The following is a 111,249-nucleotide window of genomic DNA, read 5'->3' on the forward strand; positions in this document are numbered from 1 at the left end:
GTCGCAGCAGCAGATCTACCGGGGCACCTTTCAGTGGATCGCGTTCTGCCATCAGCGCAGCCAACGAAGCGGCACTCGCCCCGGCAGTCACCAGCATATGCCCCAGCCGAGGATGCAGGGGCAGCGCAGCCAAGGCCCGTCCGTGGTCGGTGATCCGCCCTTTGGCATCCAAGGCACCCAGCATGTTCAACAATGTGCGGGCCTCGGCCATCGTTCCTTCGGGTGGCGGCGTCAGGAAGGCGAGGTCATCTGGTTCGGCCCCCCAAAGCGCCAGTTCCAGCGCAAGGCCCGTTAGGTCGGCGGCTTCGATTTCGGCAGGGGGGTAGGCGGCCAGCGCACCTTCTTCACCTTTGGACCAAAGCCGGTAACACACGCCCTCGGCCACGCGCCCAGCACGACCTGCGCGTTGGGTTGCTTCGGCCCGCGTCACCCGTTCCGTGATCAGCCGCGACATGCCAGAGCCCGGGTCGAACTGCCCCCGGCGCGCTTGACCCATATCCACAACCACGCGGATGTCGGGAATGGTCAGCGAGGTCTCGGCGATTGACGTCGAGAGCACGACCTTGCGCCCTGTCTCGGCTGGCGAGATCGCTGCGCGCTGGGCGGCAAAGGGCATTGCGCCGAACAGAGGTTTAATTGCGCAATCGCCAGGTAACCGTTTGGATAGCGCGGCCTCGGCCCTGCGGATTTCGCCCTCGCCGGGCAGGAACACGAGCATGCCGCCCTCGGTTTCACGCTCGGCCTTGGCGACCAGATCTATTAGTGCATCCAGGCGTCGTGCCTGCGCACCCAATGGCCGGTCCAGCCAACGTGTTTCAACCGGGTAACTGCGCCCTTCGGATGTCACCACCGGCGCGTCCATCAGTTGGCCGACGGGTTCGGCGTCCAGGGTTGCGGACATCGCCAGCAGGATCAGGTCGTCGCGTAGTGCGCCCGTAACCTCAAGGCACAGGGCAAGCCCGAGGTCAGCGTTCAAAGATCGTTCGTGGAACTCGTCAAAAATCACCGCGCCGACGCCGGGCAGATCCGGTTCAGATTGCAGCATTCGGGTCAGAATGCCTTCGGTCACCACTTCGATGCGGGTTGTTTTTGAGGTTTTCGCATCGCCCCGCACGCGGTAACCGACGGTTTCGCCTGCACGTTGTCCCAGTGTTTCAGCCATCCGCTCTGCGGCGGCACGCGCGGCAAGCCTACGGGGTTCGAGCATTATGATCTTGCCGTCGCGCAACCCGGCCTCGAGCATCGCAAGAGGCGCCCGCGTTGTCTTGCCTGCGCCCGGAGGGGCTTGCAAAACGGCCCGGCCATTGGCCTTCAGGGCGTCAAGCAATTCGGGGATGGCGTCATCGATGGGCAGGCGTGTTGTCATTGGCGCTTTATCCGCCAACCACGGCGCAACGTCCAGTTCCGCTGTTTCTCAATGACGATAGTGGTGCCACTGCGGCATAGAGCCAACGGCGGTCCGGTCAAAGAGGATCAACAGCAACACATACGTGCGAAATGCAGGTATCTGGCAGGTTTCCTTTGCGGTCCGGTCTGGACAAATCACCCGTCGGGGCGGCAAGTAGTCGTGCCGCAAAAGATCGGGGTCGGAATGGATATGGACAGCCTAGGTGATAAGATTTTGAACGGAGACCGGCGTGCGCTGGCCCGGGCAATCACTCTGGTCGAAAGTGGCCGTGCCGATCATCGGGCGCAGGCGTCTGAGTTGCTGGCGCATTTGGCCAAAGCCGGGCGGCAATCCCTGCGCGTTGGGTTGTCCGGTACTCCGGGGGTGGGCAAATCCACCTTTATCGAAAGCTTTGGCATGATGCTGATCGAGCAGGGCCTCCGCGTTGCGGTCCTGGCCGTCGACCCCAGCTCGACCCGTTCAGGTGGATCTATTCTGGGTGACAAAACCCGGATGGAGCGGTTGAGTCGCGAGAAGAACGCCTTTATCCGCCCATCCCCCAGCCAATCCCATTTGGGCGGCGTGGCTCGCCGTACACGTGAGGCGATTGCCCTGTGCGAGGCGGCGGGATTCGACGTGGTGCTGATTGAAACTGTAGGGGTCGGGCAGTCCGAGACCGTCGTCTCTGAAATGTCCGATCTGTTTCTGCTGCTGCTCGCTCCTGCGGGTGGGGATGAGTTGCAGGGGGTCAAACGCGGCATCATGGAAATGGCCGATATGATCCTTGTGAACAAGGCGGATGGAGATTTGAAAGCCACGGCCACCCGCACCTGTGCCGATTACGCGGGGGCTTTGCGCCTGCTGCGAAAGCGCCCGCAGGACCCAGAAGGTTTTCCCAAAGCGATGACCGTTTCCGCGGTCGAGGAACATGGACTTGACCAAGCCTGGGACGAAATGACCACCCTGTCAGGCTGGCGGCGTGAAAGCGGCCATTGGGATGGCAACCGCGCGGCGCAAGCGCGGTTCTGGTTCGATCAGGAGGTGCGTTACGCGCTGCTATCGCGGTTGGATACGCCGACCGCCCGCGCAGAAATGGATCGCCTTGGGGCCGCCGTTGGCGCAGGCAATCTCAGCCCGACGGCAGCTGCGGATCGAATGCTCAGTATCTTGGCAACACACTAGACGCCTGTTGGTGTCAGTGGTGGAGGGTGCGCCAAAATCATGTATTATGGGCAAGGATGCAATTTCTGATTGTGCAATTTCGAGGGCAAGGCGACAGTCTCGATGGTGCGCAAGTCAACAAATGAACGTGTCGGAGAAAGCCGTACATGCCCAATATCCGTGGGACAAATGGTGACGACGATATCGAAGTCACCGGCGACGAAGGTACGCTGAACGGTACGCCTCAGGGCACACCCATTGATGATATTCGCGCCCGTGGCGGGGACGATGAGATCACGATTATAAGCAGTACTATTTCCGGAGGCGTACGCGGCAACGCCGGAAACGATGAAATCACAGTGTTCAACGCCCAGGTCGATGGGCAGATCAATGCGGGCCGCGATGCGGATACCGTCTCGGTTTTCGACGTTGGCGTCGGCAATATCCGTTTGGGGCAGGGTAATGACACCCTGAACTTTATCCGAACCCAAGTCGCCGGGGATGTACGGGGCGGCGGCGGGCAGGACGCGCTGAACCTTCCGGTTGGCACCACTGTAACAGACGACAATTTCGGTACGTTCACCGTTGTTGTCGGACAATCCTATTCGCTGTCCAGCGGCAGTTTCGAATTGCCCTCGGGGATCGTGGTCAACTATAGCGAGTTTGAATCCGGCACAGGTTTTTTGTGCTTTACTCGCGATACAGTAATTCAGGCACAACGTGGTCCGGTCCTTATTCAGGATCTTCGGCAGGGGGATATGATCCCAACGCAGGGCAACGGGATGCAACCGATCCGCTGGATCGGGCGTCGTAAATTTGACTTTGTGGCATTGGCGGGCGATCCGAAACGTCGCCCCGTCCGCATATTTGCAGGCGCGCTGGGCAATGGGTTGCCCAAACGAGACCTGCTGGTGTCACGGCAGCACAGAATGCTGGTGCAGTCAAAAATCGCTGAACGGATGTTTGGCGAACCCGAAGTTCTGATTCCAGCGATAAAACTGACCACACTATCAGGCATATTCGTCGATGATACAGTGGAAAGTGTCGAATATTACCACCTGCTTTTTGACCGGCACGAGGTTATCTTTGCCGAAAATGCCCCAAGCGAAAGCCTGTTTACCGGGCCTGAGGCTCTCAAGGCCCTTAGCCTTGAAGCTCGGCGTGAGATATTCGATATCTTTCCGGAATTGGCAGATATGAACCACAACCCCAACCCGGCCCGGTACATCCCCAAAGGCCCCCAACAGGCGCGCCTCGTGGCGCGGCATCTGAAGAATGAAAAACCACTGCTGTAGGATGCGACGCCTAGAGGACGCCCCTCGGATGTTAAAATCCCCAAAAAGCAGCCATGTTGAACCCGCCCTGAATACGTGACTGAATGAGATTACCCGATCAGGCAGGCAACTCCGGTCCAAAAAAGGCAGTTGAATAATGCAGCAATATCGGATTTTGATGGAAATCGACTGCGTGCCACGCTTTTCAATCCAGGTCAGCCTCGCTTGTATGTCACCTTTCGCCACCGGGTTTCTGAACCGGGGCGGTTTTCGGAACCCCGGCCGGCTGCTACTTTCATACAGGCGGGATATGCGCATTGCATCGTGCAGCACGACTGAAAAGCCCCCATTTCTGGGCGCGTCTGGCGGCCGCAGCGGCAAAAACAGGTCGTCCTGAATTGGAAAATCACGCCCTGAAACGGCTGAGAGAACTAAATGAAAACTTGGTGCTGTGAATCCTTGGCATATGGCTTGACCCCGTCTGTGATTCCCACTAAATGCATCCAACCAGTTTTCGGGCGCGACTTCGGGTTGTGCCCCTTGTGATTTGGCCGAGGGTGTAGTGCCTGGCCTCCAGAAACAAAGGAAGAAACCATGTCGCGCCGTTGCGAACTGACCGGAAAAGGCCCGATGACTGGCAACAATGTCAGTCATGCCAAAAACAGAACTCGTCGTCGTTTTCTGCCAAACCTGAACGATGTTACGTTGCAGTCGGAAACGCTGGGACGTGGCGTCAAGCTGCGCATCTCGGCGGCTGCCCTGCGTTCGGTGGACCACCGCGGTGGTCTGGACGCGTTCCTGGCGAAAGCCAAGGACGATGAGCTGTCCAACAACGCATTGAAAGTGAAAAAGGAAATCGCCAAGGCGCAAGCTTCGGCCTAAGACCTTTTTCCTACAAGAATTCTGGCCCTGTACCTTTTGGTGCAGGGCTTTTTTGTTTTGCGCAGAGCGCTGTTCTCAAAATGGAGATAAATTTCCGCACTGGGTGAATTTGTTCACATACCGTTTGCTCTACCCGTATTATGTTTAGGCATATTCATCTGGCGGAGTTCAACCTCATGTCGTTCAAATCATTACCTTCTTTCTCCCTCCTGGCCGGCTTTTTCGGCAAAACGTTTGGGGCATGTCTGCGGATGCAGCGTCGGGTGAATCGGCTGCATACAAGCCTGACAAAAGGGTCCGTCAAGCGTCCAGAACTGGACCGCTGACATTGTCCTCTCGGCCCTGGGCTTCAGGCGAGTCTGATTGCGCTTGAAGCCCGTTTTGTCTCTGGCCTATATCGGGGACAGGATGAAACCCGTTCTGAACAAAGTTCTGCCGTTTGTGCTGTCGCTGCTGGTCGTTTTGACCGGGCAGGGCATTGCTGCATCGCGAGGTGTGGACCGGGCGGTCGGACATATGGTGTTGTGCACCGGCTCGGGACCAGTTGTGGTCTATATGGATGCCGAAGGGCAGCCAACAAAGGCCCCGCATTTCTGTCCGGATTATGCGTTGAACCTGTTGGGCGCGGTGAGCATTGCGGAACCGTCCCTACCAGTGGCCCCGGAAGTCGATCGACGCATGCCATCGCGAGTGGCGGAGAATCTTATCGCTCTGCCTATACCGTCTCAGCCTGCTCGGGCGCCTCCTGCGAGTGTTTGATTCATAGAAATTCTTATCAAACACCAAACTACAGGAGAGGCGCTATGTCACTCACATCCAGACTGCTGACCACCCTTGCCGCCGCAACCCTTGCTACGGCTGCTTTTGCGCAGGACACGATCACCGTCGATGACGCATATGCCCGTTCATCTGGCAAAACAGCCAAAGCTGGCGCAGCCTTCATGATGATCCAGAACACCGGCGCGACCGATGATCGTTTGATCGGTGTGGAATCGGACGCTGCGGCCCGGGTCGAGCTGCATACACATATTGTCGACGAAAATGGCGTTGCCAAAATGACCCATGTCGAAGAAGGCATTTCCATCCCGGCTGGTGAAACGCACTTGCTGAAGCGCAGCGGCGACCACGTGATGTTCATGGGCCTGACAGCCCCGTTTGAGCAGGATGCAATGGTTCCCGTTACGCTGATCTTTGAGGCAGCAGGCGAAGTCGAGATCGAAATTCCGGTGGATTTGGAGCGTAAGGACACCGGCGGTCACGGTTCGCATTCGAACTAGCGCTGCGCCTGAATTCGGGCCGCGCTGCGACCGTCATCTATGCGTCAGGCCGGGATTTTCCCGGCCTGTTGTCGTTGTTGAAAAGGTTCAGCGGTTGACCACCCGCATCGCCACGCGGTCATGGGCACGTTTGAAGCGCATGGCCAGCCAGAGCATCACTGCAGCAACAGCCAGCGCCGAGAAGGCAATCGCCCAGCCAAGTGCCACCATGCCGCTGCCCGGCCAGAACAACAGAACGAGGCCGATCAACAGCGCGACAATGCCGGAGTTGCGCATGGTGGATGCATCAGGATGAGCATCGGGCAATTGCCGCCAGGCCATCAGCGAGCCTATCCCGACAATCAAAGCCCAGGCTCCCAGCAGGAAGAACGCGAGGCGCGCGACGCCTTCCGGCCAGATCAGCAGGATCAGTCCGATCAAAAGCGCCCCAATACCGAATCCGCCGATCAGGCCACGCCGGCCAAACCCCAGCAGCGTCAGGCCTCCATCGAGGACCAACAGCAAGCCCACCAGACGGATCAGCAACGAGATACTGCCAGTCGGCCAGAATAGCGCTGCGATCCCGAGCGCACCGGCCAGGATTCCGCGCAGCAAGAATGTCCACCACAGGTCTGTTAGCTGATCACCAAGGGCGCCACGCGTATCGAGTCTGTCATCGTCAAGGATTTCACCTTGTTGGTTTTGTGGGTCTGTCATGGGGACCTCTCGGGTTGTTAGGGCACTAGTATAGCAAGGAAATTCGCCGCTTGTCTGCGGATTTCGCCCTATTGCGATTTCAGGATCTGATCGACCCAGCGCGGAATGGTTTCTGTTGCGGGGCCTAGTATGACTTCGTCGAAACTGGATGCGCCGGTCGACGGCTCGAGGTTCAGTTCGACAGTTCTTGCCCCGGACATCATAGCCTCGTGCACGAAAGCCGCGGCGGGATAGACCTGACCCGAAGTGCCAATGGCGGCGAATATGCTTGCGCCTGCCAGATGATCGTAGATGGCGTCCATGTGATAAGGCATCTCACCAAACCACACCACATCCGGGCGTGCGGTGGGGGCTGCGCAGGCAGGGCAGGGCTCGCCCACGGCCATCTCGGGCGGTGCCGTCCAGCGGTGGCCGCAGGCCGCGCAAAGCGCCCCGGCCAGCGTTCCGTGCATGTGGATCACGCCTTGCGCGCCACCGGCCTCGTGCAGGCTGTCGACGTTTTGTGTGACGATCACAACCTCGCCGGGCCAGTCCCGCTGTAGTCGGGCAAGTGCATCGTGGGCCGCGTTAGGTTGCGCCTCGGCGGCCTGTACGCGGCGGGCATTATAAAACCCGTGCACCAGCGCGGGATCACGCGCGAACCCCTCGGGCGTGGCAACGTCTTCGATCCGGTGTTGAACCCACAAACCGCCCTCGTCACGGAACGTGCCCAACCCGCTTTCGGCGGAAATCCCGGCCCCTGTCAGAATGACGATCTTTTCCATCTTGGCCCTTCGCGTTACACCGTGGTTCATGACCCACCGTATCCTGTTCGTCTGTTTGGGCAATATCTGCCGTTCACCCGCCGCCGAAGGTGTCTTTCGCACCCGCGCGCCGCATCATACTACCGATAGTGCCGGGACGTCGCGCTGGCACATCGGTGAACCACCTTATGGGCCGATGCAAAAGGCAGCTCAGTCGCGCGGCATTAAACTGGATGATTTACGGGCGCGGCAATTCACGGCTGCGGATTTCGATGGGTTCGATCTGATCATCGGGATGGATGCCGACAACATCGCGAATATCGAGGCACTGCGACCAGTCGGGAACGAAACCCCAGTGCGTCTGCTGACGGATTTTGCTTCACATATCGGCACAGACCACGTCCCGGACCCATACTATACCCGTGACTTCGATGGAGCATTGGATCTAATCGAGGCAGCGGTCGAAGGTCTCGACGCGCACCTGCGCAGCTAGCTCATCAGCTTTAGGCGAGTGTTCAGCCATGGCAATTGCGCAAGGGCCGGGTCAACAATCTGGCTGCCCATTAGGCGGCGCATCATGCCTGCGACCTCTTGCGGAACCTGACCTGACCAGTCGGCGCGGGTGAACAGGGAAATCGTCCGCGAAACGTCCCCGATCGGGGCAGGGTGCGCCTCAAGGCCGTCATGGAATCTCGCCGCCCGCATATAGCCCAGCGGCGTCGTAATCGCCCAGCCGAGGCCGCGCGCGACCATCGCCATCAGCGCCAGATGTGAACCGATTTCGAATCGTTCTTCAAATTCCAACTGCTGGCGCGCCAGATGGGCCTCAATCTGGCGGCTGATTAACTGCTCGCGGGCATAGCGTAGGAAGGGCAGATCCTGCATGGCGTTTTCGGCCCCTTTGGGCGTCACCAGAATGAAGGGATCGCGAACCAATGGGTATTCGACCACGCCTTCCAGCACCTCACCGCTATGGGCTGACACCACAAGCTGCAGGCGCTGCGCCTCAAGTTCTTCGAACAGGTCAAGACTGGGCAGTGTGATCAGTTTGAACTTTGACCGCGTCAGACTTTCGGCCAAAAGAGTGGCCAGTCGCGGGGTCAGGTCATTGTCGAAATCGTCAATCAGGCCGATGGACAGGGTTGCAAGGTGACCCAAGTCCATCACGGTCAGCTCGCTTTGGGCCATCTGCAGTTCGGCCAGAACCGCCTGCGCGCGTGCCAGAAAGCTGCGCCCTGCCTGGGTCAGGCGCATCGGGCGCCGTGCGTGATCCACCAAATCGGTGCCCACTGCCTTTTCCAGATTGCGCAACTGCTGGGACACTGACGGCTGGCTGAGCCCCGTGATCTCGGCGGCCTGTGCCACCGATCCGGTCCGCGCCAATGCCTCGAACACTTCGAGACCGCGCAGGGTCAGCCCTTTCATAACCATCAGATATCCCTTTCGCTGCGCCTTTCTGGGGCGCAGTTCGGGTCAGGTCAAGGATTGATCAGCCTAGTTGCAGATCGCCTGCGCCATCTGACCAAAGTTCCGATACCGATCCCACAGCGCATCGTCGCGCTGGGTCTTCGACATCTTGAGCTCTTGCGCCTGATGCGGGTCGCGGAACCACTTGGCAACGGTCTTCTGATCGCTGCGGGTCAACGCCTGATTGGCCACCCGCTGAATGCAACTGCACCGATCCCGCGTCGCCGCCGACCGGTCAGACGCCAGACACGCCCGTTTGATCTGCGCCGCGTCTGCGACCGGAGCTACCGCCACCATCGACGTGGCACAGAATGCGATTAAGAGGAACTTTTTCATGCTCATGCCTCGTATTTGCCTGCCCGGACGGGTCTGATGCCCCTCTCGGTCTGCGGCGGAGTATGAATCAAACTGGAATTGTGATCAATGGCCAAGATGTTTCGCAGCAACAGCGCCGCCTCGGTTCGGGTCAAAGCCGGTCGGGCAGTTTCCATTGGACCTGCCGCGCACCCTGCGAGGTCACGAAAGAACAATCTGTCGGGGTCATCACATTGGGTCGTTGGCGTTGACAAAAGGCTCTCGGATGCGGCGCCATTGGCGCGTATAATGCTGTGGTTGTCCAGCAGTAGGTGGTGATAGCGGGCGGTTTTCTCGTTGGATAGGGTTGCAACGCCTGCATCTACGAAACTGATCGCTGGCACAAACACCTCGGGTGCTGCGAACAACAGTTCCGCTACTGGATGCGCGATTACCAACCTGTGCTGTTGCGAAACCTTTAGTGGCGAGAAGTTAAGTATTATTCCGGCCGGAACCTCGACCAACCTGAAACGTCCTGAAGCTATGACATCCTGCGATCCGACCCATTTCACCGATTGATAGCCATTGTCCTGCGTCCAAACCTTGTCGCCCGGACGCAATGTTTCGACACGGGCATAGCCATTTTGGGTTTCTATCAATGTGCCACTGCCATAACAGATCGGCGTGACGTAGTCCGCAACCGCAAAGCTTGGACCTTCCTGGGTGTCAACAACCGTCAGTGTAACGCCTGCTGGGGGAAACTCCCCCGGGCCACCGATGAAGGCGATCCCCTCCACCGTCGCATAGGATGGGGACGAGTTGTTTACGTTGAACGCAATGGCCTGCCACGTGTTTGTACCATCCGTCAGCGTAATGCCGTATTCAGCCTCAACCCGAGTACCGTCGTTGAAGTTGACGCCGTCGATAGTTTGATCACCGTCAAGGAGCTGATTGGTGTCATTGTCGGCAAAATTCGTGTCACTACCACCATAGCTAATGAAGACCTCGGTAGCGGTTCGCGTGTCAATCGTGATGGTCTGTCCGATAAGGTGGATACCTGTACCCTGGTCCAAACCATCCAACCCCTGCGAAACAGAGATGGAAAGCTGGCTTTCACCCAGCACGAATATCGAATAATTGGCCAAAGACTACTCTGCTTTCTTGTTGGTGCGCCGGCCATTCAGCGCCACGATCCTACCCACTGGCTGATTTTGGGTAAATGCGTCAGAGCAGAAAGACACCATAGCAGCCTTTTCTGCAACGCTTCACGGCTTGACGAGGCCCCAATCTCCGGACATATCCCAACCCATGACAGACCTCGCTCATATCCGCAATTTCTCCATCGTCGCGCATATCGACCATGGCAAATCCACCCTTGCTGACCGGCTCATCCAAGAGACCGGGACAGTCAAGGATCGTGACATGAAGGAACAGCTGCTCGACAGCATGGATATCGAGCGCGAGCGCGGCATCACCATCAAGGCCAACACGGTCCGCATCGACTATACCGCTGACAACGGCGAGCAGTACGTGCTGAACCTGATCGACACCCCGGGCCACGTGGACTTTGCCTATGAGGTCTCGCGGTCGATGCGCGCGGTCGAAGGATCGCTGCTGGTTGTGGACTCGACGCAGGGTGTCGAGGCGCAGACGCTGGCGAATGTGTATCAGGCCATTGACGCAGATCATGAGATCGTGCCGGTGCTCAACAAGATCGACCTGCCGGCGTCTGACTGTGACCGGGTCGCCGAACAGATCGAGGATGTGATCGGCATCGACGCGTCCGAGGCGATTCAGGTTTCGGCCAAAACCGGGCAGGGCATCCACGAGACACTGGAGTCCATCGTCACCCATCTGCCTGCGCCTAAAGGCACGCTCGACGCGCCGCTCAAGGCGATGCTGGTCGACAGTTGGTACGACGCCTATCTCGGCGTCATCGTGCTGGTCCGCATCATGGACGGCACGCTGAAAAAGGGAATGCGGGTCAAGTTCATGTCGAACAACACCCTGCACCATGTCGACCGCGTCGGCGTTTTCCGGCCTGAGATGGAGATGGTCGACAGCCTCGGCCCCGGTGAGATTGGCTTTCTCACCGCATCGATCAAACAGGTCCGCGATACCCGCGTCGGTGACACCATCACCAATGACCGCAACGGCACCGAAGAGGCTCTGACAGGCTTCAAACCCGCGCAGCCGGTGGTGTTTTGTGGCCTGTTCCCCGTCGACAGTTCCGAATTCGAAGACCTGCGCGATGCGATCGACAAGCTGGCACTGAACGACGCCAGCTTCAGCTTTGAAATGGAAACCTCGGCCGCACTTGGCTTTGGCTTCCGCTGCGGCTTCCTTGGCCTTTTGCACCTTGAGGTCATCCGCGACCGCATCGAACGCGAATATGATATCGAACTGATCACCACCGCGCCCTCTGTGATCTATCACGTCTACATGAAAGACGGCGAGATGATCGAGCTGCACAACCCCGCCGACATGCCCGATCCGTCCAAGGTCGATCATATCGAGGAACCGCGCATCAAGGCGACCATCTTGGTGCCGGACGAATTCCTCGGCGACGTTCTGAAACTCTGCCAGGACCGCCGCGGCATCCAGATGGACCTGACCTATGCGGGCACCCGCGCCATGGTCGTCTATGACCTGCCGCTGAACGAGGTCGTCTTTGACTTCTACGACCGCCTGAAATCGGTGACCAAGGGCTATGCCTCGTTCGACTACCAGATGACCGGCTATACCGAGGATAATCTGGTCAAGATGTCGGTGCTGGTGAATGACGAACCGGTCGATGCGCTGTCGACCATGGTTCACCGTGACCGGGCCGAGATGCGGGGCCGGGCGATGTGCGAAAAGCTCAAGGACCTGATCCCGCGCCACATGTTTAAAATCCCGATCCAGGCGGCCATCGGCGGCAAGGTCATCGCGCGCGAGACCCTGTCCGCCTTACGCAAGGACGTGACCGCCAAATGCTACGGAGGCGACGCCACGCGGAAACGCAAACTGCTGGACAAACAGAAGGCGGGTAAAAAGAAGATGCGTCAGTTCGGGAAGGTGGATATCCCGCAGGAGGCGTTTATTTCAGCGTTGAAGATGGATAGTTGAGGTGGTCCAACTCGAAAGTGAATAACCTGCCCAAGATTGGATCTTGGTTATCTAAGCTAGTTAGTTCGCTTTGATAACGTTTAGCCTTCTGACTTCGGTGCTGCCAGTTTTTGTCAATTGCCAGAAATTTGCAGTTTTCCCCCCAACGGTTTTTGAGCGGAAGACTTTTATTAGGCCAAGCGCTTCGTATTGAATGCGAAGCAAGTTGAGAGTTTCTCGAGTCAGCGAGAATTTATACTCTACCGAATTCCATTTCCTTTGTCCCTTGGAAACAAAAAGAGCTACCATGTTGGAAAAAGCGTCTTGATTGAGAGATTCAATCATGTTTGGGCCTACGTCTCGAAAAACATCTTCCAACCTGACGTGGAATTCTTTCACCCCATCTCGCACCGTGCTGCTGTTGTTATCTCTTTTCCAAGCTTCTACGAAGCATGTAACTTCGGCATCCAGACCTGCGATATCTTTTAACTGCCCGTCCATGGCCTTAAAGAGTTTCAGTTCTTCGCGCGCGCTTGTTAATTCCTCTTGAAGCTCGACCAACTTCTCCAAAGTTTTTTCGGTGTCCACCGAAGGAGATCTGATCCAGCCTTGCCTTGGTGAGGTAGAGAATGCTCGATTCAACGCCAACACGACAGATGCGGGCAAAGTTTGATCGCTATCCCACATTTTGACCATCCTTGCGGCCGTTACGTCATTTCTAAACCTGTAGAATTCTTCGGCTTTCTTCGGGTCTCTGATATCGGAGACCTCTTTTGGAAGTGTATCGGGGCTAGAGTGGACGAAGGCGAGCACAGGGACACCTATCTCCATTGCATAACGGTATTCCTTCTCTGTGTAGCTCATACCGTCTGGAGCTATTGATCCATATCGAGCGCCAATTACTAGAACGTAATAGTCTGTTTGATCTATGAGCTTTTTGATGAATTCAAACTGCTCTTCGTCAGCAGCGGGAAAAGCCTCCATTCCCACCGGTATGCAATCCAACTCATACAATGCGCGTGTAATCGAGTCCCGTACTGTTTGCAGGTCCGAATAGGTGGAAGACAAAAATACTTGGTATTTCTTCTTTGACAAAGTGTTCTCCTCAAAGTTGCTAAAGAACTACCTTTACTTTTCGCTGCTTAGCAACCTCAAGCTTAGCTTCATGTTAGATTTTTGGTTGATTAACCTATGCGCCCGGCGCCACCGCCGGGCCGCGCCGACCCGCCCCGTCAAACCAAAGGTTTGCCTCTGGCAAAACGGGCGGCGCGTTTGCGCCACCCCTCGGGTCGGTCGCGGCCCTTAGGACTTAGAAATCTGTGACTAGCCGCTGACAGATCACGTCATTAAGTTGTTGCTATGGCAATGAACTATAGAACTATCTTGGAGCGCTGGCCCGTCGCGACGATTGGCCTGACGTTTCTTTCCTACTTTGTTTTGCAAAGCATTGCGGACCACACTTTCCGCGCCTTTGATCAGCAGGAATTTAACCCCGGTTGGGTACTGTTTCTCATTGTTGGTGCCTGGGGATTCTACAGCATGTTTCACATAGCATTTTATCTAATTCGAACGTTTAGATAGTATCGTATCAGTGGTTTATCGGTCGTCCACCTAACACCTGTGACCCACCTCACAGCCCAAACCCCACCCACTTGCTACACTTGACCCTACGGAACCCTCGGCAGGAGGCGCAGATGTCCACATCCATGATCCCCATCATCGCCCTCGGGTCGGCGGGTCTCTATTCCGTGGCCATGATTGCGATGAAGTTCTGGTGGAAACTCCCCGGCGTGGGTCTTGGCCTGCTGATCGTCGCGACCTTGCTGGCCGGGGCCACGCTGGAGCTTGCGGCGCTGCGCGAGGAACGGCTGGGCATCATCTATACCGGCATTCTGGGGGCCGAGGTTGTTCTGATCGCCATCGCTTCGTTCTTTCTGTTCGGCGAGAACTTCTCGTATCGCGAGGCGGCTGGCATTGGTCTGGTCATCCTCGGCACTGCGCTGGCCTGGGCATAAGGCAAACATTACCGGTTTGTGAAGTTTCCCTTAGGTAAGTTGCAACCCGCGCACTCCCTTCCAATCTGTTCAACAGGCCAGCAACGGCCCTGAACTTTGGAGGAGAGCCCATGACCAGATATATGACTGCCGGAGCAGCCGCTCTGGCGACGAGCCTCAGCCTTGCCACGGCCTCGATGGCCGAGACCACACCTGATCTGCGCGATGCCTGGAGCGGCACCTATACCAAGGTTTCGCCGTCTCGGGTGGCAACCGGCGATGCGCCGCGCTTTCATCAGGGAGAGTGGGTGCTGGACATCCAGCAGCAGCAGGACAATCTGTTCTGGGGGCCCAGCATGTGGCGACCGGATGCTGGCACAGATTGGCGTGTGTTTGACGCCACCGGAACCATCAGTCTGGATGGGTCGGGCACCATCGGCATCGTCGAAAGCTCGGCCGATCCGCAGGTGGGTGTGAATGCGCTGGTGGATGCGCGCTATCAGAACGGCAAGATTTACGCGGATTTCCGTAGCCTGCGTCGCGGGACAACGTACAGCGTTGTACTCGAACGTCAGGTGAACTGAAGCGTCTCCGGCCCGATCGGCTTTAGGGGGTACAGGGAGCACCGTGGTGCCGCGCGTAATTGGTAAACTCGGTCGGGTCGGCGGCATCTCGGCTGCAAGCGACAGGGCCCTGAACACACGGTGCCGGATTGCGGCGTTCCCTGGCACCTGTGGTTTAGGCTCTCGCGAACCTTCAGCGCGGCTTTGCTTGTGGTCTGAGGGCCGTCCGGCCCCGGATTCTCTGGTTATCTCTGGCTGGGCAATCACAAGATACGCCTGATTCGATGCTCTGAGGCTGTGAATATCCACAATTGGCAGCAAAATGGCTTTTGCAGGTGCAGAAAACGGGAAAATCGGGTCATTTCGTCGAATTCAGCGTTTTCCATTGCCAAGACCGCACGGCGTTTCAATTTCCGGAGTTATCCACAATTTTCTCCCAGCGGATATCAACACTTTATCCCCGGCTAATTTTCATGCTGCAGTGCTATTTCCTTGTCGGAACATGGCCCGGATGTAACAGTTCGAATACCGCAACGGTTCTTAGGAACCAGGGTGGGACGCAAAGGCCAAAGGGGGGTCGAGGCAATAAAGGCAAGTCTTAGGATTGGCTTTTATATGCAAAGGCTTACCGGTGGATGGTCAGCTGAATTGGGTGTCAGACCCGGGTCGGATGATCAGACTCTCAGAAGGTCGATGCGTGCTGTAAAGCATCTTACGGTGCCGAGCAGCGGCCGTGGCCTGTAACAGGGTCGGGGCAACTGGATCGGGGCGTCCCTCGGGCGCATCGACCCGGCAAGGCGTCAGGAGTATCCGTGAGGGTACATGCATGGACCGCGTCTGCGCACCTGACGCCTTTTCCTTTTCTCAGGTCTATCTAGGCTACCACTATGTCCCCCCCCCCCCGAAGACGGGAACGGGGTTCTTGTGGATGCACAAGAACCCCGAAGTGTCAGATATGCAATGCCGCGTCTATGCACCTGTGCCAAGGATTGTACCTTGGTTGGCTGCAATCTTCAACCATATCTTGTATGCGGAAGTTGCGTCTTCACAACATCCTGAATTACGTCAGATATTTTGCTGAACGTCAGTCGCGGCTTCTTGTATGGCATCGCCTGCTTTTTCGATATCTTTGCCTGCACCCTTGGTCGTCTCGCACGCTGCAAGGGTAAACACTGCCAGCCCTACTAGAATTGCTCGGATCATCAGTACCTCCATTTGATTTTCTATACATGGCGTAGCAGCTTTTATTTGCTGGAACTAGTATTTTACCGTGCTTGCAACGGGCGTAGAAACACGAAGCTGCCGAGCCAATTGACCGCATGGATTGTGAAGGTGGGGTGTGGCCGCACCGACGCCGGATCATTCCGATCGAAAAGATTGGACTTACGCGTCGGGTGCGGTGGAAAGATGAACGAAATCAGTCCTTATCGACCGCGCAGAACAGCTCGTACACCACTTCAAGCATACGGCGCGGTCTGTCATCAGCAAGACGGTAATAAATTGCTTTTCCTTCGCGTCGCGGAATCACAAGACCTTCCAGACGAAGGCGGGACAGCTGCTGCGAAACAGCAGCCTGTCGTGCGGACAGTAGATCCTCAAGCTCGGTCACGGATTTTTCGCCAGAGACCAAATGGCACAAGATCATCAATCGGCCTTCGTGACTGATCGCCTTGAGGAAATTCGATGCGCGGGTCGCATTTCCCGCCATCCGGTCGAAATCGTCAGACGTCATATTCTGTGAAATCTGAGGCAATGCCATTGGTGTTATCCTATTGGGCCCTGGTGTGGGAGCACTTTTGTGATTGGTTCGCTAAAGCGGTTCGCATTGCTACACGTTCTGTGCATGAATTTCCATATGCATGGATCAAAATGACGTGATGTGAAAAGGGGAACTTATGAACAAGTGCGTCAAACCGGGCATTGACCTTTGCCGCCTCGGTGTGTTCGACCTCAGACTATCCACCTATTTTGGACGGCTGGAGTGTGTTCTGTTGAGCCCCCCTTGCAGCCCCCCCGTGGCGACACTAAGACTCGGGTAACGTTTCTTCGGGTAATGTCCCGATCCACAGCAAAACAGGCAGGTTCTCATGTTCGATCCCGTTGACACCTATATGAATACGCTCGTTCCCATGGTCGTCGAGCAGACCAGCCGGGGTGAACGCGCGTATGATATTTTCTCGCGCCTTCTGAAAGAGCGGATCATTTTCATCAACGGTCCGATCCACGACGGGATGAGCCACCTGATCGTCGCGCAATTGCTGCACCTCGAGGCCGAAAATCCGAACAAAGAAATCTCGATCTACATCAATTCACCTGGCGGCGTGGTTACCAGCGGTTTGTCGATTTACGATACAATGCAGTATATCAAGCCCAAATGTTCGACATTGGTGATCGGTCAGGCAGCCTCGATGGGGTCGGTTTTGCTGGCCGGTGGCGAGAACGGAATGCGTTTCTCACTGCCCAACAGCCGGATCATGGTGCACCAGCCCAGCGGCGGCTATCAGGGCCAGGCCAGCGACATCATGATTCACGCGGCCGAGACGCAAAAGCTGAAGGATCGCCTTTATGACATATACGTGCGTCATACAGGTCAGACCAAAAAGGCGGTTGAAAAAGCGCTGGACCGTGACAATTTCATGAGCCCGGAAGAGGCGAAAGACTGGGGTCACATCGACGAAATCGTCGAAAATCGCGCCAAAATGGACGGTGACGAGGCCTAATAATATCTCCCCACGTCCGAGGCGTGGGGACCATTTTTGAGATTGTAGCCGCCCCGGTGGTGGCCTAAGCTGCACCAATATGTGGCATGCGCGGTCCGACACGGACCGCAGGGACGAAGCCCGAAAGGTAGAACATGGCGACGAATTCAGGCGGTGACGGCAAAAACACGCTCTACTGCAGCTTCTGCGGCAAGAGCCAGCATGAGGTGCGCAAGCTGATTGCCGGCCCGACCGTTTTCATCTGCGATGAATGCGTCGAGCTGTGTATGGACATCATCCGAGAAGAGACGAAGGCTAGTGGCCTGAAGTCCAGCGATGGCGTTCCGACACCCAAAGACATTTGTGAAGTGCTGGACGATTACGTTATCGGTCAGGCCACCGCTAAGCGGGTTCTGTCGGTTGCTGTTCACAACCACTACAAGCGTCTGAACCATGCCCAAAAGGCCGGCAGCGATATTGAGCTGGCCAAGTCTAACATTCTGCTGATCGGTCCGACCGGCTGCGGTAAGACGCTGCTGGCGCAGACGCTAGCGCGCATTCTGGATGTGCCGTTCACAATGGCGGACGCAACCACACTGACCGAAGCCGGGTATGTGGGTGAGGATGTTGAAAACATCATTCTCAAGCTGCTGCAGTCCAGCGAATACAATGTTGAACGCGCGCAGCGCGGCATCGTCTATATCGACGAAGTCGATAAAATCACGCGCAAATCTGAAAACCCGTCCATCACGCGCGATGTATCGGGTGAGGGTGTTCAGCAGGCGCTGCTTAAGCTGATGGAAGGCACCGTGGCCAGTGTGCCGCCGCAGGGCGGACGCAAGCATCCGCAGCAGGAATTCCTGCAAGTGGACACCACGAACATTCTGTTCATCTGCGGTGGTGCTTTTGCAGGTCTGGATAAGATCATCGCGCAACGCGGCAAAGGCTCGGCCATGGGCTTTGGCGCGGACGTGCGAGACAATGATGAACGCGGCGTAGGTGAGATTTTCAAGGATCTCGAGCCCGAGGATCTGCTGCGGTTCGGCCTGATTCCGGAATTCGTTGGACGTCTGCCGGTTCTGGCTACGCTGGAAGATCTGGACGAAGATGCACTGGTGACCATCCTGACCAAGCCCAAGAACGCTCTGGTCAAGCAGTACCAGCGCCTGTTCGAACTGGAAGATGCCGAGCTGGCCTTTACCGATGATGCGCTCAAGTCGATCGCCAAGAAGGCCATTGAACGCAAGACCGGCGCACGCGGGTTGCGCTCGATCCTCGAAGATATCCTTCTGGACACCATGTTCGAACTTCCGGGCATGAAAAACGTGACCGAGGTTGTGGTGAACGAAGAGGCGGTGTCATCTGAAAAGCAGCCCCTGATCATCTACGCGGATGCCGCGGAATCAGCTTCGGCAGGGTAAGGCACAAAAAGAATTACGAAGACGGCGCGGCATTCACCGCGCCGTTTTCTATTGGAGGGAAGCATGAAAATCAGACGCATTTCATCTGGCGGAGAATTCGAGGCCAAAGTTGGCTATTGTCGCGCTGTGGTTGCAAATGGCTTCGTCTTCGTGGCCGGAACCTGTGCCCAAGGTGATGACGTGCCCGATGATATCGTGGCACAGTGCAAATCGTCCCTGGAGGCTATTGGAAAAGCGCTGGCCGAGGCAGGAGCCGGTTTTGCAGACGTGGTTCGGGTAAACTATTATTTGCCGGATATGAATGAGTTCGAACTTTGCTGGCCGTTGTTGGTTGACGCATTTGGTGACAACCCACCTGCAGCGACAGTTGTCGAATGCAATCTCATAACGCCAAAAGACCGTATCGAGATTGAAGTGACCGCGGTTCTGCCGAAATAGGGTCTGCGATCTTTGTGACACTGGACCTTAGTGAGGCTTTGGTCCATATCTGCGGGTACAGAAATGCCGGAGGCAGCTGATGGGAATCCTAAACAGTCTTTTGCGGGCCGTAACCTGGTGGAACGGATCCACATTGAACACGCAGATTTACACATCGCGTAAGGGTATCAAGGTCGGTGAAGACGACGAAGGCAACGTGTTTTACCAAAATGCTGACGACAGTAGACGTTGGGTGATTTTCAATGGTGAGGCTGAGGCGAGCCGGGTTGATCCGGATTGGCATGGCTGGCTGCACCGCACCTGGGATGAGCCGCCGACGGACAAACCGCTGAAACACAAATCCTGGGAAAAACCGCATCAGGAAAACCTGACAGGCTCTGCTTTGGCTTATGCACCAGCAGGTTCTTTGCGCCGCCCGGACCCGGTCGAGCGTAAGGACTACGAAGCCTGGAGCCCGGAATAACACGAGGCGAGCAATGTCGAGTTATAATGCAACCGAAGTTCTGGTCGGTGGGGCCGTTTTGGCCTGTGCCATCGCCTTTGGCGTATATGCCAGTCAGTCCACCGGTCTGTCGCAAAGCAGTGGCGGCTATGAACTGGGCGCCTCTTTCCGTTCCTTGGAAGGGGTAGGCGTCGGCACCGACGTACGCCTTGCTGGTGTCAAGATCGGCACTGTAACCGGTGTAGACCTGAATCCCGAAACCTATCGCGCCGATACTACCTTCTCGATCTCTGACGGAATTCTGGTGCCGGACGACAGCGCGATTGTCATCTCATCAGAAGGGCTGCTGGGCGGCAACTTTGTGGAGGTTATGCCGGGTGGTTCGCCGTTCTATTTTGAAGCGGGCGATCAGGTCGAAGATACGCAAGGTGCCGTCAGTCTGATTTCCCTGCTGGTCAAGTTTGTCGCCGGGGACGGAAGCAAATGAAGCGGTTTGCCCTGATTGCAGCGTTGCTGGCCGCAACGGGGGCCACGGCCCAGCAAAAAGCCCAATCCGGTCCTGGCGCAATGCTGCGTGGTCTGGACAAGGTCAGCGGTCAGACCGTCGATGTTGAAATGCGGAATGGTCAGACACTGCCGGTTTTTGGGTTGGATGTGGCCTTGGGCGATTGTCGCTATCCAGCGGACAACCCAACCGGTGATGCGTTTGCCTATCTGACGATCTGGGAAAAAGGCAGGACAGATCAACTGTTTGACGGTTGGATGATTGCCACGTCGCCGGCATTGAACGCGCTGGACCATGCGCGTTATGACGTCTGGGTGATGCGCTGTATCACTGCATCGGGCGACTGAGGCACTGCTGCTACGAAATCCGCACTGGCATTGATCGCCTCTTCAAGCGTGTTCCGATATTGCGTGCGCGGAATCTCGATCGCTCCCAGAGACGCCAGATGAGCGGTCAGAAACTGGGTGTCAAACAAGCGAAATCCGGTCTGGCGCAAGCGATCCACGAGATAGGCCAGAGCTATTTTCGAGGCATCCTTTCGACGGGAAAACATGCTTTCGCCGAAAAACGCTGCACCCAGCGTAACGCCATAAACGCCGCCGACCAGTGCGTCCTCATCCCAGACCTCCAGCGAATGGGCCCGGCCCGCGAGGTGGAGTTGCTGATAAAGGTGGCGCAATTCTGCATTGATCCAGGTGTCTGCCCGATCAGCGCAGCCATCGACCACTCCGGCAAAATCGCGGTTGATGCTGATGGAAAAGCCGGACTTTCGAATGCGGCGTGCGAGGCTGCGCGAGATATGAAAGCCATCTAACGGAAAAACGCCACGAAACTTGGGATCGACCCAAAACAGTTCCGGGTCATCGCGGTGTTCGGCCATCGGGAAAATTCCAATGGAATAGCCGTGTAGCAAAAGTTCAGGGGTCAGGCTCATGCGCGATACCCGGGGACCAGAGCGCAAGTGCCCTCTGGTCCCTTGGTTTTATTGGGCCATATTCGCCGCAAGCCAGTGTTCCAGCCAGTGAATGTTGTAATCACCGTTGTGGATTTCCGGCTCTTGCAGCAACGCATGGAACAGCGGCACGGTTGTATCGATACCGTCCACGATCAGTTCGCCCAATGCGCGATCTAGCCGTGCCAGCGCCTCGGCCCGGTCGCGGCCATGTACGATCAACTTGGCAATCAGCGAGTCGTAATATGGTGGAATCGAATACCCATCATACAGCGCCGAATCCATCCGCACACCCAGACCGCCGGGGGCATGAAAGGCAGAGATTCTGCCCGGGCAGGGTGAGAAGTTCGGCAGCTTTTCTGCATTGATCCGGACCTCAATGGCGTGGCCGTTGATCACAAGATCGTCCTGACCAAACGACATCGGTTCGCCAGCTGCGACGAGAATTTGTTCGCGCACCAGATCGACGCCAAAGATGCCCTCGGTCACCGGGTGTTCTACCTGCAGGCGGGTGTTCATCTCGATGAAGTAGAACTCGCCGTTCTCATACAAGAACTCGATGGTTCCGGCGCCAATATAATTGATCTTGGCCACGGCGTCCGCGCAGACTTTACCGATCTTGGCGCGCTCTTCCGGGGTGATGCTGGGGCCGGGTGCCTCTTCAAACACCTTCTGGTGGCGGCGCTGCAGCGAGCAGTCGCGTTCGCCCAGATGCACAGCCTTGCCCTTGCCGTCACCAAAGACCTGGATCTCGATATGGCGGGGCGTGGTCAGGTATTTCTCGATATAGACCTCGTCATTGCCAAAGGCGGCTTTGCCCTCGGCACGTGCGGTCATAAATGCGCTTTCCATCTCATCCGCGCTCATCGCGACTTTCATACCGCGACCGCCGCCGCCAGCGGTGGCTTTGATGATGACGGGGTAACCAAATTCCTCACCGATTTTCTTGGCCGTCTCCAGATCGGGCACGCCGCCGTCCGAACCCGGAACACAAGGCACACCCAGCGCCTTCATCGTGTCCTTGGCGGTGATCTTGTCGCCCATGACGCGGATGTGCTCGGCAGTGGGGCCGATAAAGGTGATGCCGTGGTCTTCGACGATCTGCACGAACTCGGCATTCTCGGACAGGAAGCCATAGCCGGGGTGGATCGCCTGTGCGCCAGTGATTTCACACGCCGAGATAATCGCAGGCACCGACAAGTAGCTTTGCGGGCTGGGCGGAGGGCCGATGCAGACCGATTCGTCCGCCATGCGCACATGCATCGCGTCGCTATCGGCGGTGGAGTGGACGGCGACCGTCTTAATCCCCATCTCGCGGGCAGCGCGGATGACCCGCAGGGCGATCTCGCCTCGGTTGGCAATCAGGATCTTGTCGAACATGGGACCGCCTTACTCAACGATGACCAGAGGGGTGCCGAATTCCACCGCATCACCGTCACCGACCAGAATGCGTTTGATGGTTCCGGATTTGGGCGCGTGAATGTGGTTCATGGTTTTCATCGCTTCGACAATCAGCAGTGTGTCGCCTTCGGACACCGATGCGCCGACGCTGATGAAGGAAGATGCGCCCGGTTCGGGCTGCATATAAACGGTTCCTACCATGGGCGAGGTGACAGCGCCCGGGTGGCTGGCCGGATCTTCCTGTGCCGCCGGAGCTTCGACAGGTGCAGCGGCTGCTGCTACGGGTGCTGGTGCCGCTGTCGGTACGGCCATCTGAACAGGGGCGGGCACGACCTGCGACATACGGCTGACGCGGACATTCAAACTGTCGTCATCACCATATTCGCGCATGACTTCCAGTTCGGTCAGGTCATTTTCGCGCAGCAGTTCGGCCAGTGCCTTGATGAATGCCACGTCCGCTTCGTGTTTGGTATCTGTCATGAGTGTCCTCGACGGTTCCCCTTTGGCCCGTCTGTTCTCGCGGGCTTTGGTCTGATTACGCAGCGTTATAAGCTATGCGCAAGGCCATGAAAAGCGCAGTCTCGGCATGTCAGATGGGGGTTTTGCCCAATATTTCGAGGGGGAAAGGGATTAAAGGGGCATGCCTGAGAGTTTTGCCACAAGTTCCGGTAGTTTGCGTGCGCCAAACTTCTCCAGCAAACGGGCGCGGTAAGCCTCGATCGTGCGATAACTCAGCCCCAGCTCGACGCCGATTTCCTTGGCGGACAGACCGCGGCAGGACATGATCGCAACTTCGCGTTCGCGGGTTGTCAGTTCGACCAGCGGTCGGTCTTCTGAGATGTCGGAAAAGCTCCAGATGCCATGGCGAAACGGGTCGTCCGGTGTCAGGGATCGTCCGCGTGCACGGCACCAGAACAAGTCCCCGTCGCGTCGGCGCATGACCCGTTCGTCTGTGTAATATCCTGTGTCCTGCATCGCTTTCAGGCCGCGCTGTCCGATCCTCTCCCAATCCGCGACCGACGGGTAGAGGTGCAGCAGAGGCATATTGCGATACTCTGCCTCCTCGCCGCCAAAGGTGCGGGCGAATTGCAGATTGCAGCGTCGGATGATGCGGTTTTCCAACTCGACCAATCCGATGGGGGCATATTCGAAAGCTGGGTCGCTCATCCGGCTATCGTGCAAGGAATTCGGGAAAATTAGAAGAGGGTGGATGCAGATTTGGCAGATTGGGCACCGATTGCTGGGGGTGGAAGGTAAGGGCCATCCGTAACCACAGTTGTGAATGCTGTAAATGGGCTATGAAAATTGGCCGTTAAGCATTAGAAATTTAATAGGAGTTTTGAAAAGAATGGATCGAGTTGGGTGATGGAACATGCGCGACACGCTGACGGGTAGCCGCATTCGCGAGCGACGCCAAATCTCAGGTCTGCGGCAGGCCGAGCTTGCGCGTCAAGTTGGGATCTCGGCGTCTTACTTGAATCTGATCGAACACAATCGCCGTCGGATCGGGGGCAAGCTGCTGGTGGATATAGCCAATTCGCTGTCTGTTGAGCCTTCGCTGCTCACTCAAGGGATTGAGGCTACGCTGATTTCGGCGCTGCGCGAGGCTGCTGCAGATGCGGTTGGACAGCAGGCCGAAGTGGATGCGCTGGAAGAGTTCGCAGGCCGGTTTCCCGGATGGGCCGGAGTTCTGGCGCAGATGCATCGTCGGGTCGTCTCGCTTGAGCGCACGGTCGAAACCTTGTCCGACCGATTGACGCATGATCCACATCTTGCCGCGTCGATGCACGAGGTGCTGTCAACGGCCGCTGCCATTCGTTCAACAGCAGCGATTCTGGCTGACACACAGGAAATCGAGCCCGAGTGGCGCGATCGGTTTCACCGCAACCTGCACCAGGATGCTGAAAGGCTAGCTGACAGTTCCAAGTCTCTGGTGGCATACTTGGATGATTCTGAGGCGGCCGATGACCGTCGCGGTGTTCCCTCGGAGGATGCTGAGGCTTTTTTTCAGGCCAACAGCCACCATTTCCCGCAAATCGAAGCAGGCGGAAGTGGTGCGGACATTGACCTGAGCGCGATTGAATCGGCGGCAGCGCGGACTGTGACCAAGGGATATCTGGATACCTACGCCGCAGATGTCAGAGCCATGCCTCTGGACGACGTGCAGAAGGCTCTGACCGAGGCCGAGCCTGATCCGCTGGCTCTGGCGGCACGGTTTTCAGTAGATATCCCGACAGTCCTGCGGCGGCTGGCGACATTGCCCGAAGGATATCTAGGGCGGCCGACCGGGTTGGTGGTCTGTGACGCGTCCGGCAGTATCCTGTTCAGTAAATCCGTGCCGGGTTTCGCCATGCCACGCTTTGGCGAAGCCTGCCCGTTTTGGCCCATCTTTCAGGCGCTGAACAGACCATTGGTTCCGATCCGCAAACGTGTTGTGCAATTGGGCCGAACAGCGGCCGAGTTCGACTGCTATGCCTACGCGTGGCCGCAGGCGGTTTCAGGATATGACGATGCGCCAGCCTATCATTCAGTCATGCTTGTCCGAGCGGTGGAAGAGGGGGCACCTAGCGCGCAATCCGCGACCCGGGTCGGTCCAAGCTGCCGGGTTTGCCCGAATGACGCCTGTGCATCTCGCCGCGAGCCGTCGATTTTGAGCGAAGGTTTTTGACAGTTTCCTGACAGAAGGCTTAAGCTGACGCCGACAGGTTCACGGACAGAACCTGTCATGGGGAGGAATGGAACATATGAGCCGTAAGGTTCTGTTAATTGAGGATGAGCCCAACATCGCTGAGGCCATTCGATTTTTGCTGATCCGCGAGGGATGGCAGGTTGAAACGCACGCAGAAGGGTCGGATGCGATAGAAGTCATTCAGGGCGCAAACCCTGATCTGGTCATTCTGGACGTTATGCTGCCCGGCAAAAGCGGGATGGAAATTTTGCGCAACCTGCGCGAGCTTGAGGGCATGCAGCATTTGCCCGTTTTGATGCTGACCGCGCGCGGGCAATCGCGCGACCGGGAAATGGCTGAAAATGCCGGGGTCAGCCGCTTTATGACCAAACCGTTTTCCAACGCCGAAGTGCTGACAGCGGTGCGAGACCTGCACGCGCAGGCAACGCGGTCATGAACTCGGGCGAAGATCGCAAACCCCAAGGGGTCCGGCCTTCGCTATTTCTCGAGCGTCAGAGTTATCGCCGCCGCAGGTTGATGGATGCCGCGCGTCTTTTGCCCATTCTGGGGGCTGCTCTGGTTGCCATTCCGCTGCTCTGGCCAAGCCAAGGCTCATCTGATGATGGTGTGCCGCTGTCTTCAGCAATTCTGTATATCTTCACGTGCTGGGCTTTGCTGATCATAATCAGTCTGATCTTTGGATTTGCAGCCAAACGAATGGTTGTAAGTGACGATGCCGAGGCAGAGTCGGATTGATGGCCACACTAAACGTTCTGATCCTGGTTTGCCTCGGCTATGTCGTTCTGTTGTTCGGCGTGGCTTTTGCCGCTGACCGGATGGCGGCCGCTGGCCGGGGGGCGTGGTTGCGGTCTCCGCTGATCTATACCTTGTCGCTGTCGATCTATTGCACGGCCTGGACCTTTTACGGCGCGGTCGGAAACGCTGCGCGGTCCGGTTTGGAATTTGTTACGATCTACCTTGGGCCGACGCTGGTGATGCTCAGCTGGTGGTGGGGTCTGCGCAAGCTCGTGCGGGTCGGACGCACCCAGCGGGTAACATCTATCGCGGACCTGATTTCGTCGCGATACGGTAAATCCAACACGCTGGCCATTTGCGTGACCATTCTGGCCGTATTGGGTGGAACGCCATACATCGCATTGCAATTGCAATCCATTACCCTGTCCTTTTCCATCTTTGCCGAGGCTGATCCCTCGGGTCTCTACCGAGAAGGTTCCAGCGTGTTCTGGGTGGCTGCGGGTCTAGCGGTATTTGCAATCCTGTTCGGTACTCGAAATCTGGACGCGAATGAGCGTCACCACGGCGTGGTCACCGCCATTGCGTTGGAATCGGTCGTCAAACTGTTCGCCCTGCTTGCGGTTGGCGTCTTCGTTGTCTGGGGCGTTGCGGGTGGGATTGGCCCGATGATGGATCGCGTCGATGCCTCAGAAATCGGGCAATGGAATGTGGATGCCGGACGTTGGACGACCTTCATCTTCCTCTCGGCCGCCGCTTTCATCTGTTTACCGCGGATGTTTCAGGTGATGGTCGTTGAAAATGCGGATGAGGGGCATCTGAGAACCGCTGCCTGGGCTTTCCCGCTATATCTGCTGCTGATGAGCCTGTTTGTCGTGCCCATCGCCGTCGTGGGTTTGGATTTGATGCCCGAAGGCTCGAACCCCGACCTGTTCGTGCTGACGGTGCCCTTGTCGCAGGGGAACGACTGGCTGGCGATGCTGTCGTTTATCGGCGGGTTTTCCTCGGCCACGTCTATGGTCATCGTGACGGCAATGGCGCTGTCGACCATGGTGTCGAACCATCTGGTCATGCCGATCTGGCTAAGCACGCAAGGGGGCGCGGGTTCGGTCTCGGGTGATGTGCGCAACGTGGTGCTGATGGCGCGGCGCGTGTCCATCGCGGTCATCATGGCGCTGGGTTACTACTACTACCGCTTGTCGGGCGGTGGGGCGGCTCTGGCGTCGATCGGGCTGGTGGCCTTTGCGGGCATTTCCCAGATCCTGCCAGCGCTGGTTGGAGGGTTGTTCTGGCGCGGGGCCACGAGAACCGGGGCGTTGGTTGGGCTGACGGTTGGTTTTGTGCTGTGGATTTACACCTTGTTACTACCGGGGATGGGCGGCGCAATAATGCCCGACTCGGTATTGCAAAACGGCCCCTTCGGGTGGGGCTGGCTGCGTCCACGGGCCCTGTTCGGGATCGAAGGAATGGACCCCATGGTCCACTCGGTTATGTGGTCATTGGCGTTGAACACGGCTGCATTCTGCGCCGCGTCCCTGCTGAGCTTTCCCAGCCCGCTGGAGCGTCTTCAGGGTGCGCAGTTCGTCAATGTTTTTGACCACTCGGTCTCACCGGCTGGCTGGACCGGGTCGGTGGCGCAAAGCGAAGACCTGATGATCATGACACAGCGCATTCTGGGCTCTGGCCCGGCGCAGGAGTTCTTTCAGCACGAGGCCGAAGCACAGGGTGGACGGACAAGCCTGCCGGAACCCACGCCGGGGTTTTTGGAAAGACTGGAACGTGAACTCAGCGGCTCGGTCGGCGCGGCCACGGCCCATGCGATGATCGGGCAGATTGTCGGTGGATCGTCCGTTTCGGTTGAAGACTTGCTAGCGGTGGCTGACGAGTCGGCGGAACTGTTGGAATATTCCAGCCAGCTTGAGGCCAAATCTGCCGAGCTCAGCCGAACCGCGCGCCAACTGCGAGAAGCGAATACCAAACTGACACAGATCTCGGAACAAAAAGACGGGTTCCTCAGTCAGGTCAGCCATGAATTGCGGACGCCGATGACCTCAATCCGGGCCTTTTCCGAGATCATGCGCGATACGGATGGTCTGAGTGCCGAAGAGCAAACGCGCTATGCCGCGATCATCCATGATGAGGCCCTGCGGCTGACGCGCCTGCTGGACGATTTGCTGGACCTGAGCGTTCTGGAAAGCGGTCGTGTAAGCCTGAATATGGGTGGGGATACCCTTGGTTCGATCCTGGATCGGGCGGTCTCTAGCGCATTGGCGGGGTCGCATCCAAAACTCAGGATTCGGCGCGCGCGGCCGTCCGAGCGTATTCCGCTGAACACTGATCTCGATCGGTTGGGGCAGGTCTTTATCAATCTGATTTCGAACGCGCAGAAATATTGCGACGCGGATGAACCCGTTCTGACCATCTCGGCCCATGATGTCGGGGGGCAGGTCGTCATTGATTTCACCGATAACGGCAGTGGCATCCCGCCCGAAGCGCAGTCGATGGTGTTCGAAAAGTTTGCCCGTGTCGGTGGGGACAAGGCGGGTGGCGCTGGTTTGGGGTTGGCGATCTGTCGCGAGATCATGCAGCGTCTGGGCGGCGAGATCAGTTATCTTCCCGGCCAGGGCGGCGCGGCCTTTCGGGTCCGCCTTCCGCTGGCGCACCGGCAAGCTGCGCAATGATAAGAGCATAAAGACATTGGTAACCCGCCTCGGGTTAGACCGGATACCAGGTTCAGAAACTCAAATCGGTATCGGGCATGACGCAGTCTGTCAGCACAGCTTTGGCGCGCAAACTTTCAGCGGGACAAGAAGAGCAAGGTGAAAAGCCGCGTTCCGTTCTTCGTGCCCTTCGACTGGCCTTTGCGCGAACGGCAGGGGATCAGTTCCAGCTGCCGCTATCGGTGATCGGTGCAAGGCAGTCTCTCAAAGCTCAGGACACGCTGGCTGAGGTGATTGATGCGGACTGGATGCTGCTGCGCCTGGGCAACGCGGACGGGATGTCCGCTGCGATTTGCGTGGATATGGGGGTCGTGTCAGCGATCGTCCAAGTGCAGACAATTGGTGAAGTTATGCCGAACCCGCCAACTGCACGGGAGTACACAGATACGGATGCAGCAATGGTGGCGCCGCTGGTCGAAGACGCTTTGACCAGGGCCGTCGCACTGGTCGATACAGCCGCCGATCAATCCAGTCTTGCCGGTTATGAATTCCGGGCGCGGATGGCGGATCTGCGTTCATTGTCGCTGGCTATGGTCGAAGACGCATATTGCGTGTTTGACCTGACGGTAGAACTTGGCGGCGGGCTACGACAGGGGCAGATCACAGTCCTGTTGCCCGAGACACCGTCAGAGCAGGGGGCCGATGATGAAATTCAAGTTGCTGCCGGCCCGAAGCTTGAGCAAGCGTCGGGGGTTGTCCGGGCCGAATTGAATACGGTGATCGGCAGGATGTCAGTGCCATTGGCAACCCTGTCCGGGCTGTCAGTTGGGGATGTCCTTCCGTTGACCGGATCACGGCTGGATCGTGCGGAAATCCTGACAATTGGTCGAACGCGGGCTGCAATTGGGCGTTTGGGACAATGCGGAGGAATGCGCGCAGTACGGTTGAACGAATGTGCTTCGGCTGTGGCGTTGGAGCAAGCTGAAATGCCCGAGTTTCTGGAAGCGCAAAGCAACGCGCCAGGGCCGGAGGCTCTGAAAGATCCGATGCCAATCGATCCCACACATGAGATCGTGCCGATAGATGCAGTGGCATTGAACGAATTGGAGGGCGATCTGGGCTTTGGCAGCCCGGATCAGATGGCAGCCGAAATTTCGCAACTGGCAGGTCTGACGGGATTGGACGACATTGCTGACCCAACCTAACCTGATTGCCATAGGTCCTTAGCCGTCAGAACCGCGCATATGCTCAAGCGCGGGGCGCAGGTTGTCCAGCATATAACCGGCTTTGGTTGTGGCCTCGAGGATCTCATCCGCGCTCATGTGGTCGCACTGACCCAAAGCCCAAACCACCGAGCAGCGGGTACCCGATGCGCAATAGGCTAAAACGGGGCCAGAGCAGCTTTCAGCCAATTCTCGTTGCAGGGCAACATTGCTGGGCGTCATGGTCTGGTGGGTCAGTTCCAGAACCTCATATTCCATCCCGGCTGCCCGAACGGCCTGTCCGATTGCATCCGACTGCATGGTTGGTGGAACTTCCGTATTGGGACGGTTGCAGATGACCTTAACGAAACCTGCTGCGGCGATGGCTGGGACGTCCTCGACCGTGATTTGGGGCGAGACGGCATAGCGGGGGGTTATTGGTCGAATCTCCATGGCAATTGCTTAGGCCGCGTTTGCGGATCTGTCCAGTTGTGCACCAAGCCCGGGCGCCGCAAACATTCCTGTGATCATCGCAGCCAGAAACACGAGGCCGCCAAGGCCGCCATAGGTTATGGACGCAATGGCAGGTCCAGGACAAAGCCCGGACAAGCTCCAGCCCATGCCAAACATCACGGAACCGATAATCAGGCGACGGTCCAACTCGGGCGGGCTCATCTTAGGAAACTGACCACCGGTCAGCGGCCTGCGGTGGGCCGTCATTCTCCAAGCGATGAGCATCGGCAGGATCGCACCGCCCATCACAAATGCCAGGGTGGGATCCCAGTTCCCGAACACATCCAACCACCCCTGAACCTTGGTGGTATCGGTCATGCCCGAGATCAAAAGGCCGGCACCAAACAGAGATCCAGCCAGCATTGATACGAGAACCCGCATCAAATCAGCCCCCATACATGGCGCATCAGGGCAATTGTTGCCCCACCTGCGCCGATATAGATCAACGTCGCGATGATGCCCCTGACGGAGAATCGAGAAATACCACATACCCCGTGCCCCGAGGTGCATCCATTGGCAATGCGCGTTCCTGCGCCAACCAAAAGGCCGGCGATGACGATCACTGCAAAATTGTCGGTCAGATGTGTCATGGGCGCAGAAGAGAGCAGGGGGCTCAAAATAAGCGGCGTCGCGATGACGCCTGCGATGAAGCTTAGGCGTTCTAACGTGCGGTCACTGCCATCAACCAGCCCGCCCAGAATCCCGCTGGCGCCCATGATGCGCCCATTGCCCAGAAGGTAGACTGCAGCACCCAGCCCAATCAGCAAGCCACCGGCAAGCCCCCAAATCCATTCAATGTACATTTGTTATCCTCAGTTCGCTTGTTGGGTCTGCGTCACAACTTGTTGATCGGCACCTTCAGGAATACGTCGCCCTGTTCGTCCGCAGGCGGCATCTGTCCGGCGCGCATATTGACCTGCAGAGACGGCAGGATCAGGCGCGGCATAGGCAAGGTCGCATCGCGGGCATCACGCATCTCGACAAATTCCTCGATTGATTTGCCTTGTCCGATATGGACGTTCAGGGCTTTTTGCTCTCCGACTGTTGTCTCCCACGCAAATTCATCACGCCCCGGCGCTTTGTAGTCATGGCCAACAAAGATGCGCGTCTCATCCGGCAAGGCCAGGATCTTCTGGATCGACTCGAACAGCATTTCCGAAGACCCACCGGGAAAATCGCATCGCGCAGTGCCGAAATCCGGCATGAACAGCGTGTCACCGACAAAAGCTGCGTCTCCGATCACATATGTCATGCAGGCGGGCGTATGGCCGGGCGTGTGGAAAACATCGCCACGCATCTGCCCAACATGGAAGCTGTCGCCATCGCGGAACAAAGCATCAAACTGGCTGCCGTCGCGCTGAAACTCGGTCCCTTCATTGAAGATTTTCCCGAAGGTTTCCTGGATCGTTACGATCTGTTCACCGATGCCGATCTTTCCGCCCAGTTTCTGTTGCAGATAGGGTGCCGCTGAAAGGTGGTCAGCATGCACATGGCTTTCCAGAATCCACTCGACCCTTAGCTCATTGTCGCGAACATAAGCGACGATCTGATCCGCTGAGTCGGTCTTCGTTCGGCCCGAGGCGTGATCGAAGTCCAGAACGCTGTCGACGATTGCGCAGGCCGTCCCTTCGGGTTCCTGCACAAGGTATGAGACCGTATTGGTTTCAGGGTCGAAAAACGCTTTCACAATTGGTGTCATCTGGCTCTCCGTCAGCGCGCAGTTCATCATATATGTTTTTCAGAATATGATGCAACCGGCAATCTTTGATTTGATGCGTGTCAAGGCAAGTTAATCCAAATCCGATTAGAATTTAATCATTCTGCCTTAGGTTGCCGATACCGGGTGGGCGACAGGCAGTTTTCCGCGCGTTTGTTCGCCAAGATAACCAGGTCTTAAAACCGTTACCTATATCGGTGACAGTGATAGAAATTGGGAGGAATAAAATGTCTGCAAAAAGTTTGTATTCCGAAGCCGAACATCTGGAGCAAAAGCTGCAGAATGCCTGTTTTGAGACCCGGCTTGCTCTTCAGCCCAGTGTAACCAAAGTGATTGATCGGATGCGTCAGGAAGGCATGCACGTGCCATCGCGCCTGCGGCACCTGGATGCGGCTTTGTGCGAAGATGCCATAGAGGCGCAGTTCGACAATATGCCGGTCTGAGGCGAAGTATCAGCCAAACGAGATTCCCAAGATCACCAGCATTAGGCCAATCACCGAAAGAAAAAGCGAAGCCAGGTTCCACGGCAGGACGCTTTGAACAGCGGCGCGCAATTCATCGTCCGACAGGCCGGATTTGCGCGCTTTCATCACACGCAGGATACACCAAACCAGCCCCAGCAGGCCTGCAAGTGACAGGGCGGCACCGCCCCAGGTGATGATTTCGAACATGGTTCCCCACATTTTTCCGCAAATCCTGGTTGCGCTTAGCGGATCGACCGACCGCGCACAAGCCCATCGAGGATTGGATGCTTGCAGCTCACGCGGCGGCAATGTATCCGGCTAACTGCCGTTGCTAATGCATCAGATCGCAGCCTTTTGGAGAGATGAATATGGAAGACGTGACCGAAGATCAGGCCGCCGCCAACTACCGTGTAACAGCGGGCGAGCTGCGTCAGTTCGTAGAACGGATCGAACGCCTGGATGCCGAAAAAAAGGACCTGGCGGAGCAGCAGAAAGAGGTCATGGCCGAAGCCAAAGCCCGCGGTTACGACACAAAAGTGATGCGCAAGGTCATCGCTCTGCGCAAACGCGACAAGGACGATATCGCCGAAGAAGAGGCGGTACTTGAAATGTATAAGGAAGCGTTGGGGATGTGAGCCGGGCCTGGGGTTAGGGTTTCAGGACCTTCACCCCGGCTATCGTTTCCAACTTGGTCAGATCCTGCTCGTACAGTTCGGAAAATGCGTCGATGATCTCATCGCTCCAGCCGGGCAGGTCCAGTTCTTCTTCCATTTTGTCCGGCTGAGCATGGTTTGCCAGAATGTCTGCAAGAACGTCTCGGGTTTCAGCCTGTGAAAGCGTCGAAACCTGGTCCAGAATCGCCTGCGCTTGTGATTGACCTTCTTCGGTCAGCAAAGAGATCAGCAGGTCATATTCATCTTTGATCGCAGCGTCCGCAGCAAGTCCGCCGACGCTGCGCACAACGTCCCCCCACAGCAGCGGGATGTCCTCATTGCACCACAGGGTGATCTGCACTGCGGGGGCAAAGTCGCGAACATCTTCGATCATCTCAACCCAGCTGAGGTGACTTAGATCATTGTTGCGGATCACGTCCTCGCGCGCCTGTTCCGGTAATGACATCAGGTGTTTTGGGATAAAACTACCGGGGTTCCTGAGCGCCAGATACAATTCCAACTGACAATCGCTAAAGGACTCTTCCAGAACAGATAAGCGTTTGCCCGCGGAAGGATAGAATTGCCCACCGGCAAGAACCAGGTCTTTCTCGCCAATGAATTCGGCACTGGTGAAAATGGCGCGCTTTGCCTCTGGGTGGATTGGAAGATTGCCCCGCATACTTTCAATCTCATCCGGCAATGGAGGGCGCGTATTCAAGGCCTGAAATGCGGGTTTGAACACTTGCCGGTAACGACGAGGACCAAAGAAAGTCGCACCATTTCGAGCCAGTACGTCCCCATTGGCTTGCAACGACCTTAGCAGTCGCCCCTCATCGGTAAAAGCCGCGCCTGCGTGGATAGCAACCTGCATGTTTGGTTCTTGTCCTTGCATTCCTGAACCTGCCTGTCGAATTACAGGCTGTGCCAGGGACAGTCAAATCCACAGCCCCCACTTAAAGGTGATCGGTCTCATCACAGGAAAATCCAAAATCCCTGAGTTAGGATGAAAAATGAGGCTTGCAGTCCGTTAAAAGAGTAAGTAATCGACACTCAGCGCCCCTATAGCTCAGCTGGTAGAGCAACTGATTTGTAATCAGTAGGTCCGCGGTTCGAGTCCGTGTGGGGGCACCATTTAAGCAAAAACTATATTTTATTTTCAACACGCTAGACGACGTCACTGGCGATCTTTCCCCCAATTTATCCCCCAAAGGTTTCGCGGCTATTGCAGGGTGCGGCGCATCCCGCCCAAACACCTAAAGACCCCAGCTAGGACCACTTAGATCACCTTTGGTGACTTTCGGGTGGGTAAGGTAGCCCAGATCGTCCAGACAAAAAAAGAGGGGCTAGGGCAGGTATTTTTTCCACGCTCCGTGAGACCTGCACATCACATGGCTATGGCAGGGTGCGGCGCATCAGCATCGCCAGCTTGCGGATCGCCTGCGCTTCCTGCGTCCTGCCGCCGTGACGGTAGTTTCCATGCCTGTCGCCTTCAGGCGCACCGCCACGGGCTCCGTGAAGGCGGCAGACGGTCCACCCGCGCACCGCCGGGCCTTTGCACCTCTCGCCCGTGCGCTTCGATGTAGCCGTACATCTGGGCGCTGCATTCATCAATTCGACAAGGTACATGGGGTTAGTGTCAGGTTTCGGCATTGCCCCCTCCTGGTGCGATCTGTGGGATAGCAAGAAATAGCTGACAACATTATTTTCTTACCCAAAAGCGGCCATTGGCAAGATAGTTGAACAACTTCCGCTTAGCGGACTTTTCCGCCATTCGAAGGTACTGACCCAACTAGTGCTTCGGCACCCAAACCTGCCGTTCAGCCCACAGTGGACGAGTGATTGTTTCAAACTCAAATTGGTCACTGGGTTCGGTTCAGTTTTAAGCCTAGCTACTGCATTGAAATCTGTGCCGTGCAAGCATGACTAACATTAAAAGACCGCCCGCATCCTCAATCCCAAAACCAGACTGTGGTTTGCTGTTGGGTTCAGAGCGGGGTTCTTGATATATTGAACGTCGGGTGTGATCTGAATGTTCTCTGAAACTTGGAGTCGCGTGAACAATTCGATTGTGTACTGGTCACTCAAGCCCGAACCATAAGTGGTTTCATTTGGTTGACCCCAATTGACACCAAAACCCAACAGGCTGTCACCCGCGCCGAAATGATGCGCAAACCCAGCACTTACAGATTTCTGTAAAATGGTGCCGCCATCTTTGGCATAACCGGCCCGGAAAAAAGGCATCCACTTCTCGTCAAAGGAGCGGGAGTAGGAAAAGTTCACGCCCCATCCGTCGGGTACTCCGGCCGCCTGGCGTTCGTCGATATGCCAGAGCGTCAAATGCGTGTTGTCCAGATAGAACCGGTCCTGTGACGTGACCCAACCGATCTCAAGCGTTTTAAAAAATTCGCCGTCCCCAACTGTATCAAAACCATTCATCGGATCGGTCGAATCCGCATTAGCGTCAGCAAAACCTGTCACGAAATAAAGGTTGTCGGTGATCATCCCATTTACGAACAAACCAAGCGCTGCATCGTCGGGCAGAGCCATTGCGGCTCCACCGGTCCCAAAGGCGAAATTGAAGAAGCCAGTCCAGGGAGAAGCCAGCGCGTATACATCCGTCCAGTCGGTAACATCGAGCATGCCGCCAATAATTTCCAGGCGCCCACCGCGCAGGTTTTGTTTCCAGTAAAAGTTGGTCAGCCTGTTGCCAGCATCGCTCAGCGAACTAAGCATCGCCCCGGCTAGACCAATATCCGCTGCCGCTGCGCTAACCGGTGGGCCGGAATACCCATGGCGATTTTCAACTTTCCAAACAAAAGTCCCTGTGTTGTCGCCACCTCGTCCAACCAGTTCCCATTGGCCATAGAAACGCACGGCGCCGCTGGTGAAACTGTTTTCTCCGCTGATCGTGTTCGATGGAAACAGCCCCGCGGTAGTGTAATCCAGAGTGTATGAGATGCCGGTTCTTTGGCGGAAACGCTCTGTCCATTCCCGATAGCTGAGCAAGACATCCTGCCCAGTTAGCGTGTCTTTTTTTCTGGCGTCATTGCGCAACTGGCTTGGGACTGCATCAGGCCCACCAAATCGGATAGTGGTCTGAGGCAGAATGGTTGTTGAACTTGCATCTTCAGCCAACGCATCATGTGCTACAAAATTCAGACCAACTCCTGCTCCGATCAAAACAATCGTAAGAAACCTGCTCATTGCTTTTTCCCAATCGATCTTATTTTCAGGCGACATATCCACCCGATACCTTGCACCAGAAAATGCTGACCCTGGCGGATTCCAGGATCAGCGTTAATTGAGCTAGACGTGGCCGGAGAATGGTCGGCGTGCGCAACCCGCGTGGATCCAATTGGTCAGTGACGTGTAGTCCCAAACAGGCATGTTCACCAACCGCTGAACTGCATGCGCATGTGGGGACAGTTCGGTACATTCCAACAGGATCACACCGATATCGGGGTCTTTTGCCAAAAGGCGTTTGATCCCGGTAAGCACGTCTTGTTCAAATTTCACTGGATTGTAAGCACCCTGAACGGCCATGGCCCTGGCGAACTCGATGTCATCTTCGCACCCTTCGACCACGACGCGATTGGCCTTGTCATCCGGACTCAGCCCGCAGTTCTCCATCGCCGGGCCTTCGCGCAGAAGCGGCCCGTTGGCGGTCAGCACACCAACTTTTTTGTTGCCGGGCAAAGACCGGACCATCATTGGCAGCATCATCAGGCTGGATGAAAAGAATGGCGTATTGATCCGCTCTTGAACCGCAATCTGGTAGTGACCAAAGAAGCCACAGTTCCCCATGATCGCCCGCACGCCCTGCATTTCAAGCCACTGCGCGGCCTCGACGCAGGCATCGGTGAACTGCTCGACAGGTGTTGTCGCCATCACGTCCAGAACATTTTCGGCATTCATCTCGCGATACAGCATCGGGAAATCGAACGTCGTCGCGTTTCCCATGTTGCCCGGTATCATCGGCAGGTTGGCCTGAAACTGGATCAGTCCAACAGTCAAACCCGAGACATTGCGCCCAGGCCACCAGGTAACATCTGTATTGTTGAAACCAGACTGCGGCGCGTAAAGATCATTGCCTCGTGAACCCGGATCAACCGTCTTCCAGTCAACGGTCGGTATTGTGCCGTCGGCCGCCGTCTGCGCCGTTGCCTGGCTGGAGCTGGCGATCACACTCGCGCTGAATGCGGCTGCCCCAACGGCTGCGGTTCCCATGAATTCACGTCTATCTATGACGGTTCCGGTGTCGGTATCATCAGGCGGCAGTTCGGGGTCATAATCGGTACTCATCCTGGTTTTCTCCCATTCCTAGTTAGATTGAAATGTGGCAGCCTACTGAGAAAAGCTGCGCCCAAAATCGATGCATCCAGCTGGTGAGCGGTTTGCACAATGGGCTGGCATGCTTGAACTCCGTCACGATGTTGGAACTCAAAGCACTGCGGCTGAAATCACCGAGGTGCCTGATGATCATAGACAATTGATGAAAGTTCGCGCCTGACAGGTTTGGCACCAATTGGGCGGAAAAGTTGTCAAACCTGTCAGGTCTGTCAAATTTTTTTACCCAGCGGGCGGAAACAGTGATGTTATGGGATTATGAACAATGACCGCCTGATTACCGGGCCGGATGCACGGTCCAGCATGTCGACATTGCCTTTGGTTCGGCTGATATCAGCCCATCCGGTCCTTGAGGAGATGGACAAACGAGGCCTGCCTTCTGACGACGTTCTGGACAGCGTCGGCCTTAACCGCGAGGCACTGCTGGATTCGGACACGTTTGTGCATGCGATGGTCATGTATCAGTTTCTTGAGGCTGCGGCCGATGCGTCAGGCGAGAGGGATTTTTGCGCCAGAATTGGTGAGAATCTGGATCTGAGCAAATGGTATCCAACCGTTGGCGTTTCCAAAACGGCCTCTACCATTGGCGACCTGTTGACTGCGTGGGTTGTCTCCGCGACTAAGCATTCCAGTGCAATTCAGCAAAGGCTGGATGTTCATGGGGCTATGGCCATCATAAGTGGGCACAGATCCTTTAAATTGTCGCTTACACCTGCTCAGGTCGACGGGTTTCATGTGGGCTTTCTGATTTCAATTTTGCGACACGCCATGGGCCCAGACTGGAAGCCGTCAGAGGTATTGGTAACGGTCAGCGAATCAAAGGCATTGCCACGGATATTTCACGGCATCCACGCAGTAAAAGGGGACCGCCAAGGCCACAAGATCCGGTTCCCAGCCCAATGGCTTGCCAGGCAATTCGACGAGGCCGATTTTCTCAGGCGGGCTCTTCTAGAAAAAGAAAGCCAGAACCCAGCTAAATCCATCGTTTCTTCAATCAAGCAAGCCCTCAGGCCCCATATTGGCGAACCCGGTTTGTCCGGGCCAAAGATGGCATCGATTTGCGGCATGAACTACCGCATTCTGATGCGGCTGCTTGCCTTTGAGGGCACAAATCTCACCCAAATCACCAATGATCTGAAATGTGAAATTGCAGTGGGTGCCCTGGCGCAGGAAAAAACGAGTATTTCTGAAATCGCTGGCCAACTAGGCTACTCAGACTCAACCAGTTTCACCCGTGCGTTCCGAAAATGGACAGGGTTCTCCCCGACCAAGTACCGGGAATGGAAACTGTGACGACGTCAAAATGGCGTCGGATTATTCGGAAAACGAACGGTAGAATTAGTTTGTTTCGGCGTTTTCATGCTCTCTGCAACTTATGCCCGCTTTCTGCCCTTCGCGTCGTATGCTGCGAGCCAAACCAACGAGCACTTTGGGCTCGATGCGGACATTCAGTTAATAACGCCCAATGTCTGCAATGCGGTGCCGTTTCAACCGATCGCCGCAACACATTCATGGAACGTCTCTGCTGGTGAGAAGTAATGCAACGTTTTTCTTGGCCGCTCGTTGAGTTCACGAGCAACTGCGTCGAGATGTTCCTGGCTGTGCACTGAGAGGTCGGTGCCCTTTGGGAAGTACTGGCGCAGGAGACGGTTGGTATTCTCGTTGGTGCCGCGTTGCCACGGGCTGTGCGGGTCGCAAAAGTAGATGTCGAGATCGGTGGCCAGTGCCAGGTTCTTGTGATCGGCAAGCTCTTTGCCGCGGTCCCAGGTCAGCGTCTGGCGAAGCTCTCTCGGCAGATGTTGGATTTGTGCGGTCAGCGCAGCCACGACAGTCTGCGTTTCTTTCCCGCCCACCTTCACGAGCATGACATAGCGCGTGCGCCGCTCCACCAGCGTCGCGATGAAGCTGTTCTTCGAGCCGGCGATCAGGTCACCTTCCCAGTGGCCGGGAATGGCGCGGTCTTCGACAGCGGCCGGGCGTTCCCGGATCGAGATCGCATCCTTGATTTGACCGAGCCCATCCCGCTTCAGGCTAGCATGGCGAGACCGGCGGATGGCACGTGTCGCGCGCAAATGTGCAAGCAACTCCTTCTTCAGAACGCCACGGGCCTGGATAAACAGGCTTCTGTAGATCGTTTCGTGAGACACACGCTCGCCCTCGTCGTCGGGATGCTCGCGCTTCAGCCAACCCGCGATTTGCTGCGGCGACCACTTGCGTTCGAGCTTCTGAGCTATTGTGTGACAGAGCGCCGGCCTCTCCGCCAGCTTGCAGGGCTTCGGACGCCGTGCACGCTCCCAGGCTGCCTGATCGGACTGGGTGGCCCGGTAATGCTGACGCCCCCCGTTGCGCCGCACCTCCCGGCTGATCGTCGATGGAGATCGGCGCAGCTGACGCGCAATTGTACGAACGGACAACTCGGCTCCAAGCCCGCGTGAGATTTCTTCGCGCTCTGCCGTTGTCAACGCCCACCGTGATCGCCGCCGCTCTGGTGGCCGTATACCACCCGTTCTCGCAAGCAGGGGATAGATCGACGACGAGCCTCGATCAAACAACCGACCGATCGAGCTCATCGACTCTCCGCGCTGCCAGCGATCCCAAATCTCTGCCTTCTGTTTCTCCGTAAAATAAATCCGACGACGATAAGCCATACCAACACTCCATCCTTGCTTCCAAAGTGAAGTGTTGCGGCGATCCGTTGAGTCCGCCGCCCAAAGCGGTCAAATTAAATTCGCGCTCTTCGTTCGTGCGGCAAGATCGCCTGAGAGCCAACGGCATGGGATATGAAAACAAATAAGCCCTTAGCGCGACAACAATCAGATAAGTCTGGAGGATAACGGTTGGCTGATCAAAAGTTCACCTTGCCTACACCTTTGCCGGAGTTACCTTGCATTGCTAATAAGGAGAGTAGAATGGGCCAGATGCAAGATAACAGCAACAATTCCAAGGTTTATCTCAACGGTCTGGGCCTAGGATCTATATCGGCCGCAGTTTATCTGGTGCAGAAAGCCGGTTTTGATCCGGCGAACATCCATATTTTCGAACAAAACCCGGAGAGAGATCTGGTAGGCGGCTCGATGGATGCCTCAATGAAAATGGTCGACGGCAAGCCTGTCTATTTTATGCGCGGTAGCCGGATGTACGAAGACAAGGTCTACTGCTGCACCAAAGAGCTTTGGTCGCTTATCCCCTATGACGAACATGGTTCTTGCCTCGACGATCATGAGCGCAACCATGAAGAATGCCAGGTCGATACCGTCGTCCGCCTGCTGCATGCAGATGGCGAAAAGGACAGCGGCCACGACCTCGGCCTCGGCCCAATTGAGACAGTTCAGATGGCGCGCTTGATGGCGACACCCGAGTCGTCGATTCCCGATGATGCCAAAATCACCGACTATTTCAGTCACGCCTTTTTCCGCAGCAACTACTGGTACATGTGGCGCGCCCTTTTCGCATTTCAGCCATGGCACTCGGCGGTCGAGATGCGGCGCTATATGCGTCTGTTCTTCCATCGGATGTCCGATATGGAGAAGATGACCTCGCTAGAGCGTACCCGCTACACTAATTACCATTCCTTCATCTTGCCGGCGCTGCGTTTGTTGACCGAGAAAGGCGTTCAAATCCACTATAACTGCCGCGTTACGGACGCGGACTTCAAAGTTGACGGCACACAGCGCTGGATTGAGCGCTTGCATTTGGAGAGCTCGGACGGTGAGGTCATGGACCCGATCGAGGTTCAGCCGCACGATAGGGCATTCTTGACGATTGGTTCAATCGTATCCAATCACGCCTATGGGTCCCACGACCAACGCGTCTCGATGTCGCCCCCGGAGAAGCCAGGCGGAGCGTACTTGCTCTGGCAGAAATTGGTGGCTAAGCAATCTGACTTGGGCCGCCCTGAGCGCTTCCTGCGGGATGTATCGCTCTCCAGGATGATGCATTGCACTGTGACCTTCCGCGGCAGCCTTTTTGAGCGAAAGTTCCAGTGGCTCGTAGAGCGGTTGATGGGACGGCAAAGCCCATTACCCCTTACGCACTCACCTTGGATCTTGCATCTGCACACCTATCGGCAACCCTTTTATCCTGGACAGGCCGCTGACACCTGCGTGATCTGGGTTTCAGCCCTCGGCGAGGACAACGAAGGGCAATTCGTGAAAAAGCCAATGTATGAGTGTACAGGGCGCGAGATTCTGGAGGAGATCCTTGGTCATCTCTGGGGCGACCTGGACGGGGACGAAAAAACAGAACTCCTTGACACCTCGTACTGCGTGCCCTGTCGCTTGCCCTACGGCATTTCTCAGTTTTTGCCTCGTGCAGAAGGGGACCGGCCACCTGTCATTCCCGAAGGTTCTCAGAACTTCGCATTGCTGGGGCAGTTTGTGGAGATCCCCGACGGGATCGTGTTCACCACCGAGTACAGCGTCCTCGGGGCGATCTTGGCGATCAAGGGGCTGGTGAACGCCTCGATCGAACCTCCTGCGATGTATTTCGGCCAGCACGACCCATGGACAAACTTGGCGACGGCCAAGGCTATCCTCAGATGAGGGTCGTACTACCCCCCCCCAAAAAAAATTGCCACTAGACTGGCCGCAAGAGGGGGTTCTGCACTTTCAGCAAAAGACTGCTTGGTCCGCAAGGCGGTCGTTCAGGCAACGTGCAGCGAACGGCGGCATTGAGCCCAATCTGCTCATTCATGAAAGGTGCGGCATCCGTCACGAAGGGCGGAAAGCAGTCATTCGCTGCAGGCGCATGAAATGCAAGCCAAAATAGAAAAGCGGTCACTCGAGATGGATGAATGAGGCCTCAGGAGGCGTCCCGTTCGAATATGGAGCATGCTTTCTTCACACCCCACAGAACACTCAGACGTTTTTATGTTTTGCAGGGGCTCTGCCTCGCCTTCACCGTTCGCGAAAAGAAGTTGGAGCAAGTACGCTCCAAGGCGATCGGCTTCAGTTAGCGTTCAGTGATTTGGACGACAACGATGAGTGTCCGCCCGAAACCAATTCATCTATGAACTTCGAAAACAACTCACCTTGAGATCGGATCTGCAGTTTTGAATAAACATTCCTTCGGTGGATACGCACAGTGCCGGGGGAAATTTTGAGGATGCGCCCCACAGCGTCTGCGGAATGACCTTTGAGCGTGTATTCGACGACCTGGCGTTCTCTTGGCGTCAGGGCACCCTGTCCGAAATTGGTAAAAGCAAGGGCCACGCTTTGATAAAGATCATCATCTGCTACCTCGCCTTCAACAGATCCAAACCGGTTGGCAAGATCGTCCCAGTGTCTTTTGCATGTCGCCTGCACAATGGGCCAAAACTCATTGAGTTGTCGGAAATCCTTGGCTGAAAAAGCCTTTTGCTCACGCATCACGGAAACAACCACACTGGCGGATTCAGGAAGCCGGATCACAAAGCCCATTTCTTCCGCAAGCCCGGTTCGGGCATAATAGCTGCGATAGTATTCGCCCTGAAAAAACCTGTCCGGTGCCAGATCGCGAATTCGATGCAGTCCGGGAACGAAATCGGTCTCGCAAACAAGATAAAATGGGTCAAGCAAGTATGGGCCTTCCTGATAGTCCTCAACAAAGACCTTGCGCTTATTTTTTGGGAAATCGTCATACAAATCCAAAGGGCGGGCTTGGCCAAAATATCCAAATACAACAGTGTAATCGAACGGGGTGATCTGCCTCAGCGTATCAGACAAGGTTTGTGCAAAGCTCTCTGAGCCGATAGCGTCAATGAGCGTGCCGGTTGCTTCGTACAAAGCTTTCATGATCCTCCTCCGCGCCCTGCTATTCAGATTGATATACTAAAAACATGGTATATACACTGAAACAAGTTTTTCTTACAGTTTTTCCAATATAGATAGTAGTCAACAAATCGGAAAAAGATAGAAATAAATGGAAAACGGGGGATATGTTGGCGAGGTTGAGCCAGCTGGCAAAAAACCGATCGCAGAACTGCGTGGAGTGACAAAGCGCTTTGGCGAAGTGTTGGCCGCCAGTGATTTGAACCTTTCGATTGCCGAGGGCGAGTTCCTTTCCTTTCTAGGCCCGTCCGGATGCGGCAAGACAACAGCTTTGAGGATGCTGGCAGGTTTCGAAACCCCCACCGAAGGGGATGTGTTGCTGGATGGAAAGGTGGTGAACACGCTCGAAGCGCACCACCGTCCGGTGAACATGGTGTTTCAGCAATATGCACTGTTCCCACATATGACCGTGGCGCAAAACATCGGGTACGGGTTACGCCAGATCCGCCCGCGCATACCAAAGGCAGAGATTTCGGAACGGGTGAGCAAAGCCCTTGATGTGGTGCAACTGGCAGGCTTTGAGGATCGCAAGATCTGGGAGATGTCAGGCGGCCAGCAACAGCGCGTGGCCCTGGCCCGCGCTATCATCAATGAGCCCAAACTCCTGTTGCTGGACGAACCCATGGCCGCGCTTGATCGCAAGTTGCGTAAGGAGATGCAGATCGAACTGCAGGATCTGCAACGCCAGTTGGGTATCACCTTTGTACTGGTGACACACGACCAGGAAGAGGCACTATCGATGAGCGATCGTATTTGCATCATGCGGGACGGCAGAATTGTGCAGATCGGTAGCCCGCAAGAGTTGTATGATCGCCCAAATTCTCGCTATGTCGCTGATTTTGTAGGCACGTCCAACTTCTTTAATGGCAAACTTCAGCGTTCGACGGACGGCTTGTCTGAGGTGCTTCTGGACAATGGAATGCGGATACAGGGCATGCCCGGTGATGGTCTTGTCGACGGGCAGGAGGTGTGCGTTAGCGTGCGCCCTGAACAAATGAAACTGCGCCGTCAGGGCAAAGGTCTTGAGGTCGAAGTCCACAACCGAATTTTTCTTGGCGAACACACTGAATACCTGGTGACGCACGAAACCCTTGGTGACTTCCTCGTACTCGCTCCGCGTCAGGCGGACCTTAGCGAAGGTGCTTTTGCCGTCCGCGACAAAGCCCTGGTCTCGTGGGAGACATCGGCGGCGCTCATTCTCGACCGAAATTAACGACGTCCACAACAACCATGCAAAAGGGAGTAAAGAAAATGACAAAGACCATCGACCATATCTCCAAGAAGGAGTTCATGGAGAAGCTGGAAAGCTACCGGAAGGGCTCAATCACGCGGCGCCATTTCCTGAATGTAACCGGCCTTGGTGCGGCAGCGGCTGTGATGGGGGCCTCGGTGCCCGGTTTGCGCCCACAACCTGCATATGCTGGCGATATTGGTGATCGCGTGGTTCTGGCTACATGGCCGAACTATCATGATCTGGCCAACTTTGACGCCTTTACCGAGGCGACCGGCGCACATGTGCAGGTCAACGTCTTTGGCTCGAACGAAGAAATGCTAGCCAAGTTGCAGGCCGGTGCCACAGGTTGGGATGTCTATGTGCCCACCAACTACACGTTTGAAGATTACGTCAAAGAGGATCTGATCGAACCGTTGGATACGTCGATGTTGCCGAACTATGATGCGTCGGCCTTTGATGCGCGCTACGCCGAGGCAGGTTCAGTCAACGGTAAGCTCTATGGTGTTCCCAAGAACTGGGGATCGACCGGCATGGCCGTCAACACTAAGCACAATGGTGGAAATGCGATTTCATCATGGCGAGAGTTCTTTGATATCACCATGGGCAAGTTCTCGGGTCGTACTATCGTGCACGACTATCAGCTGACCACGATTGGCAGCGCCCTGAACGCCTTTGGCTATTCGTTCAATTCGGTTGACGAGAAAGAGCTGGCCGATGCCGAGAAACTGCTGATTGACGTGAAGCCACATCTGTTTGCCATTACGTCGGACTATCAGCCGGGTATGCGTAATGGGGATGCCTGGTTGACCATCTGCTGGTCCGGCGACGGCAAGCAGCTGAACACCGACATACCCGAGATCGCCTATGTGCTTGGCAAAGAGGGCGGCGAAATCTGGAGCGATTACTGGGCGATCCCCAAAAGCTCCGAGCGCAAGGCAGCGGCCTATGCGTTGATCAACTTCATGCTGGATCCGAATGTTAACGTCAAAGAAGTGCTGGCGCACGGCTATCCGACGGCAGATTCCCGAACATATGATCAACTGCCCGAAGAGTTGAAGAATGATCCGATCATCTTCCCGGCTCAGGAGCTTTTGAGCCCACTGGAATTCGGGGCCGCAGTCACTCTGACCGATCCGAACCGCGCCGAGCTGATGGCTCGGTTCAAGTCGGCCTGATCTGAACTAAGGTGAAGACAACATGACGAAAAGAACACGCAACTGGTTGTTGTTGGCACCTGCGGGAACTTGGTTCCTCGTGATGCTGATCATTCCGTTAACAGTTGTCTTCATCTTTAGCTTTGGAGAGCGAGCCTCGTCAGGTGGCGTTGAGCTCGCTCTCACTTTGGAACAATACACCAACCTTCCTGCACGCTGGGCAGCGTTCAAAAATACGATGACGTTGGCGCCGTTAGGAACCATGGCGGCGCTGCTTATCGCCTATCCCCTGGCTTACTTTCTCGCTGTCAAAACGACTCCGAGGTGGAAAACCATCCTGTTGGTTCTGGTGATCGTGCCATTCTGGACGTCGATCCTGATCCGCAGTTACGCTTGGATTTTCCTGCTGGGTGGACGCGGGATACCTGCCTTGTTCGAATGGGTCGGAATTGAGGGACTACGCCTAATCAACACGCCGTTTGCGGTGCTGGTTGGGATTATCTATGGGTATCTACCGCTGATGGTGTTCCCAATCTATGTCAGCCTCGACAAACTCGACAAACGCCTGCTCGAGGCGTCGTCTGATCTGGGCGCAAAGCCGTGGAAGACCTTTCTTCAGATCACGCTCCCGCTTTCGGTGCCCGGCATTGCGACTGGTTGCATGCTCGTCTTTATCCTGTTGATGGGCGAATACCTGATCCCGGCTCTGCTGGGCGGTGGCAAAGTGTTCTTTGTTGGCAATGCACTGGTCGACCTGTTCCTTCAGTCACGCAACTGGGCCTATGGGTCGGCGGTTGCTGTCACCCTTGTGGTCGTCATGCTGATTACCGTCACGATCTACATGCGGCTGATTAGCCGCCTCGGCGCAAGCCGTGAAGACGTATCGATTATGTGAGGCTATGCGATGAGACTGTATGCAATCTGCGTTTACCTTTTTCTCTACATTCCTATCGGTGTCATCGCCCTGTTCAGCTTTAACGCCGGTCGACACGCGAGCCAGCTTCAGGGGTTCTCAACCAAATGGTATGGCAAGGCGCTGTCCAATCCGTTCGTGATGGACGCGCTGGAAACCAGCCTGGTCGTGGCATTTTGTTCGGCGCTGTTTGCCAGCGTCTTTGGCACCATGGCCGCCGTCGCCCTGCAGGGCATTCGTGGTCCCGTGCGAGCTACCTTTGATCTGCTGATCTATGTTGCGGTGATGATCCCCGGCATTGTAATTGGGATCGCCACTTTGATCGGGCTGGTCACCGTATTTGACCAACTGAACCCGCTGATTGCGGCGATTTGGCCGGACGGGTTCAAGCCGCCAAAGCTGCGCATGGGCATCGGCTCGCTGATCGCCGCCCACACGATGTTCTTGATGGCGCTTGTGGTAATTATCGTACGGGCACGGCTCGCGGGGATGGATCGCGCGCTGACCGAGGCCTCTTCGGATCTCTACGCCACGCCGATGGGAACGTTCCGACAGGTGACATTGCCGATGATCTTTCCGGCCATCCTGGCGGGTTTTTTGCTGAGCTTCACCTTTAGCTTCGACGACTTCATCATCGCGTTCTTTGTGGCGGGCTCAGAAACGACGCTGCCGATCTATGTGTTCTCATCCATCCGACGCGGTGTGACACCTGAAATCAACGCGATTGGAACGATGGTGATGGGCGTGTCTCTGTTACTGCTGATTACCGCCCAGTTGTTGCTGCAACGCGGAGGTAAAAAGTCCCGATGACCCTTGCAGAAAAATCTCTTAAGGCCCGACCTTTTCCGATACTCGGCGGCAAGGTTGTTCTGGTGACAGGCGCCGGATCAGGAATTGGCCGGGCAGGGGCAATGGCCATGGCCCGTCATGGCGCCAAAGTTATTGTGACAGATCTGGACGCCGACAAGGCTGCGCATGTGGTCGAAGACTTACATGGCGAGGGGCTGGTGGCGGCCTCGAGAGGGCTAGATGTCACCGACGATCAGGCAGTCAAAGCCGAGGTCGACAGAGTCGTCAAAGCTTACGGGCGCCTTGATGTCCTGCACTCTCACGCTGGCTATCAGGTTGAAGGCAACCTTGAGCAGGTGCCCGTTGAAGGTTTGGACATGTCCTGGCGATTGAACGTGCGGTCGCATTTTATCGCGGCTCGCGCTGCGGTGGGTCCCATGCGCGAGCAGGGAGGTGGCAGTGTAATCATCACTTCGTCAAACTCGGGTGTGCAATACGACCGCGAAATGATTGCCTATGCCACTACCAAGCATGCAGTGGTCGCCATGACCCGTCAGATGGCCGCAGATTATGCCAAACACAATGTTCGTTTTAACGCCCTGTGTCCGGGTTTTATCGACACGCCGTTTAACGCCGGTTTCGAAGTGCAAATGGGCGGGCGCGAAAAGCTAGAAAACTACGTGTCTGAAACCATTCCGATGGGACGCTGGGGCACGACCGAAGAAATGGCCGATTCAATCCTGTTTCTGGCCTCCGACATGTCCACCTTTATGACGGGCCATGCGCTGGTCATCGATGGCGGAGAATGCATCTGAACTTCTGTACGGAGCACCAATATGACCAATAGCCTCAAGACACCCAATGGCCGCCTCGCGGGAAAAGTTGCCGTGATTACAGGGGGAGCCACTGGAATGGGGCGGGCCACCGCGCTGATGTTTGCCGAAGAAGGTGCCAAGGTCAGCATCTTTGATATCAAGAATGAAGAGGGTCGGAAAACAGTCGACATGATCCGCGACACAGGTGGTGAGGCGGCATTTTTTCATGCTGATGTCACCAAGGACGCCGAGATCAATGCTGCCTTTGACGCTGCCCTTGAAGCCTTTGGACCCTATAATGTCCTGTTCAATCACGCAGGAACCATCATCGTCAAAGCGATGCATGAAACCAGCGAAGAAGAATATGACTGGTTGATGGATGTAAACGTGAAATCGGCCTTTCTGACCTGCCGTCGTGCGGTTCAAGACATGAGCGCAAATGGCGGCGGCTCAATCGTGATTACTTCGTCTATTGCGGCTGAACTGGGCTATGCGTTGGAGTCAGTCTACTGCATGTCAAAAGGCGCGGTTCTTCAACTGGCGCGCACGATCTCAACCGAATATCGCGATGCGGGCATCCGGTGTAACGCGGTCTGCCCTGGGTTTGTTGAAACGGCGCATGGCCTCAAGGAAATAGCAGAGTTGGACGCCGCCGGACAGGAATGGGAAGACTCTGGGATGGCGGCAACGCAGGGACGCATTTGCTATCCAGAGGAAGTGGCCGCGGCGGTGGTTTTTCTTGCATCTGATGAGGCCAGCTTTGTGAACGGCAATGCAACCTATGTTGACAACGGCTGGTACGCAAAAGGTTAAATGCCAAGCGAATAGGACAATCATGACCATCGGACTTTGAGTTGCACGATCACTTTGGCGGCGCAGCGAATGGCTGGATCGGTGGAGCCGCAATGCGGCGAGAACTTTCACGACGAATGACTGCAATGGGCCGGATGCGGCTTCTGGAGCATTTCAGCCGAAGGTCGGGAAAGTCCGCGAGGCGGTCATTCGTCGCAACTCTCTCCAATGTCTGCTTCGCGGACTTTCCATCCGTTCCCCTGTTTGGGATCTAGGACCGCAGGCAGCCCAAAGCGGACATGACCGAGCTGCTCGTCGGGCGGAAAGCCGTCCTTCGCTGTAATGCGCTCTAACGGCAGCAACGGGCGAAGCCGCTGGATGCTGTTGCAGCAAGAAAATCTAGGCAGCTAGGGCGGTTTTTATTAGGCTGCATTGAAAGGCAACAAATAGAGGGTTTAAATGTATAGGTTATTGTCAATGGCAATTGGGCTCAGCCTTGCTGCCTCTCACTCATGGGCCGCTGATGAGGCCCCTCCCAATATTCTTGTTATCATGGCCGATGACGTGGGCTGGGCGAGTTTGGGTGCGTACCACGGTGGAATCAAAAGTATTAAGACACCCAATCTCGACCAACTTGCGATGGGCGGTGCGCGCCTGACAGATTATTACGCCGAACCAAGCTGTACGGCCGGGCGCTCAGGCTTCATGACTGGACAGATGCCTATTCGGACAGGGATGCACACGGTTGGTCTTCCCGGAGACCCAGTCGGCCTACACCCCGATGATCCGACCCTTCCGATGTTCCTAAAACAACAGGGATACACGACAGGACAATTTGGCAAGAACCACCTTGGAGATTTGAACGAATTCCTACCCACGACCAAAGGGTTCGATGAATATTGGGGCTGGCTGTATCACTTGAACGCAATGGAATACACGTCTGACCCGGACTGGCCGGATGATCCTGAGTTTGAGGCGCAATTTGGTCCGCGCAATCTCATTCATTCCTTTGCCACCGACGAAGACGATGAAACAATCGATCCCCGTTTCGGAAAAGTCGGCAAACAACGGATTGTTGACGATGGCCCTGCCCCTCCAGAGCGGCAAAAGACGCTGGACGATGAGGTGACAGCACACACAAAGGACTTTATTTCCCGTGCGGTTGAAACGGACACACCCTTCTTTGTCTGGATGGCTCCAGCGCGGGCTCACGTTTGGACGCACCTCAGCCCAAAGTACGAAGCGATGTTGGGAGACGGTCGCGGCCTTCAAGATGTGATAATGAAAGAACTGGACGACAATGTCGGCAAAGTTCTCGCCCACCTCGATGATCTCGGTATTGCCGACAACACAATCGTCATGTTCACAGCGGACAACGGTCCTGAAACGATGACATGGCCGGATGGTGGAACGACGCCATTTCATGGCGAAAAAGGTACGACTTGGGAAGGCGGCTTCCGGGTTCCCGCGATCATCCGCTGGCCAGGGCGAATTCCCGAAGGCCAAGTCCTGAATGGGATATTCAGCGGAATGGATTGGATGCCGACTCTTGTTGCCGCTGCGGGTGGCCCTGCCGACCTAAAGGAACAGCTTTTGGAAGGGTACGAGGGATACAAGGTGCATGTGGATGGGTATAACCAGCTACCTTACCTGACCGGCGAGGCCGAAAAGAGCAGCCGGAAGGAGTTGATCTACTATCAGGGTACTGACCTTCAGGCAGTGCGCTACAACGACTGGAAAGCTCACTTTGTTGTTCAGAACCAAGGCTGGTCTGGCCCAAAAGAAGAATTGGTAGCACCGTTGCTGTACAACCTCCGTCGGGATCCGTACGAAAAGGCTGCAGACGAAAGCGGCATGTACGTCCGTTGGATGGGCAACAAAATGTGGGCCTTCGGTCCCGCTGCACGAATTGTGCAGGCGCATCTTGCTACTTTTGCAGACTTCCCACCCCGTGGGAAACCGGTGGCTAACCAAGCTCATGTGGAAGAACAAACCTCGACGGAGGGCGGCATTTCTCAGTGAGCAGATGCGCAGTGTCCCGAATAGCTTCTAGGTAACAGAGATGACATCCGGCGTTGACGACCGGGTGTCTGCAGTTGAGCGGTATCGCTGCGAGTTCGCGCCCGGCAGAGTTGGTAGAACGGGTTTCTTAGCCGCCGTTCGCTACGGGCATCAACAATGTCAGTTTTGGGTCGTCCGCTCAACTTTGCAAAGGTAGCTATCTGCGCACTTCCGGCATTGATGCACGGTGCAGCAATTTGCACTTTGGGCTCCTCGCGGCCATTCGCTGCACTTGGCATGAGCGGCTGATTTTGAGCGCGAAGCAGACGTTGTTCTTTCTATATGACGTAGCCGCTTTTTGTTTTGCCCGCGCTACGCCGCCCGCTCCTTGAACCTGACAGACTTAGCGATTACATACCAATCGTGGGCGGACAGCCCGCAATTCCCCCAAACATGATGACGCTCGTCTACCGAGCTTTGCCCGTAAGTCGCGGAAGACCGCCGGGGTATGGACCGCCCGAGACATGCTTGCGACCGGTGCGAATGGTCTGGGTCTAGCGCCGATCCACTGATGAGCCTAAGGCAGGGCGAAACCAACAGCATCCAGAGCGTCACGAAAATCGTGATCACCAACCCCGCCCAGGGGTGGTCGCCGGTGGCAACAGCCAACGGGATGTGCATCAACATGATGAATAGGAGAAATCACATGGAGCAAGATATCCAACTTGAAGCTGCCGCAGCAAGGCACATCGTCCTGATCGCTATGGCCTACTGTGAAGCCCAAACAGCAACGAGCGGCGAGGAAAGCCCGATTGTGCATGACCGGCAGTGGCAGGCCTGCTGTGGTGTCGCTGCGCGCTTCCTGAGCGATCCTGAAGCTATGACACCGCAACTCTGCCACCATGAATGGCGGCTCAGCCAAATGCGGCACAGTCATCCGCAGTTCTGGCCTGCTGCCGCATCTCGCACTTGGGATGAACTCGACCCGATGGACCAATATGTCGAGCGGGCTGGTTTGGCAGCAATGCGTCAGGCGCTGGACGAAACACGGAGGTCCTCGCGGGGTCGCACCGCGGCGCTGCAATGAACGTCGGGCGTTAAAAAGCAGCATTATGCTTGATGTGAACAACAGAAAATATACAGAAGGACGAGACACAAAACATCCCAACCTCCCAACCAAACGCCCGACAGGGAAGTTGGGAGGTTTTACTGCATGTCCGCCCACGACGAAATGGCCGGCCTAGCTCGTTTGGCCTCGTTACAAGGTGTCCCACTATTAATCAGACCGCCTTGAGGATAGCGTTTTCGAACCGAGCGCCGTTGCTATTGGGTCCTGGAACGAGTCGGGGCTCTACATGACGCAAGCGTCGAGCGAAGCTGTTGCGCGCAGGAATTCGGCTGTCCGATACACCTTCTGCGGCACGCCACTGACGGAAATTCAAATACAGATCAGCAACAGTGACGACGTTGTTTGCCCGGATGGATAGTCTCTCTGCCGCCCACGCACGAACTCGGTCGGCATCCCTCATCCACGCCTCCTTGGCGATGCGTGATGTCATAGGATCAACCATGCGCCGCGTGGTCAAAAGTTCCGCAGCCGCACCCACGACAAGATGTAGTAGAAGATCCGCCTCATGTTCGATTATGCGATCTGCCAATCCCTCGTCGGCTTGCTCCTCAGAATACGCGTTGTCGAATACCAGAACCTTGAAGCGGCGCTCAACGCCGCTGTCGATCCCCCCGCTAAATGCGGGCAGGTCGTTACAGATGAACACATGCTGCGCCTTGGGACTGAAATAGAACGGTATGCCGTATGGCAGCCGGGCATGACAGACATCGCCTGTGATTACTTTCTTTAGCGCATCTCCCGAGAGGTCGCGGTCTGAGGTTTCTTCAGCTACGTTTAGGGCGCACCCACGCAAGGTCGCCACAAAGTAGTCCTGTCCGACTTTTGCTGGAGGCACGGATTTCAATGCCTCTGCGGAAATTAAAGACGAAATCACCTTGCGGGTGGTACTCTTCCCAGCACCGCCTTTGCCGATCCAGATCAAAGCTTGCGGGTGCTTCAACTGGGTGCCGATCCCAAGCGCGGCTGCAGCCGCCGTCTGCAGGATAAGCTCGATACGCGCACGCTTGTCTTGCTCCGCGTACTCCAAGGTCACTTCAAGGTTGGGAGCTTCATGGCGCAGCCGCAACTGGGTTGCTTCGGCTGAGAATAAGCCTTCAAACAATCGCATGACGTCGCTGTTTTTCAGGTGCGACTTAGCATCCTGCAAAGGCCAAGCGCCTCGCACAGCATGTCTGGCGCGATGTCGCCGCGCGTGTGGCTCAAGTCGTGGTTCAAACAAGCCGGTGCTGGGATCGCGACCAAAGCAAATGAAGCCGCTGTCACATGTGATACCCAAAGGCACATCGTCAAAAAAACCATCATCTTCGCGTTTTGACATCAGCAAGGCCCTAACGCTCTTCGCCTTGCTCGACGAAATTTTCACCTCTCCTCTGCCGCCGCTGGGCGTTAGGTAGGTCGCTCCGTCAAAGCGAGCGATCGCACGCGTCAGCCGATTTTCGTTTAGCACGGTCCACAGCATGCCATCATAGAACCAGAGAGGAAACCTGACATACATCATTACCGCCAGGCGGATAACCTCAGGGCTAGTTTTGAAGTAGCGAAAAGGAGAGTGTTTTGTCATACGCCGAAGCTACGAAACAGCCCTGAACCGCATCCTACGCAATGCGGTAATTGAACAGAGCAACCTCCTTCGCTGGCGCGGCAACGCTACTGAGGAGCATCGAACCCGAAACCGGACATTGGATAAGAACGTGGCGCCCGTCAGCAATGTCAAGCAAGGGGTGGGCTTTACCTGTCACAGAATCCGCAAGACAAATCCGTCCGGGGAAAGGGCCCCTGCGTTCAGACCCCGATTTGTGCAACAAAGCCGGCATCATATGCAGTATGAAACGCAGTAGCCGCCCGGAAGTATGTTTGTTCCGCCAATGTCGAGGTTCTTTAGGTTTGATCCTGCTGACGAGATGGCGAAGTGTCGAGCGCGTCGCGCGGGTTCTTGCCAAAAGCCTCTCGGAACTCCTGCGAGAATCTACCCAGATGCCAGAACCCGTGTTCCATTGCGATCTTGGTCACGCTTGCGGTGTCTGGAGTGGCTGTTTGCAGCGCTTTTTGAACCAGATGCAGCTTCAGCCGTTTCTGATAGGCCCGGGGCGCCATATCGATTGATACGCTGATCGCACGAAACAGCGTTCGTTGTGACACGCCAAGGGACCTCGCAAGCTGGTCGATTTGACTCGCATCGACCCATTCACCAGTAAGCAAGCGCCGGCGCACTGCCGTTACCAGCGCCATATTCCTTCTCGCTTGACCATGCAGCGCGTTACGGTTGTCGGCGGCCTCAACCGGGGCCAGCAAATCTCCGATCGATTCGATCAGCCCTTGCAGCGCCGGTATTTCCTGGTCTGGTACGCCAACTTCGCGCGACAATTCCAGAAGGCGGACCGCTGTCTCGATTCGACCAAGCGAAACGCGCAACTGTCTTTTTGAAACCTCAACAAGGAACGTATTCTTGGGCTCGTTAATCCAACCCATCGTGTCTGCTAAGGCGCGCTGTACGGTAATGAAAAGTGTAAATACGCCCGGCTCAGTGCGGTGGCAAAAATCCACTCCGTTCACCTGCAAGCCAATATTGCCAAAGCCTACTTTTTGACCGCCGAGTTTGGATGGTGCACTGAATTCCAAGGGAACAACTATCGCGAGATCATCGACCAACTTGGTTTCGTGCACTGCCACTGCAGCTTTGCAAAAGACCCACTCAAGAACGATGCCCGCTACCTCGAACCGTCGCAACGCGTAACCCAATGAACCAGGACTAAGCTGAATGATCTCGTATTCCCAACCAGGGTCGGTAGCGATAACCTCAGATGGATCGCTGAATGTGAATTGATCAGTCCGGATCGTCAGAGGATCTCCGCCGTCTCTTGGCATGGGGTTTCTTCCTCCAAGGCCCGCCGAGATATTCTCTATCCGCCGGCTGACACTCAGTCTGAGAGGATCATAACCCGCAAGCACAACCAATCAAGAGAAAATCTCCAGATATTGGTTTCCCTGACTTTGGCAATCTGCGGATAGACCCCCAAGCGGCACACAGATATTTTCAACATAGCGCTTGTCCGCACCGCAAGGCGAGAGGTTTGAATGGCCTGCCAAAGTACGTCACACCGTGCGGCTCGCGGGTCTCGGATGGGAGCCAGTGTCCTTGCAATGGCCGCTCTCGGAATGGACGCGGCGGCCGAGCAAAAGAAGATCGATGGGGCTACCAATCTCGACAGGGTGACCACGGCGGTTGAGAGCGGAGGGTTGATTTGGCCGCCTTACGTCGTTGGCAGTTTGTCTATCGGGTTATTCAACGACCACACCTTTCAGGCTGATGATCCAAACGAAAAGATTAACGACATCTTTGGCGAGTCCCGGCTGGAAGCGTTCGTTTTTCTCTCTCGCAACATCTACGTAGAGACTGGGTGGCTGGTTGAACCAGTTGACGCGCCAATAGCTGGCCGAGACCGATTTTTGGAAGCCCACGCGCTTAAATGGGGTGCGCTGTCGCTAACGTTTGAATCTGGTGACTTCTGGATCTCAGCCGGTAAAGGGCCTGTACACTTCGGGATTGCCGAGAGCGTTGCGCCCGGCATCTATGGCTCCGACATTGCCAGTGACTTCTATGCCATCAAGGGACGAGTTGGGGTTGGCGCGAACTATGGTTTTGACGCCGGAGACTTTGGTAGTCACGCACTGCGCGGAGGGGTGTTCACACTGGACACGTCGTGGCTGGCAACACCATTTTTCAGCGATTTCGACCCCCCAAAACGATCCACGGGTGGAGCTGGCAATACAAATGGTCTCAAGAACTGGGCAATCGCACTGGATGGCGGCGGTATCGATGTACTTCCCGGTTTCCGCTACCACCTTTCCTATGTAAATCAGCAAACGGAATTCCTGCGCCTACCAAATGGCAAGAAGGTTCCGCGCGACGCTCTTGGCAACGAGCACAGATACGCGGCAGCAATAACATGGTTGCCAATTGCCCTAATCGACGAGTTATCGGTTACCCCGTTTGTTGAGTATGCCCGACTCGAGAATGCGCGAGGACGTCGCAACCGGACCGAGGGCTATCTGACCAGCTCTTTGGATCTTCAATATCGTCAGTGGAGCCTGGCGCTTGCAGCAACTGGGTGGGAAGTGAAAACCCCTGACGGTTCAAGGACCTCAAACCTGCAGGCCCAGATTTCGGCCGGCTATACCTTTGACAATGGGGTCACCTTTGAGGCTGGGTTCCGAAGTCTCAATGAAGACAACGAAAACTCTGAAACGTTCGGGCTTGCCCTGAACTATGAACTCCCTTTCGCGTTTTGAAAGCAACCCGGCGAATGTCTCTGAATTTCACAATCCTCCTTGTCTTCGCCGTCACGCTGGCGAGCCCCGCAGCGTCGCAAGTTATCAGTGATGTGCAGTCCTACCTCGCGCAAAACGCTACCCAACAGGAGATTTTCCTGACTCGGCAACTTCGCGCCCAGCCCAATCTGGCCGCTGAATGCGCGCCGGGTACAGATGCCGCCAGTTTCCGGCCACGCTTCGAAGTCTGGCTAGACGAAAACCCGACCTTCACGACCCGACCCGCGCAATTCGCCATCACGGCAGCTCTGGTCGACTTCTGCAAACAACCGACATCCAGCAGGTGACATCATGACAGAGTCCATTGAAACCGCACCGGTTCTCAGCCGCCGCGCGCTACTGAAAACGGCCAGTTCCGCTGCGGCGTGTGCCATAGCCCCGGGTTGGGCGATGGCAGACACGCATTCCGCAGATCTCGAACTTTGCTACATGCCCGCCTCTGACCTTCTGACGAAGTTCAAGGCCAAGGACCTGTCGCCCGTAGAGGTGCTGGAAGCGCAGTTTCGCCGCACCGATGCCGTCGAAGAAAGACTGAATAATTTCATCGCAACTTATCCCGAGGAGTCATTGGCTGCAGCGCGCGCGTCCGAGGACCGCTACATGAAGGGTGAAGGGCTGCCGCTTGATGGGATCACCATTGCAACAAAGGATGAACTGGCCATCAAGGGCCGTCCGCTGACGGCTGGCACCTTGCCTCTCAAGGACGCCATTGCAGACGAGACGGACCCGCTGGCTGAACGCCTGTTTGCCGACGGCGCTATCCCGCATGCAATCACCACCGTACCGGAGATGTACTTTGCGGGCGTTACGTGGTCCAAAGCTTGGGGCGTTACACGAAACCCCTGGAATACCAAATATACTGTCGGCGGCTCCTCTGGTGGCTCTGGCGGAGCACTGGCCTCTGGTCAGACTACCCTTGCAACAGGCTCGGATATGGGCGGCTCTATCCGTATTCCTGCGGCCTTCTGTGGTCTATACGGATTCAAACCTCCCTATGGCCGGGTGCCCGCGAGCCTTGGCGCGACATTTCTCCTGCCTTCAACCAGTGGTCCGATGGCGCGAACGCTAAAGGATATGATCCTGCTGCAAAACAATATGGCGGGCCCGACCCCGAATTCTCTGACCGCCCTGCGTCCCAAGCTGACACTGCCTCTGGAATACGACGGTGTCGAAGGTATGCGCATAGCCTACAATATTGACCAGGGCTGGGCCGAGATCGAACCAGAAACTCTCGATCTGTTTATGAAAGCCGTTGAAGGCCTGCGCAGTCAGGGTGCAACCCTCGAAGAGGTCGACCTAGGCCTTGGGCTAACTGGACCGCAAATCCGTCTCGCAATAACCCAAGCACTTCTTTCAGGCGCGTTCGGCGGGCAGATGAAGGGCCTTATCGCCTATGCCGATCAATTGACCAGCTACGGTCGATACTTCGCCGAGGTGGCCGCCACGGGCATGGGTCCGGACGAGGCCCTCGCGGCGGCAAACACCATCGAGCGGCTAAACATCCTCGTGCAGCAGGCGGTGTTCGACAATGGTTACCAGGCGTTGCTTTCACCGACACTGAACACGTCGCGCGTGCAGGCGGACTATGATCCGGTCAACGACGCGCCGCGGATCAATGGAAAAGCCGTCGATCCGCATGCAGGGCTATTCCAAACGCCACTTTGGAACCTTTTGAATTGGTACCCGGTAGTAAGTGCACCGATTGGTTTGACGCCTTACAACATGCCAGCAGGCATGCAGATCGTCGCAAACACCTTTGAAGATGCGATCTGTATGCAAGTGGCCGCCGCTCACGAGGCCGTCTCACCCAAACTTTTTTCCGGCGAACTGATGCCGGACATCGGCTAATCAGCCCGTGCGCCCGTGGACTATACCGACTGGATCAAGCTCGCACCTCTTGCCGCGGCCCTGGTACTGGCTCGGGGAGTTTATCATACGAACCGCCGCTGGGAGGACCAGAAACTCTTCGAGCGCATTCGCGACGAAGAAAAGGCTGCGGCTGCCCGGCGCAGCCTCGCCGCAAGCCTTCTTGCTGAACTCATTGCGTTGCACGAACTGGTGACGAAGAACGAGCTGGCAAAGTGCGCTCGAGCGCAAGTAGAGCAAGAAGACTGCGCGTTCCACATCCCGATCCGGGACCGCGAGGTCATTCGGATAGGGGCAGTAACGCTGTCCCTTATGCCACGCCAAGTTGACGCCACGCAGTAAGAGCGGCGGCACGGTTGATCTTGAAAATGGCGCGAGGATAGAAGTGGCGCTCCAGATTGAAATGATTGTGAAAGGAAGAATGAACGGCACAGAATTTTTGTAGGCTCTTCATTTGCGGAAACCGCAGCATCGCCCGTTCTCGTCGTCGAAACGGCTGGTGCGAATTCTCGCCTCGATTGTTTCGCCAGCGACCTGTTTCCTGCTTTTGTGCATTGCCAATAATCTTCATGGCAGCGCAGTAAGACCGAAGTTTGTCCGTCACGATGACATGCGGGTTACCATAGCGTTTCATTGTTTTCTTGAGGAATTTCAACGCTGATTTGCGATCTCGGCGCTGGGTAACATAGGATTCCAGTACTTCACCCTCATGATCCACAGCACGCCAGAGATAGTGGGTTTCACCGTTGATCTTCACGAAAACCTCGTCGAGATGCCATTACCAGTTCGAGTAACACCGCATCTGGCTGACCCGTTTTCTACGGATCTCGGCCGCGAACATCGGACCGATTCTGTTCCACCAAAATCGGATCGTTTCGTGGCTCACGTCGATACCGCGTTCTTGTAGCAGGTCTAAAGAGATACTCGATTCCCCGATCTTATCCCTCTGAAAGACCTGCTCTGCCAGTTTAACTATGGCAATACCATCCAGGCTCTATCGTCGAGCTCATCACTTCGAAATCATTATGGTGGGTTTTATGGTGGGTTTGCTTTTCTTATCAGAACGCAAGTATCTGAAATAAGTCAATAAAAAATGATATAGTGGCGGAGACGAAGGGATTCGAACCCTCGAGACCCTTCCGGGCCTACTCCCTTAGCAGGGGAGCGCCTTCGACCACTCGGCCACGTCTCCGCTGGCGGGTATATCCTTGCATGTCGACCAGATACAAGACGATTTTGATCGAGCGCGATATTTTTCTGAAATCGTTTGCGCTGATGTTGTTGGGATGCATTTGCTTGGCGAAGGCGCTGCGCCATCTGTTCCCTAATGCGATTTGGAACTATGAGGAGCGTCACCGCGACGTTAGCCCGGTTCGTCAGCTTCAATTGCAGCTCGCATGAGAAACAGCGTCGCCGGGTCCAGATCATTTTGAGCCATAATAGCTTCGAAGTTGGGGTTCAGTGCGTTGGTGCCCCAAGGTCGTACGGCCAGGGCAATCCAAATCGCAACAGTGCTGTCTTTGTCCAACTGATGCCTAAACACATCCAGGATCCGGGGTCGCAACTTGGGATAGGTCGTTCCGCCATCGGCCAGACTGCGGATCAGGAATCGCTTTTCGTCAGCCGTGCGTTCAGACCGCTCCAGCGACTTTTCGATTTCAAGTATTGCCTGTTCCCCATCCACTGCGATACCCGCCAAACCCCAGTCGTACAGGTTGAGATCCCCACTGCGAAGCGCGCTTTGATAGCCAAGCCTTACACGTTCTTTGGCCTTTGGATCCGACTGAAGACCCAGCAATCGGATAAGTGCCGGTGCGTAGGCTAAACGATTGGGATTGCGAAGATCCTGCAATAATTGTGCGGTTGGCACGGCATCGGTCAGGTGGGTCAAAAGCCAATAGGGCGCGCGATGGATTTCGATCAGCGCCGTGTTGCGCAACAGGCGATCTTCATGTGTGAGATAGGCACTAAAAAAGGCAACCTGCGCCGCGCGATCCGGCGCGCCACTGGCCCAGCCCTGCCCCTCGGCACGCAGTGTTTCAAGGAAGTGGGCCCGATCCGGTGTCATCAAGAACCCCTTGGTCCAACCGCTGGGCAGGCTGCGACCGGCCTTGTCCTGATACCCCGTCCCGTAGACCATCAAAACCGTTCTGTCCGGATTCGCACGAAAGGCAGATCGCAAGACGCTGTCGACCAGGAAAGGTATTTCGGGCAAAGCCTCAACCTGTTCCGGCGTGCCTTTCAAAACCGAAACGGGGGTGAACCTGAAAGGGTTGTCTGGCGATGGTGCCGCCAGCACGATCACACGCGCCGAAAGAATCCGGTCCGCCAGAGAATACTCCGGAAGCTCAACGCAGACGCCGCAGGCTTGGGCCGGGCGGGACTGGAAGCCCACACAAAACGCGAGCACCGCAAGCATTTGCAAGACGCGCCACATGGATCACGCTCCGTCTAAAAGCACCCCAGCCTGAATGCGGGCTTTCGGGTTTCCTGATCATGTTATCCAAAAACCGGCTATTCGGCGAATGGTTTGCAATTTGCGGGCTGCACCGGTTGCACATAGCCGGTGCACTTACATCAGGTCGTTTTCCACATCCTCAGCCGAGATACCCAGTGCATCCAAGCCATTTTCAAGGTGATCCGACAAGTGCGGCGTACCAATCAGGTAGTCCGCGCAAGGGGTCGAAGCCTCGGACTTGGCTGTTGCGATGGCCTCAGGCAGATCTTCGGCGAAAAAGCTTTCGCGCCCGACCCACATGACAGCCACCAGTTCGGCCTGTTCGTCCTCGCTCATCCGGTCGATGAAGGCGCGCAATTCGCCCTCGGCGCGACCCAACTCGCGCCCCATCATCGCAACCTGAGCGATTTTCCTTGGCGAAATTTCCATCATGACCCAGCTCCTCGTATTCGCGGTTTCAATAGTACCACAACCATGAGGAGGGGGCTGAGTCTTTGATCTTAAGCAAAGACCCAGGGGCTAAGGCTTGCGACTGCGGGATATCGGCTGATCGGGCACAGGGGCGGTTCGGAACGGAACAAACCGGGCCTTTTTGATCTTAAGTTTGATCGCCTGCCAGACAATCAGGAAAAACGCACGTCGCGCACCGAAGGGACGCCGCAGCAACGACCACAGGATTGCCCGGTTGGTCAGCGGCGCGCGCGGCCCGGTCAGGGTGGCAATCAATCCACCCGCTTTTCGACCATAGTCAATCCAGACGCCGATACGCTCGGGGCGATGGTCGAACCGGAACTCATACGTCCCTTCGATCTTTTGAAACGGTGAGACATGCATCAGCTTGTCCGCAACGATGCGATCAGTCGGCTGGATCGGGGCAAACCCGGGATTGTTGCACAGATAGCTGTGGCGCGTGCCGTAAGTGTTCGTAACCTCTGCTACCACCGCATATAGTTGTTCATCGGCATCGAAACAGAACCAGAAGCTGACCGGATTGAAGACATGCCCCAGCACCCGTGGCTGCGTCAGCAACTCAAGTCTTGCAGGTTGCGTCACACCCATTTCGTTGAATTTGGCTCGCAACCACACCGCACCCTTCCCTTTGCCGGGTTCACCGCCGTGGTCACGGTCTCGCCAATACATCGCATTTACACGGTTCATCGAAAACAAAAGCGGTGTGTAAGGTCGGGCTTCTGGGTCCATCAAGATGTAATCGATGGAATACCGAAACGCATTCTCGATCCCGCCCTTTCGACCGTGGTAAGTATGGCCTGAAATATGGTCGATCCTGTTCATTCTCGTCAGTGTTCCAATTCGCCTGCAAGCCGTTCAAACGGCGCTGTTTTCTTCGACATGTAGATACTTATCATACGAAACATGGTCCGGTTCGGATTAAAATCGCATCACAATGTGATCCAGCTTGGGTCTTACCGCGTAATGTTGTTATGTTTACCGAGATCGATACCGCGACCTTGGATGAACCGGTGGCCAGCAGGCCTTCACAGAAACCGTGGCGCGCAAAGAAACGCATCAAGGGTAAACCGGTGAACCGAGCGCAAGACAAGTGTGACAAACGAGCTGAGTGGGTGGACCACGTCAGACTTATTAGGGACGCGCAGGATCAGGCAGCGTTTGCTGAGTTGTTTCAGCACTTCGCGCCGCGGATCAAGGCGTTCCTGATCAAGTCGGGCTCAGATGCGGCCATGGCCGAAGAGTGCGCACAAGAGGTGATGGTCACGCTGTGGCACAAGTCACATTTGTTCGACCCCACGCGGGCAACCGTGGCCACATGGGTGTTCACGATCGCCCGGAACAAGCGCATCGACGTCCTGCGCAAACAACGCCGCCCCGAGCCCGAAGAACTGGGATGGGGACCCGAGGCTGAACCGGAGCAGGACGACATACTCGTGCTGCAACAAGAAACTGCGCAGCTGCGCAACGCGATGACCGCGCTGCCAGAAGCGCAAAGACAACTGATCGAGAAAGCCTATTTTGGCGATCTGAGCCATCGAGAAATCGCTTCTCAGACTGGATTGCCACTGGGAACGATCAAATCACGGATACGGCTGGCGCTGGACCGCTTGCGCCATGCGATGAATTGAGATGACGGTTATGAGCAATAAAATCAAACATCACCTGACAGACGACCTGCTGATGGCTTACGCCGCAGGCACTCTGCCCGAGGCTTTCGACCTGATGGTCGCGACACATCTTTCCATGTGCAATCAATGTCGTGCTCAGGCCGAAAGCTTTGACGCCGTTGGCGGATATGTCCTGGAAGAACAGGACGAGACCGTTGCGATGAACGACAAGGCACTTGCGGAAACGATGGCTTTGATCGCAAACGGTGCGCCGATTGCCAAACCCAGGCGTCTCGGCTGTTCGGTTTTGCCAAGCCCGTTGCAGGATTACGTGGGCGGCGATGTGAACGACATCCGCTGGCGACCAATCGGCATGGGGGTCAAACAGGCGATCCTGCCGACGACCGGTGATGCAACAGCTCGGTTGCTGTTCATTCCGGCGGGCACCGCAGTTCCGGATCACAGCCACAACGGCGTGGAACTGACCATGGTGTTGCAGGGCGCGTTTTCGGACGAGGTTGACCACTTCGCCCGTGGAGATGTCGAAATTGCAGATGAAGACCTCCACCATACTCCTACAGCAGACATTACGGGGGATTGCATTTGCCTGGCGGTCACCGACGCGCCGCTGAAATTCAACAAACTGATGCCGCGTCTGTTCCAACCGTTCCTGAAGATCTGACGCAATCAGCGCTCATGTGGTACCCTGCCCTGCAAGCTGATTGTTGGAGGCATTTGAAATGATCCGGACTATGTTCTTTGTTCTTGCCCTCATGGGTTTTTCATCTGTCGCTTCTGCCCAGTTGGTCGCTGACGTGAAGTTCGAACCGGGCAATTTCGGGACAATGGTCAATGGTACCGTCACTGGAAACGAGTACTTCGACTACAAGTTGGGTGCAAAAGCCGGGCAAGAGATGTTCGCCGACCTGAAGGTAAGCGACACAAATGGCTATGGCGTGATCTACTTCAACATCCTGCCGCCGGACAGTGATGGTTTCGCGATCTACAACGGCTCGATCGACGGGAATACCGCGCGCATTGAATTGCCTGAGGATGGAGACTACACGATCCGGGTCTACCTGATGGGCAATGACCGCGATACGGACAAGACGGTCGGCTACAATCTGGATCTGTCAATCCAGTAATGCCTAGCCTTCGGACTGGCCCAGAGGCACAACGTTGGTCTGATCGTCAGGCGCCAGTTCCTCGAAATCGAAGTTATCCAACCGCTGTGCCCGGCGGCCAGCCTTTTCCGCGCTGATCTTGATTTCCGAGATATCCTTGGCCGCTTGCCCAAAATGGCGGTCCAGATTGCCGACCCGATCACCCAAACGCTCAACATCCTTGTGCAGCAAACCCAGTTCTTTGCGGATCGCCCCAGCTTGTTCCTGCATCCGCGCGTCTTTGAGGATCGCACGCATCGTGTTCAGTGTCGCCATGCAAGTGGTGGGCGAGACGATCCACACGCGTTTGGTGAAACTCTCCTGCACCAGTTCAGGAAATTTGGCATGAAGTTCGGCATAGACCGCCTCCGACGGCAGGAACATCAGTGCTCCATCTGCCGTTTCACCGTCCAGAATGTACTTCTCGGAAATATCCGTAATGTGGTTACGCACCGTGCTGCGGAACATCTGAACCGCCGCCTTCAACTCCATGTCATTGGTCGAACCGATCAGCGCCTCATAGGCCTCCAACGGGAACTTGCTGTCGATGACAATCGGTCCTGGAGGGTTCGGGAGGTTGATCAGGCAATCTGCGCGCCGTCCATTCGACAGGGTGGCCTGCAGCTTGAAACTATCCGAAGGCAGCGCCTTAGAGACGATATCATTCAGCTGAATCTCTCCGAAAGCACCACGCGTTTGCTTGTTCGACAGGATATCCTGCAAAGACAGCACGTCGCCCGACAGTTTTGTGATATTGTCCTGCGCCTTGTCGATGGCGGCCAGACGTTCCTGCAACTGCGTTAGCGATGTCGCGGTTTGTTTGGATGATCCATGCAGGGATTCCTTCATCCGCTCCTGCATCTCGGCCAAAGCACGCGCCGATTTCATCGCGTTATCCGCCAGTCGGTCATTCATCTGCTGCTGGACCGAGGACAGACGGGTTTCAACCGTTTGGATCACCTGCACCTGCGCATTGGCCTGCGTGTCCGAAACATGCTGCAATCCGCCGCGCAATTGTTCCTGCCCCTGCCCCAATTGCTGCACATGCTGGCCAAGATGCGCCATCTGGCGGGACAGAGGTTCCGCCATCCGGGCCGACCGGTTGGCTGCGCGCAGCGACAAAAACAGCAACAGCAGGATCAGCGTAACAACCCCGCCCACGGTCAGGATCACGGGGTCGTTCAGCGCATATTGGGTTCGTGCAATCTCGATCATGTCGCCTCGGATGTTCTTGTTTTATTCTCCATAGCCCAACCAAGCCAATGGATCAACTGCGGCCGAACAATCGCTCGATATCGCTCAGCTTCAATTCCACATAAGTCGGCCGCCCGTGGTTGCACTGACCGGAATGGGGCGTGGCCTCCATTTCCCGTAGAAGGGCGTTCATTTCTTCGGCCCGCATACGGCGACCCGACCGGACCGACCCATGACAGGCCACCCGGCTGAGAATCGCCTCAATCCGCGCCTGCACGGTCTGGCTTTCGCCCTGATCGGCCAGTTCGTCGAGGATATCGAGGATCATCGCCCGCGCGTCCACCTCTCCCAGAATGGCAGGAGTTTCACGCACCGCGACGGCACCGCCGCCGAAAGGTTCAATGGTCAGCCCCAGGTTCGTCAAATCATCAGCCACCTGCATCAAGCGCGCGCAATCGCTGTCAGACAGTTCAACAATTTCCGGGATCAAAAGCGCCTGCGCAGCAACCCCATTCTCGGCCATCTGTTTTTTGAGCTTTTCATAAACCAGCCGCTCATGTGCCGCATGTTGATCGACGATCACCATGCCGTCTGCGGTTTGGGCGATGATGTAGTTTTCATGTACCTGCCCACGTGCCGCGCCCAAAGGCAGGTCTTCGACCGGAGCCTCGGCGGTTGGCACAGGGGCCGGCCCGACCACGTTGCCGCTGTAATCTTGTGACAGCTCGGCGAACCCCGGCGCCTGCGCTTGATACGCCGCCTGCCGTGCAGATGGCGAAGGTCGGTCCATCTGATAGACGCGTGCTGGCGCAGGTTGTGCGGGTTCCGGACGCATCGCGCCCAGTGTCGCATTGGCCACTGTGGAGGAGGCCCTGTGCCCTGCCTCGGCCAGCGCGTGCCTCAGGGCCGAAACGATCAACCCGCGCGCGACGCCCGGATCGCGGAACCGGACCTCGGACTTTGCCGGATGCACATTCACGTCGACCAAAGTCGGATCGCAATCGATGAACAATGCTGCTGCCGGATGACGATCCCGGCTGAGGAAATCGAAATAGGCCGCCCGCAGCGCGCCCGTCAGCATCTTGTCGCGCACAGGACGACCATTGACGAACAGATACTGCGCCACCGCCGCACCGCGCGAATAGGTCGGCAAGGCGGCGTAACCGTACAACCGGATCCCCTCGCGCGTGGCATCGATCTGCAGGGCATTTTCAGCAAACTCGCGCCCTATAACGCGGGCCAGCCGGGCATGCAGTGCGTCGAACAGATCACCATTTTCGCGGTCAGCGCGGAAGGTCACGCGCCCCTCTCCACCACCAGAGACGTCACGCAAAGTGAAAGTCACCGAAGGCTCGGCCATGGCCAGCCTTTTGACGGTGTCGGAGATTGCTTGGGCTTCAGCCCGGTCGGTGCGCATGAATTTCAACCGCGCAGGCGTTGCGAAAAAGAGATCGCGCAGTTCGACCACTGTGCCAGCACGTAAGGCGGCAGGTTTCACCGCCTCGATCCGACCACCCGCCACATGGACCGAAGCCGCCTCGCCCCCCGGCACCCGGCTGGTAATGGTCAGGCGCCCGACGGCGCCGAGCGATGGCAGCGCCTCACCCCGAAACCCGAAGGTGTGGATATTCAGCAAATCAGACCCGTCGATTTTCGAAGTCGCATGGCGCGACAAGGCCAATGGCAGATCCTCAGCAGCAATCCCACAGCCATCATCGGTGACGCGAATCAGCGTCTTACCACCATCGGCAATGTCGATCGCGACGCGGGTTGCACCTGCGTCGATGGCATTTTCCACCAATTCCTTGACCGCAGAAGCCGGACGTTCAACAACCTCGCCTGCCGCAATACGGTTGATTGCTGCGTCGTCAAGTTGCCGGATGACCAGTCGATTTTCGCTGATATTGGGGTGTGCCTGCGCCATACCACCAGACCTAGCACATTCGCGCACGATTCTGCCACCGCTTTGGCTTGCATTTAATGTGAGGAGCGGGCGTTCGAACAATCGCACCGTGCCAGCCTAGACTTGCAGCCAGTCTGGGCGCGATTGCTCGAACGATCCGGAGTGAGTGGTGGTCATCCAATAATCAATGGGTCAATTCATACCACGAATACGGTTTCACGATGCGAAGACTCTCTGGGCCTCAAGTCGGGTGGCGAAGTTTGGCCGATACCGCAGAGGGCCCAGCGGCGGGAAAATGCCGGGTCACGCGGTTCCGGGTGCACCTGCCCGGGTCCGGCACGGCCCCCACAAAGCCGCAAACGCAAGGATCAGACCAGACATCGTTGCGATCATGCCCGCTGCACTGACTGCGTCCGCCGCCCCCAGCCAGAGCGGACCATATCCAGCCAGCACGTACCCGGAGACAGCCGACAGGATGGCAAAGACGATGCTCCACGCGATCTGGGTTTCGAGCCGGTTGGTCATCATGCGCGCCGCCGCCGGGGGACAGATAAACATGGCAATCACAATGATCGAACCCACGGCGTCAAATGCCGCCACGGCGGCAATAGCTGCCGTGATCACAAGGGCCATGCCCAGAACTCCGGTCCGGACACCAATGGTGCGCGCGAACCCTTCGTCAAAGGTGGAAATCTTCAGCGGCCGCCAGAACAGCCATACAAAGACAGATACCGCCAGCAAAGTCAGCGCAATCCGAGGCAATTCCGGCGGCAACCCCGCCAGCGCCACGGGATCCAACACCGAAGACCAGCCCACAGCGTCCAACCAGATCAGGCTTTCCAGATTGCCATACAGCGCATGTTCAACATCCAAGTGCACGGTCGAGGTATAGGTTTGTTCCAACAGCAGCACACCAGCAGCAAACATCGCGGTGAAAACCACCCCCATCGCGGCACCCGCCTCGATCTGCCCCAGCCGCCTGACGGCTTCGATCAGAACCACGGCCACCACCGCCGCGCCCGCGGCGCCCAGCATCATTGGCCAGGTTGAAATCGTTCCGGTCAGCAGAAAGGCCACGACAATACCCGGCAGCACCACATGGCTGATCGCATCCCCGATCAGAGCTTGTTTGCGCAGGACCAGAAAGTTCCCGGGCAAAGCACAGGCGATGGCGGCAAACGTGCCGATTAGTAACGGTGTCAAAGACAGGGGTACGAATTCTTCACCGTTCATGCCAGAACCTCCTGCGGGCCGCCGATCTGGCGGTCGATCTCGGCGATCTGATCTTGGGTCAGGACGGTTTCGATGTCCCGCAACCCGTCATAGAGCGCAGCTGTTGCCTCATGCATCTGATCGGCCCTGACGATTTCCCAGCGCTTTTCATCCCGCAGCGCCTTGGCAGCCCGGGCTTTGCCGATTTCGGTGGCCACGCCATCTGCCCGCGCAAAACCAGCACGCCGCAACAGGCGCAAGGTCAACGGCTCATAGATCTTTTGCCCTTGCGCCAGTGCCAGCAGACCCTGCCGAATGTGAACCCGACGCTGGAACCGCAGTTGCCGCAGAACCGCTGCCAGAACACCCCGAACAGGCGCAAGTAACAGGGACAGTGCGAAAAAGCCAAAGCTGACCAGAACAATGATCGGGCCGGTGGGCAAATTGGGGGCCGAGGCCGACATCGCCGCCCCCAGATAGCCCGCCAACCCTCCGGCCAGTCCAGCTAGCAGCACCACGCGGCCCGAACGGTCCGTCCAGAAACGCGCCGTGACAGGTGGGATGATCAGCAGCGCCACAATCAGGATTAGCCCGACAATTTTCAGGCCCACCACAGTAACTGCCATGACCAGCCCCATCATCGCCAGATCAATCCGGTGCACCGGCAGGCCCCGGGCAGCAGCGTATTCCGGGTCGAAAGCCACCATGGTCATAGGCCGGCGGATGATCATGACCAGCAACAGCGTCGCTGCCCCACCGATTGCGATGACCAGCGCATCGGCCCACAACATCCCTGCGGTCGAGCCAAGCAGGAACCCTTCCAGCCCGGCCTGACGACCGACGCCCATGGTCTGGATCACGGTCAACAGCACGATGCCAAGGCCGAAGAACACCGACAGGATGGCACCAACGGCGGCATCCTCGGCCAGTCGTGTGTGGCGAGTCAGCCAGTTCATGCAAAGCAAACCGACCCAAGCCGACACCGCCGATCCGGCCAGTAGACCGATCAGGTTGCGCCCATCGCCGCCAAAGGCGACCAAAGCCATGAACCCAAGACAGACGCCGGGCAGAGTCGCGTGGCTGATTGCGTCGCTGACCAGCGCGCGTTTGCGCAGGAAAAGAAACGTGCCAGTAACACCAGCGGATATACCCAGCAAGGTCGCACCAATCGCGACCAGCGTGGCGTTATAGCCCAGCTGAAGGGTCAGAGCATCCCAAAGCATGATTTACCCCAATGCGCGCGAAATCTGGTCGATCTGGGCTGTGGCTAGACGGCCACCATACGCCGATTGCAGGGTTTCTGCGGTAAAGGCCTCGGCCACAGTCCCTTCGGCCACTTTGCGGGTATTGATCAAGAATACATGGTCGAAATAATCAGTCACCGTGGCCAGATCGTGATGCACGACCACGACGGTCTTGCCCGCTTCTTTCAGCGACTTCAGCACTGCGATGATTGCTTTTTCCGTCGCTGCATCGACGCCTGCGAATGGCTCATCCAACAGGTAAAGATCAGCATCCTGCGCCAGAGCACGGGCAAGAAAAACGCGCTGTTGCTGGCCACCGGACAATTGACCAATCTGACGATCGGCAAAATCGCGCATCCCGACCCGGTTAAGACAGTCCATGGCCCGGGACATATGCCGGGCACGGACACGACCCAGCAAGCCCAGCTCGCGGGACAGACCCATCAACACAACATCAATCACGCGCGTCGGAAAATCCCAGTCGACGCTTGCGCGTTGCGGCACATAGGCAATTCGGGCACGCTGTTTCTCAAGCGGTTCACCAAAGACGGACACCTGCCCGGACAGGGGCGAAACGATACCCAGTGCCGCCTTCAGAAGCGTAGACTTCCCCGCCCCGTTCGGGCCGATGATCGCCGTCATCGCGCCGGGTTGCACGGTCATATCCACCGAAAACACGGCAGGTTTCTGACCGTATGAGACAGTCAGACCGCGAATGGCCAGTGGGCAGTCCTTTGTAATTTTTTCAGCAACCGAAGCACCCTGATGCGCAGCCAGCGACAGCATCGTTCAAGACCCCGCCGACAATTTGCCGTTCATGCCGCGTTCGGGCACGTCTGCGCCCAGCGCTCCGGCAATCACAGAGATGTTGTGATCCAGCATCCCGATATACGTGCCTTCATAGGTGCCCGGTTCACCCATTGCGTCGGAATACAGCTCTCCGCCGATGCCAACATCATGACCTTTGGCCGCAGCACCTTCGATCAGCGCACGCATGGACCGATCAGAAACCGAGCTTTCGACAAACACCGCCGTCAGCTGCTGATCTACCAAGGTATCGACCAGTTCGCCGATCCGGTTCAGACCAGCCTCGGACTGGGTCGAGATGCCCTGAATACCAAGCACCTTATAGCCGTATTCCTCACCGAAATAGCCAAAGGCGTCATGCGCCGTTACAAGCACACGGTTGTTTTCCGGTACGTCAGCCAGCACTTGTTCGCCGTAGGCTTCCAACTGATCAATCTCGGCCAGATGTGTCTGTGCGTTCGCGGCGAAAAAATCAGCAGCCTCGGGGCGGGCCTCTGTCAGGGCTTCTTGAACCTCGACCACCACATCGCGCCAAACGGCCGGGTTCATCCATACATGCGGGTCATACTTATCGGCATAGTCGTCATGCGCGCGCAGTTTGGACTTATCGACACCTTCGGCCACGGCCACGACCGGACGTTTACGTCCGAGATCATGGAAGAAGTCTTCCATCTGCGCTTCAAGGTAAAGACCGTGCCACAGGATCAGATCCGCCCGGGTCATAGCAACGATGTCGCTGCGGGTCTGTCGATAGGCATGCGGGTCGACGCCCGGGCCCATCAAGCCCTTGACCTCAACCTGATCGCCACCGATCTGACGTGCCGCATCAGCGATCATACCCGTGGTGGCAACAACCTTTAGCGGCGCCTCGGCCCATGCCGCGACCGGCAAAGCGGCGGCAATAGCCAAAACCGCAAGAAAACTACGACGAATCATTTCTGACCCCATTTAGGTATCCTCTTGAGAATGAATATGCGAACCATTCGCAACTAAGTCAACGCTATTGCGAATTATTCGCAAGAAAACCTTAAATTTGTCCATTTGGTCAAAAAAATTGCACACGGAAGGCCGCTATGCCTTCCAATTAGCGCCAAGCCGTGCGAATTTGGCGCAAACCTCCCAAAGGATGTGAAGATGGAAACGCAGAGCTCAGAAAGCCCCGTGCGCACCGCGCATCTGCCGCAAGTGACCGAGCCCAGAAACCCCGGTATGGATCTTGATCTGGACTGGGTACGCGCCGTGCAGGTCAATACTTCGGCCATTGAACGCCGCGCCGCGACCCTGCCCGGTCGTCGGTCCGTCAAGAAAGAGTATCAGGCCGCGTGGCTGCTGAAGGCGGTCACGATGATCGACCTGACCACCCTGTCGGGTGACGACACGGTCGGACGAGTGCGCCGTCTGTGTGCCAAGGCACGGCAACCCGTTGCACCTTCGGTTCTGAAGGCGCTGGATATGCCGCCTATCACAACCGGGGCCGTTTGCGTCTATCACGACATGATCGAAACCGCTGTGGACGCGCTGCATGGCACCGGCATACCTGTTGCCGCGGTTTCCACCGGCTTCCCGGCTGGTTTATCGCCATTCCATCTGCGCGTGGCCGAGATCGAAGAAAGTGTGAAAGCCGGCGCCGAAGAGATCGACATCGTGATCTCGCGCCGTCACGTGCTGTCGGGCGACTGGCAAGCCTTGTATGACGAGATGAAGGCGTTCCGCGTGGCTTGCGGTGATGCGCATGTCAAAGCCATCCTTGCCACCGGCGAACTGGGCAGCCTGCGCAATGTCGCGCGCGCCTCGCTGGTCTGCATGATGGCCGGGGCGGATTTCATCAAGACCTCGACCGGCAAGGAAAGCGTCAACGCCACCCTGCCTGTGTCTTTGGTGATGATCCGTGCAATCCGCGACTACTATGACCGCACCGGATACCGGGTCGGCTATAAACCGGCAGGCGGGATTTCAAAAGCCAAGGACGCGCTGGTTTACCTGTCGCTGATCAAGGACGAACTATGCGACCGCTGGCTGGAGCCGGACCTGTTCCGTTTTGGCGCGTCGTCCTTGTTGGGCGACATCGAGCGGCAGTTGGAACACTATGTAACTGGCGCATACTCCGCCGGTTACCGTCACTCCATGGGCTGAGGACAAAAACAATGACAGTCAAAGAGATATTCGAAACCATGGATTACGGCCCTGCCCCCGAAAGTGCCGCCGAGGCTCTGGCCTGGCTGGTCGATCAGGGCGACAAGTTCGGTCACTATATCGATGGTGCGTTCACCAAACCCGGCAAAGGGTTCGACAGCCGCAACCCGGCGACCGGAGACGTTTTGGCCAAGCTGACGCAGGCCAAACAGGCCGATGTGGATGCTGCCGTTTCTGCCGCCCGAAAGGCGCAACCGAAATGGGAGAAGCTGGGCGGTGCAGGCCGTGCGCGGTACCTCTATGCCATCGCGCGCTTGTTGCAGAAGCATTCGCGCCTGTTTGCGGTGCTTGAGAGCCTCGACAACGGCAAGCCGATCCGTGAATCACGCGACATCGACATCCCGTTGGCGCAGCGCCATTTCTTCTACCACGCCGGCATGGCGCAGCTGATGGAAAGCGAACTGCCCGATGCTGAGGCGTTGGGCGTCTGCGGGCAGATCATTCCGTGGAATTTCCCGCTGCTGATGCTGTCGTGGAAGATTGCCCCGGCCCTGGCCATGGGCAACACGGTGGTTTTGAAACCGGCCGAGTACACCTCGCTGACAGCCCTGTTGTTCGCCGATATCTGCACCCAAGCTGGATTGCCCAAAGGCGTAGTCAACATCGTCACTGGTGAAGGCGCCGTGGGCGAGATGATCGTGAACTCGGACGTCGACAAGATCGCCTTTACCGGCTCGACAGTTGTGGGCCGCCGTATCCGTGAAGCGACTGCAGGGTCGGGCAAGGAACTGACATTGGAACTGGGCGGCAAGTCGGCCTACGTCGTCTTTGATGATGCCGATATCGACAGTGCTATCGAAGGTCTGGTCGACGCGATCTGGTTCAATCAGGGGCAGGTTTGCTGTGCGGGCTCCCGCCTGTTGGTACAGGAAGGCATCGCTGATCGCTTTCACCACAAGCTGCGCGCACGGATGGACAAGCTGCGCATCGGCGATCCGCTAGATAAATGCATTGATGTGGGCGCGGTTGTAGACCCGGTCCAACTGCAAACCATCAAAAGCATGGTCGAAAGCAACACCGCCGGCCACGTGCACCAAGCCGCCTGCGATCTGCCTGCGAACGGATGGTATTACCCGCCTACGCTGATCTCGGGCCTCGAAACTTCCGACCCGCTAATGCAGGAAGAAATCTTTGGCCCGGTTCTGGTGTCCTCAACCTTCCGTACACCGGAAGAGGCAGTCGAACTGGCCAACAACACCCGTTACGGGCTGGCCGCGACGGTCTGGACCGAGAATGTGAACCTGGCGCTGGATATCGCACCTAAGTTGGTCGCGGGCGTGGTTTGGGTGAATGCCACCAACCTGTTCGACGCGGCAGCCGGATTCGGCGGCGTGCGCGAAAGCGGCTTTGGCCGTGAAGGCGGCTGGGAAGGCTTGACTGCGTACACCAAGCCCAAGGGCAAAGCTAAGCCGTTGGCGAAGGTCGAAGCGGTTACCGGCGAAGGCGCTCCGGTCGATCCAATTGACCGTACCGCCAAGATGTATGTCGGAGGCAAGCAGGCGCGGCCTGATAGCGGCTATTCGAAACCCGTTTGGGGCAAGCCCGGGCTGTTGGGCCACGTGGGCCTCGCCAATCGCAAGGACGTCCGCAACGCGGTTGAGGCTGCGGCGGGGGCCAAAGGCTGGTCCAAGACCACTGGCCACCTGAGGGCGCAAATCCTGTATTACATCGGCGAAAACCTCTCGGCCCGCGCCGACGAGTTTGCCGCTCGCATCGACGCGATGACCGGCAAAAAGGACGGCGCGAAAGAGGTCCAAGCTTCAATCCAGCGCCTGTTCTCCGCCGCCGCCTGGGCCGACAAGTACGACGGTCAGGTACATGGGGTTCCGATCCGGGGCGTGGCGATTGCCATGAAAGAATCCGTTGGTGTCATCGGCGCGCTTTGTGCGGATGAGGCGCCTTTGCTGGGTCTGGTCTCGGCCATGGCTCCGGCAATTGCGATGGGCAACCGGACGGTTCTGGTGGCTTCAGAGCCCTACCCGCTGGCGGCTACCGATTTCTACCAAATCCTCGAAACTTCGGACGTGCCCGCCGGTGTAGTTAACATCCTGACAGGCAGCCATGCGGAATTGGCGAAACCGCTGGCCTCGCACCTGAATGTTGATGCGGTCTGGTCGTTCTCATCCACCGACTTGTCGAAAGAGATCGAGGTCGTCTCGGCCGGGAACCTAAAACGGACCTGGGTGAATAACGCGACGGCATTTGATTGGGGCGTGGACCATTCTCGCCGCTTCCTGCAGGCTGCGACTGAAGTCAAAAACATCTGGGTGCCCTACGGCGAGTAGGGCTCCCCTCCAAGGGAGGCCTACATGGATTTTTCAGGAAAAACCGTCATCGTCATTGGCGGAACCAGCGGTATCAATCGCGGCATTGCCGAGGCCTTTGCGGCCTCGGGTGCCAAACTGGCCGTCGCCAGCCGTTCACAGGAAAAGGTCGATGACACCGTTGCTGCGCTGAAAGCTGCGGGGGCCCAAGACGCCATCGGTGCGGCGTTCGATGTACGTGACCCGGAGGCCGTGACAAACGGGCTGAAACAGTTCCACGACGCGTTCGGTGACTTCGACGTGCTGGTATCGGGCGCGGCGGGCAACTTCCCGGCATTGGCGGCAGAGATGTCGGTCAATGCGTTCAAGACCGTGATCGATATCGACCTGATGGGCACGATCCACGTGATGAAGGGGGCCTATCCTTTCCTCAAGCGTCCGGGTGCCAGCATCATCAACATCTCGGCCCCGCAATCCTACCTGCCTTACGAAGGCCAGGCCCATGTCTGTGCCGCCAAGGCAGGCGTGGATCAGATCACCCGCACCCTGTCGATGGAATGGGGCGTCGAGGGTATCCGTGTGAACTCGGTCGTGCCGGGCTTTATCGAAGGCACTGAAGGGGCCAAGCGTTTAGCCCCTACGCCAGATGCCGGAGAAGCCTTGCGCAAGGATGTCCCGTTGGGCCGTTGGGGTCAGCCGCACGACGTGGCGAACGCCTGTATGTTCCTAAGTTCTGATCTGGCTAGCTATGTCAGCGGCACGGTTCTGGCCGTCGATGGCGCGTTGTACCAGCGTGGTTCGGGAAAGTTCGGACAGATGATGGGGCAAATGTTGCGAGCGCAGGCGAAAGCACGCTCATAAGACCCATTAACCTGTGAGGTTGTTCATTTACGGCTTCACGTAATTGGCACAGCGTAAGACCCATTCATTGCGAGGGTGGGTCCTTACATGCTGAATAGTCCATTTGAATTTATCGAGTTTGTCGAATTGGCCACCATGATCGGCGTGGCCGGGGCTGGCCTTTACATTCTGAACTACTTTTTACTGCAAATCGGCATAGTCCGAGGCAATGGCGTGCTCTACCCGGTTCTGGTTATCGTTGCCGCAACCTGCGTTCTGATCAGCATGGTTGAAGAATTCAATCTTGCCGGTTCAATCATACAGATGGCCTATATCGCGATCTCTGTCATCGGATTGCTGCGTGGATACCTGTCGCGACATCTGATCCGCTTTTCCGCAGCCGAGCGCCAGTTCATCTCGCATCATCTTGGGTCACTGAAACCGCATTATGCCCGAAAGCTATTGAACACTGCGTCGGTTCAGGAGTTCGCCAAAGGCGACATTCTGATCGAAGAAGCGAGAACAACAGATTTCCTTGGCTATGTCCTGAGCGGGCGAACAACCATCCTTCAAAATGGTCAGGTCATCAATATTTGCGGCTCGGACGAGACACTAGGAGAGCTGACATTCGGCCTTGGCCTACCCGCAACGGCCACCGTCATCGCCTCAGAGACGACAACCTGCTTGGTGTTCGACAATTTCCGTCTGTCGCGCCTGCTACGCCGCAACCGGCATATCGACGACGCGCTCAAAGCCGCGCATTTCAGGCATGCGCGGCAAAAGCTTCTGAGCAGCAACAAGCATACGCTTCGGGCACAGAAACAGCCCGTCGCGGCCTGATCGGGTTTAGCCGTCCAGACCCTCGGGCTTGCCGACAATGGTGAAGTGGAGCCCATCAGGGTCCAGCAATTCGCTGGCGACCCGGTTGATCTCTTCCAGCGTGATCGCATTCACCTTGTCGTTGCGGGTGGCGATATAGTCGATGGGCAGGTCTTCCATCTGCATCCCGACCATGATCCCCGCGATCTGGCCATTGCCATCAAACCTCAGCGGGTAAGCGCCCGTCAGATAGGTTTTGGCATCGTCCAGTTCTTTTTGGGTTACACCTTCGGACGCGGCACGAGCCCACTCGTCGCGGATCAGCTCGACCGCTTCTGCAATGCGATCATTGCTTGACGACACGGACCCCAGATAGACCGAGGCCAGGTCCTTGGGCACCAGATAAGTGCCGATTCCGTAGGTCAAGCCACGCTTTTCTCTAACTTCCTGCATCAGGCGGCTTTCAAACCCGCCCCCGCCAAGGATGTGGTTCAGGACAAAGGCGGCAAAGAAATCGGGATCATCGCGGTCAATGCCTGCATGTCCGAACAGGGCCACAGATTGCGGCGTGTCGAACTCGACTACGCTGACACCACCGGGGATGGACACATCGGCACGTTCAGGGATCGGCTTGCCAGTTTCTGGCAGGTCGGCCAGCAGTTTATCCAGCAACGCGCCCAGCTCTTCGGGTGTGATGTCACCCACCGCGCCGACATACATCCGGTCTTGGACAAAGACATCCTGATAGGCGGTGACCACATCATCGCGCGTCAGCGCGGTCACGCTTTCGATCGTACCCTTACCTTCGGTGCCATAAGGGTGGTCGCCATAGGCCATTTGGGCAAAGTTACGACCTGCAATGTCATTCGGGTCGGTTTGATCGGATTTAAGGCCGGACAACACCTGCGCCTTTACCCGGTCCACTGCATCCTGATCAAAGCGCGGCTCGTGAATGGTGGCGCGCAGCAAGTCGATCACGTCGTCCCGGTTCTCGGTCAGGAACTGCGCGGTGATCGACACCGAGTCATCGGTTGCACCGTACCGGAACGAGGCCGCCAGCGATTCCAACTCACGCGCATAGGTGCGGGCATCCATGTCACCTGCGCCTTCCTCAATCAGGCCGCTCATCAGATAGACCGCACCGCGTTTGTCCGCGTCATCCAGCGATGTGCCGCCGCGAAAACGCAGCTCCAGCGCGGTGAAGGGGATCGAGTGATCCTCGACCAGCCAGGCGGTGATACCGCCAGGAGAAGTAACCTCTTCGATCTCGATATCGGCCCACGCGGGCAGAGCGACAACGAACGCGATCAAGGTTGCGAATATCCGTTTCATTGCGTCACCTCATCATCGCGCATCAGCCAGCCGGTGACCGATGTTTCCGGTTGTATTACCTCGCGGGCAGCGGCGATGATCTCATCCCCAGTGACAGCTTGCAGAATATCGGGCCAGGCCTGCACGTCCTCAACCGTCAGGCCGCTGGTCAAAGCGCGGCCATATCGGTTGCCAATCCCATCCACATTGTCGCGCGCATAGGTTTGAGCTGCCCGTAGCTGCATCTTGATCCGATCGAGGTCCTCTTCGTTCACACCCTCAGCGATGAAGTCGGCAACCACCTGATCCATTGCATCTTCAGCCTCTTGCAGGGAAACGCCTGCGGCCGGGACGACGATAAGGTCAAAGGTCGTATCATCCAGCGAGACACCCCGATAGAACGCCCCGGTGTAGACAACCTTCTGCTGCTCGAACTGCAGCTTTTCGTTCAGGTAGGATGTCGTGCTTCCGCCCAACAGTTCTGCCAACAAAAACAGAGCGGCTGCTTTCTCCTGGTCGCCCGGATCTCGTTCAGGGGCCAGATAGCTACGCTGAACATAAGGCTGCGACACGCGCGCATCCTTGTATGTTAGACGGCGTTCTGCCGTTTGCGGCGGTTCCTGCGACCGGACCCGTTCGGGTAAGTCAGGGTTGGCGGGGATCACTCCGTAATATTGCTCGGCCAGCGATTTGACCTCGTCAGGTTCGACATCACCGGTGACGACCAGAATGGCGTTATTGGGCGCATAATGGGTTTGGTAGAAGGACAGCGCGTCCTCCATGTCCAGCGCCTCCATCTCGTGTCGCCAGCCGATGATTGGCACGCCGTAGCGATGGTTCAGGTATTGCGACGCGCTCATCTGTTCGCCAAACAGGGCACGCGGGCTGTTGTCGGTGCGCTGGTTGCGTTCCTCAAGGATCACGTCACGCTCGGTGGCAATATCATTTTCGTTCAGGCGGATATTGCGCATCCGATCCGCTTCCATTCGCATCATCAATTCCAGCCGGTCGGCGGCAACGCGTTGGAAATACGCGGTGTAATCATAAGACGTGAACGCGTTGTCGGTGCCGCCATTGGCCGCAACAGTGGCGGAAAATTCGCCCGGGGCCAGAGTGTCCGTGCCTTTGAACAGCAGGTGTTCGAGGAAATGCGCCACGCCCGATGATCCCACGGGTTCATCTGCTGACCCTGCGCGATACCAGACCATATGCTGCACAACTGGTGCGCGGTGATCTTCGATCACGACGACATCCATGCCGTTGTCCAGCGTAAAGGTAGTGACCGCTTCGTGCCCCTCGCTTGCAGCAAGAGGGGTTGCGGCCATCAGGGCTGCCGACAATGCCAGGGCCCGAACCATAGGGCGTCCTCCGTTTGATTTATGCTGTTCAAACTACGGTGGCACCACGCGGGTTCAAGGCCAATGACGAAAAGTTAAAGATTATTCATCTACCGGTGGCGCCGATGGTGTTTCTATCCCGGCCCGGCGTGCCGCTTCATTCTGACGGTCGGGGTTAAGCGTTTCGCGGCGGTAAATCTGCGAATAACGATCCACTTTGAACAAGCGCAAGCGCGTCAGGCGGCCTTGCTTTCTGCGGAACTCGGCATCCTCGGCATCAACCACCTGCCGTGTATTTGCCGCAACCCCATACCGGCTGGAAGCCGTCACAAGGGCGGTATCCGTGGACGGGATGGCCGTATTTGCGTTAAGCGAAGATTCGTTCCCGCCAAGGGCAACGACAGCTTCGGCCTTGGGATTCGGATCGGTCAGGTTTTCACCACCCAACGTGGGCGCAGGCAGGAACTTGTAATCCTTGGGCTCGGTCAACGGTTTGACAGGCAGGACCGAGAATTCATCCGGCCCTTGCCCGGGCGCTTCGAGATGGCGCAGTCCGATATCGGAACAGCCTGCAGCCGCAAAGGCCAATGTCAAAGCAAATATGGAACGCGGCAGCCGCATCAGAGTCTCCAGCCTGTTTCAGGCGCTTTTATCGCATTTCAAATGGCACGTCACGAGGCCTTTTTGCCTTCGAACACCACCAGACCAATCGCTCCCGCAAAAATGAACACATCAGCAAGGTTGAACACGAAAGGGTTGTTGATGCCACAACAGGACATGTTCAGGAAATCCAGAACATAACCATAAAGCAGGCGATCCACGACGTTGCCCAGCGCCCCTCCAATCAGAAACCCGCCGCAAACCAGCATCAGTTTCGACGGGGCTGTGCGCATAAGCCAGATCAGCACACTGATTGCGATGACCATGGAAACACCGATCAACGCCCATCGGGCAGCATCGGTATTGCCCTGAAACAAGCCGAAATTGATGCCCCGATTCTCACCGTATTTGAACACCAGCAGCGGCGGTAGGACATCAATGTCCCCTACGGCTACGCGCATCACGTGAACGACCAGATACTTGCTGATCTGGTCGATCAGTAACGCAGCCAGTGCGGCCCAGAGAAGCAGACGAAAGCGCATCAGTGGCGGAAGTGGCGCATGCCGGTAAAGACCATGGCGAGACCGGCCTCATCCGCGGCTGCGATCACCTCGTCATCGCGCATCGAGCCACCCGGCTGGATAACACAGGTCGCGCCGGCCTCGGCCGCTTCCATCAGACCGTCCGGGAATGGGAAAAACGCATCCGACGCCACGGCGGAACCGATTGTCAGTGGTTGGGCCAAGCCCAGAGCATCAGCCATACGCTCGGCTTTCTTCGCTGCAATCATCGCCGAGTCCAGGCGGCTCATCTGCCCGGCACCAACACCCACGGTTGCTCCGTCTTTGACATAGACGATGGCATTGGATTTGACGTGTTTCGCCACTTTCCACGCAAACAGAAGATCGCGCATCTGTTCCTCGGTCGGGGATTTCTTAGTGACGACCTTCAGGTCATCCAGGCCGACAAATCCGTTGTCCTTGTCCTGCACCAGAAGGCCACCGGCTACCTGACGGACGGTTTTGCCACCTGTGGTCACATCTGGCAGGCCATCGGTTGTCAGCAGACGCAGGTTCTTTTTGGCGGCAAAGATTTCCTTGGCCTCATCCGACGCACCCGGAGCGATCACAACTTCGGTGAAAATTCCGGTGATTTCCTGCGCGGTTTCGACATCCAGCGGCTGGTTCAGCGCAATGATCCCGCCAAAGGCCGAAGTGCGGTCACAATCAAACGCGGCCTTATAGGCCTCGATCAATGTCGCGCCCTTGGCAACACCGCAGGGGTTGGCATGTTTGATGATCGCGCAGGCTGCGCCTTGCGCCGGGTCGAACTCGGCCACCAGTTCAAATGCCGCGTCTGTGTCGTTGATGTTGTTGTAGCTCAGTTCCTTGCCCTGATGCTGCACTGCTGTCGCGACACCGGGGCGGTTGGTGCCATCGGTGTAGAAGACCGCCTGTTGGTGGCTGTTTTCGCCATAACGCAAGGTCTGCTTCAATTCTCCAGCAAAGGCGCGACGACGCGGGGCCTGCGCGGCCAGCGCATAAGCCATCCAATTCGACACAGCGGTGTCATAGGCAGCAGTACGGGCATAGGCTGTCTGCGCCAGGTTCTGACGGAACGCATAGGATGTCTGCCCATCGTTAGCCGCCAGCTCGGCCAGCAGCGCGTCGTAATCCTGAACATCCACAACCACATTCACAAAAGCGTGGTTCTTCGACGCCGCGCGGATCATAGCCGGGCCACCAATATCGATGTTTTCGATGCATTCGTCGTAACCCGCACCTTTGGCTACAGTGGCCTCAAACGGATAAAGGTTCACCACCAGCAAGTCGATCGCGCCGATGCCATGTTCGTCCATCGCCGCCACGTGGCTGTCATTGTCGCGCAGGGCCAGCAGGCCGCCATGCACCATTGGGTGCAGCGTTTTTACACGACCATCCATCATCTCGGGGAAGCCGGTAATCTCGCTGACGTCCTTCACCGCAAGCCCGGCATCGCGCAGCGCCTTGGCTGTACCGCCGGTAGACAGCAATTCGACCCCGCGCTCGGCCAGTGCCTTTCCCAGCTCGATCAGCCCGGTCTTATCGGAAACGGAAAGCAACGCGCGGCGCACGGGGTGAAGATCGGTCATGGGGTCAAAGGTCCTTTTGGCGTCAGTCAAACTCGGGCTCGTCCCGGTGTATATCCCGCACGGCATAGGCTGTGTCCTGGGCCTTGCTCAGCGTCCACCGGATGCGCGTCGCATACTCCATTGCGCGGCCAGATAGAACGATCTGTTTTGTCGCGCGTGGTTTTAAACGCCCGTTTTCCAAATAAACGCTTGGTTCTAAAGACAATTTTCCGACGCCATCATGGCGGAAAACCCAGATCTCACCACTTTTCAGCGCCATCGACACCGCAGCGCCCCCCAGATCCAGTGCCGCATCCACGTCCGGATGCAGGTGAAACCGGATGTCAAGGGCGATGCCCTTCAGACCCGAGGCGTCCATCGCCTTGTCAAATTGGCGCTTCGCCTTGTCGGTGGCCGTCAGCAGAATATCCTCGCAAGCCAGCTCACGCCCATCAAAGCGCAGCTCAAAGGTACGCGCATGAGTCAATCCGAAGACCTTGGTATACCCGTCATGCCCGGCCATGAATCGCGTGCCTTCAAAGGCATCCTCGAAATCAATGGGAACGTCATGCGGCGCATCCACCAGTGCCTCGCGTTCGGCGCCCTGCGTCGGTGGCGCCAGCCGAGCGCTTGAATACCCATCAAGGCACAGTGTCGAATGCGACGGTGTCGCCCGACCCGCACGTCGCCATTCCGTCCCAAAGCTTTCGCCCGACCCGCAATTGACCACCAGCGGCCTGCGGCCCGACGTCAGTTCGAACGCCAGGGTCGAGGCATGGGCGTTGTATGACGCCGACCCCTTGGGTGGAGTGGCGGCATCCACAATCACGCTGGTTCTGGCCGCATAAAGTCGGGCAAATCCCATGGACAGCCCCGTGGCGTGATGTGGCTTGACACCGCTTTGCGCCAGTGCCTGATCCAAACGCCCTTCGACACCGCGCCCACCGCCGTGAAACCGGGCCAAAGCCCCGTCCGCATGGCGCAGGCTGCGCAAGGTGGGGGCCATGCGTTTGATGGCACTTGCCTGCGCCCCGGGCGTGCCCCGGCCCAACGCGCTGAGCGCGGCCGAGGTCCATGAAAGCAGCATAAAGACCTCAAGCAGCTCTTCGGGGTTGCGGGTTGGGATACCGCCCTGTTCGTCTACCTGACTGTCACACTCGCGTGCCAAAGCACGAAGGGCAGGATCAGCCATTTGCTCCAACCCCTCCAGCGCCAGACCAGCCTGCACCAGCCCGGCAAGCGCCTCAAACCGGGAAAGACCGGGAGTCGCTGCCTTCCAGCGCTTGGACAAAAACCATGTCTGTTGGGCCAAGGAACGGAAAAACATCCTGCTTTGATGTTCATCTGCGCCGCGCAACAGGAAAATCGCATGGTTGATCCAGCGTATAACGCGCCGACCGGTCAGATCAGGTGCCCAGCCCGGCCCCTGACCGCGGCCATGCGCGTTAATCCAGCCCCAGACCCACCGCTGGGCCTTTTCACGCGCGCGCATATCGCCAACAGCCGCCAGATCGTCGAGCCAGGCAAAGCCGTGGCGTTCATTGTCAAACCCGGTACTGGGCGCGGTCACAGCCCACAGCTCGGTATCCTGAGCTTCGACCAGATAGCCTGCGAACAGCAGATTTCCGGCGACCAACTGACGCCCGCGCGCAAATGAGCCGACCGTGCGTGGTTCCGGCTCGCCAACAAACCCCGAGACCGCTTTGCGACGCTGGCTGAGGCGTGCATAAAGACGGTTCTGAAACCGTGTCCACTGATTGGTCATGGTATCTGTCTTCGACATGACGCTCGTTACTCTGCCCCTTGCGCTCTGCTGGCGCCTGAGACCCAACGATAGACCGGGGCGATCGTCAAGTCATCGAAAAGCGTGCTTCTACGCCGATTTGTTCAAGCGTGCGATGTAGAACCCATCCATTCCACCAAGATCAGCCCAGTAATCGGGCCGCAGACGCAGGCCGCCTTCCTCGGTGATCCATTCGGACTCGATTCCGGCAATGTTCAAAGCCGCTCGATCCACCGACATATCGGGGTGTTGGTCCAGCGCTACTTCGACCTGCACCTCGCCCTCATCCGGCAGGAGAGAACAAGTGCAATAGACCAGCCGCCCGCCGGGTTTCAGCAAGCTCCAGGCGTGGGCCAGCATCCGGGCCTGCATCTCGATCAGCTCACCGAATTCCGATCCGTCTTTGGCAAAAGGCAGGTCCGGGTGTCTGCGGATCGTTCCCGTGGCAGAACACGGCGCGTCCAAAAGGATGGCGTCATACTGGCCCTGATGTTCAAGCGCGTCGCCCGCGACGACAGTGGCTTTCAGCCCGGTGCGTTTGAGGTTCTCATGCATCCGCGCCAACCGCGTTTCCGAGACGTCGAGCGCCGTAACATCGACCCCAGCCGCCGCCAGTTGCAATGTTTTTCCACCCGGAGCGGCGCAAAGGTCGAGGATCTTTTCGCCCGGTTTCGGGGCAAGTATGCGCACAGGAATAGCCGCCGCCGCGTCCTGCACCCACCAATCACCTTTGCCATAGCCCGGAAGGGCAGTGACCTGACCGGCATCATGCAGCCGCGTCGAACCGGTTGGCAGGACTTCACCCGGTCCGCTGGCGCCCGGCTTCACAGTCAGATCAAGCGGTGCGCCAGCAAATTGCGCCTTTTCCATTCCCGCGATTGCATCCTCACCCCAGGCCATGATCAGCGGATCACGCAGCCATTCGGGCAAACGCGGCACGCGCATTTTGGGCCATGCTTCGGGCCCTTCGGCGGCCACTTTACGCAACACGGCATTCACCAGGCCTTTCAGCCGTCCGTGCTTGCGTGAACGCCCCACAATGTCGACCATTGAATTCACCACACCATGTGCCGCTTCACCGTGGCACAGCTCGACCGCGCCAAGGCGCAGGGCGTTATGCACAGTCAAAGCGGGGGTGCGGTTCAGGTGGTTTTCCAGCAGACGATCCGCACGCTCCAACCCGCGCAAGGTTTCTAGCGTCAGACGTTGCGCCCGCGCGCGATCTTCAGGGGCCAACCGGTCCAGCGCACCGGCGGCCAGACATTCGGACAGCAGGCGTCCTTCGCCCAGTATCTGATCCAGCAGATAGATCGCGCTGCGTCGGGCCGCTGTTGCGTTGTCGGACATGGAATCGCCTTTGAATAAATCCTCGCCCGCATTGCCAATGGCGGACGCGGGCGTATATCAAGCCCATGCACGGAAAGGAACCCGAAGTCATGAGTGACGACCGCAAAGACCTGCCGCCTGCCGCCCAGCGCGCCTTGGCCGAAGCTGAAGAGCGCCGTCGCAAGGCCGAGGCCAAAGCGAAAGAGATGCCAAGGGAACTGGGCGGTCGCGACGGTCCTGACCCGGCCCGCTATGGCGATTGGGAGAAGAAAGGCATCGCGATCGATTTCTGATCGCCTATCCTCGCAGAGCTTCCAGAAAATCCGCTATCAGAGCGCGCTGCTTCTTTGATTTCGACCGTTCTTCCGGCCATGTCAGCCAATACCCATCCTTCGTTTTCAGCTCGGGCAGGTGCAACCGGCGCAACCGTCCGTCCTGTAGATCCGCCTTGGCCAGTGGCACCGACCCCAACGCTACGCCCATGCCCTGACGTGCCGCGGACAACGCGTGTTCCATTGAATCGAAGCTGATGGTCGACGTCGTCACATCGCCCTGCTCTGCCTTTCGCGCCCAGTCTCGCCACCCCGGCCGTTCTCCGCGCAGATCAATCAAAGGCGCGCCCCATTCAACACCCGGAGCCGCCATCGGCACCAACACTTCGGCTGCGATCAATTCGGAATCCCGCCCGGGCCAGGCACCGCGACCATAGCGGATTTGCAGCCATGTCCGCTCTTCATCCAGCGACGACCGCCGCGCCACGGAATCGGTCAGAACACGCACCTTCGGCTGCATCTCCTGAAACCGGGCAAGACTTGGCACCACAAGCGCATGGATGTGCGATGACAAACCGGCCACCCGCAATTCGCGTGGGGATTTGCCAAACAGATCCTCGGTATTTCGTTCAAGCGCCTGCAAACTGTCTTGCACCAGTGGCAGGTAGCTTTCGCCTTCGACAGTCAGTGACACGCCACGCGCCTCACGCACAAACAATGTTCGACCCAGCCAGGCCTCAAGGTTACCGATCCGCTGGCTTACCGCCGCTTGTGTCAGACCAAATTCCCTCGCCGCTGCCGAAAACCCGCCCAGACGCCCCGCCGCCTCAAAAACGCGCAGCCAGTCCAAGGGCGGCAACCCGATTTTTTTCTTAGCCATAAGTTTTTCCAAGCCTCAGCAGAAAGAAGGATTAATTGTCGTAATGCCACAAGGGGCGTATCTCCTCAACCAAAGCCCGCGCTGAACAGGAGACCCCCATGCTGCGCTCTGCCACCCATGACGCCTCGGTTGTGACCGTTGAATTCGACACCGGCACAGAGGCTCGCTTTCACGCCATCTGGCTACGCGACAACGCGCTGGACCCCGAAACGCGCGCGCCCGGCAATGGCCAACGTCTGATCACCATCGGTGATATCCCCTCAGACATTTCGGTTAGCGCCGCCGAAATCAGCAATGGTGATCTGACAGTCACCTTTCAGCCAGAAGGCAAGACCGTCACCTTTCCCGCCGACTGGCTGGCCGAGCACAGCTATGACCGCGATCAAAACCGCCCCATGGGTCGGACGGCTCCCGACATCACCACCTGGGGACGCGGCATCGACGCGCCCAGCGCTGATTGGGATGAGGTCCACGCCAATCCCAGCGCCAAACGCGGATGGCTAGCTGCGGTGGCCGAATACGGCTTTGCCAAGCTGACCGGCGGCCCGACCGAACCGGAATCCCTGCTGAAAGTCGCCGATCTGTTCGGCTATGTGCGCGAAACCAACTATGGCCCCTATTTTGAGGTCCGAACCGAGGTGAACCCGACCAACCTCGCCTATACAGGCCTTGGTCTGCAGGCGCATACCGACAACCCCTATCGTGATCCGGTTCCGACGCTGCAAATTCTGTATTGCCTGGAAAACAGCGCCGAGGGTGGTGATTCCATCGTGGTTGACGGCTTCCGCGCTGCTGAAAAACTGCACGAACAGAACTCGGAAGGTTTTGCCTTGCTGGCAGGCTACCCCGCCCGGTTCGAATACAAGGGCTCGGACGGTATCTGCCTACGGTCACGCCGCCCGATGATTGAGCTGTCACCGGATGGAGAATTGGTCGGTATCCGGTTCAACAACCGCTCATCCGCGCCGTTCGTCGACGTGCCGTTCGACGAGATGGAGGCCTATTACGCCGCCTATCGCCAATTGGGCGAGATCATCGACGACCCTGCCATGGGCGTGTCGTTCAAACTGGAACCAGGCGAGAGTTTCATCGTCGACAACACCCGCGTGCTGCACGCGCGTCTGGGCTATTCCGGTGCGGGGTCACGCTGGTTGCAGGGCTGTTACGCCGACAAGGACGGGTTGCTGTCCACATTGGCTGCGATGGAAATGAGCCAACCGGAGGCCGCAGAATGAAGCCCAATTTCTCGACCCTGAGCCGGGACAATATCGTGGCCTTCATCGGCGATATCTTCGACCGCCGAGGCGGTGAGGAATATCTGGGTGAGCCCGTCACCATGGCTGAACACATGTTGCAAGGTGCCACGATCGCCGAGCAGAACGGCCAGCCCGAGGAAATCATCGTTGGCGCATTGCTGCACGATATCGGCCATTTCACCTCCGAGTTCGGCACTTATCACCCAGATGACACCGAGGACCGTCATCACGAGGATGCAGGCGCTGAGGTGCTGGAACAGTTCTTCCCCTCGGTTATCACCGATTGCTGCCGCTATCACGTGGCAGCCAAGCGGTATCTCTGCGCCACCAAACCGGAATATTTCAACCGTCTCTCCACCGCCTCGGTCCATACGCTGGAATTGCAGGGCGGGCCGATGAGCGCTGAGGAGGTCGCAGAGTTCGAAAGTAATCCGAACCTGAAAGAGATCGTTCAGGTGCGCTATCTGGACGAGGCGGGCAAGCGGGCTGACATGGACACGCCGGATTTCACCCATTTCGCACCGATGGTACAGCGCATGGTCGACAGGCATCTGGGCACATCATGAGCGCGCCTGAATATATCTTCGAGGCCAGTTCAAAACCGTCCCTTCCCTGGCACGAGGTTCCGCTGATCCGGGCCACGGACACGTCGGTCAAAGGCTATGGCTGTCTGGTCGACGACCCCGAAACCTTCGAGATTGAAATCGCTCGCTGGCCCCAACAAGGCTGGCGGCCGATTGACGAAGGAACCGGCGACGAGGGCGGCTGGGTCGAAGGCACGTTCAAATGCGATTGGCAGGGTGACGTGCTTTATGGTGAGAACGAGGCCGTCAAAGGCCACTATGTTCTGGGTTGGTCCGCTGATCCACAACAGGCGCAGACCGACCTGCAGACGGCACCGCGCGATCAGGTTCTACTGTGGCACATGAACTACCACCCCGATGGCGGGCAGATGTTCTGGCCGCTGGACAACAAGCCCTTCATCGTGCCTGTCGCCCTGCCCGGCGACAACCTGACGCCAGAAAAGGTGGTCCCATTCTGGTGTGACGGCACGCGTGGCCTCTATATTCATCCCGGCATCTGGCACGAAGGGATATTCCCCGTCGAAGACAACCAACGCTTCCTTGATCGGCAGGGCCGGGTGCACGCCCGGGTCAGCGCCGATATCGGCAAAGAGTTCGGCGTTTACCTTGCCTGCCCCTTGCGCGCGGACAAGATACGCGATCTGTAGCCAAACCTGTCTCTTCCGGGCGGCGCTTTTCAGATTCCCTTAACCTTTGCCGCAAACTTCTGCGATACTCACCCTGTGTGTGCATAAGGGAGGCGCAGATGGGATTGAACCGTCGGAAATTGGTACAACTAGGCACCGCAGCCACCGCGAGTGCGGCGCTGCCGCGATTTGCTGTCGGCGCAACTGGCCAGAATGAAGCGTTCGAGGCAGAGTTCGCCGAAACACTGGCTGGTCTCAAAGCCGCGTTCGCCAAGCTCGGGTTTTCCGAGTCGCAGCCTTTTTCGATTGTCACCGGGAACGTCGACTATAATGGCGGGCTGCGGCACGATTTCGAGCAAAAGAAATTGCAACCAAACGCTTTCGTCATACAACCGCTGGCTCGCGTCGCAGATGTGGAAGAAAAAAACCGCCCCGATGTCCTGCCCCTGTTTCACGAGGTTGGCTGCCATCCAGAAGGCGTGGTCAGCGGGCGTGACACCACGGAACTTATGGTGCGTCTTCTGACTGAAGAGTTCAGCCTTGACCCATCCCGCATTGCTTTTGTCAGCGTACCTCAGGCCGATGACGTGCGCCCGGTTCTGGATGGGATGAACTTGCCGTTCTCGCAAAAGGTCCTGCTGCGCGATGAGGCCGAGGCATTGGCCGCCCGTGACGCCTCAGGTTATTTCTTTCCAGATCCTTTTGGCGAGGATTATCTGGTCACGATGGGCGTTTATTACCGCGTCGGCAATCAAACTGAACCCGCACCCGAATCCTATCCACCATCTGCCAACTGGACGGAAATCGGAGAGATCATCATCGGCGGCGAGGCCGCACCGTTAGGCATATCAATCGGAGCAGAGCGTCTGACCTATGCGTTGACAGGTCAGTTCCCGACATGGGACCAGCGTTTGGATGCTCTGTTCGCGCATATCGACTTGGGGCATGCAGAACCGCCGGGAATCGCCGCGTTCAGGTAAAATCCCTTACAGCCCCAATACATCCAGCATGTCATACTGACCGGGCGCTTTGCCCTGTCCCCACAGGGCCGCCTTCAAAGCGCCGCGGGCAAAGATGGCGCGGTCGGTGGCCAGATGGCGCAGGACGATGCGTTCTCCGGGGGCTGCGAACAGCACGTCGTGTTCGCCCACGATGTCACCGCCGCGAATAGCATGGAACCCGATATCGCCCCGCTTGCGCGCGCCGGTGATTCCGTCGCGGCCCCGATCGGACACATCGGCCAGATCAACCCTGCGCCCTTCGGCGGCGGCCTCGCCCAGCATCAGTGCTGTACCCGAGGGCGCGTCGACTTTGTGGTGATGGTGCCCTTCGATGATCTCGATGTCGAAATCTTCATCCAGCGCTGCGGCGACCTTTTTGGTCAGCTGCACCAGCAGGTTGACGCCAAGGCTCATATTCCCTGCCCGCACGATGACCGCATGGCGAGAGGCCGGTTCCAGCGCTGCGATCTGCTCATCCGACATGCCAGTGGTACCAATCACGTGGACGCACCGTGCCTGCGCGGCCAGTGCCGCAAACTCCAGCGTCGCCTCGGGCGCCGTGAAATCGATCACCGCCTGCGCCTGCGAAAACGCCTCTAGCGGGTCGTCTGTGACGGTGACGCCCAGCGCCTGACCGCCCATCGCCTCGCCCACATCCTGACCGATCCAATCATGGCCCGTCCGCTCAACCACACCGACCAAACGCGCCTGATCGCTGTCCGTCACGGTTTTGATCAGCATCTGCCCCATACGGCCCGAAGCCCCTGTGATGACGATCCCCGGAATATGGGTCATTGCGCTGGTCCTTTTGTTGAATTCGGCTCAAAGCCTCCTACCCCGTTCGCGCCCGCTTGGCAAAGCCCTGCTTTGGGCTTAGATCGGGGATATGGCAAAGAACAAATTCCACGATGGCCCCGGCCCGTCCCAACGACAGCTCCGTGTCGGCGAACTGATCCGCCGCACCCTGTCCGAGGTTCTGGCGCGCGGAGATGTCCACGACCCCGACCTGAACCGCATGTCAATCACCGTGGGCGAGGTGCGCACCTCGCCCGACCTCAAGATCGCCACCGCCTATGTGCTGCCCTTGGGCGGCAAGGGCCAGGAGGATGTGATCGCGTTGCTGGCCCGCAACAAGGGTGAATTGCGGCGGGCAGTTGGCAAGAAGGTCGGTCTGAAATTCTCACCCGATCTGCGGTTCCGGCTGGATGACACGTTTGACCGAATGGATGACACCCGCCGCATGTTCGATCAGGACGCGGTGCGCCGCGATCTGGACGAGTGATCCGCGCAATTGTCATTTTGGGCGCGGTCTTCTGGACCGCGCAGGCCTCAGCGGTCACATGCGAGAAGGTGACCCATGAAGACAAGCGGTACACAATCTGCGAGGTGGATGCCGCCAGCGAAGAGTTGCGCCTCTTCCTCAATGATGAAGACGGTAAGGTGCTGGGCCATTTCTCATCGGTGAACGAGACCCTGGCCCCACAGGGAAAGCGTCTGGCATTTGCCATGAACGCGGGCATGTATCATGAAGATCGCTCGCCTGTCGGGCATTACGTCGAAGACGGTCAGGAACAGATGCGCGTGATCCCCAATGCCGGGCCGGGCAATTTCGGTTTGTTGCCGAACGGAGTGTTTTGCATCCGCGAAGGCCGCGCCGACGTGTTTGAGACATTGGATTACGTGGATCAGGCCCCGCAGTGCCGTTTCGCCACGCAATCCGGCCCGATGCTGGTCATAGGCGGTGAATTGCACCCGCGCTTCTTGCCCGATTCGACCTCGCGCTATGTGCGCAACGGCGTTGGTACCAGCGCGGATGGGGCACGGGCAGTATTCGCGATCTCGGATGACTATGTCACCTTTCACGAGTTCGGCAGCCTGTTCCGCGATTTGCTGGAAACGCCGAACGCCCTGTTCTTCGACGGCAATATCTCTCGTATGTATGAACGCGCGGGCAATCGGTCGGATGTCGGGTTTTCGCTTGGCCCTATTGTAGGTGTTGTCGAAGATACGCCCTGAAATTGACAGTGGCAGAACGATCCGTTAGGTCGCGCGCCTCGGTAAGATTCAGGGTGTAGAATGGGACGCAAACGCAAGGGTCGCGACATTTCCGGTTGGCTGGTGGTGGATAAGCCCGCGGGCATGACCTCGACCGCTGTGGTCAACAAGGTTAGGTGGGCGATGGATGCCAAGAAAGCGGGCCATGCAGGCACGCTTGACCCCGAAGCAACCGGCGTTCTGGCCGTGGCTTTGGGTGAGGCGACCAAGACCGTTCCCTACATCACCGATGCGCTGAAGGCCTACACCTTCACCGTCCGTTTGGGTCAGGCAACCAACACCGACGATGCCGAGGGCGAAGTGATCGCACAAAGCGACGCGCGCCCTTCGGATGACGATATCAAACAGGCGTTGACCCGGTTTCTGGGCGATATCATGCAGGTCCCGCCCAAATTCTCGGCCGTTAAGATTGACGGGCAACGGGCCTATAAATTGGCGCGAGACGGCGAAGAAGTAGAGCTATCCGCCCGCCCGCTATGGGTAGAAGAGTTGATTCTGGTCGACCGCCCCGACGAAGACCACGTTGTGCTAGAGATGACTTGCGGTAAGGGTGGCTATGTCCGCTCGATTGCCCGCGATCTGGGCGCGGCGCTGGGATGCCACGGCCATGTCAAAGTTCTTCGCCGCATCTGGTCCGGCCCGTTCGAGGTTGAAGACGGGTTGAGCATCGAACAGATCGATAAAATGGCCAAGACAACCGCACTGGACGACTACCTGCACCCGCTGGAAACCGGCCTCGCCGGTCTGCCTGAATTGAAATGCACACCCGAAGGCGCAACCCGCCTACGCAACGGAAATCCGGGCATGGTTCTGGCCTCGGACGTGGAATACGGCGATGAAGCCTGGGCTTCGCTGGACGGCAAGGCCGTGGCGGTGGGGATCTACAAATCGGGCGAATTGCACCCCAGCCGGGTGTTCGTTACCTAAGCCACGTGCTAGGCGAAGGGCATGATTACCCGAACGCACACTAAGGGCGACGCGCCCTCAACCGCCATCTATTCCGATTGCGAGAAGTATCGCTATAGCCTGACCCGTATCTGGGATCCTGCGGGGCGCAAAGCGCTGTTCGTGATGCTGAACCCGTCAACCGCGACCGAGGTTCAGAACGACCCGACGGTGGAACGTTGCGAACGCCGCGCGCGGGCGCTGGGGTTCGGAGCATTTCAGGTAACCAACATCTTTGCCTGGCGCGACACCGACCCTCGCAAGATGCGCGCTGCTGCCGATCCGGTAGGACCCGAGAACGACGCGGCTATTCTGGACGGCGTGCAATGGGCCGATCAAGTCATAGCCGCCTGGGGCACCCATGGCGCGCATCTGGACCGTGGCCCGGCAGTTGAAACGCTACTGCGCGACACCAGGCAACCGCTGTTTCATCTGGGGCTGACCAAGGGCGGGCATCCCAAACACCCGCTTTACATCGCCTATACCCAACAGCCCGAACCTTGGTGACCAACGGTTAACCACAAGTTCAGCTTGGCTTTGACCAACTAACTGATCACATGGAATATTTCATCCTCGGAGCGGTGCGTTCTCGGAGGGTTACCATGTTTCTGTTCGGATTGCTGGGCCTTGCCGCAATGGGCGGAGCAGCCTATGCGATGGGCGGTATTATCGAGGCTGACGACGACACCGAAGAAGACGAGATTATCGAAGATGAACCGCAAGAGGTCTCTTACGGCAGTTATCTTGAGATTGGTGAAAACATCGACGAAGTCGAAGAGGCCTCGACCGGGACCATAGTCTCGGAATTCGAAGGCGATCTGGTTGTGGCCGGGGACGACAACACAAACATTCTGACTGGACAGGATGGCGACGACCAGATCAACGGCTACGGTGACGACGACACTGTGCTGGGGGGCATGGGCGATGACACCCTGCATGGCGGCGATGGCGGTGATACAATCCAGGGCGGCGAAGGCGATGATGTTTTGCATGGCGAAGGTGAAGATGACGTTCTGTCCGGAGATGATGGCGACGACAAGCTTTTTGGCCATTTCGGCGACGATGACGATGTTCTGACTGGTGAGGATGGCGAAAACGAGGACTCCGTGGATTTTCTGAATGGCGGTGCCGGCGACGACGCAATTGTTGCCCATAGCGGTGATATCGTGACCGGAGGCGAAGGCGCTGACAGCATCCACCTGAACCCCGAGGATGACGACGACGCCGTCAAGGTCATGGATTTTGAGCCCGGGCAAGACAAGCTGTTGATCTCGTGGGAAGGCGAGGAAGATCCGGAGATCAACATTGAACCAGACGCTGAAAACGAAAACCTGACCCGTATCATGGTCGACGGACAAGACGTCGCCCAACTGCTGGGTGCCAAAGGGTTGACCCTGGACGATATCCAACTGATCAACGGTCAGGAACTGTCGCAGCTCAATGCGCTGAGTTGAAGCAATAGAATCCCTTTGCCATTTGCCTGAAATCTGCTTATACGCGCCCATCCGCATTGGAATCGGTGCGGTTTTCTCCATGGGCCTGTGCTGGACGACATCCCGGCCTGCGCCATCAACTCTAACCTTTTAAAGGAGACCCCGATGTCGATTACTGCCGCTGAAAAAGCACGCGTCATGAAAGAATTCGGCACCAAGGACGGCGACACCGGTTCGCCAGAAGTCCAGGTTGCCATCCTGACCTCGCGCATCACCACCCTGACCGAGCACTTCAAGACCCACAAAAAAGACAACCACGGTCGTCGCGGTCTGCTAAAAATGGTCGCCCAGCGCCGTAAGCTGCTGGACTACCTGAAGGGCAAAGAAGAAGCGCGCTACCAGGACCTGATCAAAAAGCTGGGCATCCGCCGCTAATACCGGTTTCTGCCGCTTTTGGATTTTAGACGCCCGCCCTAATTGGCGGGCGTTTTTTGTTGGATCAGGGAACGCGCGCTCAAAGTAGCGGTATGGTGGGGCTCAATCCGGCTTGCAGTTCACTAACTCAGTCGGCACTATCCCGGGACCTGATCAACAGCTGCTCAAAACCTCAGTCCCCCAAGCACACGTCCAGTGTGTGACGACAAGTAAAATGGAACCAAATGAAGCTGGAATTTCATCATATTAACCTGGTGGCAGACGACGTTGACCGCCTACACGACTTTTATACAAACGTCTTGGGTTTGGGTGATATTCCGCAGCAGAATTTCCCGCGCTCTGAAGCAACCGAAGACGCCGGTTATGACGGCCAGATCCGCTTTGCAACGGACGGCAGCATGCAGATGCACCTTGCGGAACGGGACTTTGACGTCGCTTTCAAAAATGATCAGGTCATCAATCCGGTGAGCCGCGGACACATTGCGTTCCGAACGGATGATCTTGCCGCGGTCCTGAGGATACTTAATGAAAACGCGGTTCCTTATTCGGACTATGGCACAGCCTTTTCGAAAGAGTGGCACCAAGTGTTCTTTCGCGACCCCGAAGGCAATGTTGTCGAAGTTCACCAACAGGTAGCAACTTTAGGCTGAACCTGAGCCCGAAGTTCCCCGCGCTGTTCAGCTTGTGACGGGGCGCTAGACCATATCGTAATCTACGCTTTTTGCTCCGATGTCGCCCATGTGGCCGGTGATGCGTTGCACCAATTTCTGCCTGGACATGTCTGCAAGCGCCTCCGGAAAACTCTGAAGCTCTTCCTTTCTGGCGACAACCGTTAAAGTGCGCGAAAGGCCCGAGACCGGAAGATCTTTCAACTGCAGGCTCATATTCTCAACCAGACCATCGATTAGCAATGTCGGCGTCAAAAGGCTGAACCCCTGACCTGCAGAAACACAGGACGTAACCATGCTGGAGCGGTCCGCCTGGATGACCTTGTCGGGCTCAAACCGCAATCGGCGCAGATGCTGCGCAATCTGGCGGCCCGCGTTAGTTGTATCCCCGAACCGCACCAGAGGAAGCCGCGTTTGGATCGCCTCCAGGCTGTCTGTCGGGCCGTCATATGCTTCGGGAAGAACCAGAAGGTATCGTTCGGTCAGAACGTGATGACGCTCCAATCCATCCATATCCAGAAACGGGTTGGATGTGATCGCGAGGTCCGCTTGTTTCGTCCGCAACAGGTGTTCATGGTTGCCGCTTTGGCCGGCATGCAGGGTAATATCTTCGACATTGAACTCACGCTGCGCAAAATCGACCAAAGAGGGCGTCAGCGTCGTGGCGATTGAGGCTTGAATGCCGACCCGCAGCAAGGACAGGGATTTCTGGCCAACGTGGCGCAGTTCCGTTTCCATGTCGGAAAGTGCATCCAGAATTTTCTGCGCTCTTCCATGCAAACGCGCACCCGCATAGGTCAGCCGCGCCGGACGCGTACTGCGATCCAAAAGCACAGTGCCGAATGCCTTTTCCAACGCAGTGACGTGCTGGGACGCTGCTGGCTGCGACAGATTCAGAAGTTTTGCGCCCGCCCGCATCTGACCCGTTTCCGCAACGGCGACGAAAACCTCAAGTGAACGCATCAGACTTGGTGAGAGTTTACGATGATCCAGCATTGCTCATCCTTAGTATAAAAAACCTTTATACTGTTGGAATTTTCTTGGTTTACGTCAAGCACTCGGTCAACGCTTTGGCCATGACACGTTCGCGCTCACTTCGACGCCGCAGGGCCGCTGGATCTCGCACTCTTCCCGAGGCGCGCGCGCCGTTCATTCTGCGCAAGCTTTCGACCTTCAATGTCCTCAGCGAGGCAGGGTTGGAACAGATCGAGGCCAATGCAGATACCATCCTTGCCGAAACCGGGATGGAGTTTCAGGACGACCCGGAAATCCTGAGCATTTTTGCCGATGCAGGCTGTGACGTCGACGGCTCTCGCGTTCGGTTCGCGCCGGGGTTCTGCCGCAATACGATCATGGCAACCGCACCGGGGCAATTTACTCAACATGCCCGGAACCCGGCCAATAGTGTTCAGCTTGGCGGCGACGCCAGCGTGTTATGCCCGGCTTGGGGTCCGCCCTTTGTGCACGATCTGGACCGCGGGCGGCGCTATGCCTCGCATCAGGATTTCGTCGACCTGATTAAGCTGCATCACAGCCTGCCCTGGCTGCACCATTCGGGCGGCGTGGTCTGCGAACCGGTGGATTTACCGGCCAACAAACGCCATCTCGACATGCTCTATGGCCATATTCGCTATTCTGATCGGGCCTTCATGGGTGCCTTTATCGGTGCCGAGCGTGCGGGCCACGCAATCGACATGGCACGGATTGTGTTCGGCGAAGACTTTGTGGCGGAAAACGCCGCCCTGTACTGTGTCTCGAATACAAACGCGCCGTTGGTGATGGACAGTCACATGTCGGGCGCGCTGAAAACCTATGCCCGGGCCGGGCAACCGGTCGCTTGCACCCCCTGGGTTCTGACCGGGGCCATGTCGCCGTCAACCGTTGCCGGGACGCTGGCTCAGGTGCTGGCTGAAACCATGGCGGCAATGACGCTGACCCAACTGGTGAACCCCGGGGCACCCTGCTTGATGGGCAGTTTCGCCTCGACCATGTCGATGAAGTCCGGTGCGCCCACTTTTGGTACGCCCGAAGCCGGGTTGATGGTTTTAGCGGCCGGACAGCTTGCCCGCAGGCTGGGGGTGCCGCTGCACACGGTTGGCACGCTCAGCGCCTCAAAAGTTTCGGACGCCCAGAGCCAGCAAGAGGCCACATGGGGCCTTATGATGTCGATGTTCGCGGGTGCCAATCTGATCAACCATGCAACTGGATGGCTCGAAGGTGGGTTGGTGACCTCGTTCGAAAAAACGATCTTGGATCATGATCTTTGTGGCAAAGTCGGACGGTTCTTCGATGGAATCGACATGAGCGAGAACGCTCAGGCGATGGAGGCAATTGCCGCGACTGGACCGGGGCGGCATTTTCTGGGCTCTGAGCATACGCAGGCCAATTTCATGTCCGCATTGTTCCGGCCCTGGACCCCGGATGACAATTCATTCGAACAATGGCACGCGGCCGGAGAGTTGGATGCCGCAGCCCGCTCCAATGCAATCTGGAAAGAGCGGCTTGACGCATATCAAGACCCCGGTCTCGACCCCGGCATCGACGCCGCGCTGCAGGACTATATCGCGCAGCGTAAGGCCGAGAAGCCAGATCAGGATTACTTCTGATGAGCCGTATCTTGATCATCGGAGGTGGCGCTATTGGTCTGAGCCTGGCCTACCACCTGGCCAAACGCGGCTCGACTGACGTCACTATTCTGGAGCGCAATCAGCTGACCTCGGGCACGTCCTGGCATGCGGCGGGGATTGTCGGTCCGCTGCGTGCAAAGCCAAACATGACCCGGTTGGCAATGGCCGCACTTGAGGTTTTTCCGACCCTTGAGGCCGAGACTGGCATGTCCACTGGATATCGCCAAACCTCTGGCTATTGGCTGGCCCGCGACCCTGCCCGCCTAGACGAGCTGCGCCGGATTGCGGATCTGGGCCAGACGCTGGGATTGACCCCACGCATGATCGAGGCCTCGGACGTGCCCCTGTCACACCTTGATCTGAAGAACCACGTCGGCGCGCTGCATGTGCCGGAAGATGCCAATGTGAATCCGGTCGATTTGTGCATGGCATACGCCAAAGGTGCACGGGATCGTGGCGTTTCAATCCGCGAACATACCGGGGTTCAGTCCCTGCGGAAAAAGGGTCAGCGGATCACGGGTGTAACCCTGACCGATGGGACGGAACTGGACGCCGATCAGGTCGTTCTTGCCACCGGCGCTTGGTCACGAGAGCTGGCCGCCAATGTTGGCGTCGCGCTTCCGTTACAGGCGGTCGAGCACATGTATGTTGTCACCGAACCCATGCCCGACCTGCCCAACCCGTTCCCGGTGATCCGAGATCTGGACCGGGGCATCTACATCAAGGGCGATGCGGGCAAGCTTGTGATCGGCGGCTTTGAACCCAAAGCCAAATGCTGGGACGCTTACGGCCCCGAAGGCGACCGACCCTTTCTTGAATTGGCTGAGGATTGGGATCAATTTGCCCCTTTCATGGAGGCCGCATTAGAGCTGTGCCCCAGCCTTGAAAAGGTCGGCATTCAGCATTTCATGAATGGCCCAGAAAGCTTTACCGCGGACACAAGGCCGCTTGTTGGTGAAACCACGGTCGATGGATTGTTTGTGGCTGCGGGTATGAACTCGGTCGGGGTCATGTCTTCGGCAGGGATTGGGCGGGCGCTGGCGGATTGGATGGTCGACGGCCACCCCCCGATGGACATGTGGGAGGTCGATGTTGCCCGGGTCGACCCGCACACAGCCAGCGCTGAACATATGGCCGACCGCATGGAAGAGGCCGTCGCGGATCTTTTCGCTTTGCATTGGCCATATAAACAGCCCAACGCCGGCCGAGGTCTGCGCACCATAGCACTGCACGATTTCTGGGCTGAGGCTGGGGCGCATTTTGGCCTGACGGCCGGTTGGGAACGCGGGCTGTATTACGGACCGGCACAGCCCTATTCGACAACTGATCAGGGATGGTGGCCGCTGGTTGAGGCCGAAGCGGCGGTCTTGGATCAGGGCACTGCGCTGATTGACCTAAGCCCATTTACCAAACTGGACATCACCGGGCCTGATGCTCTGGAGGCATTGAACTACCTGACGACCGCGCAGATGGACGTGCCCATTGGTCGGGCTGTCTATACGCAGATACTCAACGCGCGCGGTGGGATCGAAATGGATGTGACCATCACGCGGTTGGGTAGGGATGCGTTTCATCTGACCTCAGGCGCCGCCACGCGGATGCGCGATCGGATGTTCCTGCGCAGGCATTTGAAGGGCGATGTGTCTGTAGAGGATTTGACCGAAGAATTCTGCACAATCGGTGTAATGGGAGGTGGTAGCCGGACGCTGCTACAGGGTCTTGGCAGCCTTCCAGAAATGGCATTTGGCCATGCCGCCACGGTCAAAATGGCAGGCATCACCTGCCGCGCCACGCGCGTTAGTTTCGTCGGAGAATTGGGTTGGGAATTGACCGTGCCCAACGCTCAGGCCTTGCAACTGTTCGCTGAACTGCACGAGGCAGGTGCGCGCCCGCTGGGCCACTATGCGGTGGATGCCGGCCGGTTGGAGAAGGGCTTCAAACACTGGGGGCATGAACTTGGCCCCAAGATCACCCCGCTGGAAGCCGGTCTGGGGTTCACTATCGACTGGACCAAGGAATTTCAGGGCAAAGCGGCGCTGGAGCATCAAAAGTCCAACGGCTTGCAACAGCGCCTGATCCTTCTGCAGGTTCACGGCAATGCCCTGATGTTGCATGACGAGCCGGTGTTCGAGGGCGGCATCCATGTCGGGCTGACAACCTCGGGCGGGCGCGGGCCGCGTACGGGGCTGAACCTGTGTTTCGCCATGATCGCGGTCCAACCGGGCGAGACGTTGACCCAGACATGCGATCGAAAATTCACGGTTCGGGTCGCCGGGCAGGATTATCTGGCGCAGCCATTGCGCCGACCGCCCTTTGATCCCTCAGGCGAGAGGATGCGCGCATGATCAAAGCGCAAGTCACAATTATCGGCGGCGGCGCGATGGGCGTGTCACTGCTGTATCATCTGATCAAGGCGGGCTGGTCTGATGTGGTATTGGTCGAAAAAAACGACCTGACCCATGGGTCGACCTGGCACGCGGCAGGCCTGTGTACCCATTTCGCGCATAATCCCACCATTCAAGAATTGCGCGCCACATCTGTCCGGCTCTATCGCGATATCTTGCCTCAGGAAACCGGACGCGATTGCGGCTTTCACCGCTCGGGCGCGATGCGGATCACACGCAACCCCGACCGGATGGACGAGTTTCGCCATGTAGCCGGTCTGTCCGAATTCACCGGCTACCCGCTGGAGGTGCTGACGCCCGACCGGATCGCCGAGCTTTTCCCTCTGGCCAAACTGGATGGGCTGATCGGTGGGATCTATGAACCCGATGACGGTCACGTAGACCCGACGCTGGCAACCCACGCGATGGCCGAGGTTGCCCGGCGCGGCGGGGCGCGGATCATGCGAAACTGCGCCGTTACTGCGATTGAGCGTCGACGGGATCACTGGTGGATTGAGACCGAGAAAGAGACCATCGAGACTGTCCACGTGGTCAATGCCGCAGGCACTTGGGGCTGGGAGATCGGCCATATGATGGGGCTCAACATCCCGTCGGTTCCGGTGTTGCACCAGTATCTGGTGACAGACACGGTTGAGGCCGTATCGTCCCGGATCAAAGCCGGCTTGCCCGAGCTGCCAATCATCCGAGACCCTGAAGAAAGCTGGTATGTGCGACAAGAGCGCGATGGACTGATCCTGGGGCCTTATGAAAAGGACGCCAAGGTCTGGTCCGTTGATAGTGTGCCACCGGAGTTCGGCGCGGACCTGATGCCGCCAGATCTGGACAGTGTGGAACACATCATACTGGCCGCAATGGAGCGCATACCCGCGCTGGAGACCGGCGGCGTCAAGTCGGTGATCAACGGGCCGATTACCTTCACCCCGGATGCAAATCCATTGATCGGACCAGCACACGGGCTGGAAAACGCGTGGCTTTTGACCGGCTCGTCCATGGGGGTGATGGAAGGTGGTGGCGCAGGTTGGTTTCTGGCCCATTGGATGACCCGCGGCGCGGCGCCGATGGATGCGCTGGCCGTGGACTCGCGCCGCTTTGGGTCCTGGGCTGATCGTGATTATCGCGTGGCCAAGGCCGTCGAGTGCTTCGGCCTGCAATTCGGCGTGCACTATCCGCACGAAGAACGCCCCGCCGGGCGCGGTCTGCGCCTGTCTCCACTGCATGACCTAATGGTTGAACGCGGCGCGGTGATGGGTGCGGCCTATGGGTGGGAACGTCCGAACTGGTTCTCGGGCACACCCGGAGCAGTCGCCGACGAAACCTTCCGTCGCGCCAATTGGTTCGAACCCGTAGCGCAAGAGGTCGAGGCCGCGCACAATCGCGTCGCCATGGCCGACTTGTCGGTGTTTTCGAAATTCGACGTCACCGGCCCCGATGTCGCGGCCTTCCTACAAGCATTGGGCGCGAACCGTGCGATCCCGCCGGGCCGGATCGGCCTGACCCATGCGCTGACAACCACAGGTGGCGTGCTGTCGGAATTCACCGTCACCCGCTTGGCCGAGGGTCACGCCTATCTGACCAGCGCTGCCGCGGCCGAGCAGATCGACCATGATCTTCTGACGCAGGTTGCCAAAGGCTTTGACGTCACCATCCGAAACGTCTCTGAGGATCTGGCAGTTATCGGCGTCATGGGGCCCAAATCCTCCGATGTGTTGCCCGAGTTGAACCATATGCCATGGCTCACCGCGCACGAGACCCATGTCGGCGGGATTTCCCTGCGCGCCTTGCGAGTGTCCTATCTGGGCGAATGCGGTTGGGAACTGCACGTGGCTAAAGAACATGCCGTGCAACTTTTCATGACGCTTGAAGAGATCGCCAAACCTCATGGTCTGGGGTTCTACGGGGCCTATTCTGCAAACTCCATGCGCCTTGAAAAAGGCTATCGCGGTTGGGGCAGTGATCTGACGACCGAACGCAGCCCATTTGAGGCAGGTCTGACCCCGTTTGTCCGCAAGGACCTACGCGACGAACTAGCAAGGGAAAATGCATGGGAAATGGTGCTGCTTGAGGTCGACGCCGGTGAGATAGATCCGTTCTACGCGCACACGGTCTGGAAAGACGGTCTGCCGGTTGGCATCGCCACCTCGGGTGCTTATGGCCACCGGACCGGTAAGGTTCTGGCTTTGGCCTATCTGCGCGACCCGACTGCGCGAGACGGGCTGACCATCTCAATACTGGGCCAGCATCGTGCGGCAACGCTCCTGCCTGAGGCCCCCTTTGACCCCGAAAACTCACGCCTGAAAACCGGAGGTTCCAAATGACCGACCACCCCCTTCACACCGATTGGGACTTCTCGAACACAGCCGCGCGACGGGACCAGTATTATGCCGCCTCGCTGACGCGGTTCACGCCGTTTCGCGAACCGATCGTTTTCAAGAAAGGTCAGGGCCAATACCTTTGGGATACGGAGGGGCGGAAATACACTGATCTGTTGGGCATGAATGTCTGTATCTCGGTCGGACATTCGCATCCGCGCGTGGTGGCAGCGGCGACCGCGCAAGCGCAAGAGCTGACCCATTGCACGACAATGTTCTATCACCCGACACCTGCGCATCTGGCCGAAGAATTGGCCGCGACGATGCCCAAAGGACATGACTGGGTGGTACATCTGACCAACTCAGGGTCCGAGGCGGTTGATCTGGCGATGACCATGGCGCGCACTTATACCGGCAATCTGGATTTGCTTGCCTTGCGCACCGCTTATCACGGGCCAACGGCTGCAGCGCAGTCGATCACCGGTATCTCGGGCTGGCGCCACCCTGGCATGCCCGGCAACGTGGCCTTCGTGCCGGAACCCAATCAATACCGCGGCATCTTTGGCCCCGGGACCCAACCCTATCTGGATGAGATCGACCGCACAATCGCCACAGCCACATCCGGCAATGTGGCGGGCATCTTTGTCGAAAGTGTGCAGGGCTATGGCGGCATCATCGAAATGCCGCCCGGTTATATGTCTGGCGCAGCCGAACGCGTGCGCGCGGCAGGAGGTCTTTATATCGCGGACGAGGTGCAGTCGGGCTTTGGCCGTACGGGCGAAAATATCTGGGGGTTCGAAGCGGACGGCGTCGTGCCCGACATCGTCGTCATGGCAAAAGGTCTTGGAAATGGCTTCCCGATCGGGGCGGTTGTGGCCAAAAAACATATTGCGGAACCGATGGCGGAAAGGTTCATGTTCCACACCTATGGTGCCAACCCGACCTCGGCTGCCGCGGCCCGTGCGGTTCTTGCGGTCATGCGGGACGAAGGGTTGCAGGAAAACGCCCGCGTTGTTGGGGCCGCCTTGCTGAAAAGGCTGCATGGCTTGAAAGACAAGTATCAGGTCATTGGCGATGTTCGCGGGAAAGGCCTTATGCTTGCGCTGGAATTCGTGAAAGACCGGGATAGCAAAACGCCGGACAAGGACATGACCACAGAGGTTTTCGAAGCCTGCCGCGCACAAGGAATTATCCTGTCAAAGTCCGGTCCGTTTCAACAATGCTTGCGGATGGTGCCGCCGTTGTGTTTGTCGTTGGACGACGTGGATCAGGTGGCGAACAGTCTTGATCAGGCGCTCGAAGCTGCCGTGAGTGTCGCCAAAGCATAAGTAGCGGGGCCATCGGCCCATGCTATTTGGCTTCGAATGATCCGGACGTTTATAGTTGTCCGGGGACGAAAAACGCTCGCCAAAAGGCGGGCGTCCAGAATGTTTCAGATCAAGGCCCTACATCTTGGCTTTTTCTGATTTCAGCGCCAGCCACAAGCAGTAGCACATGATCAGAACCACCAAGGTGAACGGGATACCTGTCGAAACCGCAGCACCTTGCAGTGCAGAGAGGCCCCCGCCAAGCAACAGCGCAATGGCGACCAGACCTTCCAAAGTGCACCAGAACACCCGCTGAACCACCGGTGCGTCCATCTTGCCACCCGCAGTAATCGTATCGATCACCAGCGAACCAGAATCCGACGAGGTAACAAAGAACACTACGATCAGGACCAGGGCGATTGGCGCAACAATACTGTAAAGCGGCAACTCCTTGAGGAATCCGAACAGCGCACCTTCAGGGGCATAGCTGTCGATCACTGTGGCACGCACACCTTCGGCTCCACCTGCATTCAGCATGTCGATGGCGGCACCGCCAAAAGTCGACATCCACAAGGCACAGACTGCCGTCGGTGCCAGCAAGGCGCAAAGGATGAACTCGCGCACTGTGCGACCTTTTGAGATGCGGGCGATGAACATGCCCACAAAGGGCGACCATGCGATCCACCAGGCCCAATAGAATGTCGTCCAGCCGTGGAAGTAACTGGTGTCTTCACGCCCGAACGGGTTCGACAGCGCCGGCAGGTGGTACACATAATCCACCATCACGTTGAAATACCGTGCGATGGCCGTGCCGACGCCAGTAACAACAATCACGAAGATAAACAGGCCCACGGCCATGATCATGTTGATTTCACTCAACCGTTTGACGCCAGCATCCATCCCCATCAGGACCGAACCCAACGCAATCAACGTGATACCGATGATCAGCAGGACTGTGACGGTTGGGCTGGGTTCGATGCCGAACACCTCATTCAGGCCCGCCGCAACCTGCTGCGCGCCAAGACCCAGCGAGGTGGTCAGGCCAAATAGCGTCGCAAACACCGCCAGAGTGTCGATGATATGGCCCCACCAACCCCAGACACGTTCGCCTAGGATCGGGTAGAAAGCCGATCGCAAGGTCAGGGGAAGATCGAGGTTATAGGCAAAGATGGCCAGGCTTAGACCAACAGCGGCATAGACCGCCCAGCCTTCCAGCCCCCAGTGATGGATTGTACCGACAACTCCAGCATATTCATTGCCCGGAACGGCGATGTCGATGCCCAATGGCACGGCGTTGCCGTCTTCGGCAAAATTGTAATAGACGGGCTCCATCACTCCAAAGAACAACAGCCCGATGCCGATACCAGCCGCGAACATCATCGCAATCCATCCGGCATAGGAATAGTCGGGCTTTGCGTCCTTGCCACCGATCCGCACCTTGCCAACCGGCAACACGATCAGGACCAGGCAGAACAGCGTGATTGCGTCGACCGAAAGAACCAGAAACCAGTCAAACGTGCTGGTGAGCCATGGTCGTAGCCAGCCAAACAGTGCCGCGGTACCTTCTTGGTTGGCCAAAGCGATCAGAACGAACGCAAAGATCAGGATGCTCGAGATCAAAAAGACCGGGTTGTGGATATCCAGACCGAATGGCCGGACATTGTCTTGCCCAAGCTCGTATTCGGTTTCGAAATCATAGATCCGTGGGTCCGGATCCAGCATTTTCTTAGTCTGAGCCATACGATGCCCCTCTGTTCAATAGGTGCAAACGCCAAGGTATTCGGCCGACTGACGGATATGAGTATTATACCCCCTTGGCGCGCTTCCGTCTTTTCAACCGCGGGTTAAGTGGTAACATCCTATACTGGCATCGAAATTTCACAAAATGCATTCACAAAAAAGAATGCGAATGATTTTAGCGTACGCCTTGCATCCAACACTCCACTAACGAGTTTGGGCGCATTTTTTCCCTTTGTTCAGCGTCTTTTTCGTTTCGACTTTCCAGCAATTCTATTCCGGCATCCTCACGGCGGTTTCGCCCTGTTGCCGATCCTGTTGCCGGTGGTCTCTATCCCCACAACCCAGCGCTTACCCAATTTCGATCTTGAGGTTATTCTTAGAGGGATCGCAGCAAGTGGTGCACTACCGTGGCTGAATTCGTGGGTCTGGTCGGTCTTTGCATTGGCGTTTTCGAAGTTTGACAGGGACGGCGCTGTAACCGTCACAGCCACTTCACCAGTTCTGGAAATAGCGACTGACATTCGGGCATTGCGAAAGTCGCGTGAGCGGCCTTTGTAAACTCAGGCAATATCCTTGCCGCTAGCGAGACCTCTTTCAATTCAACGCAATCTCATGTATGCGCGCGTTATCTGAGACGTTGTGCCCTGACCCCGGCACTCAGACGAAAGTAAAAATTGGGTCGGCGGCAATGGGGTCGCCATGCAAAACGGGAGACCCGCAGGGGCGGGAGTGCTCCCATCTAGGATACGCATATGTTTGATGTAACAAAGAAATCTATGCAGTGGGGCGAAGAGACGCTTACACTGGAAACCGGCAAGGTTGCCCGTCAGGCGGACGGCAGTGTGATTGCCACGCTGGGCGAAACCAGCGTCATGGCGAACGTGACCTTTGCGCGGGCTCAAAAACCGGGTCAGGACTTTTTCCCGCTGACCGTCCACTATCAGGAAAAATACTATGCCGCCGGTAAGGTTCCGGGCGGCTTCTTCAAGCGCGAGGCGCGCCCGACCGAAAAAGAGACGCTGACCGCGCGTCTGATCGACCGTCCGATCCGCCCGCTGTTCGTTGACGGCTTCAAAAACGAAGTTCTGGTGATGTGCACCGTGCTGTCCCACGATCTGGTCAACGACCCCGACATGGTTGCGATGATCGCTGCCTCGGCTGCGTTAACTATTTCCGGCGCGCCGTTCATGGGTCCGATCGCCGGTGCCCGCGTTGGTTTTGAGGACGGTGAATACGTTCTGAACCCGACCGTCGATGACATGCAGGACCTGCGCCTGAACCCTGAACAGCGCCTGGACCTGGTTGTTGCCGGCACCAAAGACGCCGTGATGATGGTTGAATCGGAAGCGTACGAGCTGTCCGAGGCCGAAATGCTGGGTGCGGTCAAATTCGCACATGAGCAGATTCAGCCGGTCATCGACCTGATCATCGCGCTGGCCGAAGACGCCGCGAAAGAGCCGTTCGACTTCCAGGCGCCCGACTACTCGGAGCTGTCCGCCGCTGTCAAAGCTGCCGGTGAAGAGCAGATGCGCGCCGCTTTCGCGATCACCGACAAGCAAGAGCGCACCGCCGCTGTTGCCGCTGCGCGTGAAGCAATCAAAGCAGCACTGACCGAAGAGCAGCTGGAAGACGGCAATCTCGGTTCCGCAATGAAGAAGCTGGAAGCTGGCATTCTGCGCGGCGACGTCGTCAAAGGCGGCAAGCGGATCGACGGTCGGTCGACCACCGATATCCGTTCGATCGTTGCAGAAACCTCGATGCTGCCGCGTACGCACGGTTCGGCTCTGTTCACCCGTGGCGAAACACAGGCGCTGGCCGTAACCACGCTGGGCACCGGTGACGACGAGCAGTTCATCGACGCGCTGCATGGCAACTTCAAATCGAACTTCCTGCTGCACTACAACTTCCCTCCGTATTCGGTTGGTGAAGTTGGCCGCGTGGGTGGCCCGGGCCGTCGTGAGATCGGCCACGGCAAGTTGGCATGGCGCGCCCTGCAGGCGGTTCTGCCTGCGGCGACCGACTTCCCCTACACGATCCGCATCGTGTCGGAGATCACCGAATCCAACGGCTCATCCTCAATGGCGTCTGTCTGCGGCGGTTCGCTGTCGATGATGGATGCGGGCGTTCCGCTCAAAGCACCGGTTGCCGGTGTGGCCATGGGCCTTATCCTGGAAGATGATGGCGACTATGCCATCCTGTCGGACATTCTGGGTGACGAAGACCACCTGGGCGATATGGACTTCAAGGTTGCAGGTACCGAAAACGGCATCACCTCGTTGCAGATGGACATCAAGGTCGCGGGCATCACGCCCGAGATCATGGAGAAAGCCCTGGCGCAAGCCAAGGACGGCCGGATGCACATCCTGGGTGAGATGGGCAAAGCCCTGTCCGAGACCAACGAATTCTCGGTCCACGCCCCACGCATCGAGACCATGAACATCCCGACCGACAAGATCCGTGAAGTGATCGGATCGGGCGGTAAGGTCATCCGCGAAATCGTCGAAGTGTCGGGCGCCAAGGTCGACATCAACGACGACGGCGTCATCAAGATCGCCTCGCCTGATGGTGAATCGATCAAGAAGGCGTATGAGATGATTCACTCGATCGTCGCTGAGCCGGAAGAAGGTCAGGTTTACACCGGTAAGGTCGTGAAGATCGTCGACTTCGGAGCCTTCGTGAACTTCTTTGGCAAGCGCGACGGTCTGGTTCACGTGTCCCAGATCGAAAACCGCCGCCTGAACCATCCGTCGGACGTTCTGAAGGAAGGTCAGGAAGTGAAAGTTAAGCTGCTGGGCTTTGACGATCGCGGCAAGGTCCGTCTGTCGATGAAAGTTGTCGATCAGGAAACTGGCGAAGAGATCGTTCCCGAGAAGAAAGAAAAGAAAGAGGAAAGCGCAGAGTAATCTGTTCTTCTTTCAAGTGACCAAGGCCCCGGTGGAAACGCCGGGGCCTTTTTCGTTTCGAGCTATGACCGCCCAGCCAAGGACGGATCGGTCAATTATTGCCATAAATATCTGAATGTGTGCGAGTTCACAGTCAGATGTATTTCTTCATGAAAGGTTACGCTAGGGAAGAAATCCATCCCTTAAGACCACCCGTATTTCAGCAGCCGGGCAATCCGCCCGGCTGAACCGTGATCCTGTGTTTTGAAAGGCGTGACATGACCCTGAGGACGTTCAAGGAACGCGTCATCCAGACCGGCAGCTTCGAGCTGATCGGGATCGCTTTTGTCTCACCCGTATACGCTTATTTGACCGGCGCATCGATGGTGCACGGGTTCGCTATGATCGCCATGCTATCGATTGTGATCATGATCTGGTGCCCGATCTTCAATACTATTTTCGATCTGATTGAGCGGGGCAAAACGGCTCGGTTGGCCTGCAAACGCCCCCAATCTGTGCGCGTTCTTCATGCCACATTACATGAGGTTTCGGCAGTCATAATCACCTGCCCACTTTTGATGGTGGTTGGTGGGCATTCTCTGGGATCAGCGCTTGCGCTCAATGTCGGCCTGACACTGACTTACACGGTTTACACCTACCTGTTCCACATCATCTATGATCGAGTGCGGCCGATTAAGCCAAGCTTGGAAAAGAACGAAGCTGGCCAAAGCGAACATCTGACTGGTGAAGCCGCTGTAGCCTGATCCTTGCTGACAAGTCAAATATCCAGAACGTCAGTGTGCCACGCCAGACGGCCCGTGTTTCATCACATGCCACTGCCCATAACTGTCGTTCAAATCCAGTTGGATCGCCGCATCTGCCTTGGTTGAGGCACTGCCTATCTCGGCCAGGGTAAATTCGATACCACCAGGAATGTCGATCCGTACGCGATGCGGACCACCGCCATGTGGGGCCTCGATAGGACGGCCGGTTGAGTTCAGCACCTCACCGATTGAGACTTTGGCAGTGCGCCCCTCCATGTCCATCTCAAAATCAATCGGCACATAAAGGGTCTCGTGAACCGTGTCGCACATCGTGCGGAAGACATGCCAGTGGGTTGCCATTTCCTCGGTCTCTTCCCCGTGAAAGACCTTTTCCAATGCGGCCCGTTGCGCGTCCGAGGCGCTTGGGTCGATGATCACCTGCATCTGACCGCCGCCCTCAAAGATCGGGCCAGGCCAGGCGTAGATCAGCGCAGCTTTTGTGCCCGCAAGGTCGGTGTCGCCAAAATGTCCTTTGGAAACCTCAAGCACCTCAAAGCCGCGGCAATTTCCGTGGGTCGGTAATTCTTCGAACTGGCAAGGGCAGGCATAGCCGCAATTGCAGTTCCCGAATGCATCGCCTTCAACGTACCAATCTGTGAATGCCATCGTCTTCTCCTGTTTTACACAGTCTGAACGCCCGACGCCGTGGTTACGTGCCTGTAGATTTCCCCCGCATAACCCTAGCACAATTCGGTCAAATGCAGAACCAGGTGGCCTGAAACCGCATTTTTCCGGGATAAACCTTGGTCCAATTCCTTGCGTTTCAACCAAAAGCCAATCGCAGCGCACTCGGCTTGTCCCCAGTTCCATCACGTCACCGAGACACAAAAAGGAGATGTAAAATGGAAACCTTGAAACTGCTGACACTGACCGGATTGATTGCAACAGCGCCAGTTCTTGCACTGGCCAATGTCGGGCTGGGCGACAAACTGGGCACCAGTGAGGCTGATATCCGCGCGACCCTCGAGGCGCAGGGATACCAGATCGAAGAGATCGAATTCGAAGACGGCGAGATCGAGGTTGAACTCATCAAGGATGGCGTGGAAACTGAACTCGTCCTGTCCGAGACGGACGGCATGGTAACTGCCATCGAACTCGAAGAGGACGACGATTGATCGGATAAAATCACAGGAGCCTCATGAAGCTTTCACAAACGTCATTGCTTTGGCTCCTTCTGGTGGTGCAGGCCGTCTGCGCCGCCTTTTTCGTGACGGACGCGATGCTAGACTGGACCGTCGGGGAAAGCGCGGGCTTTCGCCACCTGCATGGTTTCGAACTGGTTCTGGCCCTGGCATTGATCGGCGGTCTTGCCGCGACGATTGCACTGATCCGGTTCCAAAACAGGCGTGTGCGCGACATGCAACGACAACTGAGTGTCGCGCAGGGCGCGTTTGCTCAGCTCATTGCCTCTCAATTCACTGAGTGGAACCTGAGTGATGCTGAGCGCGACGTTGCCCTGTTGTCTATAAAGGGTCTGTCAATTGCGGACATCGCGACATTGCGGCAAACCAAAGAAGGCACGGTCAAAGCGCAATGCGCAGCGGTGTATCGCAAGGCAGGAGTTACGGGACGCGTGCAATTGCTGAGCTACTTCATCGATGAGCTGCTTTCCGAACCTTTGCTGACAAACAGTTCTGAAAGATCGAATTCGACTACATAGCCCGTGAATCAAAGTGCTAGCGCGGTACTGATCTTATTCACTCACACACGCCCAATATCCTGTGAATTGAAGTGAAGGGCTGGCGCCTTTCATTCCTGCCTCTACTGCCCACATGTGCGCCATACTAATTGTGGAACAAAGGACATGGTCATGGTTACGCGTCTTCTTCTCGCCTCGACAGCTTTTACGATCAGCGCGTCCGCGCTGGC

The 111,249-nt window shown here is 57.2% G+C and carries 111 protein-coding genes, 2 tRNA genes and 2 pseudogenes (2 of these 115 cut by a window edge); 65 read left to right on the forward strand and 50 right to left on the reverse strand.

The annotated features are described in order from the left end of the window. Positions 1 to 1,366, reverse strand: partial view of an ATP-dependent helicase HrpB gene (hrpB, locus tag RUA4292_RS07250; RefSeq protein WP_058276990.1) — the 5' portion only. 1,070 nt of this gene lie to the left of the window's left edge; the window shows 1,366 of its 2,436 coding nt (coding positions 1-1,366); the start codon lies at positions 1,364 to 1,366; its stop codon lies off the left edge, out of view. A 225-nt stretch (positions 1,367 to 1,591) separates the two neighbouring features. On the opposite strand from hrpB, the gene meaB reads away from it, so the two are divergent. From meaB to RUA4292_RS07285, 5 genes are all read left to right on the forward strand, one after another. Continuing rightward, a complete protein-coding gene (meaB, locus tag RUA4292_RS07255) occupies positions 1,592 to 2,569 on the forward strand; it encodes a methylmalonyl Co-A mutase-associated GTPase MeaB (protein ID WP_058277114.1) in 978 nt (325 codons plus the stop codon). A gap of 146 nt (positions 2,570 to 2,715) precedes the next feature. Further along, complete coding sequence (locus RUA4292_RS07260; RefSeq protein ID WP_058276991.1) at positions 2,716 to 3,843, forward strand: Hint domain-containing protein; 1,128 nt, start codon at positions 2,716 to 2,718, stop codon at positions 3,841 to 3,843. Between the two features lie 573 nt (positions 3,844 to 4,416). Beyond that, a complete protein-coding gene (gene rpmB, locus RUA4292_RS07270; RefSeq protein WP_058272217.1) occupies positions 4,417 to 4,704 on the forward strand; it encodes a 50S ribosomal protein L28 in 288 nt (95 codons plus the stop codon). A 363-nt stretch (positions 4,705 to 5,067) separates the two neighbouring features. Then, positions 5,068 to 5,463 carry a hypothetical protein gene (locus RUA4292_RS07280; RefSeq protein WP_233493378.1) on the forward strand — a complete coding sequence of 132 codons (396 nt, stop codon included), beginning with the start codon at positions 5,068 to 5,070 and terminating at the stop codon, positions 5,461 to 5,463. A 44-nt stretch (positions 5,464 to 5,507) separates the two neighbouring features. Next, a complete protein-coding gene (locus tag RUA4292_RS07285) occupies positions 5,508 to 5,981 on the forward strand; it encodes a copper chaperone PCu(A)C (RefSeq protein ID WP_058276995.1) in 474 nt (157 codons plus the stop codon). Between the two features lie 87 nt (positions 5,982 to 6,068). Here the strand turns inward: RUA4292_RS07285 and RUA4292_RS07290 are convergent, their stop codons facing one another. Both RUA4292_RS07290 and RUA4292_RS07295 read right to left on the reverse strand, forming a co-directional pair. Beyond that, on the reverse strand, positions 6,069 to 6,677 hold the full coding sequence (locus RUA4292_RS07290) for an HdeD family acid-resistance protein (RefSeq protein WP_058276996.1): 609 nt from the start codon (positions 6,675 to 6,677) through the stop codon (positions 6,069 to 6,071). Between the two features lie 68 nt (positions 6,678 to 6,745). Continuing rightward, on the reverse strand, positions 6,746 to 7,441 hold the full coding sequence (locus RUA4292_RS07295) for an NAD-dependent deacylase (protein ID WP_058277115.1): 696 nt from the start codon (positions 7,439 to 7,441) through the stop codon (positions 6,746 to 6,748). Positions 7,442 to 7,469: 28 nt separating this feature from the next. Here RUA4292_RS07295 and RUA4292_RS07300 point away from each other — a divergent pair, with 28 nt between their 5' ends. Further along, positions 7,470 to 7,913 carry a low molecular weight protein-tyrosine-phosphatase gene (locus RUA4292_RS07300; RefSeq protein WP_058276997.1) on the forward strand — a complete coding sequence of 148 codons (444 nt, stop codon included), beginning with the start codon at positions 7,470 to 7,472 and terminating at the stop codon, positions 7,911 to 7,913. Here the strand turns inward: RUA4292_RS07300 and RUA4292_RS07305 are convergent. From RUA4292_RS07305 to RUA4292_RS07315, 3 genes are all read right to left on the reverse strand, one after another. Beyond that, positions 7,910 to 8,851: a LysR family transcriptional regulator gene (locus tag RUA4292_RS07305; RefSeq protein WP_058276998.1), complete on the reverse strand. Its 942-nt coding sequence runs from the start codon at positions 8,849 to 8,851 to the stop codon at positions 7,910 to 7,912. The genes RUA4292_RS07300 and RUA4292_RS07305 overlap by 4 nt on opposite strands. A 63-nt stretch (positions 8,852 to 8,914) precedes the next feature. Continuing rightward, a complete protein-coding gene (locus tag RUA4292_RS07310; RefSeq protein WP_058276999.1) occupies positions 8,915 to 9,223 on the reverse strand; it encodes a hypothetical protein in 309 nt (102 codons plus the stop codon). A gap of 2 nt (positions 9,224 to 9,225) precedes the next feature. Continuing rightward, positions 9,226 to 10,326: a Hint domain-containing protein gene (locus RUA4292_RS07315; protein WP_082637031.1), complete on the reverse strand. Its 1,101-nt coding sequence runs from the start codon at positions 10,324 to 10,326 to the stop codon at positions 9,226 to 9,228. A gap of 163 nt (positions 10,327 to 10,489) precedes the next feature. Here RUA4292_RS07315 and lepA point away from each other — a divergent pair, with 163 nt between their 5' ends. After that, complete coding sequence (gene lepA, locus RUA4292_RS07320; RefSeq protein ID WP_058277001.1) at positions 10,490 to 12,289, forward strand: translation elongation factor 4; 1,800 nt, start codon at positions 10,490 to 10,492, stop codon at positions 12,287 to 12,289. A 60-nt stretch (positions 12,290 to 12,349) separates the two neighbouring features. On the opposite strand, the gene RUA4292_RS07325 is transcribed toward lepA, so the two are convergent. Next, positions 12,350 to 13,363, reverse strand: a complete 1,014-nt coding sequence (locus RUA4292_RS07325; protein ID WP_082637032.1) for a DUF4062 domain-containing protein — start codon at positions 13,361 to 13,363, stop codon at positions 12,350 to 12,352. 599 nt (positions 13,364 to 13,962) lie between these two features. Here RUA4292_RS07325 and RUA4292_RS07335 point away from each other — a divergent pair. Then, a complete protein-coding gene (locus tag RUA4292_RS07335; RefSeq protein ID WP_058277004.1) occupies positions 13,963 to 14,283 on the forward strand; it encodes a hypothetical protein in 321 nt (106 codons plus the stop codon). Between the two features lie 110 nt (positions 14,284 to 14,393). Next, a complete protein-coding gene (locus tag RUA4292_RS07340) occupies positions 14,394 to 14,846 on the forward strand; it encodes a hypothetical protein (RefSeq protein ID WP_233493379.1) in 453 nt (150 codons plus the stop codon). Positions 14,847 to 15,890: 1,044 nt separating this feature from the next. Here RUA4292_RS07340 and RUA4292_RS23940 read toward each other — a convergent pair. Continuing rightward, on the reverse strand, positions 15,891 to 16,028 hold the full coding sequence (locus tag RUA4292_RS23940) for an entericidin A/B family lipoprotein (protein ID WP_186437378.1): 138 nt from the start codon (positions 16,026 to 16,028) through the stop codon (positions 15,891 to 15,893). A gap of 214 nt (positions 16,029 to 16,242) precedes the next feature. Next, positions 16,243 to 16,584: an ArsR/SmtB family transcription factor gene (locus RUA4292_RS07345; protein ID WP_058277005.1), complete on the reverse strand. Its 342-nt coding sequence runs from the start codon at positions 16,582 to 16,584 to the stop codon at positions 16,243 to 16,245. Between the two features lie 328 nt (positions 16,585 to 16,912). On the opposite strand from RUA4292_RS07345, the gene RUA4292_RS07350 reads away from it, so the two are divergent. From RUA4292_RS07350 to RUA4292_RS07375, 6 genes are all read left to right on the forward strand, one after another. Further along, positions 16,913 to 17,545, forward strand: a complete 633-nt coding sequence (locus RUA4292_RS07350) for an ATP-dependent Clp protease proteolytic subunit (RefSeq protein WP_058277006.1) — start codon at positions 16,913 to 16,915, stop codon at positions 17,543 to 17,545. A 134-nt stretch (positions 17,546 to 17,679) separates the two neighbouring features. Continuing rightward, positions 17,680 to 18,945, forward strand: coding sequence for an ATP-dependent Clp protease ATP-binding subunit ClpX (gene clpX / locus RUA4292_RS07355; RefSeq protein WP_058277007.1), 1,266 nt, complete (start codon positions 17,680 to 17,682; stop codon positions 18,943 to 18,945). 63 nt (positions 18,946 to 19,008) lie between these two features. Continuing rightward, complete coding sequence (locus RUA4292_RS07360; protein ID WP_058277008.1) at positions 19,009 to 19,383, forward strand: RidA family protein; 375 nt, start codon at positions 19,009 to 19,011, stop codon at positions 19,381 to 19,383. A gap of 79 nt (positions 19,384 to 19,462) precedes the next feature. Beyond that, positions 19,463 to 19,846 carry an NADH:ubiquinone oxidoreductase subunit NDUFA12 gene (locus RUA4292_RS07365; protein WP_058277009.1) on the forward strand — a complete coding sequence of 128 codons (384 nt, stop codon included), beginning with the start codon at positions 19,463 to 19,465 and terminating at the stop codon, positions 19,844 to 19,846. A gap of 13 nt (positions 19,847 to 19,859) precedes the next feature. Next, the gene (gene mlaD, locus RUA4292_RS07370; protein ID WP_058277010.1) at positions 19,860 to 20,312 is read left to right on the forward strand and encodes an outer membrane lipid asymmetry maintenance protein MlaD; all 453 of its coding nucleotides are present in this window, start codon (positions 19,860 to 19,862) and stop codon (positions 20,310 to 20,312) included. Beyond that, positions 20,309 to 20,677, forward strand: coding sequence for a DUF2155 domain-containing protein (locus RUA4292_RS07375; RefSeq protein ID WP_058277011.1), 369 nt, complete (start codon positions 20,309 to 20,311; stop codon positions 20,675 to 20,677). Before mlaD ends, RUA4292_RS07375 begins: the two co-directional genes overlap by 4 nt. Here the strand turns inward: RUA4292_RS07375 and aat are convergent. The 4 genes from aat to RUA4292_RS07395 all read right to left on the reverse strand — a co-directional run bounded on the left by aat (position 20,632) and on the right by RUA4292_RS07395 (position 23,850). Then, positions 20,632 to 21,264, reverse strand: coding sequence for a leucyl/phenylalanyl-tRNA--protein transferase (gene aat, locus RUA4292_RS07380; protein WP_058277012.1), 633 nt, complete (start codon positions 21,262 to 21,264; stop codon positions 20,632 to 20,634). The two genes, RUA4292_RS07375 and aat, sit on opposite strands and share 46 nt — an antisense overlap. Before the next feature lie 48 nt (positions 21,265 to 21,312). Further along, the gene (gene accC / locus RUA4292_RS07385; RefSeq protein ID WP_058277013.1) at positions 21,313 to 22,662 is read right to left on the reverse strand and encodes an acetyl-CoA carboxylase biotin carboxylase subunit; all 1,350 of its coding nucleotides are present in this window, start codon (positions 22,660 to 22,662) and stop codon (positions 21,313 to 21,315) included. Between the two features lie 9 nt (positions 22,663 to 22,671). Then, a complete protein-coding gene (gene accB / locus RUA4292_RS07390) occupies positions 22,672 to 23,163 on the reverse strand; it encodes an acetyl-CoA carboxylase biotin carboxyl carrier protein (RefSeq protein ID WP_058277014.1) in 492 nt (163 codons plus the stop codon). Positions 23,164 to 23,313: 150 nt separating this feature from the next. Continuing rightward, positions 23,314 to 23,850, reverse strand: coding sequence for a LuxR C-terminal-related transcriptional regulator (locus RUA4292_RS07395; RefSeq protein ID WP_058272193.1), 537 nt, complete (start codon positions 23,848 to 23,850; stop codon positions 23,314 to 23,316). Between the two features lie 205 nt (positions 23,851 to 24,055). Between RUA4292_RS07395 and RUA4292_RS07400 the strand changes: the two genes are divergently transcribed. From RUA4292_RS07400 to RUA4292_RS07420, 5 genes are all read left to right on the forward strand, one after another. Continuing rightward, complete coding sequence (locus tag RUA4292_RS07400; protein ID WP_058277015.1) at positions 24,056 to 25,351, forward strand: XRE family transcriptional regulator; 1,296 nt, start codon at positions 24,056 to 24,058, stop codon at positions 25,349 to 25,351. 76 nt (positions 25,352 to 25,427) lie between these two features. Beyond that, complete coding sequence (locus RUA4292_RS07405; RefSeq protein ID WP_058277117.1) at positions 25,428 to 25,808, forward strand: response regulator transcription factor; 381 nt, start codon at positions 25,428 to 25,430, stop codon at positions 25,806 to 25,808. Continuing rightward, positions 25,805 to 26,107: a hypothetical protein gene (locus RUA4292_RS07410; protein ID WP_058277016.1), complete on the forward strand. Its 303-nt coding sequence runs from the start codon at positions 25,805 to 25,807 to the stop codon at positions 26,105 to 26,107. Before RUA4292_RS07405 ends, RUA4292_RS07410 begins: the two co-directional genes overlap by 4 nt. Beyond that, entirely contained in the window at positions 26,107 to 28,785 is a 2,679-nt protein-coding gene (locus tag RUA4292_RS07415; protein WP_058277017.1) for an ATP-binding protein, read from the forward strand. The genes RUA4292_RS07410 and RUA4292_RS07415 overlap by 1 nt, the downstream gene beginning before the upstream one ends. Before the next feature lie 77 nt (positions 28,786 to 28,862). Next, positions 28,863 to 29,969 (forward strand): FliM/FliN family flagellar motor C-terminal domain-containing protein, encoded by a 1,107-nt coding sequence (locus RUA4292_RS07420; protein WP_058277018.1) that lies wholly within the window; start codon positions 28,863 to 28,865, stop codon positions 29,967 to 29,969. An 18-nt stretch (positions 29,970 to 29,987) separates the two neighbouring features. On the opposite strand, the gene RUA4292_RS07425 is transcribed toward RUA4292_RS07420, so the two are convergent. The 4 genes from RUA4292_RS07425 to RUA4292_RS07440 are packed head-to-tail and all read right to left on the reverse strand — an operon-like array spanning position 29,988 to position 32,178. Further along, positions 29,988 to 30,419, reverse strand: a complete 432-nt coding sequence (locus tag RUA4292_RS07425) for a protein tyrosine phosphatase family protein (RefSeq protein WP_058277019.1) — start codon at positions 30,417 to 30,419, stop codon at positions 29,988 to 29,990. A gap of 9 nt (positions 30,420 to 30,428) precedes the next feature. After that, the gene (locus RUA4292_RS07430; RefSeq protein ID WP_058277118.1) at positions 30,429 to 30,860 is read right to left on the reverse strand and encodes a DUF6691 family protein; all 432 of its coding nucleotides are present in this window, start codon (positions 30,858 to 30,860) and stop codon (positions 30,429 to 30,431) included. Beyond that, positions 30,860 to 31,282 (reverse strand): YeeE/YedE family protein, encoded by a 423-nt coding sequence (locus tag RUA4292_RS07435; RefSeq protein ID WP_058277020.1) that lies wholly within the window; start codon positions 31,280 to 31,282, stop codon positions 30,860 to 30,862. The genes RUA4292_RS07430 and RUA4292_RS07435 overlap by 1 nt, the downstream gene beginning before the upstream one ends. A gap of 32 nt (positions 31,283 to 31,314) precedes the next feature. Further along, the gene (locus tag RUA4292_RS07440; RefSeq protein ID WP_058277119.1) at positions 31,315 to 32,178 is read right to left on the reverse strand and encodes an MBL fold metallo-hydrolase; all 864 of its coding nucleotides are present in this window, start codon (positions 32,176 to 32,178) and stop codon (positions 31,315 to 31,317) included. A 245-nt stretch (positions 32,179 to 32,423) separates the two neighbouring features. On the opposite strand from RUA4292_RS07440, the gene RUA4292_RS07445 reads away from it, so the two are divergent. Then, entirely contained in the window at positions 32,424 to 32,639 is a 216-nt protein-coding gene (locus RUA4292_RS07445; protein ID WP_058277021.1) for a hypothetical protein, read from the forward strand. Positions 32,640 to 32,648: 9 nt separating this feature from the next. Here the strand turns inward: RUA4292_RS07445 and RUA4292_RS07450 are convergent, their stop codons facing one another. After that, positions 32,649 to 32,867: a hypothetical protein gene (locus RUA4292_RS07450; protein WP_058277022.1), complete on the reverse strand. Its 219-nt coding sequence runs from the start codon at positions 32,865 to 32,867 to the stop codon at positions 32,649 to 32,651. A 161-nt stretch (positions 32,868 to 33,028) separates the two neighbouring features. Between RUA4292_RS07450 and RUA4292_RS07455 the strand changes: the two genes are divergently transcribed. Continuing rightward, a complete protein-coding gene (locus RUA4292_RS07455; protein WP_058272185.1) occupies positions 33,029 to 33,295 on the forward strand; it encodes a DUF2312 domain-containing protein in 267 nt (88 codons plus the stop codon). Positions 33,296 to 33,308: 13 nt separating this feature from the next. Here the strand turns inward: RUA4292_RS07455 and RUA4292_RS07460 are convergent, their stop codons facing one another. Further along, positions 33,309 to 34,205: a hypothetical protein gene (locus tag RUA4292_RS07460; protein WP_233493380.1), complete on the reverse strand. Its 897-nt coding sequence runs from the start codon at positions 34,203 to 34,205 to the stop codon at positions 33,309 to 33,311. Positions 34,206 to 34,368: 163 nt separating this feature from the next. On the opposite strand from RUA4292_RS07460, the gene RUA4292_RS07465 reads away from it, so the two are divergent. After that, positions 34,369 to 34,444: transfer RNA gene (locus tag RUA4292_RS07465), tRNA-Thr, on the forward strand. A 261-nt stretch (positions 34,445 to 34,705) separates the two neighbouring features. On the opposite strand, the gene RUA4292_RS07470 is transcribed toward RUA4292_RS07465, so the two are convergent. The 3 genes from RUA4292_RS07470 to RUA4292_RS07480 all read right to left on the reverse strand — a co-directional run bounded on the left by RUA4292_RS07470 (position 34,706) and on the right by RUA4292_RS07480 (position 37,615). Then, positions 34,706 to 34,963: a hypothetical protein gene (locus tag RUA4292_RS07470; protein ID WP_145974894.1), complete on the reverse strand. Its 258-nt coding sequence runs from the start codon at positions 34,961 to 34,963 to the stop codon at positions 34,706 to 34,708. Positions 34,964 to 35,242: 279 nt separating this feature from the next. Then, a complete protein-coding gene (locus tag RUA4292_RS07475; RefSeq protein WP_158506981.1) occupies positions 35,243 to 36,517 on the reverse strand; it encodes a carbohydrate porin in 1,275 nt (424 codons plus the stop codon). 102 nt (positions 36,518 to 36,619) lie between these two features. Next, complete coding sequence (locus tag RUA4292_RS07480) at positions 36,620 to 37,615, reverse strand: aspartate/glutamate racemase family protein (protein ID WP_058277025.1); 996 nt, start codon at positions 37,613 to 37,615, stop codon at positions 36,620 to 36,622. Between the two features lie 303 nt (positions 37,616 to 37,918). Here RUA4292_RS07480 and RUA4292_RS07485 point away from each other — a divergent pair, with 303 nt between their 5' ends. After that, positions 37,919 to 38,953, forward strand: coding sequence for a helix-turn-helix domain-containing protein (locus tag RUA4292_RS07485; RefSeq protein WP_058277026.1), 1,035 nt, complete (start codon positions 37,919 to 37,921; stop codon positions 38,951 to 38,953). Positions 38,954 to 39,147: 194 nt separating this feature from the next. On the opposite strand, the gene RUA4292_RS07490 is transcribed toward RUA4292_RS07485, so the two are convergent. Further along, the gene (locus RUA4292_RS07490) at positions 39,148 to 40,308 is read right to left on the reverse strand and encodes an IS30 family transposase (protein ID WP_058275759.1); all 1,161 of its coding nucleotides are present in this window, start codon (positions 40,306 to 40,308) and stop codon (positions 39,148 to 39,150) included. 261 nt (positions 40,309 to 40,569) lie between these two features. On the opposite strand from RUA4292_RS07490, the gene RUA4292_RS07495 reads away from it, so the two are divergent. After that, complete coding sequence (locus RUA4292_RS07495; protein ID WP_058277027.1) at positions 40,570 to 42,201, forward strand: oleate hydratase; 1,632 nt, start codon at positions 40,570 to 40,572, stop codon at positions 42,199 to 42,201. A 405-nt stretch (positions 42,202 to 42,606) separates the two neighbouring features. Here the strand turns inward: RUA4292_RS07495 and RUA4292_RS07500 are convergent, their stop codons facing one another. Continuing rightward, positions 42,607 to 43,431, reverse strand: coding sequence for a helix-turn-helix transcriptional regulator (locus RUA4292_RS07500; RefSeq protein ID WP_058277028.1), 825 nt, complete (start codon positions 43,429 to 43,431; stop codon positions 42,607 to 42,609). A 127-nt stretch (positions 43,432 to 43,558) separates the two neighbouring features. Here RUA4292_RS07500 and RUA4292_RS07505 point away from each other — a divergent pair, with 127 nt between their 5' ends. From RUA4292_RS07505 to RUA4292_RS07540, 8 genes are all read left to right on the forward strand, one after another. After that, positions 43,559 to 44,680 carry an ABC transporter ATP-binding protein gene (locus RUA4292_RS07505; RefSeq protein ID WP_058277029.1) on the forward strand — a complete coding sequence of 374 codons (1,122 nt, stop codon included), beginning with the start codon at positions 43,559 to 43,561 and terminating at the stop codon, positions 44,678 to 44,680. A 38-nt stretch (positions 44,681 to 44,718) separates the two neighbouring features. Further along, positions 44,719 to 45,876, forward strand: coding sequence for an ABC transporter substrate-binding protein (locus RUA4292_RS07510; protein WP_058277121.1), 1,158 nt, complete (start codon positions 44,719 to 44,721; stop codon positions 45,874 to 45,876). Between the two features lie 22 nt (positions 45,877 to 45,898). Next, positions 45,899 to 46,750 carry an ABC transporter permease gene (locus tag RUA4292_RS07515; protein WP_058277030.1) on the forward strand — a complete coding sequence of 284 codons (852 nt, stop codon included), beginning with the start codon at positions 45,899 to 45,901 and terminating at the stop codon, positions 46,748 to 46,750. Between the two features lie 9 nt (positions 46,751 to 46,759). Continuing rightward, complete coding sequence (locus RUA4292_RS07520; RefSeq protein WP_058277031.1) at positions 46,760 to 47,578, forward strand: ABC transporter permease; 819 nt, start codon at positions 46,760 to 46,762, stop codon at positions 47,576 to 47,578. Then, the gene (locus tag RUA4292_RS07525) at positions 47,575 to 48,372 is read left to right on the forward strand and encodes an SDR family NAD(P)-dependent oxidoreductase (RefSeq protein WP_058277032.1); all 798 of its coding nucleotides are present in this window, start codon (positions 47,575 to 47,577) and stop codon (positions 48,370 to 48,372) included. The genes RUA4292_RS07520 and RUA4292_RS07525 overlap by 4 nt, the downstream gene beginning before the upstream one ends. Positions 48,373 to 48,393: 21 nt before the next feature. Beyond that, a complete protein-coding gene (locus RUA4292_RS07530) occupies positions 48,394 to 49,185 on the forward strand; it encodes an SDR family NAD(P)-dependent oxidoreductase (protein WP_058277033.1) in 792 nt (263 codons plus the stop codon). Between the two features lie 456 nt (positions 49,186 to 49,641). Next, entirely contained in the window at positions 49,642 to 51,186 is a 1,545-nt protein-coding gene (locus tag RUA4292_RS07535; protein WP_199519996.1) for an arylsulfatase, read from the forward strand. 685 nt (positions 51,187 to 51,871) lie between these two features. Then, positions 51,872 to 52,252, forward strand: coding sequence for a hypothetical protein (locus RUA4292_RS07540; RefSeq protein WP_145974895.1), 381 nt, complete (start codon positions 51,872 to 51,874; stop codon positions 52,250 to 52,252). 193 nt (positions 52,253 to 52,445) lie between these two features. On the opposite strand, the gene RUA4292_RS24935 is transcribed toward RUA4292_RS07540, so the two are convergent. The 3 genes and pseudogenes from RUA4292_RS24935 to RUA4292_RS07550 form a co-directional block, all read right to left on the reverse strand. After that, the gene (locus tag RUA4292_RS24935) at positions 52,446 to 53,612 is read right to left on the reverse strand and encodes a phage/plasmid primase, P4 family (protein WP_199519997.1); all 1,167 of its coding nucleotides are present in this window, start codon (positions 53,610 to 53,612) and stop codon (positions 52,446 to 52,448) included. A 156-nt stretch (positions 53,613 to 53,768) separates the two neighbouring features. Next, positions 53,769 to 53,855 (reverse strand): annotated as a pseudogene (locus RUA4292_RS25210) (IS6 family transposase); the annotation flags it as partial. A gap of 317 nt (positions 53,856 to 54,172) precedes the next feature. Next, positions 54,173 to 55,159 carry a helix-turn-helix domain-containing protein gene (locus tag RUA4292_RS07550; RefSeq protein ID WP_058277037.1) on the reverse strand — a complete coding sequence of 329 codons (987 nt, stop codon included), beginning with the start codon at positions 55,157 to 55,159 and terminating at the stop codon, positions 54,173 to 54,175. Between the two features lie 276 nt (positions 55,160 to 55,435). Between RUA4292_RS07550 and RUA4292_RS07555 the strand changes: the two genes are divergently transcribed. Genes RUA4292_RS07555 through RUA4292_RS07570 form a run of 4 tightly spaced genes read left to right on the forward strand, consistent with a single transcriptional unit; the run spans position 55,436 to position 58,831 of the window. After that, positions 55,436 to 56,584: a hypothetical protein gene (locus tag RUA4292_RS07555; protein WP_145974896.1), complete on the forward strand. Its 1,149-nt coding sequence runs from the start codon at positions 55,436 to 55,438 to the stop codon at positions 56,582 to 56,584. Between the two features lie 14 nt (positions 56,585 to 56,598). Next, positions 56,599 to 56,910 carry a hypothetical protein gene (locus RUA4292_RS07560; protein WP_058277039.1) on the forward strand — a complete coding sequence of 104 codons (312 nt, stop codon included), beginning with the start codon at positions 56,599 to 56,601 and terminating at the stop codon, positions 56,908 to 56,910. A gap of 4 nt (positions 56,911 to 56,914) precedes the next feature. Beyond that, a complete protein-coding gene (locus RUA4292_RS07565) occupies positions 56,915 to 58,471 on the forward strand; it encodes an amidase (RefSeq protein WP_058277040.1) in 1,557 nt (518 codons plus the stop codon). 15 nt (positions 58,472 to 58,486) lie between these two features. Next, complete coding sequence (locus RUA4292_RS07570; RefSeq protein ID WP_058277041.1) at positions 58,487 to 58,831, forward strand: hypothetical protein; 345 nt, start codon at positions 58,487 to 58,489, stop codon at positions 58,829 to 58,831. Here the strand turns inward: RUA4292_RS07570 and RUA4292_RS07575 are convergent. The 5 genes and pseudogenes from RUA4292_RS07575 to RUA4292_RS07595 form a co-directional block, all read right to left on the reverse strand. Beyond that, positions 58,800 to 59,456: pseudogene (locus RUA4292_RS07575) on the reverse strand (IS6 family transposase). The gene RUA4292_RS07570 and the pseudogene RUA4292_RS07575 sit on opposite strands and share 32 nt — an antisense overlap. Before the next feature lie 135 nt (positions 59,457 to 59,591). After that, positions 59,592 to 59,681 (reverse strand) — tRNA-Ser (locus RUA4292_RS07580). A gap of 171 nt (positions 59,682 to 59,852) precedes the next feature. Next, positions 59,853 to 60,926: a hypothetical protein gene (locus RUA4292_RS07585; protein ID WP_058277043.1), complete on the reverse strand. Its 1,074-nt coding sequence runs from the start codon at positions 60,924 to 60,926 to the stop codon at positions 59,853 to 59,855. A gap of 135 nt (positions 60,927 to 61,061) precedes the next feature. Continuing rightward, a complete protein-coding gene (locus RUA4292_RS07590) occupies positions 61,062 to 61,379 on the reverse strand; it encodes a DUF3775 domain-containing protein (protein ID WP_058275224.1) in 318 nt (105 codons plus the stop codon). Positions 61,380 to 61,466: 87 nt separating this feature from the next. Then, a complete protein-coding gene (locus tag RUA4292_RS07595) occupies positions 61,467 to 62,240 on the reverse strand; it encodes a DUF1365 domain-containing protein (RefSeq protein WP_058277044.1) in 774 nt (257 codons plus the stop codon). Between the two features lie 149 nt (positions 62,241 to 62,389). Here RUA4292_RS07595 and RUA4292_RS07600 point away from each other — a divergent pair, with 149 nt between their 5' ends. The 3 genes from RUA4292_RS07600 to RUA4292_RS07610 are packed head-to-tail and all read left to right on the forward strand — an operon-like array spanning position 62,390 to position 64,170. Next, on the forward strand, positions 62,390 to 63,046 hold the full coding sequence (locus tag RUA4292_RS07600; protein ID WP_058277045.1) for a sigma-70 family RNA polymerase sigma factor: 657 nt from the start codon (positions 62,390 to 62,392) through the stop codon (positions 63,044 to 63,046). 10 nt (positions 63,047 to 63,056) lie between these two features. After that, positions 63,057 to 63,707: a ChrR family anti-sigma-E factor gene (locus RUA4292_RS07605; protein WP_058277122.1), complete on the forward strand. Its 651-nt coding sequence runs from the start codon at positions 63,057 to 63,059 to the stop codon at positions 63,705 to 63,707. A gap of 58 nt (positions 63,708 to 63,765) precedes the next feature. Further along, the gene (locus RUA4292_RS07610; protein ID WP_233493381.1) at positions 63,766 to 64,170 is read left to right on the forward strand and encodes a hypothetical protein; all 405 of its coding nucleotides are present in this window, start codon (positions 63,766 to 63,768) and stop codon (positions 64,168 to 64,170) included. Positions 64,171 to 64,173: 3 nt separating this feature from the next. Here the strand turns inward: RUA4292_RS07610 and RUA4292_RS07615 are convergent, their stop codons facing one another. The 6 genes from RUA4292_RS07615 to RUA4292_RS07640 all read right to left on the reverse strand — a co-directional run bounded on the left by RUA4292_RS07615 (position 64,174) and on the right by RUA4292_RS07640 (position 71,484). Continuing rightward, entirely contained in the window at positions 64,174 to 65,403 is a 1,230-nt protein-coding gene (locus RUA4292_RS07615) for a DNA recombination protein RmuC (RefSeq protein ID WP_058277047.1), read from the reverse strand. Between the two features lie 52 nt (positions 65,404 to 65,455). Beyond that, positions 65,456 to 67,306: a DNA mismatch repair endonuclease MutL gene (mutL, locus tag RUA4292_RS07620; protein ID WP_058277048.1), complete on the reverse strand. Its 1,851-nt coding sequence runs from the start codon at positions 67,304 to 67,306 to the stop codon at positions 65,456 to 65,458. A gap of 282 nt (positions 67,307 to 67,588) precedes the next feature. Then, on the reverse strand, positions 67,589 to 68,518 hold the full coding sequence (locus tag RUA4292_RS07625) for a metal ABC transporter permease (RefSeq protein ID WP_058277049.1): 930 nt from the start codon (positions 68,516 to 68,518) through the stop codon (positions 67,589 to 67,591). Beyond that, on the reverse strand, positions 68,515 to 69,720 hold the full coding sequence (locus RUA4292_RS07630) for a metal ABC transporter permease (RefSeq protein WP_058277050.1): 1,206 nt from the start codon (positions 69,718 to 69,720) through the stop codon (positions 68,515 to 68,517). Before RUA4292_RS07630 ends, RUA4292_RS07625 begins: the two co-directional genes overlap by 4 nt. A 3-nt stretch (positions 69,721 to 69,723) precedes the next feature. Then, positions 69,724 to 70,527: a metal ABC transporter ATP-binding protein gene (locus tag RUA4292_RS07635; RefSeq protein ID WP_058274943.1), complete on the reverse strand. Its 804-nt coding sequence runs from the start codon at positions 70,525 to 70,527 to the stop codon at positions 69,724 to 69,726. Positions 70,528 to 70,530: 3 nt separating this feature from the next. Further along, the gene (locus RUA4292_RS07640; RefSeq protein WP_058277123.1) at positions 70,531 to 71,484 is read right to left on the reverse strand and encodes a metal ABC transporter solute-binding protein, Zn/Mn family; all 954 of its coding nucleotides are present in this window, start codon (positions 71,482 to 71,484) and stop codon (positions 70,531 to 70,533) included. A gap of 198 nt (positions 71,485 to 71,682) precedes the next feature. Between RUA4292_RS07640 and deoC the strand changes: the two genes are divergently transcribed. From deoC to RUA4292_RS07660, 4 genes are all read left to right on the forward strand, one after another. Next, positions 71,683 to 72,681: a deoxyribose-phosphate aldolase gene (gene deoC, locus RUA4292_RS07645; protein ID WP_058277051.1), complete on the forward strand. Its 999-nt coding sequence runs from the start codon at positions 71,683 to 71,685 to the stop codon at positions 72,679 to 72,681. Between the two features lie 11 nt (positions 72,682 to 72,692). Further along, positions 72,693 to 75,026, forward strand: coding sequence for an aldehyde dehydrogenase family protein (locus tag RUA4292_RS07650; RefSeq protein WP_058277052.1), 2,334 nt, complete (start codon positions 72,693 to 72,695; stop codon positions 75,024 to 75,026). A gap of 24 nt (positions 75,027 to 75,050) precedes the next feature. Then, positions 75,051 to 75,866 (forward strand): SDR family oxidoreductase, encoded by an 816-nt coding sequence (locus tag RUA4292_RS07655; RefSeq protein ID WP_058277053.1) that lies wholly within the window; start codon positions 75,051 to 75,053, stop codon positions 75,864 to 75,866. An 87-nt stretch (positions 75,867 to 75,953) separates the two neighbouring features. Beyond that, positions 75,954 to 76,685, forward strand: coding sequence for a cyclic nucleotide-binding domain-containing protein (locus RUA4292_RS07660; protein ID WP_058277054.1), 732 nt, complete (start codon positions 75,954 to 75,956; stop codon positions 76,683 to 76,685). A gap of 6 nt (positions 76,686 to 76,691) precedes the next feature. Here RUA4292_RS07660 and RUA4292_RS07665 read toward each other — a convergent pair whose 3' ends face one another. From RUA4292_RS07665 to RUA4292_RS07695, 7 genes are all read right to left on the reverse strand, one after another. After that, on the reverse strand, positions 76,692 to 77,996 hold the full coding sequence (locus RUA4292_RS07665) for a M16 family metallopeptidase (protein WP_058277055.1): 1,305 nt from the start codon (positions 77,994 to 77,996) through the stop codon (positions 76,692 to 76,694). Beyond that, on the reverse strand, positions 77,993 to 79,333 hold the full coding sequence (locus tag RUA4292_RS07670) for a M16 family metallopeptidase (RefSeq protein WP_058277056.1): 1,341 nt from the start codon (positions 79,331 to 79,333) through the stop codon (positions 77,993 to 77,995). Before RUA4292_RS07670 ends, RUA4292_RS07665 begins: the two co-directional genes overlap by 4 nt. 81 nt (positions 79,334 to 79,414) lie before the next feature. Beyond that, on the reverse strand, positions 79,415 to 79,933 hold the full coding sequence (locus tag RUA4292_RS07675; protein ID WP_058277057.1) for a DUF3035 domain-containing protein: 519 nt from the start codon (positions 79,931 to 79,933) through the stop codon (positions 79,415 to 79,417). Between the two features lie 50 nt (positions 79,934 to 79,983). Next, positions 79,984 to 80,454, reverse strand: coding sequence for a signal peptidase II (gene lspA, locus RUA4292_RS07680; RefSeq protein WP_058277058.1), 471 nt, complete (start codon positions 80,452 to 80,454; stop codon positions 79,984 to 79,986). Continuing rightward, on the reverse strand, positions 80,454 to 82,043 hold the full coding sequence (gene purH / locus RUA4292_RS07685; protein WP_058277059.1) for a bifunctional phosphoribosylaminoimidazolecarboxamide formyltransferase/IMP cyclohydrolase: 1,590 nt from the start codon (positions 82,041 to 82,043) through the stop codon (positions 80,454 to 80,456). The genes lspA and purH overlap by 1 nt, the downstream gene beginning before the upstream one ends. 22 nt (positions 82,044 to 82,065) lie before the next feature. Continuing rightward, positions 82,066 to 83,805, reverse strand: a complete 1,740-nt coding sequence (locus tag RUA4292_RS07690) for a heparinase II/III family protein (RefSeq protein ID WP_058277060.1) — start codon at positions 83,803 to 83,805, stop codon at positions 82,066 to 82,068. A gap of 90 nt (positions 83,806 to 83,895) precedes the next feature. Continuing rightward, a complete protein-coding gene (locus tag RUA4292_RS07695) occupies positions 83,896 to 85,152 on the reverse strand; it encodes an RsmB/NOP family class I SAM-dependent RNA methyltransferase (RefSeq protein WP_058277061.1) in 1,257 nt (418 codons plus the stop codon). A gap of 89 nt (positions 85,153 to 85,241) precedes the next feature. Between RUA4292_RS07695 and RUA4292_RS07700 the strand changes: the two genes are divergently transcribed. Further along, positions 85,242 to 85,424, forward strand: a complete 183-nt coding sequence (locus tag RUA4292_RS07700; RefSeq protein WP_058275228.1) for a DUF1674 domain-containing protein — start codon at positions 85,242 to 85,244, stop codon at positions 85,422 to 85,424. Between the two features lie 4 nt (positions 85,425 to 85,428). On the opposite strand, the gene RUA4292_RS07705 is transcribed toward RUA4292_RS07700, so the two are convergent. Beyond that, positions 85,429 to 86,283, reverse strand: a complete 855-nt coding sequence (locus RUA4292_RS07705) for a LysR family transcriptional regulator (protein ID WP_058277062.1) — start codon at positions 86,281 to 86,283, stop codon at positions 85,429 to 85,431. 98 nt (positions 86,284 to 86,381) lie between these two features. Here RUA4292_RS07705 and tmpA point away from each other — a divergent pair, with 98 nt between their 5' ends. From tmpA to RUA4292_RS07725, 4 genes are all read left to right on the forward strand, one after another. Next, the gene (gene tmpA / locus RUA4292_RS07710) at positions 86,382 to 87,518 is read left to right on the forward strand and encodes a 2-trimethylaminoethylphosphonate dioxygenase (RefSeq protein ID WP_058277063.1); all 1,137 of its coding nucleotides are present in this window, start codon (positions 86,382 to 86,384) and stop codon (positions 87,516 to 87,518) included. Further along, positions 87,515 to 88,105: a (R)-1-hydroxy-2-trimethylaminoethylphosphonate oxygenase gene (gene tmpB, locus RUA4292_RS07715; protein ID WP_058277064.1), complete on the forward strand. Its 591-nt coding sequence runs from the start codon at positions 87,515 to 87,517 to the stop codon at positions 88,103 to 88,105. The genes tmpA and tmpB overlap by 4 nt, the downstream gene beginning before the upstream one ends. Further along, entirely contained in the window at positions 88,102 to 88,770 is a 669-nt protein-coding gene (locus RUA4292_RS07720; RefSeq protein WP_058277065.1) for an ureidoglycolate lyase, read from the forward strand. The genes tmpB and RUA4292_RS07720 overlap by 4 nt, the downstream gene beginning before the upstream one ends. A 98-nt stretch (positions 88,771 to 88,868) precedes the next feature. After that, on the forward strand, positions 88,869 to 89,729 hold the full coding sequence (locus RUA4292_RS07725) for a hypothetical protein (protein ID WP_058277066.1): 861 nt from the start codon (positions 88,869 to 88,871) through the stop codon (positions 89,727 to 89,729). A 6-nt stretch (positions 89,730 to 89,735) separates the two neighbouring features. Here the strand turns inward: RUA4292_RS07725 and dapB are convergent, their stop codons facing one another. Further along, positions 89,736 to 90,545, reverse strand: a complete 810-nt coding sequence (dapB, locus tag RUA4292_RS07730; protein ID WP_058277067.1) for a 4-hydroxy-tetrahydrodipicolinate reductase — start codon at positions 90,543 to 90,545, stop codon at positions 89,736 to 89,738. Between the two features lie 91 nt (positions 90,546 to 90,636). On the opposite strand from dapB, the gene rbfA reads away from it, so the two are divergent. The 7 genes from rbfA (at position 90,637) to RUA4292_RS07765 (ending at position 95,268) form a co-directional block, all read left to right on the forward strand. Then, positions 90,637 to 91,032: a 30S ribosome-binding factor RbfA gene (gene rbfA, locus RUA4292_RS07735; RefSeq protein WP_058274960.1), complete on the forward strand. Its 396-nt coding sequence runs from the start codon at positions 90,637 to 90,639 to the stop codon at positions 91,030 to 91,032. After that, entirely contained in the window at positions 91,029 to 91,766 is a 738-nt protein-coding gene (locus RUA4292_RS07740) for a phosphodiester glycosidase family protein (protein ID WP_058277068.1), read from the forward strand. Before rbfA ends, RUA4292_RS07740 begins: the two co-directional genes overlap by 4 nt. Positions 91,767 to 91,826: 60 nt before the next feature. After that, positions 91,827 to 92,732 (forward strand): tRNA pseudouridine(55) synthase TruB, encoded by a 906-nt coding sequence (truB, locus tag RUA4292_RS07745; protein ID WP_058277069.1) that lies wholly within the window; start codon positions 91,827 to 91,829, stop codon positions 92,730 to 92,732. Between the two features lie 21 nt (positions 92,733 to 92,753). After that, the gene (locus RUA4292_RS07750; protein WP_058277070.1) at positions 92,754 to 93,257 is read left to right on the forward strand and encodes a DUF1643 domain-containing protein; all 504 of its coding nucleotides are present in this window, start codon (positions 92,754 to 92,756) and stop codon (positions 93,255 to 93,257) included. Between the two features lie 95 nt (positions 93,258 to 93,352). Continuing rightward, positions 93,353 to 94,204, forward strand: coding sequence for a calcium-binding protein (locus RUA4292_RS07755; protein ID WP_058277071.1), 852 nt, complete (start codon positions 93,353 to 93,355; stop codon positions 94,202 to 94,204). Between the two features lie 144 nt (positions 94,205 to 94,348). Further along, positions 94,349 to 94,618 carry a 30S ribosomal protein S15 gene (rpsO, locus tag RUA4292_RS07760; RefSeq protein ID WP_039543122.1) on the forward strand — a complete coding sequence of 90 codons (270 nt, stop codon included), beginning with the start codon at positions 94,349 to 94,351 and terminating at the stop codon, positions 94,616 to 94,618. A 224-nt stretch (positions 94,619 to 94,842) separates the two neighbouring features. Then, complete coding sequence (locus tag RUA4292_RS07765) at positions 94,843 to 95,268, forward strand: VOC family protein (protein WP_058277072.1); 426 nt, start codon at positions 94,843 to 94,845, stop codon at positions 95,266 to 95,268. A 45-nt stretch (positions 95,269 to 95,313) separates the two neighbouring features. Here RUA4292_RS07765 and RUA4292_RS07770 read toward each other — a convergent pair whose 3' ends face one another. Then, complete coding sequence (locus RUA4292_RS07770; protein ID WP_058277073.1) at positions 95,314 to 96,282, reverse strand: LysR family transcriptional regulator; 969 nt, start codon at positions 96,280 to 96,282, stop codon at positions 95,314 to 95,316. Positions 96,283 to 96,362: 80 nt separating this feature from the next. Between RUA4292_RS07770 and RUA4292_RS07775 the strand changes: the two genes are divergently transcribed. Genes RUA4292_RS07775 through RUA4292_RS07790 form a run of 4 tightly spaced genes read left to right on the forward strand, consistent with a single transcriptional unit; the run spans position 96,363 to position 103,955 of the window. Then, a complete protein-coding gene (locus tag RUA4292_RS07775) occupies positions 96,363 to 97,892 on the forward strand; it encodes a trimethylamine methyltransferase family protein (RefSeq protein ID WP_058277124.1) in 1,530 nt (509 codons plus the stop codon). After that, a complete protein-coding gene (locus RUA4292_RS07780; RefSeq protein WP_058277074.1) occupies positions 97,892 to 100,258 on the forward strand; it encodes a GcvT family protein in 2,367 nt (788 codons plus the stop codon). The genes RUA4292_RS07775 and RUA4292_RS07780 overlap by 1 nt, the downstream gene beginning before the upstream one ends. Continuing rightward, entirely contained in the window at positions 100,255 to 102,633 is a 2,379-nt protein-coding gene (locus tag RUA4292_RS07785) for a GcvT family protein (protein WP_058277075.1), read from the forward strand. Before RUA4292_RS07780 ends, RUA4292_RS07785 begins: the two co-directional genes overlap by 4 nt. Further along, the gene (locus tag RUA4292_RS07790) at positions 102,630 to 103,955 is read left to right on the forward strand and encodes an aspartate aminotransferase family protein (protein WP_058277076.1); all 1,326 of its coding nucleotides are present in this window, start codon (positions 102,630 to 102,632) and stop codon (positions 103,953 to 103,955) included. Before RUA4292_RS07785 ends, RUA4292_RS07790 begins: the two co-directional genes overlap by 4 nt. A gap of 117 nt (positions 103,956 to 104,072) precedes the next feature. Here RUA4292_RS07790 and RUA4292_RS07795 read toward each other — a convergent pair whose 3' ends face one another. Then, a complete protein-coding gene (locus RUA4292_RS07795; protein ID WP_058277077.1) occupies positions 104,073 to 105,674 on the reverse strand; it encodes a BCCT family transporter in 1,602 nt (533 codons plus the stop codon). 752 nt (positions 105,675 to 106,426) lie between these two features. Between RUA4292_RS07795 and pnp the strand changes: the two genes are divergently transcribed. Both pnp and RUA4292_RS07810 read left to right on the forward strand, forming a co-directional pair. Further along, the gene (gene pnp, locus RUA4292_RS07805) at positions 106,427 to 108,577 is read left to right on the forward strand and encodes a polyribonucleotide nucleotidyltransferase (protein ID WP_058277079.1); all 2,151 of its coding nucleotides are present in this window, start codon (positions 106,427 to 106,429) and stop codon (positions 108,575 to 108,577) included. Between the two features lie 257 nt (positions 108,578 to 108,834). Continuing rightward, complete coding sequence (locus tag RUA4292_RS07810) at positions 108,835 to 109,320, forward strand: PACE efflux transporter (protein WP_058277080.1); 486 nt, start codon at positions 108,835 to 108,837, stop codon at positions 109,318 to 109,320. A gap of 30 nt (positions 109,321 to 109,350) precedes the next feature. On the opposite strand, the gene RUA4292_RS07815 is transcribed toward RUA4292_RS07810, so the two are convergent. Further along, a complete protein-coding gene (locus tag RUA4292_RS07815) occupies positions 109,351 to 109,986 on the reverse strand; it encodes a DUF1326 domain-containing protein (protein ID WP_058277081.1) in 636 nt (211 codons plus the stop codon). Positions 109,987 to 110,222: 236 nt separating this feature from the next. On the opposite strand from RUA4292_RS07815, the gene RUA4292_RS07820 reads away from it, so the two are divergent. From RUA4292_RS07820 to RUA4292_RS07830, 3 genes are all read left to right on the forward strand, one after another. Next, on the forward strand, positions 110,223 to 110,495 hold the full coding sequence (locus tag RUA4292_RS07820) for a PepSY domain-containing protein (RefSeq protein ID WP_058277082.1): 273 nt from the start codon (positions 110,223 to 110,225) through the stop codon (positions 110,493 to 110,495). 23 nt (positions 110,496 to 110,518) lie between these two features. Further along, positions 110,519 to 111,040: a helix-turn-helix transcriptional regulator gene (locus RUA4292_RS07825; protein ID WP_058277083.1), complete on the forward strand. Its 522-nt coding sequence runs from the start codon at positions 110,519 to 110,521 to the stop codon at positions 111,038 to 111,040. Between the two features lie 150 nt (positions 111,041 to 111,190). After that, a protein-coding gene (locus tag RUA4292_RS07830; RefSeq protein ID WP_158506983.1) for an outer membrane protein crosses the window boundary here: on the forward strand, positions 111,191 to 111,249 show its beginning. The gene runs 631 nt beyond the window's last position; 59 of the gene's 690 nt are visible here — the first part of the coding sequence; it begins with the start codon at positions 111,191 to 111,193; its stop codon lies off the right edge, out of view.

Origin of the sequence: Ruegeria atlantica (assembly GCF_001458195.1) — a bacterium.
Lineage (GTDB): Bacteria > Pseudomonadota > Alphaproteobacteria > Rhodobacterales > Rhodobacteraceae > Ruegeria > Ruegeria atlantica.

What these genes read in the sequence shown, in the direction of transcription:
- meaB (WP_058277114.1), top strand. Translation starts at nt 1,592, where the DNA reads ATGGATATGGACAGCCTAGGTGATAAGATTTTGAACGGAGACCGGCGT.
- RUA4292_RS07260 (WP_058276991.1), top strand. Translation starts at nt 2,716, where the DNA reads ATGCCCAATATCCGTGGGACAAATGGTGACGACGATATCGAAGTCACC.
- rpmB (WP_058272217.1), top strand. Translation starts at nt 4,417, where the DNA reads ATGTCGCGCCGTTGCGAACTGACCGGAAAAGGCCCGATGACTGGCAAC.
- RUA4292_RS07285 (WP_058276995.1), top strand. Translation starts at nt 5,508, where the DNA reads ATGTCACTCACATCCAGACTGCTGACCACCCTTGCCGCCGCAACCCTT.
- RUA4292_RS07290 (WP_058276996.1), bottom strand. Translation starts at nt 6,677, where the DNA reads ATGACAGACCCACAAAACCAACAAGGTGAAATCCTTGACGATGACAGA.
- RUA4292_RS07295 (WP_058277115.1), bottom strand. Translation starts at nt 7,441, where the DNA reads ATGGAAAAGATCGTCATTCTGACAGGGGCCGGGATTTCCGCCGAAAGC.
- RUA4292_RS07300 (WP_058276997.1), top strand. Translation starts at nt 7,470, where the DNA reads ATGACCCACCGTATCCTGTTCGTCTGTTTGGGCAATATCTGCCGTTCA.
- RUA4292_RS07305 (WP_058276998.1), bottom strand. Translation starts at nt 8,851, where the DNA reads ATGGTTATGAAAGGGCTGACCCTGCGCGGTCTCGAAGTGTTCGAGGCA.
- RUA4292_RS07310 (WP_058276999.1), bottom strand. Translation starts at nt 9,223, where the DNA reads ATGAAAAAGTTCCTCTTAATCGCATTCTGTGCCACGTCGATGGTGGCG.
- lepA (WP_058277001.1), top strand. Translation starts at nt 10,490, where the DNA reads ATGACAGACCTCGCTCATATCCGCAATTTCTCCATCGTCGCGCATATC.
- RUA4292_RS07335 (WP_058277004.1), top strand. Translation starts at nt 13,963, where the DNA reads ATGTCCACATCCATGATCCCCATCATCGCCCTCGGGTCGGCGGGTCTC.
- RUA4292_RS07340 (WP_233493379.1), top strand. Translation starts at nt 14,394, where the DNA reads ATGACCAGATATATGACTGCCGGAGCAGCCGCTCTGGCGACGAGCCTC.
- RUA4292_RS23940 (WP_186437378.1), bottom strand. Translation starts at nt 16,028, where the DNA reads ATGATCCGAGCAATTCTAGTAGGGCTGGCAGTGTTTACCCTTGCAGCG.
- RUA4292_RS07345 (WP_058277005.1), bottom strand. Translation starts at nt 16,584, where the DNA reads ATGGCATTGCCTCAGATTTCACAGAATATGACGTCTGACGATTTCGAC.
- RUA4292_RS07350 (WP_058277006.1), top strand. Translation starts at nt 16,913, where the DNA reads ATGTTCGATCCCGTTGACACCTATATGAATACGCTCGTTCCCATGGTC.
- clpX (WP_058277007.1), top strand. Translation starts at nt 17,680, where the DNA reads ATGGCGACGAATTCAGGCGGTGACGGCAAAAACACGCTCTACTGCAGC.
- RUA4292_RS07360 (WP_058277008.1), top strand. Translation starts at nt 19,009, where the DNA reads ATGAAAATCAGACGCATTTCATCTGGCGGAGAATTCGAGGCCAAAGTT.
- RUA4292_RS07365 (WP_058277009.1), top strand. Translation starts at nt 19,463, where the DNA reads ATGGGAATCCTAAACAGTCTTTTGCGGGCCGTAACCTGGTGGAACGGA.
- mlaD (WP_058277010.1), top strand. Translation starts at nt 19,860, where the DNA reads ATGTCGAGTTATAATGCAACCGAAGTTCTGGTCGGTGGGGCCGTTTTG.
- RUA4292_RS07375 (WP_058277011.1), top strand. Translation starts at nt 20,309, where the DNA reads ATGAAGCGGTTTGCCCTGATTGCAGCGTTGCTGGCCGCAACGGGGGCC.
- aat (WP_058277012.1), bottom strand. Translation starts at nt 21,264, where the DNA reads ATGAGCCTGACCCCTGAACTTTTGCTACACGGCTATTCCATTGGAATT.
- accC (WP_058277013.1), bottom strand. Translation starts at nt 22,662, where the DNA reads ATGTTCGACAAGATCCTGATTGCCAACCGAGGCGAGATCGCCCTGCGG.
- accB (WP_058277014.1), bottom strand. Translation starts at nt 23,163, where the DNA reads ATGACAGATACCAAACACGAAGCGGACGTGGCATTCATCAAGGCACTG.
- RUA4292_RS07395 (WP_058272193.1), bottom strand. Translation starts at nt 23,850, where the DNA reads ATGAGCGACCCAGCTTTCGAATATGCCCCCATCGGATTGGTCGAGTTG.
- RUA4292_RS07400 (WP_058277015.1), top strand. Translation starts at nt 24,056, where the DNA reads ATGCGCGACACGCTGACGGGTAGCCGCATTCGCGAGCGACGCCAAATC.
- RUA4292_RS07405 (WP_058277117.1), top strand. Translation starts at nt 25,428, where the DNA reads ATGAGCCGTAAGGTTCTGTTAATTGAGGATGAGCCCAACATCGCTGAG.
- RUA4292_RS07410 (WP_058277016.1), top strand. Translation starts at nt 25,805, where the DNA reads ATGAACTCGGGCGAAGATCGCAAACCCCAAGGGGTCCGGCCTTCGCTA.
- RUA4292_RS07415 (WP_058277017.1), top strand. Translation starts at nt 26,107, where the DNA reads ATGGCCACACTAAACGTTCTGATCCTGGTTTGCCTCGGCTATGTCGTT.
- RUA4292_RS07420 (WP_058277018.1), top strand. Translation starts at nt 28,863, where the DNA reads ATGACGCAGTCTGTCAGCACAGCTTTGGCGCGCAAACTTTCAGCGGGA.
- RUA4292_RS07425 (WP_058277019.1), bottom strand. Translation starts at nt 30,419, where the DNA reads ATGGAGATTCGACCAATAACCCCCCGCTATGCCGTCTCGCCCCAAATC.
- RUA4292_RS07430 (WP_058277118.1), bottom strand. Translation starts at nt 30,860, where the DNA reads ATGCGGGTTCTCGTATCAATGCTGGCTGGATCTCTGTTTGGTGCCGGC.
- RUA4292_RS07435 (WP_058277020.1), bottom strand. Translation starts at nt 31,282, where the DNA reads ATGTACATTGAATGGATTTGGGGGCTTGCCGGTGGCTTGCTGATTGGG.
- RUA4292_RS07440 (WP_058277119.1), bottom strand. Translation starts at nt 32,178, where the DNA reads ATGACACCAATTGTGAAAGCGTTTTTCGACCCTGAAACCAATACGGTC.
- RUA4292_RS07445 (WP_058277021.1), top strand. Translation starts at nt 32,424, where the DNA reads ATGTCTGCAAAAAGTTTGTATTCCGAAGCCGAACATCTGGAGCAAAAG.
- RUA4292_RS07450 (WP_058277022.1), bottom strand. Translation starts at nt 32,867, where the DNA reads ATGTTCGAAATCATCACCTGGGGCGGTGCCGCCCTGTCACTTGCAGGC.
- RUA4292_RS07455 (WP_058272185.1), top strand. Translation starts at nt 33,029, where the DNA reads ATGGAAGACGTGACCGAAGATCAGGCCGCCGCCAACTACCGTGTAACA.
- RUA4292_RS07460 (WP_233493380.1), bottom strand. Translation starts at nt 34,205, where the DNA reads ATGCAAGGACAAGAACCAAACATGCAGGTTGCTATCCACGCAGGCGCG.
- RUA4292_RS07470 (WP_145974894.1), bottom strand. Translation starts at nt 34,963, where the DNA reads ATGCCGAAACCTGACACTAACCCCATGTACCTTGTCGAATTGATGAAT.
- RUA4292_RS07475 (WP_158506981.1), bottom strand. Translation starts at nt 36,517, where the DNA reads ATGAGCAGGTTTCTTACGATTGTTTTGATCGGAGCAGGAGTTGGTCTG.
- RUA4292_RS07480 (WP_058277025.1), bottom strand. Translation starts at nt 37,615, where the DNA reads ATGAGTACCGATTATGACCCCGAACTGCCGCCTGATGATACCGACACC.
- RUA4292_RS07485 (WP_058277026.1), top strand. Translation starts at nt 37,919, where the DNA reads ATGAACAATGACCGCCTGATTACCGGGCCGGATGCACGGTCCAGCATG.
- RUA4292_RS07490 (WP_058275759.1), bottom strand. Translation starts at nt 40,308, where the DNA reads ATGGCTTATCGTCGTCGGATTTATTTTACGGAGAAACAGAAGGCAGAG.
- RUA4292_RS07495 (WP_058277027.1), top strand. Translation starts at nt 40,570, where the DNA reads ATGGGCCAGATGCAAGATAACAGCAACAATTCCAAGGTTTATCTCAAC.
- RUA4292_RS07500 (WP_058277028.1), bottom strand. Translation starts at nt 43,431, where the DNA reads ATGAAAGCTTTGTACGAAGCAACCGGCACGCTCATTGACGCTATCGGC.
- RUA4292_RS07505 (WP_058277029.1), top strand. Translation starts at nt 43,559, where the DNA reads ATGGAAAACGGGGGATATGTTGGCGAGGTTGAGCCAGCTGGCAAAAAA.
- RUA4292_RS07510 (WP_058277121.1), top strand. Translation starts at nt 44,719, where the DNA reads ATGACAAAGACCATCGACCATATCTCCAAGAAGGAGTTCATGGAGAAG.
- RUA4292_RS07515 (WP_058277030.1), top strand. Translation starts at nt 45,899, where the DNA reads ATGACGAAAAGAACACGCAACTGGTTGTTGTTGGCACCTGCGGGAACT.
- RUA4292_RS07520 (WP_058277031.1), top strand. Translation starts at nt 46,760, where the DNA reads ATGAGACTGTATGCAATCTGCGTTTACCTTTTTCTCTACATTCCTATC.
- RUA4292_RS07525 (WP_058277032.1), top strand. Translation starts at nt 47,575, where the DNA reads ATGACCCTTGCAGAAAAATCTCTTAAGGCCCGACCTTTTCCGATACTC.
- RUA4292_RS07530 (WP_058277033.1), top strand. Translation starts at nt 48,394, where the DNA reads ATGACCAATAGCCTCAAGACACCCAATGGCCGCCTCGCGGGAAAAGTT.
- RUA4292_RS07535 (WP_199519996.1), top strand. Translation starts at nt 49,642, where the DNA reads ATGGCAATTGGGCTCAGCCTTGCTGCCTCTCACTCATGGGCCGCTGAT.
- RUA4292_RS07540 (WP_145974895.1), top strand. Translation starts at nt 51,872, where the DNA reads ATGGAGCAAGATATCCAACTTGAAGCTGCCGCAGCAAGGCACATCGTC.
- RUA4292_RS24935 (WP_199519997.1), bottom strand. Translation starts at nt 53,612, where the DNA reads ATGTCAAAACGCGAAGATGATGGTTTTTTTGACGATGTGCCTTTGGGT.
- RUA4292_RS07550 (WP_058277037.1), bottom strand. Translation starts at nt 55,159, where the DNA reads ATGCCAAGAGACGGCGGAGATCCTCTGACGATCCGGACTGATCAATTC.
- RUA4292_RS07555 (WP_145974896.1), top strand. Translation starts at nt 55,436, where the DNA reads ATGGCCGCTCTCGGAATGGACGCGGCGGCCGAGCAAAAGAAGATCGAT.
- RUA4292_RS07560 (WP_058277039.1), top strand. Translation starts at nt 56,599, where the DNA reads ATGTCTCTGAATTTCACAATCCTCCTTGTCTTCGCCGTCACGCTGGCG.
- RUA4292_RS07565 (WP_058277040.1), top strand. Translation starts at nt 56,915, where the DNA reads ATGACAGAGTCCATTGAAACCGCACCGGTTCTCAGCCGCCGCGCGCTA.
- RUA4292_RS07585 (WP_058277043.1), bottom strand. Translation starts at nt 60,926, where the DNA reads ATGTGGCGCGTCTTGCAAATGCTTGCGGTGCTCGCGTTTTGTGTGGGC.
- RUA4292_RS07590 (WP_058275224.1), bottom strand. Translation starts at nt 61,379, where the DNA reads ATGATGGAAATTTCGCCAAGGAAAATCGCTCAGGTTGCGATGATGGGG.
- RUA4292_RS07595 (WP_058277044.1), bottom strand. Translation starts at nt 62,240, where the DNA reads ATGAACAGGATCGACCATATTTCAGGCCATACTTACCACGGTCGAAAG.
- RUA4292_RS07600 (WP_058277045.1), top strand. Translation starts at nt 62,390, where the DNA reads ATGTTTACCGAGATCGATACCGCGACCTTGGATGAACCGGTGGCCAGC.
- RUA4292_RS07605 (WP_058277122.1), top strand. Translation starts at nt 63,057, where the DNA reads ATGAGCAATAAAATCAAACATCACCTGACAGACGACCTGCTGATGGCT.
- RUA4292_RS07610 (WP_233493381.1), top strand. Translation starts at nt 63,766, where the DNA reads ATGATCCGGACTATGTTCTTTGTTCTTGCCCTCATGGGTTTTTCATCT.
- RUA4292_RS07615 (WP_058277047.1), bottom strand. Translation starts at nt 65,403, where the DNA reads ATGATCGAGATTGCACGAACCCAATATGCGCTGAACGACCCCGTGATC.
- mutL (WP_058277048.1), bottom strand. Translation starts at nt 67,306, where the DNA reads ATGGCGCAGGCACACCCCAATATCAGCGAAAATCGACTGGTCATCCGG.
- RUA4292_RS07625 (WP_058277049.1), bottom strand. Translation starts at nt 68,518, where the DNA reads ATGAACGGTGAAGAATTCGTACCCCTGTCTTTGACACCGTTACTAATC.
- RUA4292_RS07630 (WP_058277050.1), bottom strand. Translation starts at nt 69,720, where the DNA reads ATGCTTTGGGATGCTCTGACCCTTCAGCTGGGCTATAACGCCACGCTG.
- RUA4292_RS07635 (WP_058274943.1), bottom strand. Translation starts at nt 70,527, where the DNA reads ATGCTGTCGCTGGCTGCGCATCAGGGTGCTTCGGTTGCTGAAAAAATT.
- RUA4292_RS07640 (WP_058277123.1), bottom strand. Translation starts at nt 71,484, where the DNA reads ATGATTCGTCGTAGTTTTCTTGCGGTTTTGGCTATTGCCGCCGCTTTG.
- deoC (WP_058277051.1), top strand. Translation starts at nt 71,683, where the DNA reads ATGGAAACGCAGAGCTCAGAAAGCCCCGTGCGCACCGCGCATCTGCCG.
- RUA4292_RS07650 (WP_058277052.1), top strand. Translation starts at nt 72,693, where the DNA reads ATGACAGTCAAAGAGATATTCGAAACCATGGATTACGGCCCTGCCCCC.
- RUA4292_RS07655 (WP_058277053.1), top strand. Translation starts at nt 75,051, where the DNA reads ATGGATTTTTCAGGAAAAACCGTCATCGTCATTGGCGGAACCAGCGGT.
- RUA4292_RS07660 (WP_058277054.1), top strand. Translation starts at nt 75,954, where the DNA reads ATGCTGAATAGTCCATTTGAATTTATCGAGTTTGTCGAATTGGCCACC.
- RUA4292_RS07665 (WP_058277055.1), bottom strand. Translation starts at nt 77,996, where the DNA reads ATGAAACGGATATTCGCAACCTTGATCGCGTTCGTTGTCGCTCTGCCC.
- RUA4292_RS07670 (WP_058277056.1), bottom strand. Translation starts at nt 79,333, where the DNA reads ATGGTTCGGGCCCTGGCATTGTCGGCAGCCCTGATGGCCGCAACCCCT.
- RUA4292_RS07675 (WP_058277057.1), bottom strand. Translation starts at nt 79,933, where the DNA reads ATGCGGCTGCCGCGTTCCATATTTGCTTTGACATTGGCCTTTGCGGCT.
- lspA (WP_058277058.1), bottom strand. Translation starts at nt 80,454, where the DNA reads ATGCGCTTTCGTCTGCTTCTCTGGGCCGCACTGGCTGCGTTACTGATC.
- purH (WP_058277059.1), bottom strand. Translation starts at nt 82,043, where the DNA reads ATGACCGATCTTCACCCCGTGCGCCGCGCGTTGCTTTCCGTTTCCGAT.
- RUA4292_RS07690 (WP_058277060.1), bottom strand. Translation starts at nt 83,805, where the DNA reads ATGTCGAAGACAGATACCATGACCAATCAGTGGACACGGTTTCAGAAC.
- RUA4292_RS07695 (WP_058277061.1), bottom strand. Translation starts at nt 85,152, where the DNA reads ATGTCCGACAACGCAACAGCGGCCCGACGCAGCGCGATCTATCTGCTG.
- RUA4292_RS07700 (WP_058275228.1), top strand. Translation starts at nt 85,242, where the DNA reads ATGAGTGACGACCGCAAAGACCTGCCGCCTGCCGCCCAGCGCGCCTTG.
- RUA4292_RS07705 (WP_058277062.1), bottom strand. Translation starts at nt 86,283, where the DNA reads ATGGCTAAGAAAAAAATCGGGTTGCCGCCCTTGGACTGGCTGCGCGTT.
- tmpA (WP_058277063.1), top strand. Translation starts at nt 86,382, where the DNA reads ATGCTGCGCTCTGCCACCCATGACGCCTCGGTTGTGACCGTTGAATTC.
- tmpB (WP_058277064.1), top strand. Translation starts at nt 87,515, where the DNA reads ATGAAGCCCAATTTCTCGACCCTGAGCCGGGACAATATCGTGGCCTTC.
- RUA4292_RS07720 (WP_058277065.1), top strand. Translation starts at nt 88,102, where the DNA reads ATGAGCGCGCCTGAATATATCTTCGAGGCCAGTTCAAAACCGTCCCTT.
- RUA4292_RS07725 (WP_058277066.1), top strand. Translation starts at nt 88,869, where the DNA reads ATGGGATTGAACCGTCGGAAATTGGTACAACTAGGCACCGCAGCCACC.
- dapB (WP_058277067.1), bottom strand. Translation starts at nt 90,545, where the DNA reads ATGACCCATATTCCGGGGATCGTCATCACAGGGGCTTCGGGCCGTATG.
- rbfA (WP_058274960.1), top strand. Translation starts at nt 90,637, where the DNA reads ATGGCAAAGAACAAATTCCACGATGGCCCCGGCCCGTCCCAACGACAG.
- truB (WP_058277069.1), top strand. Translation starts at nt 91,827, where the DNA reads ATGGGACGCAAACGCAAGGGTCGCGACATTTCCGGTTGGCTGGTGGTG.
- RUA4292_RS07750 (WP_058277070.1), top strand. Translation starts at nt 92,754, where the DNA reads ATGATTACCCGAACGCACACTAAGGGCGACGCGCCCTCAACCGCCATC.
- RUA4292_RS07755 (WP_058277071.1), top strand. Translation starts at nt 93,353, where the DNA reads ATGTTTCTGTTCGGATTGCTGGGCCTTGCCGCAATGGGCGGAGCAGCC.
- rpsO (WP_039543122.1), top strand. Translation starts at nt 94,349, where the DNA reads ATGTCGATTACTGCCGCTGAAAAAGCACGCGTCATGAAAGAATTCGGC.
- RUA4292_RS07765 (WP_058277072.1), top strand. Translation starts at nt 94,843, where the DNA reads ATGAAGCTGGAATTTCATCATATTAACCTGGTGGCAGACGACGTTGAC.
- RUA4292_RS07770 (WP_058277073.1), bottom strand. Translation starts at nt 96,282, where the DNA reads ATGCTGGATCATCGTAAACTCTCACCAAGTCTGATGCGTTCACTTGAG.
- RUA4292_RS07775 (WP_058277124.1), top strand. Translation starts at nt 96,363, where the DNA reads ATGACACGTTCGCGCTCACTTCGACGCCGCAGGGCCGCTGGATCTCGC.
- RUA4292_RS07780 (WP_058277074.1), top strand. Translation starts at nt 97,892, where the DNA reads ATGAGCCGTATCTTGATCATCGGAGGTGGCGCTATTGGTCTGAGCCTG.
- RUA4292_RS07785 (WP_058277075.1), top strand. Translation starts at nt 100,255, where the DNA reads ATGATCAAAGCGCAAGTCACAATTATCGGCGGCGGCGCGATGGGCGTG.
- RUA4292_RS07790 (WP_058277076.1), top strand. Translation starts at nt 102,630, where the DNA reads ATGACCGACCACCCCCTTCACACCGATTGGGACTTCTCGAACACAGCC.
- RUA4292_RS07795 (WP_058277077.1), bottom strand. Translation starts at nt 105,674, where the DNA reads ATGGCTCAGACTAAGAAAATGCTGGATCCGGACCCACGGATCTATGAT.
- pnp (WP_058277079.1), top strand. Translation starts at nt 106,427, where the DNA reads ATGTTTGATGTAACAAAGAAATCTATGCAGTGGGGCGAAGAGACGCTT.
- RUA4292_RS07810 (WP_058277080.1), top strand. Translation starts at nt 108,835, where the DNA reads ATGACCCTGAGGACGTTCAAGGAACGCGTCATCCAGACCGGCAGCTTC.
- RUA4292_RS07815 (WP_058277081.1), bottom strand. Translation starts at nt 109,986, where the DNA reads ATGGCATTCACAGATTGGTACGTTGAAGGCGATGCATTCGGGAACTGC.
- RUA4292_RS07820 (WP_058277082.1), top strand. Translation starts at nt 110,223, where the DNA reads ATGGAAACCTTGAAACTGCTGACACTGACCGGATTGATTGCAACAGCG.
- RUA4292_RS07825 (WP_058277083.1), top strand. Translation starts at nt 110,519, where the DNA reads ATGAAGCTTTCACAAACGTCATTGCTTTGGCTCCTTCTGGTGGTGCAG.